Raw genomic sequence first — 94,653 nt, 5'->3', positions numbered from 1 at the left:
ACCTCCTACAAGGTCTTAGAAAATGATAGCCAGTTGACCTTCTACTGGACCTTCTTGTCTGGGAAGCACGAGAAAAAGGGAATTACTCTCTATCATCATGACAAACGTCGGAGTGGCTTAGTTGTGGAGGAATTTCTTGGAGATTATACAGGTTATGTACATTGTGACATGTGGTCAGCTTATCGTCAATTAGACAAGGCTCAGCTGGTTGGTTGTTGGGCTCACGTCAGACGAAAGTTCTTTGAGGCGACTCCTAAGAAGACAGACAAGACTTCTTTAGGAGCGAAAGGATTAGCCTATTGCGACCGCCTGTTTACCTTAGAAAATGACTGGGCAGACTTGTCTACTGAGGAACGATTACATAAACGCCAGACAGAGTTGGCCCCTTTGATGGACGAATTCTTTGGCTGGTGTCGCAATCAGGCCGTTTTGCCAGGCTCCAAATTGGGCACTGCAATAGAGTATAGCCTCAAATACGAAACTACCTTCCGAACCGTTCTCTCGGATGGTGACTTAGTCCTGTCCAATAATATAGCTGAGAGGGCAATGAAGACTTTGGTTATGGGCCGTAGTGAAACAGTCCAGTGGACTGTTTCAGCCTGAGCCTTGAAATAAAAAAGCGAAGGTGGTTGTTTTCTCAGAGCTTTGAGGGAGCCAAGTCGACAGCTGTCATTCTGAGTCTTTTAGAAACTGCTAAGCGACATGGACTTGACGCAGAGAAATATATGACCTATCTTCTAGAACACTTACCTAACGAGGAGACACTCGCAAAAAAAGAGGTGCTAGAGGCTTATTTGCCATGGGACAAAAACATTAAGAGAGTATGTAAATAGAAAAAGGTTCCAGAGTCGACAGGGCTTTGGAGCCTTTTTCAATATACCTTGTTATTGGGCGGTTACTTTCCAAACTCAAAAAGACCCCATAATCTCTACAGTGGATTTACCCACTACAGAAATTACGGAGCCAAATTATGTCGCTTTTTTACGCACACTAATTTAAATCATATTGATCCAATCCATATCGCTGAATTAATGACTTTAATTTTTCGGCATATGCTGGATCTGTTGCATAACCTGATGCTAATAAGCTAGTTAATGCTGTTTCATAATTTGTTGCTTGCAAGAATCTTTGGTAGTTCTTTGTTCTCCAAGCCGTTGAAGTAAAGAAATTACCATAATCAGAAATACTTTCTAAAAGAGACTTGTAAGCTCGGAATTGTTTTTCAACAGTTATTGTTTTTCCATTCACGACTTCTTTTGTTTGAACGGTATATGTATTCCCCTTCCAACTAGAATCTGCCTTGATGCCGAATATGTTATAAGCATTTGTGGCCAGTTGAGAAGTGCCCCAACCGCTTTCTAGAATGGATTGGGCTAACATTACACTCGTTACAATACTATTTTTTTGAGAAACTTGCTGAATTGCCGGCAATATTTTGTTGAAAAATGATTGTTGACTAGTTGTCATTTGACTTTGTTCAGTAGACTTTTTCTGTGTAGAAGTTCCTGATGTGGGTTTACTTCCAACAGCACCATACCAGTTATCAATACCCTGTGCTAGAGCATTAGCCAATTTCGTTTGATAAGAATCCTGATTTATCTTCTGCAAATCAGATGGATTGTTCATAAATCCAAGTTCAACAAGGATAGCTGGAATTGCAGTTTCTCGCAATACAGCTAAAGTTTCACGTCGTACACCTCTATTGACGGCGCCAGTTCCGCTTATAAGACTTGCTTGAACTTGATTAGCTAAGATTTCACTTTCAGCTAATCTAGTTGGATCGTTATGCTTCGCGGCGTTAATTTTGGGTTGATATTCTGGATCATATTGATACCAATAAGTTTCAATACCAGTGGCATTCGAAGAAGCTGAACCTGTCGAATTAAAGTGAATACTGATAAACAAGTCTGCATTACTTTGGTTGGTCATTTTTGAGCGCTCTGTTTTGAAATCAACATTATAATCAGCTGTTCTAGTCATCAGAACCTGATAACCTAACTGAATTAAATTTGCTTTCAATTTATTTGCAACAGATAATGCTAAATTCTTCTCTTGAACTCCACCATAAGAGGCTCCGGAATCTACTCCTCCATGACCTGGATCGATGTAGACTGTGTAAGATCGTTGCACTGGAACCTCGGATAACACTGTTGTTGTGCCACCAACTCCCGTTAAACCACCACTTGAGTCCTTATAATATAGATGAACTGTATAGGTACCTGTGCGGTACTGATGGTCCTTCTTATTGACAGTTAACTTATAACTTCCATCTGACTGTCGAGTTGCTTCATACCAACGTAAATCATCTGACTGTGACCAGGTCGGCAAGATAACACTCGCTACATCCTTAGGAGAAGAGATATTGGTGACACGAACATCAAAAGTGCCTTGGGCATCATTGACATTTTCAATTGTTATTGTACCGGTAGGTTTTACTTCTGTTAAACGCGTCGTTGTGCCACCAACTCCCGTTAAACCACCACTTGAGTCCTTATAATATAGATGAACTGTATAGGTACCTGTGCGGTACTGATGGTCCTTCTTATTGACAGTTAACTTATAACTTCCATCTGACTGTCGAGTTGCTTCATACCAACGTAAATCATCTGACTGTGACCAGGTCGGCAAGATAACACTCGCTACATCCTTAGGAGAAGAGATATTGGTGACACGAACATCAAAAGTGCCTTGGGCATCATTGACATTTTCAATTGTTATTGTACCGGTAGGTTTTACTTCTGTTAAACGCGTTGTTGTGCCACCAACTCCCGTTAAACCACCACTTGAGTCCTTATAATATAGATGAACTGTATAGGTACCTGTGCGGTACTGATGGTCCTTCTTATTGACAGTTAACTTATAACTTCCATCTGACTGTCGAGTTGCTTCATACCAACGTAAATCATCTGACTGTGACCAGGTCGGCAAGATAACACTCGCTACATCCTTAGGAGAAGAGATATTGGTGACACGAACATCAAAAGTGCCTTGGGCATCATTGACATTTTCAATTGTAATTGTACCGGTAGGTTTTACTTCTGTTAATCGCGTTGTTGTTCCACCAACTCCCGTTAAACCACCACTTGAGTCCTTATAATATAGATGAACTGTATAGGTACCTGTGCGGTACTGATGGTCCTTCTTATTGACAGTTAACTTATAACTTCCATCTGACTGACGAGTTGCTTCATACCATCGTAAATCATCTGACTGTGACCAGGTCGGCAAGATTACACTCGCTATATCCTTAGGAGAAGAGATATTGGTGACACGAACATCAAAAGTGCCTTGGGCATCATTGACATTTTCAATTGTTATTGTACCGGTAGGTTTTACTTCTGTTAAACGCGTCGTTGTGCCACCAACTCCCGTTAAACCACCACTTGAGTCCTTATAATATAGATGAACTGTATAGGTACCTGTGCGGTACTGATGGTCCTTCTTATTAACAGTTAACTTATAACTTCCATCTGACTGACGAGTTGCTTCATACCAACGTAAATCATCTGACTGTGACCAGGTCGGCAAGATTACACTCGCTATATCCTTAGGAGAAGAGATATTGGTGACACGAACATCAAAAGTGCCTTTGGCATCATTGACATTTTCAATTGTTATTGTACCGGTAGGTTTTACTTCTGTTAAACGCGTTGTTGTGCCACCAACTCCCGTTAAACCACCACTTGAGTCCTTATAATATAGATGAACTGTATAGGTACCAGTGCGATACTGATGATCCTTCTTATTAACAGTTAACTTATAACTTCCATCTGACTGACGAGTTGCTTCATACCAACGTAAATCATCTGACTGTGACCAGGTCGGCAAGATTACACTCGCTATATCCTTAGGAGAAGAGATATTGGTGACACGAACATCAAAAGTGCCTTTGGCATCATTGACATTTTCAATTGTAACCGTGCCGCTCACCTTCACATCTACCACAATTTCATTCAGATAAACCATTTTGCCATTTCGGTTTACGTATGTATGAATGTTATATTTGCCGTAGTCTCTATGTTTTCTTAAATCTGCATAAGCAGCACCAGTTTGGTCAGCATTATACCAAACAATATCATCTTGACCATTCTCATCTGACCACACTGCAAATTTAATGACTTCACCACTATTGATAGAACCAGTATATTTTAGTTCTAGCGTCTGGTCAATTTGACTTGCTTTTGTAACAGCACTAGTTTGGGTACCAGAATTTGTTGCAATTCGCATCAACGAAGCCGAACGCAATTGGCTACCAACTGAGCTTGTAGTTTGTGTTGAAGTCATTGTAGAAGCGCTCGTTACTTTCGATGAATCAGTTACAGTTGCCGCCAATGAAGAACTTGCAGTACTAGAACTTTGTATCTCGCTTGCTGAAGATGAAGAATCTTTCTCAACACTATCGACTACTGTCCCAGATGAAACAGGTTTTGACGTTTCTGTTGCGCTAGTGTTTTCAATCAAATCGCTGTCATCATCAGCATTTTCAGCTACTTTAACCCAGTTGAACGAATAATCATCTAGATTATGAGCACTACCATCAATAAGGTTGGCTGTTAAAGCCAAAGTAAAGGTACGATCTTCGTCGGAAAAACTTGATCTATCTAAATAGGCCACATATTGACCACTAGCATCAATCGTAAAAGCTATCGTTTTTCCAGTATTCATTTCTGACTTAAACTGACCAGTTACTCCAACGATTTCTCCAGTAATATTTGAAAGAATCGCCTTCATTTGGCCAGTTTCCTCAACAACAGTTAATTGGCCGCCAGTTCCAGGCAAATTAGGTACAGTGACAAGCTGACTTGGAGCTTCCAAACTGTCTGCATGAACAACATATCCACTTAAAGCGACCGCGCATACGGATAAGAAAAATAATGTCCTTTTTTTCACTTTCTCCTCCTCAAATCCCATATTCAAATCTATATTCAAAACACAACCAAACGATAACTGGATCATTAGGAAAACCGTAAAAATACTAAATCTACAAAATAAATTATAGCATAATTTGGAGCATTAAAACAATATTACAATTTTTCATTTTTGTGACAATTTATCCCAATTATAAAAAAAGACGACTTTTTGAAAAATCGTCTCGTTTCCTTCTAAATGAAGGATATTCTATTTCTTCCCTTGCTTATAAAACTCTTTCAAGGCTTCTTGCCATGTCGGGATGACAAATCCTGTTGCCTTTGCCTTATCCAAGCTCATGGTTGAGTTGAAAGGACGCTTAGCCTTGGCTGGGAACTGGCTAGAGTCCACTGGCAATACCTTGGTGTTGGTATCCTTGAGGATTTCTGTCGCAAAGTCAAACCAAGTTGTGTCCTCAGTCGCATCATTTGACAAATGATAGTAGCCAAATGCTTGCTTAGTATCCACTAAGTATACCATAAATTCGGCAAGAGTACGTGTCCAAGTTGGACGGCCATGTTGGTCATTGACTACTGTTAATGTGTCTCGAGTTTGAGCAAGATTTTGCATGGTGAAGACAAAGTTTTTGCCATAGTTACCAAAGACCCAAGCTGTACGCACTGTGTAGAACTTGTCTGCAAATTTCTCAACCGCTTCCTCACCCAAACGCTTAGTACGACCGTATTCAGATTGCGGATCTGGTTGGTCATCTACTTGCCATTCTTGACCGACTGGCAACTCACCGTTGAAGACATAGTCTGTTGAGATATAGACAAGGGTTGCACCGTATTTAGCTGCTGCCTTGGCAACATTTTCAGAGCCTGTTACATTAATTTTGTAGTTAAGCTCCTTGCCTTCATCTTCAGCCATATCCACAGCTGTGTAGGCTGCACAGTGGTAAACAACACTTGGTTTTACTTCCGCAAAAAAGGCATCAACCTTTTCCGCATCCGTGATGTCCATTTCTGCTACGTCAGCAGCCACATACTCAACACCACGTTCATCTAATAAGTAACGCAATTCTGTACCCAACTGACCATTCGCACCTGTAATTAATATCATGTATACTCCTTATTTTAAGAAAGGCTTGGACAAAAGCCCAGCCTTCCATTTCTTATTTAAGCACTTCTTGTGTCTTCGCATAGTTAGCTTCAACAGCTTCTTTTTCAGCCTTCCACCAGTCTTGGTTATTTGTATACCACTGGATCGTTTCTTCCAAACCTTGAGAGAAGTCTGTAAATTGTGGTGTCCAACCAAGCTCGTCACGAAGTTTGCTTGCGTCAATAGCATAGCGCAAATCGTGTCCTGCACGGTCAGTCACGTGGTCGTAAGCATCTTTTGGTTGACCCATTTTTTCAAGAATCAATTCAAGCACTTCTTTGTTATTCTTCTCACCGTCAGCACCGATCAGGTAAGTTTCACCCATACGGCCTTTCGTCAAGATAGCCCAAACACCAGTCGAGTGATCGTTGGTATGAATCCAGTCACGGACGTTTTTACCTTCACCGTAAAGCTTTGGCTTGATGCCTGCCAAGATGTTGGTGATTTGGCGTGGGATAAATTTCTCGATGTGCTGATATGGACCGTAGTTGTTTGAACAGTTGGAAATCGTTGCTTTAACACCAAATGATCGCACCCATGCTTTGACAATCAAGTCTGATGCAGCCTTGGTTGATGAATAAGGAGATGATGGGTTGTATTTTGTTTCTGATGTGAATTTCTCTCCTGGACCTTCCCCATGACCTGGTAAGTCTTCGCGCAATGGAAGATCACCATAAACCTCATCTGTTGATACATGGTGGAAACGGATGTCGTATTTACGAGCCGCTTCAAGAAGAGTATAGGTACCGATAAAGTTTGTATGGATGAATGGACTTGGATCGTTGAGAGAGTTGTCGTTGTGGCTTTCTGCCGCATAGTGAACAATGGCATCTGCCTTAGCAGCCAATTTGTCAACCAACTCAGCATCAGCAATATCACCAACAACAAGCTCTACTCGGTCACCAAGGATAGCTTCAATATTAGCCCTGTTTCCTGCATATGTTAATTTATCCAACACAGTCACATGGACTTCTGGATGGTTATTGTAAACATAGTGTACGAAGTTGGAACCGATAAAACCAGCTCCACCAGTTACGATAATATTTTTAAATTGAGACATTTTTTTCTCCGAAAAGTTTTTTCTTTTTTGTGTGTCATCTTATGTAGTGGGGTCGTAAGCAACCACCAAGGTGTTTCATTACTAAGAGGCTGGGCATAAAGCCCAGGGTCGCTTCTCAGAGTTCGCGTCAACATCTCAGCGCAGTGGTTGATTGGCAGATTTGTTCGTGTTTTACACTCCAAATCTAACCTAATCAACTGTGCGGGGGTGGGAAGACGAACTCTTTTTATCTTAGTCGAGTTCTTTCCCACTCCCTTCCCCCCTCCTTAGCAAAGCAAAGGAGCTTCTCACTACGGCGATGACACACGGAGTGGCTCGCTTTGCTCGCCCTCTTGCATTACCAGACTACTTCAAGATTTCTTTTTAGTAAGCAATCTTGGTAGAGTCTCTTTATGTAATTTGTCTAAGTGACCAAAGACATTGAAAAGAGGCTTAAAACATTAGAGGTCCTCTTTTCTCAAAGGCTTAACGTCCTTGAGGAGTGGGTGGTTTTTATCTGCTTCTGAGACTTCTGCTTCTTCTAGGTTTTCCCATTTAATGTCGAGACTAGGGTCTGCGTAGTTGACAAAGGCATACTTAGGTTTGAGTTCCAAAGCCCAATAGTCATTAACCAAGTAACTGTATGATACAAAGTCTGATAAGACTTGGAAACCATTGGCTACGCCACGTGGAACAAAGATACCTTTAGAAGCGTCTATAATAGTTTGATAGGCATTCCCAAAAGTCTCACCCTCTCGAAGATCGACCCAAGTTCCCAAGACCTTACCACCGTCCGCCACAGAGATGTATTTATCCCAAGGCTCTGCGTGAAGACCACGAAGAACGTTTTTGCGGGAGAAGGAAACGTTATTTTGTAATTTTCCTTCTGCAAAAAAGCTTTCTGGGAAGCCGAGTGGCAACATTTTTTCCTTTTGGAAGTTCTCCTTGAACCAGCCACGGTTGTCGCCATGAACTGGTATGTCAAATTCTAACATCCCTGGAATGCCTTCAACTGGACGGGCTGCGAGTGTTTTTCCGAAAAAGTTTTCTGTCATTAAGCTTCTCCAATCAAACGGAGCAAGTATTGTCCGTATTCATTTTTCTTGAGTGGCTGTGCCAATTCGTACACTTGTTCTTTTGTGATGTAGCCCATGCGGTAGGCAATTTCTTCCAAGTTTGCCACTTGAACGTTTTGCAAACGTTGAACTGTTTCGATGTACTGTGCAGCTTCCAAGAGACTTTCATGTGTACCAGTGTCCAACCATGCAAAACCACGTCCCATGAGCTCTACTGATAAATCACCACGATCTAAGTAAGCCTTGTTGACATCAGTGATTTCCAACTCACCACGAGGAGATGGTTTAATATTTTTCGCAATCTCAACGACATCATTGTCATAGAAATACAAACCTGTAACCGCAAAATTTGATTTTGGATTCTCTGGTTTTTCTTCGATAGAGATAGCATTCATATCTGCGTCAAACTCAACAACACCAAAGCGTTCTGGGTCTTTTACTTGGTAACCGAAGACAGTTGCTCCTTTATCTTTGCTTGCTGCACGTTGCAACATCTTGGTCAATCCATTTCCATGGTAAATGTTATCCCCCAAGATAAGGGCTACATGGTCATCACCGATGAATTCTTCACCGATAATGAAGGCTTGGGCCAATCCATCTGGGCTTGGTTGTTCTGCATAAGAAAGAGAAATTCCAAATTCAGAACCATCACCCAACATATCCTTAAATCGAGGTAGATCCTGAGGAGTAGAAATAATTAAGATTTCTTTAATCCCAGCCAACATGAGTGTTGACAGTGGGTAATAAATCATTGGTTTGTCATAAATTGGCATCAGCTGCTTAGAAGCTACGCGTGTCAATGGGTAGAGACGAGTCCCAGACCCACCTGCCAGAATAATACCTTTCATATAAGAGTACCTTCCATTAATTAATATCAGTTCATTATACCATATTTTTCACTATGATGTCATAAGAAAAAAGTCTGGCAAGCAGACTCATTCATCATTTGTTGTATTTTACCCCAAAGCAACATCTAGAATCATCATGATAATAAAACCAGCCATGAGTCCCAATGTTGCAATATCCGTATTGCCATTTGTCTGTGATTCTGGAATAAGCTCCTCTACGACAACGAAGATCATTGCACCAGCTGCAAAGGAAAGGGCGTAAGGTAAAATAGGGGTCATAAAGGTAACTGCAAAGGCGCCAAGTACAGCTGCGATTGGTTCGACAATAGCAGACATTGAACCCCAATAAAAGGCCTTCCAACGCGATGCACCGTCTGTACGAATCGGAATAGCCAAAGCTGCTCCCTCCGGAATATTTTGTATACCAATACCAAGAGCCAATCCCAAAGCTCCAATAAATGCTGCTGAGCTATTATTAGAAGCAAGGGCACCAAAGGTGACACCAACAGCTAAGCCTTCTGGGATATTATGAATGGTAATGGCCAAAAATAAGAGGGCAGTCTTTGATAATTTTTTTCGCTCACGCTCAACTCCACCCTCAGCTTCCTCTTTGTCATTACCTAAATGCAAATGTGGAACACCTGCGTCAACCAAACGTAAAAAGATTCCACCTGCTGCAAATCCAACTGCCGCAGGAATCCATGCAAGATTGCCATAAAACTGCTCAGCATAACTAATTGAGGGAGCAAGCAAAGACCAAAATGACGCAGCAATCATAACACCTGCTGCAAAGCCTAGCATGATATCCAACAAACGCCGACTGACCGTTCTAAAGAAAAAGACAACTGCAGAGCCGACAATCGTGCAAAACCAAGTAAATAAACCTGCCAAGAGAGCCTGTAATACTCAGTTAAAATCAAAAATAGCGGAAGTCCAGTCTCTATGTACAATTGATTTGAGTTGATAAGCAGTTAAGGTTTGAATAACCTCTTCAAGTTTATCGATTACCTCATTTAAAGTTTTAAATACTTTATTCTTGAAACCAAGTTTACGAATCTCAGCCCAGACTTGCTCAATAGGATTCATTTCAGGTGTATAGGGTGGAATGAATGTAAATTCAATATTCTTAGGAATATTTAAGGTCTGAGATTTATGCCAGATGGCATTATCCATGACTAAAATAATGTAATCTTCTGGATAAGCTGCCGATAGCTGTCGTAGAAATTCATTCATCCAATCACTATTGCATCCACCTGCTATGATGAAAAATGAGTCACCTGTATGGGCATCCACAGCTCCATAACAATAGCGGTACTCACGAATATGATGACTTGCTACGTGAGGCCGATAACCTTTTGGAGACCAACACGAACCAAGTTTACTGATACGCCCGAAACCCGCCTCATCTTGATACATAAGGCGGATTTTTTGATATTCTTTTCCATTGATAAAGCGCTTACTCATTCTCTCCTCGAATAAAGATTTTATTTTTAGACGCTAAAATGGTTTCGGCGTCTGCTTTTTTCGGATGTTGGGGACGTGGGCTAACTTTACGCCAACCATGACGTTTCAGGAGAGCATAGAAACCTTCTCGGGTTGTCTTGTGCCCAACTCTCTCTTGATAAGCTTTAAAGAGGGTGTTAACGGTAACGAATTCTCCATTCAAAGAGGAAGAGAGATGCTCTTTAAGGAAAACTTCTTCCTCCTCGTGCGTCATATACGAACGGCGGCGACCACCACGATTTTCCTTTAATAGGGCATCTAAGCCACCATTTAGATAGCGATTCAATAAGTTTCGGACTGTCTGATGGACAAAACCTACCGATTTAGCTACGGATGTTAAATTATGGCATTCAGAATAAAGAATGAGTGCTTGTATTTTTCTATGATGCGGAGCATTATTTTTATCTTTAAGTGCTTGCTTTAATTCTTCAAATTGTGTCTGAGTAAGTTCTTTTATCATAATACTATTATATCGCTATTTTTGATTTTTGTTAAGTATAAAACCACAGGCTGGTGTGTAAACCAATTCATAACGACTTCCATTCTCTAAATTAACCCAACATATTACAATAATTAGGATACCCTAATTATCAAAAAAAACAAGCTTTTTTTCAAAAAAAGCCACGCAAAAACGTAGCTTGACTGTTTATTTTTGATGTAAGCTAAAGTCAGGACACTGATTATAAATGTCTGAATGGATTGGTCGAAACTGTCGATGCAAAGATCTCCACTTCCCAACCTTCTTCCTTTTTCCAAGTTTCCAATAAATCAGCAACTCGCTTGATAAATAAGGCTTCGATGTGATGCCCTGGATCAATAGCCAGCAACCCTTTTGTTAACATGTCTTGACCTGTGTGGTAATAGATATCACCGGTGATGTAGACCTCAGCACCCTTATCAAGAGCTGTCTGATAATAAGAGCCTCCGCTCCCACCACAGATTGCAACTCGACTGACATATTGTTGTGCCTGATGGCCATAAGTCACTAGACGTACAGCATCAAGACCAAAGACAGATTTAACTTTCAAGGCCAATTCTTCTAGTGTCTGCTCTGCTATAGTTCCAACACGACCAAGTCCTTGACCCACTGATGTCTCCAGTAAATAAGTTGTATCATAGATACCTAACAACTCGCAAAACCAATCGTTAAGCCCACCATTCACTACATCAATATCAGTGTGACTAACATAGACCGCAATATCATGTTTAATCAAGTCCAGATACATCTTCGTCTGTGGATTGTCAGCCACTAAATCCTTTATTGGACGAAAAATTGGAGCATGCTTGACGATAATCAGGTCTATCTGTTTATCAATAGCCTCTGTCACAGTCGTCTCACGGATATCCAAGGTGACCATTACTCGCTGGATTTCCTTGTTCAATGTTCCAATCTGCAAACCAGTTACGTCACCCTCCATGGCCAAAAATGGCGGACAAAAGGATTGGTAACGCTCAATGACGTTCTTTGCCAACATGAAGAACCTCCTTTATTTGATCCATTTTTTGGGAAATAGCGGAGCGATCACCCTGGCGTTCAAGAGGGACTTGTTCCAAAGCCATACTCAGCTTATCCAACTCCTTAAGCCACTTTTTCTGAAAAACAGGGGAATGTTTGATTGATAAGAAAGGACCAAAGCGCAATTGAGTAGCTGTCAAGTCCATTGAACCTTTTTGTGCTACCAGAATCTCATAAATCTTATCGTTCTCTTCTACAATCTCCTCAGCAATAAGCTTAAATTGATTCTGAACCAACCAATTCCGAACATCATCTTCTCGATTGTTCGGTTGTAAAATGAGCCGTTCAACCGAACCCAACTTTTCTTTTCCAACTTCTAAAATATCGGCAATTAAACGCCCTCCCATACCAGCAATTGTCACCGCTGAAATCTGGTCTTGTTCTTCTACGGCAGCAAGCCCATTGGCCAGTCGAACCTGAATCATATCAGACCTACCTGCCAGCTCAACATTCTGGAGTGCTGACTGGTAGGGACCTTGAACGACCTCACCAGCAATGGCAAAATCAATGCGCTTCTGCTCTACCAAAAAAAGAGGGAGATAGGCATGGTCACTCCCTACATCAACTAATCGTGCCCCTTGTGGCACAAAATCTGCGACTGTTTCTAGTCTTTTTGATAATTTTGTTTCCATATTACTCTTTCCAGAGGTTCATTGCATCAAGAAAATCACTGGAGACAGTTACATTCTTAGGATTCTGGATGTCTCTATCTATATTTTTAGCTTCTACCTGTGCCACTGTTGTTATTCCTTCACGTCGCCAGTTTCGCAAAATAGCTTGGATATATTTCCAATTGGTTTTGTTGTTAAAAACAGCTTCTTTCAAAGCAGCTCGAACCAAGTCAACAGAAGTTTTATCATCTTCAACCGTTTTTTGTAAATCTTCAATTTCAAATGGGGATAGGAAACGACCCAACTCCCTTTCAAAATCTCCAACCAAGGTTTTCAAATCATTTTCAGTCCGAACCATTTCGACAGGTTGTTTTGGTTCTAATAGCACATCTAATTTCTCAAGTGCAGGTAGTGCATCAAAAATCATTTCGATTTCTCCTGCGATACTGATCGTTTTAAATTCTAATAGCCCAGATTCTTGCAGGTTTTCAATTGCTTGATTGACTTGTGCCACTGTTTTTCCTGTGGCCTGAGCAACTTCACTAGGGGCTAAAGATTCCAAATGTGAGGTATTTTGATAAAAGAAAAACTGCCAGATGAGAAAATCATCTGATGATGAAAATAATTCTTTGTAGTGAAACAAAAGAGCTGCAGGAATGACTACATTCCCTTGTCGAAATTGCTGTGAGTAATTCATATATCCTCTTTATAGACTCGCTGAAAGGGCAGAATCTTCAAATAGTTTCCAGTCATACGGTGTTTCTTGATAGACCGCGTAGTTTATCCAATTAGTAAAAAATTGAGCAGCAGGCAAATTCCATGAAAGGGCAGGTCTGGTTGATGGGTCATCATTTTTGAAATAATTCTCAGGGATATGTGGATTTTTTCCAGCTAAACAGTCTCGCTGGTATTCTTTGGCAAGGGTATCGCGATCATATTCCAGATGACCAAAACTATAGACTTCACGCAAGTTCTTACTTGCCAAAATTGATAAGCCGACTTCCTCACCACATGAAAGAATTTCAAGGTCACTCAAATGAGAAATGTCAGCAGCCTTCACCTCTGTGTATCGCGAATGCGGCGATTTAAAATCATCGTCAAATCCACGCATCAATGGATTTGTATTTTTGACAACATCTTGTCTATAAATACCTGAAAGCTTGCGATTCATATTATGTTTTTGTACTCCGTATCGAGCATAGAGTCCAGCCTGCGCTCCCCAACAGATATGCAAGGTTGAAAAAACATGATTATTCGACCATTCTAATACAGATACAAGTTCAGACCAATAATCAACTGCTTCGAATGGCAGATTTTCAACTGGTGCTCCAGTTACAATCAAGCCATCAAAATAGGAATCTTTGACCTGCTCAAACGTTTTGTAAAATTGTTCTAAATGGTCTGAATGTGTATTTTTCGACTCATGACTCGCCATGTAGAGGAATTCAACTTCCAATTGCAATGGCGTATTAGCCAAAAGACGGAGCAACTGAGTCTCCGTCACAATTTTCTGAGGCATGAGATTTAGAATCAATATCTTTATGGGACGGATATCCTGATGGCTAGCACGGTCGCTATCCATTACAAAAATATTCTCTTTCCTTAAAATATCTACTGCTGGTAATGATTTTTCGATTTTAATTGGCATACTCGAACCTCCTGAACGATCTTATCTCTATTATAGAACAGGAAGAACAGCATTTCAATTAGAATAAAACTAGGCTTAGTTATAAGTTTTAACTATAAGGTCTTAAAAATATTCAATCAAACTATGTTAATGACTTAATAGTGCATCAAGACCTTGTAGTCGTAATTTCCGATGGCTTCACGACCTTTAAGATCATCAAGTTCAATCAAGAAGGCACAACCAGCAACAATCCCACCAAGTCTTTCAATCATTTCAATCGTTGCTTTAACAGTACCACCAGTGGCCAACAAATCATCTACGATCAACACGCGTTGACCTGGTTTGATGGCGTCAGCATGCATGGTCAATGTATCTACACCATACTCTTTTTTATAATCAGCTGAGATAACTTCGCGTGGTAACTTACCTGGTTTACGAACCGGTGCAAAACCAATTCCCAATTCATAGGCAACTGGACAACCAACGATAAAGCCACGCGCCTCTGGACCAACAATCATATCAATTTGTTTATCAGTTGCGTATTGAACGATTTCACGTACAGCATAGCTGTAAGCATTTCCATCCGCCATCAATGGGCTAATATCACGAAATTCAATCCCCTTTTTTGGATAATCAGGAATGGTTGCGATGTAATCTTTTAAGTTCATTTCTTTCTCTCTTTAAAAAAATATTTTTTACTCTTCATTATACCATGAAATTGTCATTTGGTATATTTTCAACCCTGACAAAGACCCTTGCTTTACTCATTGCGAATCTTTCTTTGAGCTAGACTCGTTTTTCTAAGAAACTGTATTCAGTGTCAGTGGCTTTTAATCCAGTTAAAAGTGCAGACTAGGAATCCAACTTATGAATATCAGCCCTTAGTTGTCTACTCAACTGAGACACCAATCTCGCTCTGCTATTTCCAGCAAATGAAAAATCGCCATCTGGATTAAAATAAGATGTTTCCCAGCCGACAGGTGTCTTTTCTCGTTGATAATGTCGAATACGGGTGGGAGATAAATAGCTGGCTGTCTTTGCGCGCAGGACTTTCTTCCGAAACTGTGGATCGTGAGGACCAACTGGTGCAATATCGAGCTGAGTATGACGCTTATTATTAGCACTGGCATAGTTAAATGAAGCCCCATTTATTACGCCATTTCGATGAGGAGTCTTATCCAAAATCAAGGCGAACTGCCCCTGCTGACTGAGGATAAACTCACTGTGAAAACCAATGAGTACCTTTATATTGACTGGTAATGGTTCCACCTTATGATTGCCAAAGCCCCGTTTATTATGCAAACGAGCAGACTCATTGAGACGATACGACCAGCGAGGTAAATGATTTAAATACGCCACCATAGCCTGCCAATCCGTACTTCCCTGTCCAAAACGCTTTCGAACCCAACTAGCCTGCTGATAGGAAATCAGATAGCGCAATTGATGAACTTGCTTGTTTAATAACTCAGTTCGCGAAAGCTGTTTACCTGGAAATGCTCGGTCAACCAGTCTAGCAAAGTATTGCCAAAAGGGATGGTGGGGAGGACAATCACAATCCATTTTTTCCAGCAGAACTAACAAATGGCTCTGGTGTAATTCCTCAGGAAAGTCTAACATCCTCACGCTTTGGGCTATAATCTTTACTGCCTTCTCTCGATCCAACGAGTGACTTTCAGCCCTCAACAACCTATAAAAGCTTTTGGAAGCAAAGAGAGCCGATTCTGTTACGAACTGATGAACATATTCAGGAATTTCTGCTTGGGGTAACTGAAGGATGGGCATTAAAAAGGCTGTTGCTAAAGCCTTTTCCGACCACCCTCTACCGCTCAATTCCATCAAGCCAGCATGGACTTGCTCCGATTGCTTTATATGATTTAACAAGCGATTTCGCCTATTATTCCACGCAACAAAAGTCAGTATCCCTATCAGACTGATGATCAACAGTATCCAAATAGTGATTAATTCTGTCCACATAGCCACTCATAAATTTCCTGAACGGTACCAAGTGCCATCAACTCTTGCTGCATCACGGTCTGTTTTAAGTCTTGATAAATCTGACTTTCTGAAATTTCCCGTTTCTGCGCCTCTTTGTTGACCCGCATGACTCCATCCGTAATGGTGACAAATTCTAATTCTTGGAAAATCTGAATCATTTTGACCAAGAGACTGTCCTTAATTTTTAAGTAATCAGCCAAATCTTTCAGTTTGTAGCGGACATCAAACTCATCGAATTGGTAAATGGTCTTGTACAATTTAGCGAATTGGTCTCGACTACCATACCCATCTAGATAGTATGGTTTCGTAATTTCGTTTTTAAAATAAATGGCCTCAAATTCTTTTTCTTGGAAATAGCTGCGCAGACTGCTGATATCTTCTGGCAAAGTCGCAAGGACAATAGCAGATTCACTAGTCACAGGATGATTAATGTCCAAAATAGGAACATCTGCAGGAATAGGATGTTGCTTTCCACGAATATTATAAAGTTGAACACCATTGACCCGAGCATCAACCAACATGAGCTGAAGACTAGTATTGCCATTCCATTGATTGACAGACAAGGTAACAGCTAATTCTAACCCCTTGGCCTGTGAGAATTCCAAGGCTAAATTGCCCTTACCAAACGCAACCACATCAAATCCAGCAGCCCCTTTTGTAATCCGTACTTTCAGGTGAGCATTGTTTTGTCCCATGGTTCTTGCTGACTCCACCTGAAAATTCTTAAGATAGAAGACAGGCTTTTTATTGTCCATACCATAGGGTGCCAGTTTTTCAAAGGATTTTAGAGTATCTAAGGTTAATTCCTCTAAATCCAATTCTTCATCCAAAACCAGCGAAGACTTGCTAGATACATCCAATTTATTTTCGATAATATAGTCAGCCAAGGTTTGAGCAAGCTCTTCAAGTTTGTCAACTGCCAAGGTCATACCTGCTGCACCAGCATGACCACCAAAGGCGATAAAGAGGTCCTGATGATCTTTAAGGGCCTTGAAAATATCAACCGCTTCAACCGAACGAGCCGAACCTTTTGCCTTACCATCTTCAATCGACAAGACGATAACAGGTTGCTGTAATTCTTCTAGTAGGCGTCCTGCCACAATCCCTAAAACACCTGGATTCCAACCTTCTTTAGCCAGAACTTGAAGAGGTCTATCTCTTCGCAACATGGTTTTTGCTTCGTCGTAAATTGCTTGGACGACTTCTTTGCGTTCTACATTTTTACTGTCAATCATGAGAGCAATTTGATGGGCCTCTTCGTCATCAAAACCAGTCAGTAATTCGATGGCTGGATTTGGATCATCGAGTCGACCAAGGGCATTCAACCTCGGAGCAAGTTGGAAACCAACTGTTTCTTCATCAAGGCTATCCATATCAATGCCAGCTATTTTCATCAATTCTTGAAGGCCTACACGTTCGGTCTGTTTGAGAAGCGAGAGACCATATTTGACCATGATACGATTCTCATCGGTCATGCTAACCATATCAGCGATGGTACCAATTGCGACCAAATCCAGCAAGTCTGCATGAACAGTTTCAAGAAGAGCACAGGCCAATTTGAAGGCTACACCGCAGCCCGCCAAATGTTTGAAAGGATAATTTCCCTCTGGATGCTCTGGATGTACAATCGCATAGGCATTGGGAAGGGTTTCCTGCATGGAATGGTGGTCTGTCACAACAACATCCACACCCATCTCCTGGGCATAGGCAATCGCTTCATGACCCGCTACGCCATTGTCCACCGTCACAATAAGAGAAATCCCCTGCTGCTCGATAAAATACTTGTAAACTGACTGATTCGGCCCATAGCCATCTGTGAAACGATTGGGAAGATAAACTTGGACTTCTGCCCCCATTTCCTCCAGAGTTTCTTTCAAAATAGATGCCGAGGTCATGCCATCGGCATCATAATCTCCATAAATCAAAATCTGTTCGTAGTCTTCGATTGCTCGGCGAATCCGCTCTACCGCCTTGTCCATATCGTGAAGCAGGTATGGGTCATGGAGATCTTCTAAACTTGGTTGGATAAAGGAATGCAGTTCTTCTTGCGAATGAATGCCCCGCTCATACAACAATTTGGCCGCTACTGGGTCCAGCCCTTCTTTTTTTGCTAATTTGATAAAGTGTTCATCAGAAAAACCGGTCAATAATTGCCAGTCATAATTGGGTTTGATCACGTTATTAACTCCTTTAATACTCATACTCAATGAAAACCAAAAGTAACCTAGCTTTAACAATCTTGGGGGTAAGTTGAAAACTAGAAAAGTAAAAAACTGAGTTCTCGTCATAAAGCCGAAGATAGAACTCTGTCACATTCACATTTCAAGGTAACAGGCTAAAAAGCTCTTGACAAGGGACAATTTTGATTTTCGAAGAATATCAAATAATTGCAATAATGTCCACACTGATAACATTGTTTTTTTCGAGTATAAACTATCTTACTATTATACCATTTCCCAAGAAAAAAGGAGCAGAGGAATTCAACGATTGATTTGAGTCGCCCTGCTTCTTTCTTTGAAACAATTATTATAGTAAAGGTGACAAGATATTTAACAACGCTCCTGCCAAACGCTTATACCACGGGTAATTATTTTCAAAACCAAGTAAAGTAATCCGTTCAGATTGTTCAAAAGAATGCATGAAATCTTTGTGAATATCTTCTAAAACTTGTCGATGGTTATATACATAAAGCCCACATTCAAAATTGAGATAAAAAGATCGAAAATCCATGTTTACTGTGCCAACTGTTGCCTTTTTATCGTCGACTAAAACCACTTTCGAATGAACAAACCCAGGAGTAAATTCATAGATTTCAATACCGGATTCTAAATAGGTTCTAAAATCTGTTCGTGCTGCCAGATAAGCCATCTGCTTATCGTAAATATGAGGAAGAAGGATACGAACTGTAACCCCACGTTTCGCTGCATAGGTGAGATTATCAATCATTTCATCATCCAGAACCAAATAGGGAGTCATAATATAGATGTAGTCAGTTGCTGACTGGATCATATCCAAGTAAACCCGTTTCGCAACCTCATCTCCATCAAATGGACTTTCACCGTAAGCTAAGAAATAGCCTTCTGTATCTATAGTCTCTGTCTCAGCATCATGCGCTTCCTTTAAGTATTTCAAATCATCATTTGACTTTTTCTCATCATGATTCCACATTTGCAAAAACATCAAAGTAAAGTTTGATACGGCCTCACCTCGTATCATAATCGCTGCATCTTTCCAGTAGCCAAATCGTTCCTTTTTATTGATATATTCATCAGCAATATTGACACCACCTGTAAAAGCAACTTTTCCATCGATTACTGCAATCTTTCTGTGATCACGATTATTATGAATAGTTGACAGAGCAGGGATTATTTGACAGAAGACCTTTGTCTTGATACCAAATTGCCGTAGGGTTTTATAATAATTATAAGGTAGAGTGCTTAGCGAGTTCATTCCATCATACATAAACCGAACCTCTACACCCTGAGCAGCTTTTTCTTTTAAGATATCTAAAATAGAATCCCACATATAGCCAAAATCGACAATGAAGTATTCCATAAAAATATATTTCTCAGCTTTTTTTAATTCTTCTAATAACGCCTCAAATTTCACTTCTCCAGATGGAAAATAGACTGCGTCTGTGTTGGTGTGTAAAGGATAGCCCACATATTCACTCATATAATGAGCTAACTTAAGTTGCTCACGGTCTTCCTTAGCCAAACCTCTCATTACTTTTTCAGAAGTCTTCCCATACAATCTTAATATTTCAGCTTGACGCTGAAAAGTCCTGCGAAACCGTCTGGTTTCAATGTTTGACTGTAAAATAAAGTAAAACAGAGCTCCAAATACTGGGATTCCAAGTACAAATACAATCCAGGTTAACTTAAAACTAGCATTCATCCGCCGATTAATAATCGAAACTGCTACAACTAGAGAAAAAAGTTGCATAACCGTCACAAACGCTGGGAAATAAGTTGCCGCTGAACTAACTGCCCACAAAATAACAAAAATTGTTAAGGCAATCAAACTAAGAACAATAAATGTTCGACTATAAATAATCCTCCAAATCTTTTCCATGTCATCCCCCCTTGCAAATTTCAACTATTATATCAAATTTTAGTCAAATATCCCACTAAAACGATGTATTCTTCCTACACAATCTATGTTTTTTCATTTACATCTACCTATTGTATCTAAATTTTGAAAATAAAAAACAGATACTTTATACAGATTTTGCTCATAACGAAGAAATCTTTTTATCTTGTGCTCATTACCAGGTATACTATGTAAAGAATATGACTTCACTATTTGAGAGATGGTTAAACGTAAAACAAGAATTCAGCGTTTTTTCTATGTTTATTTTAAATTAAATACTGTACTGGCCAAGTAATCTGATATTCTTGGGAAAAGGGTATAGAGTTTATGAGCTGCAGCTAGTGACCACGGTAAATTGATATCACGCTTCTTCGTCCCCATGGCAGCCACAATTCTCTTAGCTACATAGTCGGGATGCAAGAGAAAGGCTTTGACACTTTCTTGATAGCTTCCATCAGGATCTGCTTGGTCGAAAAAGCCAGTCGCAATAGGTCCTGGGTTAACAGTTGTTACTGTCACACCATACTGGGCCAACTCCAAGCGAATGGTATTTGAAAAACCCATAGCCGCAAACTTAGTTGCAGAATAGACTGACGACTTGCTTGAAGCGATTAGACCTGACATCGAAACAATATTAATGATTTGCCCGCTCCGTCTAGCCTTCATCCGTTTACCCACTAAACGGCACATGGTCATCAGAGCAAAAGTATTGATGTCAAACATAGCTTGAACCTGCTGACTTGAAAAATTTTCAAAGTCATCATAAATTGCATAGCCTGCATTATTGACTAAAATATCGATTTGACCAAACTGGTTATCTAATCCTTCAAAAAATGCAATTAATGCGGCTTCGTCTCGAATATCCACATTAAAAATTGCCTTTTTTTCATGATAGGCATAGAGCTGCTCTATCTTCTCTACATCTCGCCCCAACAAAATCAAGAAGTCATCTTTCAGCAAAGGAATCATTTCCTGTACTAGACCACCAGATGCCCCAGTTATTAAAATGGTTCTCATAGTTCTATTTCCTCTAAATCTTTAACGATATGGACCTGTTCAAATATAGTTCTCGCATCATTGCGCAATCGGCTGATATCCTTGGACAAAAAGCGCGGACTGATATGATTGAGCAAGAGTCGCTTGACACCAGCATCCTTAGCTACTTGAGCCGCTTCCATATTGGTTGAATGCCCATGCTTACGAGCAATCTGCTCATCACCCTTACCATAGGTGGACTCATGCACCAGCACATCAGCATTTATAGCTAGACGCACACTGGCATGACACTTACGCGTATCCCCTAAAATCGTCACTACCTTACCAGGCCTTGGAGGGGAAATATAGTCACTAGCGATAATTTCAGTCCCATCCTCAAGTGTCACATTCTGACCATTTTTTATTTTCCCAAAGAGGGGGCCAAATGGTACACCCGCCGCGCTCAGAGCATCCGCATCCAAGGTCCCTTCCAAATCCTTTTGGATGACACGGTAGCCGACACAAGGAATGGTATGGTCCAGCTTTTCGGCGAATACCATGAATTTGTCTGTTTCTAGAACCTGACCGACTGTATCAACATCAAACTCATGAAAATGAATGCGATAAGGTAAGTGTGAACCAGATGCTTTCAGACTAGCCAAAACAAAAGATCGAATACCCATAGGACCGTAAATATCAATATCTGTTTGTTCCTCACTCGATTGAAACGAACGGCTGGATAAAAAACCTGGCAAACCAAAAATGTGATCACCATGTAAATGTGTTATGAAAATTTTAGCAACTTTTCGAGGACGAATAGTGGTTTCCAAAATCTGATTTTGAGTTCCTTCGCCACAATCAAAAAGCCAAATTTGATTGATTTCGTCCAAAAGTTTTAAGGCCAAACTGGACACATTACGGGCCTTGGAGGGCTGACCAGCCCCTGTACCTAAAAATTGAATTTGCATTATTTACTTTCTAATCGATATATTATAGCTGAGCGACCCGACCAGGCAAAATAGCGCTGACCCGAATAAGAATCCGCCACTTCTACTACTTCCTCCTGATTGAGACCCGAAATTTTGATAAAGTCAGCCGAGCTAGCCACCTCTGTTAGCAGAAAATCTGTTTCCTCATCTTTCAACTGACGTTCATCAAAGGCATTGGCCTCCATGAAAATCTTCCCGTCTTCTACAAAAACGACATAGTGGGGAAAGACTTGAGCTATCTCAAAGAGCAGATCTTCAGTGATCTCCTCTTCTCCTTCCGGAAAAACTTGAGCCAGACCGTCTGCCGACACATAGGCAAATCCGAAAGACTTACCTGATAAATTCAGGCGGACAAAGGGCTTGTCTTCTTCAAAGCTGGGATCTTTTGGAAAAAGGCAGAGCTGCTGAGAAAGTTTCAGATAGTAGTCCGTCGCCTCTTCTGCTCCTTGTTTCTGGTAGATTTCCGCAAAATAAGCGTTGATAACAGAAGGCGGTGGTGTGATAAAGTCTAGTTTTTGTTGGTCAGTCAAATCAGCTAATTTCTTCGCCAGATAGACCTTGTCCAGACTGGTAAAGCCACCGTATTTGATTGCCAAATCAAGATAATCCGTCATAAAATTCTTCCAACTTCCATTTATTAGCGGAAGCAATATAGCCTGATACCACTTCCACATCCTCTTCGTAGGTCCGATTTTCTATCAGGGCAAGAGTTGCTAAATCATGCAATTTATAAGATTCAGCAAGTGGCACTCTGACCTCAAATCGTTCAAACATAGTCTTAATCTTAGCCAAGACCATCATCTGAATATGGCCTTTGGCATTTTCATCCTTAGCGGACAGCATGACATGCGGAAACTGACTAGGGGTAAAGCTGTCATCGGTCTTGTCCAGCTTGTTATACAGAGCTAGGCGAGGAATGTCCAGCATATCCAGGTCTTTCAAAATATCCAAGACCACCTGCTCCTGCTCACTGTGATTGGGGTCAGAGGCGTCGATGACATGGAGCAAGAGATCCACGTTCATGGACTCCTCCAAGGTTGATTTGAAGGCAGAAATCAACTCAGTCGGCAGGTCCTGAATGAAACCAACCGTGTCAGTCAAGGTCACGTTGAACTTATCTGCCAAGTTAATCTGCTTGGTCGTGGCATCAAGTGTGGCAAAAAGTTCATCTGCCTCATACTGTCTCTTGTCCGTCATGGCATTCATGATAGTAGACTTACCAGCATTGGTATAGCCAATCAAGCCAATCTTGAAAACGCCTGATTGCAGACGGCGTTCACGTACAGTCGCTCGGTTCTTCTCTACCGTTTTGAGTTGTCGTTCGATATCGTGAATCTGGTTGCGAATGCTTCGACGGTTGAGCTCCAACTGGCTTTCACCTGGTCCACGAGAGCCGATACCACCTGCCTGACGGCTGAGCATGATACCTTGTCCAACCAAGCGTGGCAACATATACTTGAGCTGGGCTAGGTGGACCTGTAACTTCCCTTCGTGACTCTGTGCCCGCATGGCAAAAATATCCAAAATCAACTGCATCCGATCGATGACCTTGACACCTAAAATCTCTTCCAAATTAACATTCTGACGGGGCGTCAGCCGGTTATTGACAATGACGGTATCAATCTCGTCAGCTTCGACCATCTGGGCAATTTCATCCAATTTTCCTGAGCCAACAAAGGTCTTGCTGTCGTATTTTTCACGTTTTTGAGTGTAGACTCCCTTGACCAGAGCACCAGCCGTCTTAGCAAGACTTGCCAACTCCTCCATGGACATGTCAAAATTGTCTGTCTGCTGTAATTCCACTCCAACCAGGAGGGCACGTTCTTGTTCTTTCTGCGTTTCAATCATTTAAAAATTCCTCCACGGCGGTGAAAATCTGCAACTTGTAATCTGGCTCGCCTACTGAATAAAAGGGAACCTGCATCCGATTTCTGAACCAGGTCAATTGTCGTTTGGCAAAGCGGCGACTATTTTGCTTGACCTTATCAACTGCTTCTTCTAGGCTGATTTGACCTGCTAAGTATGGAAAAAACTCCTTGTAGCCAATTCCCATAGCAGCTTGGGCTTCTGGGTGTTCTTGGTAGAGCCAGCTAACTTCATCTAGTAAGCCCGCCACCATCATCTTATCCACTCGCTGATTGATGCGGTCGTAAAGAACCTGCCTGTCATCCGTCAGGCAGATGTAAAGAGGCTCATATTCTGACTCTGTATTTTCTAAGTTTTTGCCAAATTTTTTTAATTCTAACCCACGAATCAATCGCCGACGGCTGTTTCCCTCGAACATCAAACCTGCCTGCTCTGCCATTGTTTCCAAAACCTCGTCAGACAAGCAATCGAGTTCCGCCCGATAAGCAAGAACTTGTTCCTGGTCAACCTGCCCGCCCAGATGGTAGCCTTCAAGCAGACTTTGGATGTAAAGACCTGTCCCACCCACGATAATAGGCAACTTGCCACGACTAGTAATGTCTGCAATTAGGGATCTGGCTTCTGCTACAAATTCATAAGCCGAATAGCCCTCGTTCACATCTCGGACATCAATCAAGTGATGAACCGCCACAGCCTGCTCTTCAGGGCTAGCTTTTGCCGTCCCGATATCTAGTTTACGATAGACTTGCTGGCTATCACCGCTGATAATTTCTCCATTGTAGCGCTGGGCCAAGTCTATGCCAAGGGCAGTTTTTCCTACCGCTGTCGGTCCAATGACCACAATAACTTTAGTTTTCATCTTTTTCCTTGAAAATATTTTGTTTTTTCGCTAAAATCTATTATATCATAAGTAAAGGAGAATTCACTATGGCTAAAGGTTTTGGCAAAGGTTTCTTGACAGGTATTCTTTCTACAGTCGCTCTTGCAGCGGGCGCAGTCTTCACCGTTCATAAAACAATCATTGAACCAGAAGAAAAGAAAGAAGCTTTCATTGAGGAAAATCGTAAAAAAGCTGCACGTAAACGTGTAGCACACTAAAAAGCTGGTGAATATCCAGCTTTTTTTGTTTTTATTATATCCCAAAATGAACAAGTGAATTGTGGGAAAATGTGACTAAATGATGATATCTTCTTTCTCAATCAGTACAATCGTCCACATCATCACCAAGGTTACAGTAGCCAATGATAGAATCAAGGGTAACCAACTACCAAAAATTGGAAAACTATATCCTAAGAGAACTGGACCAAATGCTGCGATTAAGTAGCCACCTGTTTGTACCATACCTGATAAGCGAGCTGTTGCCTGACTGTTACTGGTTTTCATAGTAAAGCTGAGCATCATATATGGGAAGAGTGATGCATTGGAAACACTGAGTACGATATGAATAATTGTCCAAGCAAAAAAGTTTTTTGGAGTGATTACCATAAGGGCCAAGCCAATTAATGTAACCAATGAGATGAGGAGCATGATGTTCCTGCGAGATTCTTTCGTCTGACGCGAAAGTAGAGTTGTAATGATTGAAGACATTGGTATGGCAGCCAAGTTATAAATTCCAGACATCAACCCTGCTTCTGCTTTTGAAAATCCAATAGATTGCGAAATGGTTGGTAACCAAGTGACTTCTGTGTAGAACAAGACGGATTGCAACCCACCAAAAACAAGAAAGGCAATGGCAGCCTTATTTTTCCATAGAGAACTTGTTTTCTCTGATTGGTTGCCAGTCACAAACATATGATTGTTCTTCACATTTGGTAACCAGATAAGTAAAGCTAAGAGAATGACTCCAGTGATTAAATAAATAAAAAATTTCCAAGAAGTAGCTGAAACAATTGGCACTGCAACCATTGACGCGACTGTTCCGGCAATCCCCATCAGAGTAATGTAGATGGTTGTATAAAGCCCAATCTTATGCGGGAAATTAGCAGCAACTAAGCTAGGCAACAAGACATTAATAAATGCGATACTAGCTCCGATCATCATCGTACCGATGAAAAGTGTTTGGAGGTTGAACACCCTCAATCCAGAACCAATAACCATAATCACAAGTACAATGGCCATTAAACGTTCCAAGCCAAATTTTGCTGCCATACGTGGCGCTATTGATGAGCATAGTGCAAACATGATCAAGGGAATCGAAGTTAAAATGCCGAGTGAACTCACTTCAACACCCAACCCAGAGGCAATATCTGTGAGGACTGCTGGCAAAGCTGTAAAGGGTGCCCTCATCACCACACCCAACATCATAATCCCTAATAAAATAAAACTAAAGTGTTTTTTCATTCTTCTCCCCTAAACTTTTTCCAAACGTTCGGATTTCTGCAAAGAAAATTATACCATAGTTCTAACCCCAGAAAAAGTATTTTAGAAATCTAAAAATGTGATATAGCGAACAACTATACCTTTTTACTCAAAATAACTATTTTTCAAATAAAGCAAACTGGGATAGAATTAGTTCAGTAATAAGTGAAAGAGAGATTTACAAATGACAACATCAAGATTTCAACTAGTGGGTTCCCTTCTACGTCCAGCAGAATTGCGTGACTACAAAACACAAATCGAACATAGAGATGATATCCATTATCCTTTTTATAATGACTTCTCTGGATATCAAGAAACTGAAACAGCAGCCATCGAATCAATCGTAAAGGAACAAAAAGAAAAAGGAATAGATATCCTAACTGACGGAGAATATTCTAAATCTATGTGGCACCTTGACTTTGTATGGGGCTTAAAAGGTATTGAACGGTATATTGCTGATCATGGATATACTTTTAAAGACCATGATGGCAGTCACTTTGAAACAAGAAAAGACATAGGTATCCGCATCACTGAAGAATTATCTGGTAAGAACCACCACTTTATTGAAATCTTTAAAAAAGTGAATGAGCTAGCTGTAGATACGCAAACAAAATTGACTGTATGGGGCCCAGCTCATGCTTACACTGAACTTGCTGTTTTTAATGAATTGTATGGCGAAGGTCAAGTATATGCAACTGCCGATGATTTAAAAAACGGTCTCATTCAATCTTATAAAGAATTCCTTGATGACTATAAAACTGCTGGTGGCACCATTATTCAGTTCGACGACTGCCTTTGGGAACTTTTTGATGAAAGTAATCCTGCAAGTTTCTTTGCTGAAGGCAATGCCGGACTAGCTGATTTAGCAGATGCCTTTGTCAAAATAAATAATGAAGTCGTTGACTATGCACATTCACTTGGTCTTACTGTTTGGACACACAACTGCCGTGGTAACTACGAAAGTCGTCATGCCTCTGGTGGGACTTATGAGGCAATCGCTGAAAAATTCTTGCGTGATCAGCACTACGACCGCTTCTTCCTTGAATGGGATGATGAGCGTGCTGGTGATTTGAAAGCCTTAGAAAGCTTACGCGATAAAAACGCAGAAGTTGTTCTTGGACTTCTGTCAAGTAAGACAACCGATTTAGATGATGAAGAGCGTGTCTATAAACTCTTAGAAGAAGCAAGTAAAATCATCCCTAAAGAACGTCTTTACCTTTCTCACCAATGCGGTTTTGCTTCATGTGACTCTGGTAATGAATTGGCCATTCCACAACAATGGGCTAAAATCAAACAAGGTCAAGATATTGCAAGCAAATTCTGGAATGAATAGTAAAAAATCCCATGGAACAAAGAGGAATTCCATGGGATTTTCATTATTCGAAGAATGCTATTTTCTACCCAATAAATAGTGACAAGAAGCTGGTACCAACCATATCTGCCAGAGCATGAGCTAGCATGAGCTAGAAAGTAAGGTAGGAGATTATCATTTTTATTTCTATACATATAATAGTAAAACAAACCAAACGGCACACCTATTACTAAGGCTGAAACCAATCCTTGATAGGTAAGGAATGAGGTTCGGACGATGGTTGAAAAAAGCAATACGAGCGAGCGTTTCTTTGTATCTGTACTTAACAATAAACCTAGGAAAAAGAATTCTTCGTATAAGCCGTTAAACAAAGCATAAACAACTGTACTATAATCAACCGCTAAGAAGCGATGGATCACCGTCATGATATCCTGATTATAATAAGGGAGATATCCTAGATAGTTATACCCTCCAGTAATCCCTGAAAGGTAAGAAAAGTCTGTAAATGCCAAGTCACTAATCTAACCAGCACCGATAAAAATCCGTGGTCCCCAGAGTAAAACTGTCCATTCTAATTTTACCTTTAGTTGTTTGAAATCATAATTCCGAATCAGCAAATAAACCAAGGCAAACAAAAACAGTTTTCCTTGATTGACCAATGCCCACCAATTGTCTGCTGCGGTAAAGGATTGCACTCCATTTTCCACTACTTTGGTCGCAGACGAAGATGCAATCCATTGCATGGTCGAGGTATAAATAGCATTGCCAAATAAAATTGCGGTCAGGACAAACACATCTAGCCAGTTTAATTCTATCAGTGATTTTTGGGGTCGAATAGCTTTCAATATTCTCTTCACACTTTCTCCTCTGATACATTTTTCTCAACCATTTAGATGGGTATAGTCGATTTTATAACATTTCTAGTAATCCTTGATAACTGTGAATTGTATAGGTCGGAATAGCCTTGCTGTTGTTTATCAGGTTAGAAGGATTATACCAAACAGTATCCATACCAGCATTATTCCCGCCTTGGATATCTGCAGTAAGGCTATCTCCAATCATCAATGCTTGTTCAAATTGAAAACCTGCAATCTGCTCTGCTATTTTTTCATAAAAATCCGCCGAAGGCTTTTGCGTCCCCATCTGTTCTGAAATAAATACTTCTTTAAAATAAGGTTGAATCGGTGAGTGCAGCAAGCGATTTTCCTGAATATAGGTCACACCGTTGGTCGCCGCATAAATCTGATACCCACGCTTGGTCAGCTCTTGCAATAGCTTGTCCGCTCCTGCAAAAATTTGTCCCTGCTGTCCTATAAACTCTTGGTATCGCAAAGCCATCTCCTTCCCATCAACCTGACGACCAAAGTGAGCAAAGGTCCGTGAAAAACGAGTATTAATCAACTCTTTCTTTGTGATCAGACCTTTTTCTAAATCCTTCCACATGCCCTGGTTGAGCGGACGATAGACTTCTTTAAAAGCTTGAATATCCTCAACCTCCATCGAAGCCAAAAACTGTGTCAGAGCCACCTCCTCACCCCGACTAAAATCAAGAAGAGTATGGTCAAGATCGAATAATAGATGTTTGTAGTGCAATTGTGAACTCCTTTTAGTTATTGAGCATATTATATCACAGAATAGTACCAATTTTAGGAAATAAGGAAACACTGAAAACTTTGAAAATGAACAAAAATATTAATTACAGTGTTTTTATGATAATATTTTCGTATAGAATATGATGTTCTTATCTTATAACAAATAGTCCAGATGTAAAGTGAAATTAGTGATTAACTTTTTAATTTATTTTAAGCAATATTATACCTTAAAATTGTCACAGTATCTATCTGTCAATTGCGATACAAAGCATAGATTCAAAATTAATGATATCACTTCAACTCAAAAATTCTATACAGATACAAGTTACTTTTTTCACTGAAATTGAGATAGCTAATAAAAAATCTATGATTTTTCCATCACGTTCCTTTTACAATTACCTCCTTTTTAGTTTATCAGTTTAAAAATATAAATAGCTCTATAAATGTGACAAATCCACGTTTTGGAGCTTTTTTTAACTAATAAATTGTGTTGTGTATGAAATCTTTCCCTAACTTTTGAATATTTTCATATCTGCTGTTCAACTGGTCCAACTATACCTAATAAATATAGCAACTATACTCAGTAAATCACTCGTCCATGTTCGCAACTAACACAAAATGAGGATTCGAACCCTCTTTTTAATCTCCTGGCTATAATATATATCTTATTCTACAATAATTTAGACAGACATTGCTTGCATCCCATCCACCAATATCTTGGTTGCTTTGTAGGGGTCTTCAGCATGGGAAATGGCTGAGATAAGAGCTATGCCATCTGCACCTGCTTGGAGAATATCCTTGCAATCTTTAGCAGATAACCCTCCTATCGCAACCATAGGAATATCGGAATTGAGTCTCCTTAGTTGCTTTAATCCATCCATTCCAATTGCTGGACTAGCATCATCTTTAGATAAAGTGGGAAAAACAGGTCCGCTTCCGATATAATCTACTAGTTCAATAGGCGAATTGAGGTATTCTTCTTCTGTTCCAACTGATAGTCCAATTATTTTCCCTGGGAAGAGCTGTCTCGCTTCTACTACTGACAAATCTTCCTGACCAAGGTGTATTCCATCAGCATCAATTGCACATGCTAACTCAACATCATCATTAATGATTAATGGAACCTGATAGCGATGACATAGGTGTTGAACTTGTTTTGCCAACAGTAGTTTATCAGACCCTTTTAAACCTTGCTCACCTTTTTCACGAAATTGAAAACAAGTGATTCCTGCCTGCAATGCCTTTTCCAGTACATCCAAAAATTTGCCTTTTGGACAATCTGTCGTGCCACAAATAAAGTAAACTTGAAGGATTTTTCTATTCATAATGAATGACCTTTTTATTTTCTTCAACCTCTTCTGATTGGATTGCATAGAGGCTATTTATAAACTCAATCTGGAAGGTTCCTGGTAGTGAGGTTTTCTGCTCTGCCATTTCTCCAGCGATCGAATAAGCCGATAGGACCTCTTCCAAACAATCCAATAAAGAATCCTCATCAGCTAGGTGAATAGAGGCAGCCAGAACTGCTCCCAGTAGGCATCCTGTCCCTGTCACTAGGGTCATTAACTCACTACCGTTTTCCAAAATCCGAACCTGATGATTCACAGCGATAGCATCTTTTTTTCCTGTAATCACAACAGGAATTCCTAATTGTTGGTTGGCTCTGAGAGCTAGTTCACCAACATTGTCAATCTGAGCAGAATCTACCCCTTTCGTTTCAATACTTTCACCAATCAAGGCTGCAATTTCTCCTGCATTCCCACGAACGAGTGAAATAGTATGATGATGTAACAGATCCAAGGCAACTTTCTTGCGATAGGCACCAGCACCTGCCGCGACAGGATCTAAGACAGTAGGTACACCATATTTCTCAGCAATATCCAAGGCAGATTTGTATAGTTCCCAAGTTTCATTGGTCAAGGTTCCTGTATTAATCAATAAGCCTTTTGCATAGGGAAGTAGATCCTCCAAATCTTCTGGATACTCGCTCATCGCAGGGGAGGCACCGAGAGCAAGCAAGCCATTGGCTGTAAAATTTTTGACTACATCATTCGTAATACAAATGGTCAAGGGATTTTGACTACGTAATTTTTCCAAATACATCTAGTTACTCTCCTCTGTAGGTGGTATGATTAACAGGACCATTTCCATGACCCAATTCTGGAGCAGTCTGAATTGCTTCAGTAATAAATCGTTTGGCGGTTTCGACTGCTTGTACTACTGTCCGACCTTTCGCCAACTCTGCAGTAATGACTGCCGCATAGGTACAACCTGTACCATGGGTATGGTTCGTAGCAATGCGTGCTGCACTGATGACACTAATCTCACCATCTTCTAAAAATAAGTAGTCAGATGCCACCTTTGCCAAATGACCACCCTTAATGACCACATTTTTTACCCCAAGCTCTTTCCGGATCCAACGGCCCGCATTCATAATGTCATTTTCACTTTTCAGTGTTCTACCGACTAAAACTTCTGCTTCTGGTAGATTCGGTGTAATGATGGTAGCAAGGGGCAGTAATTTTGTTTTCAGCGCTTGGATTGCATCCTCTTCAATCAAACGGTCTCCACTCGTTGCGACCATAACAGGATCCAAAACATATGGACACTTCTGTTCAGAAAGATAGCTTGCGACGAGCTCTATGGTCTCGACTTGTGCTAACATTCCCGTTTTTATTGCATCTGGAACAATGTCCTGAAAAACACTTTTCAATTGTTCTTCTAAAATTTCCTGATCAAGATGACGAATTAGTTGCACCCCTTTGGTATTTTGAGCAACGACACTCGTCACGACTGCCATACCATAAACTGATCTAGCCTGAAAGCTCTTCAAATCAGCCATAATACCTGCTCCGCCTGTCGGATCTGTTCCTGCTATTGATAATGCTACATGTAAAGATGTCATTTTTTATCCTCCAAAATTGGTATCAATTCACTTAATTGCTTGATGCTAACTATACCGGTATTCTCAACAGAAAAAGGGGAATTTGGATGTTCTATATAAACTCCCGCTATTCCTAACTCATATCCAATACAAAGATTGTTCTTATTATCCTCGACCATTACGATATTGGCTGGATCTATCCGTTCCTGATGTAGGATGAATTGGTAAAATCCCCTATTTTTATCGCTCCCAAACAGATCCAAACTGCTATATAGTTTCACAAAATAGTTAGACAGATGATGGGATGACAATCCTAGTTCAGCCAGCTCCAGATAGTTTGAAGTGACTGCGTAAATGACTGCACCTTTTGCCTTCAATGTAGATAGGAGTTCATGCACACCTTCCACCAAGGAAATATCTCTATATAGTGATTGCAGTTGATTCATTTTTTGCCTTTCAAGTTCATTCTCATCTAAGGAATTCTCCACAAGTTGCAATAAATACGCGTTAACATCTTCCATTGGAATACGCCAAAGTTCTTCCCTTATCTGCTGGGTATACGCAACTCCGTGATGTTTCAAAATCCCTTGAACCACCTGGTCCCAGACCTCATAGGAATCAAAAATAACTCCATCAAGGTCAAGCCAAATGACCATTTTGTTCATCAATGTCTCCTTTCACTTTTTCTCGTTAGGAAATATAAAATGAATCAGCTGAGACTATTTGTGAAAATATTCTTAATTGTATTAGATTTATCATCACTTTCGCCTTGCCGAACTCTACGAAAGTAACTTATTGCGCATATCTTATTTCCAACCTAGAACAGTCTCTGGGCTGTTCTATCTACCTGCACTCAGTTCCTTTTTTCTGAAAACTCTTCATTCGACTATAAAAAAAACTCCATCTGATGGTTTATCAAATGGAGTTACACCTACGATGATTGATGTCCAGTAAATACAGTATCCTATATTAGAATACGAATATAATACTTGTCAACAAAATTTGTTGATACACATTTCCCTTCGGCAATCCTAACTGCATCAGGTTCGATGGGTATAATCTCAGCCTCTTGGCACCCCAAATGTTCTATTCAATTTTACAAAAATATTTTATCATATTTTCGAGCTTACTGCAATTGTTTTTTAACTAAATTTAATCTTCTTTACTTATCGGCGCTAAGCTAGCCAAGACTTTTTTGAGTCCCATGTCAGGGAAATTGATTTTGAGTTCTTGATTGCTGCCTGAACCTGATACTTCAAGGACTATTCCGCGGCCCCATTTCTTATGGACTGCGATGTCACCAACTGACCAGTTGGTGCCTGAGCTTGACGATTGGTTGCTTGATGCGAAGGGCATACTGCCTCCGAGCTTGGCGGATGGTTGTACGGCTGCTTTTCGACTTTGTAGGGCTTGTTGCAAGCTCATGCCTTGTCCAAACTGTGTCGCTCTGCCATTGACATAAGAAGCCTTAAAGCTAGTATTAGCTGGACGAGCAAGCCCTTGGTAGTCAAGGAGGTCACTGGAAATTTCACGTATAAAGCGGCTAGGTTGGTTGTAATTACTGCGACCAAAAAGGAGGCGTGAATTAGCATTTGTCAGGTAGAGAGTCTGCTCAGCACGGGTGATGCCTACGTAAGCCAAACGACGTTCTTCTTCCAATTCATCCTCTTCTTCTGCTGCACGGCTGAGCGGGAAGACATTTTCCTCCATACCAATCAGGAAGACAACAGGAAATTCCAGACCCTTAGCCGCATGAAGAGTCATGAGGGTCACTTCTGAAGATTCGCTATCGCCATCATCTGTGTCAGCAATCAATGCCAAATCAAGCAGGAAGCGCGTCAACCGATCCAGACCTGTCTCTTCTTCCTCAGCATCCTTTTCGTCAAATTTTTTGGTAACAGAAAGGAATTCCTGGATGTTTTCAATGCGAGCATTGGCTTCCAACGTATTTTGTGCTGCAAGAGCATCAATGTAGCCTGTCTCCTGTAAGACAGTTTCTACCACTTGAGTAACTGTTAAGCTATCCAGTTGATTACGGAGCTTATAAAGAAGATTGGCTAGGTCAAAGACCGCCTGTGCAGCCTTGCCTTTGATTGGTGACAGAATAATATCTTGTGATGCTTCCAGCAAGGACATGCCATGACTGGTCGCAAAATCACGTATCTTTTCAACCGTACCGGGGCCAACACCACGCTTTGGCTCATTGACAATGCGTTCATAAGAGATATTATCTGATGGGTTGGCAATGAGGTTCAAGTAGGAAATGACATCCCGAATTTCCTTACGGCTGTAGAACTTAGTACCGCCAACCATTGTGTAAGGGATATTGGACTTGAGCAGAGCTTCTTCAATGGTACGGGATTGAGCATTGGTCCGGTAGAGAACTGCAAAATCCTTATAGGCCTTGCCTTCTCGGTGCAACTGGTCGATCTGACTCGCTACAAATATTGCCTCGTCATTTTCATCCCGAGCACGATAATAGGTAATCAAATCCCCTTGGGCATTCTGTGTCCAGAGTTTTTTCGGACGGCGATTGCGATTGTTTTCTATCACTTCATTTGCTGCCTGCAAGACGTTCTTGGTCGAACGATAGTTTTCCTCCAAAAGCACGACCTTGCTCTCTGGATAATCCTTTTCAAAGTCCAGGATATTTTGCATATCCGCACCACGCCAACCATAGATAGACTGGTCCGCATCTCCAACCACGCAGATATTCTTGAAACGAGATGCCAGGAGCTTAACCAATTGGTACTGGGCATGATTGGTATCCTGATACTCGTCGACATGGATGTACTGGAATTTCTGCTGGTAATAGGTCAGGACCTCTGGATTTTGGTCAAAAAGGCGGAGCGTCAACATGATCAAATCATCAAAGTCAACGGCCTCTGACTGTCTTAGCTCCTTTTGATAAGCCGTGTAGCATTTAGCAACAATCTGCGTATATAGATCGCCTGCCTGGGCTTCAAATGCCTTGTCATCAATCAAATCGTTTTTGGCATTAGAAATGGTTCCCAGGATAGAACGTTCACTCCACTTTTTCGGATCTAAATTAAGATTTTTCAAAATCCGTTTCATAAGGGTGCGTTGCTCACCTGGATCGACAATCGTAAAATTGCGATTATAACCAATATGGTCAGCATCACGACGCAAAATCCGTACGCACATGGAGTGGAAGGTAGCTATCAAACAATCTTGAGTAGCAGGATTGAGAGCATAGGCCCGCTCCTTCATCTCACGCGCCGCTTTATTCGTAAAGGTAATAGCTAAGATATTCCAAGGATTGACCATTTTTTCTTCAATCAAATAAGCGATACGGTGAGTCAGAACTCGCGTCTTACCCGAACCAGCCCCTGCCATAATCAATAGCGGTCCTTCTGTCGTCTGCACCGCTTCTGCCTGTCTGTCATTCATTCCGTTTAATAATGGGTTCATTTTCTCATACTTTCTTAGAACTTGTATTTACAAGTAATTTACTTTCAAATAGAAGATCGTTTATAGCTAATCAAGGTATTTTTTTGAGGAAATACCGACTGTATTTTTGGAAAAACAAACGATGAATAGCTGAAAAACTAGCCTTAGATGGAAGTACTACACTGTGAATACAGGTTCGTTATAATCATACCCTCCATTATACCAAAAAAACTCTAGATAGGCAGTCGACAACGTGAGAACCACCGCCCAAAAAAGCCCAGAGAACATCTCTGAGCCATATTTATCAACTTAAATTGATTATTCAGCACCCAAGGCAGCTACTGTGATGTAGTTGTAAGGTTTGTTGAAGTGTGGCAAGAAGAACAAGTCTGTCAAGGCCAATTTTTCGATTGTTACACCTTCTTGGATTGCCAATGAGAAGAGGTGGATACCCAATGAAATATCTTCACGAGCAGCCATTTGTGCACCAAGAACACGACGTGAATCTTTATCGTAAACAATCTTGAGAGTTACAGGGAAATTACCATGTTCAATGAATTCTGGTTTTTGGTTATCAGTAACTTCAGTAACTGCTGCGTTAAAGCCAAGACGAGTAGCTTTTTCAAGTGTCAAACCTGTTGATACAAGGTTTAATCCATAGATAGAGATACCGTTAGAACCTTGTACACCGATACCTTCAAGGTCAGTGCCACAGATGTTGTGAGCTGCTACGATACCAGTACGTACCGCGTTTGAAGCCAATGCGATGTAGCCTGTGTCGCCAGTAGCATTGTCGTAAATTGTTGCACAGTCACCAATAGCGTAAACGCCTGGGATTGAAGTTTCTTGGCGTTTGTTTACAAGGAAGGCACCATTGCGGAAGCGCTCAATTCCTTCACCTGCAAATGCAGTGTTTGGACGGAAACCAACTGCCAAGATAACCATGTCAACATCGTATTCGTTCTTGTCTGTGATAATTTTTTCAACTTTGCCATCACCAGCAACTTCTTTAACAGTTTCACCGAAAGCAAGTTTGATACCATTGTCTTCCAAGTTTTTAGCCATAAGGTCTGACAAGTCGCGGTCATAGTAACCAGCTAAACATGTATCAACAACATCGATAAGGACTACTTCTTTACCTTTACGTTGGAACGCTTCCGCAAGCTCAACACCAATATAACCAGCACCTACAACTGCTACACGATTGATATCTTTGTTTTTCAATTTTTCGATAACATCAGCTGAGTTTTGGTACAATTTAACAAATTGCAAGTTTTCAAGAGTTGCTTCAAATTCAAGAGAACCTTCTTTAATTTCAGCGCCTTTGATTGGTGGCAAGATAGGTTGTGAACCAGTTGCGAGAAGAAGTTTGTCAAATGATTCAACATGTTCTTGACCATTTACAAGCGCAGTAACTGTTTTAGCATCATAGTCAATATTTGTAACAGGTGACTCCAAATAAACTGTAGCTCCCAAACTCTCCAACTCTTCTTTGTTTGAGTAGAAAAGTCCTTCAGGACCAGCAATTTGCTCACCAATCCATAAAGCCATTCCACAACCCAAGAATGAAATGTTTGAGTTTTGGTCAAATACAACGATTTCATTTTCTTGACCATATTTTGTTAACATAGTTTTGATTGCGGCAGTACCAGCGTGGTTAGCACCAACAACAACGATTTTAGACATAGTAAAATCTCACTTTCGAAAATATATTTTTTTTACAAATTATATTATACAATATGAATGTTACCGATTTCAAAGAATATGCTCAGAATATCACATTTTTTAAATTTAATTGATTATTGCCAAAATATGTATTGATTGATATGCAAAAAACCTAGATTCCTCTAGGTCTTAGCTTAACGTACTTGTTCAAAACGCAAATGCACAATAATCTTATCAGCATAACCATTACGTTCCAAATCACGTTGTAAACGATAAGAAATATAATGTTCTGCAATTGAGATATAACCCGCATCAAGCAAACGATGTTCAACCTGAGATTGAACCATACTAATGGTAGGTCGCTCTGTATGAGCTTCTTCCAAGTCAAGAACAACTTTTTTGGTTACCTGAGCAAGATTCTTGCGCCAAGTTTCATCAATAACATAAACTGTTTGGGCTGCCTTGAGAATAGCTTGATAAATTTTTTCTGGATCAAATTCAACAATTTCTCCGCTACGTTTAATGACTTGCATAAAAGCTCCTTTCTGGTTTTCAGTAAACCCTTTCATACTTCTATTATCTAGGTTTTTCACGGTTTTGTCAAGTTTCTTTTTTCATTCTGTGATATAATGTCAATATTACAACATAAAGGAGAATACAATGTCTACTGCAATGCCAAAGCGTCATGAAATTGACGTTCAACTTACTTGGAATACCAATCTGATTTTTCCAGATAATCAGGCCTATAAAGATGCCTTGGCAACCTATAAAAAACAAGTTGAGAATTTTGAAGCAAGTTACAAAGGGAAATTAACAACACTTGAGACCATTGTGGCAGCTCTAAAAGAATACGAAGGCTTAGCTATTTTAGAGAGTAAATTATCACACTACGCTTTCCTACCGCTTGAAGTTGATAAAATGAACACCGAGTTAGCCAGTTTGTCAAATGACTTTGACTTGACAATTGCCTACACAATTCCAAAATTGTCTTTCTTACATACAGAACTGACTTTACTAGACCAAGATGTATTGGAAAGTGTGATTACTGACCAACCTCAGTGGAAATCATACATCCAAAATATTATTCGTCAAAAACCATACCAGCTTCATCCTTTACAAGAAGAGCTTCTTGCAAACTTTGCACCAACATTTAGTCAGCCTTATAACAATTACGGTGTGACCAAGTTTGAGGATATGACTTTTGATAGTTTTGAAGCCAATGGTGAAACACTTGGAAACAGCTATGTTCTCTTTGAAAATGATTATGAACTCAGCCATGATACCGAAATCCGTCGCAATTCAGCTGCTGGATTCTATTCAACCTTGAAGAAATACAAGAATACAACTGCAGCGACTTATTTGTCTCATATCAAAAACGAACAAATCGAAGCTCGCTTGCGTGGATTTGACAATACGATCGACTTCCTCTTGCATAGCCAAAATGTCTCTCGCGACCTCTTCGACCGTCAGATTGATGTCATCATGAAAGAATTGGCTCCTCACATGCGTCGCTATGTGAAATTGGTTGCTAAGGCTCATGGTTTGGATAAAATCACACACGCTGACTTGAAAATCAGTCTGCCATCTGAATACAACCAACGCATTACTCCTGAAGAATCCAAACAATTCTTGATTGACTGCTTGGGCATTCTTGGTGAAGATTATGTGAAAATGATTGAACAATCATTTGATGAGCGTTGGATTGACTTTGCTCAAAACGAAGGCAAGGCAACAGGTGGATTCTGTGCTACCTTGTATGATGGACCATCTTACATCTTACTTTCATGGACAGGTTTGATGAATGAGGTCTTGGTATTGGCTCACGAATTAGGACATGCTGGTCATTTCCAATTGGCTAAGAAACAAAGTGTGCTAAGCTATGAACCATCACTATACTTCATCGAAGCTCCATCTACTGCAAATGAGGTCTTGACATGTAATACCCTCTTGAAAAACAATCAAGATCCTGGTTTCCAAGCCTATTTAATTAGTGAATTGATTAGTCGCACCTACTTCCACAACATGGTGACTCACTTGCTTGAAGCTGCCTTCCAACGTGAAGTCTACACTCGCCTTGATAATGATGAATATCTAAATGGGGACATTCTCTGTCAAATCAAGCTAGACATCATCAAAGAATTCTGGGGTGATGACTTTGAAATCGGTGACGATGCAGGTCTTATCTGGATGCGTCAACCACACTACTACATTGGTTTGTATCCATATACCTACTCAGCTGGTTTGACCATCGGTACTGCTATGGCTAAGCAATTGGAAGAAAATCCTGAAGAAGTTGTTGAAAAATGGTTGGAAACCTTGTCACTCGGTGCAAGTCTTTCTGCCCAAGACCTTGCTAAACACGCTGGTGTTGACGTTTCAACAGATCAACCTCTTAAAGAAACCATCGCCTATGTAGGTTCATTGATTGACAAATTAGAATCTTTAATCTAATAACTCTTAAAGGCTTGAACAACTTGTTCAGGTCTTTTCGTTTATTTTTTCCTGATACCAATTTCTAACATAGGTCAATTCGTCTTGACTTAGAAAGTGGCCTTTGTCAAAACGAGCTAGGTTGGCTTTGGGAAAGGCTGACGCTTGCCAATCATCTACAAGATTTTCAAGAGAAACTTGGTCGACGAGTTGGTCATTCTGCCCTAGTGTAAACAAAATCTCTGCTCTGCTATTTTCCATAGGAAAAGCATAATCTAAGGCTGAAGGGTGGAGCAAGATATAATTGTCCGCCAGATTTGACTGTTTGGTTAACAAGACCATGATGAAGTTGGCACCATTTGAAAAGCCAACGAAGGTAACCTGCTGGTAGGGCTGAATGTCTGAGTCCTGCCAAAAATCCAGAAAAGCCGACAAGCGCATTTCAACATCGACAAGATCCAGCTGACCATCAATCAGCGGGGCAAAGAAACGCCTTTTCCTGCCTTGTCCCCAACTTCCATCCAAGGAAAGGATAAAAGCTTCTGGATCCAGCTGTTGGCGGAGAAAGAGCATTGATTCCTTGTCGCCACCTGTACCGTGGAAAAAGACCAAGAGACGGGGTCTGGTCCCTCTGATAAAGCGATAATCCATACAAATTTTCTCCTAATAACGTTGATCGAGTATTTTTTCAATTTCTAATCGTTCTTGCTCTAAGAAACTTGGTAGAAATAATTCAACTTCATCTAATTTGGATGATTGATTTGGCATTGGAGCTTCTTTATCACCATTCATCGTTGCAACCTCAAACATGAGATAATTTGGTGCTCGGAAGTACAAGGAATGCATGAAATCTCGATTGATAATACCAGAGTGTGGACGATTTTGAAAATTCAAATGATCAACCATTTCTTTTAAATCAGATTCCTCTAGAACGCCGAAAGCCACATGATGGATACCACCAACACCGATTACACTGATTTTTGATTCCTTATCGACCATAACCTGCACTCGGTGTTGAAACTCGTTATCAAATACTAGTGAAATCACTTCTTGTCCCTGGTATTCAAATCGATTTTCTTCCACAAAACCAAAACGGTCCTCAAGTAATTCAATTAGAGCTTTCTCTTCACGAACCCGCATTTTTATGCCAGCTATGCCTACAATTGCTGCAGCCGCAGGAATGTCCTTGATCTCAACAGGTAGCATCTCTCCTATGGATTCATGGTATGTTAAACCAAGCAACTGACCATCCTCATCTTGGAAATTCAAGATATGCCCGCTTCCAAAAGCCTGAATCCCTTCGTTTACCACTTCAAACTCTGTCAATCTTTTCTGCCAAAATTCCAAGGCAGTTAAATCTTTGACTAGAAAAACGGTTCTCTCCAATCGATTTGCTCCCTCCCGTTGTCGAGCTAGTGTCGGCATATCAAAAATAGTGAATTCCGTTCCAAATCGACCTTCTGCATCTCCAAAAAACAAATGATACATAGAAGAATCGTCCTGATTCACCGTTTTTAAGGTTAATTTCAAGCCTAGAATATGGTGATAAAAATGATAGGCTTGATGAATATTTCCTACCAAGCTTGAAATGTGATGAATACCTGTATTGTTCATAAGAATACCTCTTAGATTATGATACAATTATTTTATCACTAGTTATTGATATTTTAAACTATCTTGTTTACAATTGTTATCCAAATACCAAAAAAATTCCCTAACCATTGCTGATTAGAGAAGGATATTTCTTAAAAAATGAGACCATATAGGGCAGCCGCTAGCAAGCCTCCGATGATCGGACCAACTACTGGTACCCAAGCATAACCCCAATCCGAATCACCCTTGTGCTTCAACGGAAGAATGGCATGCATGATACGAGGACCAAGGTCACGCGCAGGGTTTAGGGCATATCCTGTGGGACCTCCTAATGATACTCCTAGAGATAGGATTAAGCCACCAACAATTATGGTACCAAGTCCTGTAGGAAAATCATACTGACCGAAAGCCAATAATCCCAAGACCAAAACAAAGGTTCCAATTGCTTCGCTAATTGTATTGGAAACAAGGTTGCGGATGGCAGGACCAGTAGAGAAAGTTGCCAATACAGCGCCTGTGTCCTCAGTAGCGTCGTAGTGATCTTTGTACATGAGGAAAACTAGGATACTACCGATAAAAGCTCCGATAAATTGAGCAAGGATATAAGGGACTACAGACCCCCATGGGAGATTTCCTGCAAAGGCCATTGCAATTGATACAGCTGGATTGAGGTGGGCAGGTCCCAATAAGCCACTCACAAAAGCTGCCATGGCTACTGCTAGACCCCAACCAATTGTGATTACAATCCAACCAGCATCCTTAGCCTTACTCTTATCTAGTACTACTCCTGCTACCACACCATTACCTAGTAAGACAAGTAAGGCGGTACCCAACACTTCACCGATTAATTCATTTGCCATCATGCACCTCTTTCTATTTTTCTTTTAAATAGGTCAAATCATTCTTAACAAGTGTATCTGCCAACAATTGTTCCTGTTGTGCTAGTTCTTCTTCTGACCAAGCATAGTAAGCAGCCATCTCTTTCAAAATGTCTGGTGCCACCGCATCCAACTGATCACGCATAAAGAGCATGTAATTGGTACGACGGAGAAGATAGTCAACTGCAGTCAAGGTCATCTCTTCCTTCATAGCATAGTGAAGGGAAAGCAAATCACGCTTGTTCAAGCCAGAAACGGCCTTTACTTTATGGTTTAATGCAAAGACTTTTGGCGCATTCGAGCCGTACAAGTTTGCCAAGTAAAGCGCATCATCATAGACAAGACCTTTCTTCACACCTAGTTGAGCAAGATGTTCGATTTCTTCTGCAACGTTTGCCGGGTTCAATTCACCACCAGAGACTGGATAGGTCTTAGAATTGATGAGTTTAAAGTTGCGACCATGTTCTTCTTTGAGGATGTCTGCAACCTTTTCTATTGCTCCTTCGGCCATCTTACGGAAGTCTGTGATTTTACCACCTGCAAGAGTCAGCAAACCATTGTCATCGCGATCAAGTGCAGAACCGCGTGATACAGCAGATGGATTCAGGTGTTTTTCAGAAACACTGCCTTCCAAATGTGTCAAATCTTGCTCCACATCGTCACGACTCTTTTCATTGTTCAAATAACCTTTAACTGTTTCAATCAAGCTATTGAAGCTCTCATCGCTGAGTTTTCCGTTGTTTCCACCGTTGTAGTCAGAAGCTCCATTTCCAGACAAGAGGGGACGAAGACCTGCCCAACCGCTCTCAATGTCATCCAAGGTCAAGTTTGCTTCTGGGAAGCGATTGTTGACAATATCAAGCAGATAGTCAACGTCTTCTTGGGTTACCATCGGATTCGCCAAATCGCCAGTGTAGTCTGTATCTGTTGTACCAAAATAGGTTTTATTTTCACGTGGAAGGACAAAGACCATTCGACCATCTGCGCGACCTGTATCAAAGTAAGTTGGCTGAGGAACAGACAAGCGAGTGCTATCGACAACTAGGTGTACACCTTTGGTTGGACGCATCTGGAGAACGCCTGAGCCCTCGCCACCCAGATTACGCACTTCATCACTCCATGGTCCTGTTGTATTGATGACCAAACGAGCATGAATTTCAAAGGTGCTATCTGTCAGCAAATCACGAGCAACAATTCCGATAACTTTACCTGACTCATCCTTGATAAATTTCTCAGCTTTGACACGGCTGGCAATCAAGGCGCCGTCTTTGGCTGCACGTTTGATGTTCTCAATGACCAAGCGGGCATCATTGTTGCGGAAGTCGAGGTAGACACCGCCACCAATCAATCCTTCTTGCTTCAAGTTTGGTTCACGTTCAATGACTTCTTCTTTAGTCAAGACCTTATTGGCCATTGCAGTATTGTTGACACCAGCTAAGAGGTCATATAAGTCCATGGCTACTTTCAAACGGAAGAGGCTGAAGGTTGAACCTGGCTCATCATACACTGGTAAAAGCATTGGGTCTGGCTTTGGAATATGTGGGGCAATATTTTGTACTACAGCACGTTCAGATACGGTATCGGATACCACTTCCACGTCAAATTGTTTCAAATAACGTAATCCACCATGCACCAATTTTGTTGAGCGACTGGAAGTTCCTTCTGCAAAGTCTTGCATTTCAATCAAGGCTGTTTCCATGCCACTTGCTGCTGCTTGTAAAGCCACACCAGCACCCGTAATACCACCACCGATAATGAGGAGGTCTAGTTGACGATCCTGCATTCGTTCAATGGCTATGCGTCTTGTTTCTTTTGAAAATTCCATACGATTCACTTCCTAACTTTCGAATAGGACTGTCTAGCAAGAGGAAAGCCTTCTTTCCCCTCGCTAACAAGTCCTTTATTGCTCTTCATCCACTTCTGCAAATAGTTGAGTTGCTGCGACAGCTTTTTTCCATCCCTTGTAAAGTTTTTCTTTACGAGCTTCGTTCATGGTTGGTTGGAAAGATTGGCCGACAGCGTTGAGTTCTTTCAATTCATCCAAATCATTCCAGAAACCAACTGCTAAACCTGCCAAGAATGCTGCTCCAAGAGCTGTAGTTTCAAGGTTTTGAGCGCGTGAGATTTCAATACCCAAAATATCTGCTTGGAATTGCATGAGGAGGCTGTTCATAGCTGCACCACCGTCAACCTTCAAGACAGAAATATCAATACCCGTATCTAATTGCATGGTATCAATAACATCACGAACTTGATAGGCAATGGATTGAAGAGTTGCTTTGACGAAGTCTTCTTTTGTTGTACCACGTGTCAATCCAAAAACAGCGCCACGCGCATCTGAATTCCAATACGGAGCTCCAAGTCCTGTAAAGGCTGGAACAACATAGACTTCATCATTGCTGGTAGATTTGCGTGCCAACTCTTCTGACTCAGACGAGGTTGTCACCATTCGCATGCTGTCACGGAGCCATTGAACCGCCGAACCAGCGATAAAGATAGAGCCTTCCAAAGCATAGTATACTTTACCATTGATACCATAGCCAATCGTCGTTAATAGATTATTACGAGACAACTGCATCTCCTCACCTGTATTCATCACGATGAAAGAACCAGTTCCGTAAGTATTTTTCACCATACCTGGCTCAAATGCCAGTTGTCCAAATAGGGCAGCCTGTTGGTCACCTGCCATGCCAGAGATTGGCACTTCTGCGCCATAGAAATGGAATGGAGCTGTCTTTCCATAAACTTCAGAGTTTGAACGAACTTCTGGCAACATGGCTTTTGGAATGTTGAGAAGAGATAAAATTTCATCATCCCATTTCAACTCTTCAATATTGAAGAGCATGGTACGAGCTGCGTTTGAATAATCTGTCACATGCTGTTTGCCATCTGTTAACTTCCACACTAACCAAGTATCAATGGTTCCGAACAAAATCTCACCTTTTTCAGCACGTTCCTGCGCCCCAGGGACTTGATCCAAAATCCAACGAACTTTGGTTGCTGAGAAGTAAGCATCCACTACAAGGCCTGTTTTTTTATGAATCATATCTGCGTGACCATCCGCTTTCAGCTGGTCAGCAAGATGAGCTGTTTGGCGAGATTGCCAGACAATGGCATTGTAAATTGGAAGACCTGTTTCCTTATCCCAGACCACCGTTGTTTCACGCTGGTTGGTAATACCAATTCCTTCAATCTGATCAGGACGAACACCACTTTCGATAAAGGATCCTGCAATGACTGACTGGACCGAATTCCAAATTTCATTGGCGTTATGTTCAACCCAACCTGGCTTAGGGAAAATTTGCGTAAACTCTTTTTGGTAACTGCCAACTTTCTCACCTTTTTTATTAAAGATGATGGCACGTGAACTTGTAGTTCCTTGGTCAATAGCCATGATGTATTTTTCAGTAGACATAGGTCTCCCTCCTGTTTGTTTATATTTTTTGAAAACGCTTCCGTTTTCTTAGTAACTCTATTCTAACCCATTCTCGGGAAAGTATCCTATCAATTTTTTTAAAAAAATAAAAAAATTTGATATAAGTGAGCTAGAAAGTCCAGCAAATCAACGAATATCAAATTTTTTCAAGCAACTATTTTGTTCCTGCTAAAGATATTTTTTCAATCAGTTACCGATGTTCTATTGGAAAAGGTGTTTGAGTTGCAATTTTTTCTGATTGTCTTGCCTTTTGATTGTACAGCTCTTGTATAATAGATTTCAATTGTACAACATCATACATTTTTAATTGATTTCCTAAATAATAAATAGGACATGACGATTCGTTAAGGTAGTCAGTGATAATGAAATCATAAGATTCTCCATTCTGATAGGGGTCTATAAGCACCTGACGATTGCCTTCAAGCTTTTCTCTCAACTGCATTAATAAAGGATAGGATAAAACCTCATGTAAAGAAGATGCGAAACCAATTTTGACCTGTATCGGCTTTATCTGACTAAAATATACATATAAGGCTTTGATTTTTGGAGAATAGCTAGCCATTACCTGATCAGCATCTAAACTTCTATGAAAAGCTGTTTTAAAGACATCTTTTAATAATTGGGTTGATTCGTCTTCAAATGAAAGTTCTTGTACCACTTCAAGTTCAAGCGAAGATTGAAAGAAATACAATTGACTCATGGTCTGATTCAAATGATAAAGGGCCTCTTCTGAAATCGACAAGGACTCTCCTAGGTGTGAACGAAAAACGTGCAAAGCAAGTGACGTTGCTTGCATAATTGGACCCCCAAAGCCCAGAACCTGTTCCAACTGATGTGGTTCTAAAATAAAGTGACTAAACAAAAATGCAAATAAAGCCATGATATCCCCTTCCTGAAAGGAAGCAGATTGTTGTTGTCCCACTGTCAGATACATCTTCCGCAATTGTCGATAAAATTTATGGTCCTGATAAGGTCTCATGAGGCTATACAGTGCCCTATAATCTAACTGTTGTAACTTAGACCGTTGTTGTGAAATCATCAACCATAATAAAAGACGATAGGCCTGTTTAGGATTGAGTTTTGACTGATAAAAGCGTTCAAATAAGGGTAATAAGGCGTCCAAATGGCGTCTGGCAAATTCCTCTTGGTATTTGGAGCTAACAGATGTCAAGAGGAGGACTTGATGTAAAAAATACCGGATTTGAAGCTCGCTTCCTTTCAACCGGCCGCTTTTAATGGCGATGCCGAATTCAGCCAGTAATTGGTTTAGTGATGCGAGATGGCGATTGAGCGTTGCCTCACTAATTAGTAATTCTTGAGACAATGTCTGTAAAGAAACATCTTCTTTATCTAATAAAAATACAATGATCTGATACTTGATACTTGGCTGAAAAAGATAAGATAATATTCGTTGCTGACTTAGTCGAGCATCTTTTTGTAAAGAAACCTTTTCTTCCTCAAGGTGAAATAAAAGACCCAATTCTGCAGCATGCGACTCTTCATTAAAAGAATCTATATAGCGCAATAAAGTTGATTTTGTTAGATCTAAATGGCGACACACATCTTTCAGCAAGGGAGCGTCTTTTCTGTTTTCCACAAACAGGAGCAACTGATAAATAGCTCGTTCGCGCTTTTCCAATAGGGAATCAATCTGCATAGTCAACCTCCCTATGTGCTAGGTTTTCTTGCCGAATATATTCCTGAGCTGCTTCTACCATCATTGGCACCAAGGGAGTCTTACCTGGAAGACATAACCAAGATTGTTGGACTAGATCAAATACTGTTAAACCATTTGAAATAGCAAGTGACAAGGCATCCATTTGTTCAATATGATCGACAACCGAAACGAGTTGACCTCCTACAATCCGTCCATTTTTATCTACAATCAATTTAAAATCAGCCATTTCTGATTCCCATTGACTGTATGGGCTCCTCATCCGAATCGACTTACAATTCAGCCATAAATTTGCTTCACTTTCTGTTAACCCAATACTAGTCACATAATAGCCAAACAAGCGACTCGATACAATCCGTTGGGTTTTCTTCAATGGAATACTCTGCATCACTAAGTTCTGAGCAGCTAGTCTACCAGTTCGGATAGCATGATGAATCATTGGAAGATATGCTTGGCCAAAATATTCTACTGGTAAACTAACCAAATCTCCCACAGCAAAAATATTTTTCTGGCTGGTTTCAAGATACTCATTTACCCACACAGTACCTTCAACGTTTATTCTCAGGAGATTTTTTACCAATTGAATATTGGGTATTAAATTCGTTGATGGAAGAATAAAATCAGCTCGATACATTCCATTCACAGTCCGGCAAATAACTTGCTTTTCCTGCTCATCTATCTCAATCTGATTCACAGTTTCGGATAAATGTATTAGAATTCCTCTTTGTTCCATTTCCAGACATATGGGCTCAACCATCTCCTCATCAAGATACTTCGCCAACAGGGAATCTTGCGCCTCGAACACATGTAACTTCAAATTCATTCGACTCAGAGCATCCAAGCTTTCTAATCCAATCTGCCCTGCTCCAATCACTGCAATAGTTTTTGCTTGCTTTATTTTTTCTAGACTTCTTTGCGCTTGAGTAAGGGTCTTAGACCGGATCAAGTAGTCTTGAAGTTCTTCCTGGCCCCATTCCCACGTTTGACTGGCACCCATAGCTAAGATCAGACGATCATAGCTTATTTCACTGATGACATTTTGCTGTCTTAATTTAATCCGATTCGTTTCAGGATTAATGGCTAAACACTCAGTTTCAAAGAGACAGGTAATGGTAGTCTGCAATAGTTCCTTGTACAGAGAAATCCTTGCTTCCTCCCATTCAGTCATGCGATCTGACAATTTCCAGTTTAAGGCATTTGGAAAAAAGGCAACATCCTTTTCTCGATCAATCAATGTAATCTGAGCATCTTTATACAATTTTCTACACTCCAAAGTTGCACTCAACCCAGCAAATGAAGCTCCGATAATAACAATTTTCATACTTGCTCCTTCATCCTTTTTTGTCATTATAACAAGAAATTAACAAGAATGGAAAGGCTTGCAACTGGAAAATGGAGAATGGAAAATGATTTTTAGAAATGTTGTGCTTTCTAATATTTGTTTATCTAAGAAAAAAATAAGAACACGGATTTTCAAATTACTGATTTAAAAATCTGTGTTCTTTCTTATAATTTCAGAAAACAAACAGTCATTGTTTATTTATAGTTTCTCAGCTCGGGTTAAAAACGTCCACTGGACGTGCTCGCTTTCTTGTTTTTAGGCTCGCGTTAAAACAGTCACTCCCCTGACTGTTTTAATAATCCGGTCTGACTACTCCGGTGACGGTGGCTTTTGTTGCTTCATAATCGCCGTCTACAACGACCTTGATGATCCGTTTTGCATCTTCAATAGGACATGGTACGAGTGGTAGGCGAAGCGGTCCAACTTCAAATCCTAGATAATTTAATACTGCTTTCACCGGTGCAGGGCTTGGATATGAGAATAAGGCATTGACTTTCGGAATAAATTTCCGTTGAATGGCTGCCGCCGTTTTGATATCTTGCTGAGCGATAGCGGAAATCATTTCGTACATCTCATCACCATTAGTATGGGACGCAACAGAGATGACCCCATCAGCTCCCAGATTCATTGCATGGAAAGCATCACCATCTTCACCAGTGTAGACTAAGAAATCTTCTGGTTTGTGCTCAATCAAATAAGCCATATTGGCAAGGCTAGTACACTCCTTGACACCGATAATATTAGGATGTTCAGCCAAACGCAACATGGTTTCAGGAGTCATTTCCACCACTACGCGTCCAGGAATATTGTAAATAATGATTGGTAAATCAGAAGCGTCAGCAATAGCCTTAAAGTGCTGATACATTCCCTCTTGAGATGGCTTATTGTAATAAGGGACAATAGCCAAACCAGCTGCAAAACCGCCAAAAGCTGCAACTTCTTTGGCAAACTCAATTGAGTCACGGGTATCGTTGGTACCAATACCAGCAATTAGAGGAACACGGCCATTGACAATTTTTTGAACTGCACCAAACAACTCCAATTCTTCTTCGTGTGTCAATGTCGGACTTTCGGCTGTTGTACCTGCTAATAAAATACCTTCCGTATGATGTGCCAACAAATGCTCAATTAATTCTGGTAAAACGTCAAAATTGATAGAACCATCTTCTTTGAAAGGGGTAATCATCGCTGTGATAATTTTTACATCACGTAAATCTTGAATAGACATCGTACTTCCTCTCTTATTATTGCTAAAAAAGGCTGAGCGCAGCCTTTTGTGTACTTCTGTTAATAAGTTCTTATTTCAATTCAAATTTCAGCTCTGCTGTTGGACGAACAAGACCACGTTCATGAAGTGTTTCTGCGATTTGAACTGAGTTCCACGCAGCACCCTTCAGCAAGTTATCTGAAACAACCCACATATGGATGCCATTTTCCTTGTCCAAATCCTTACGAATGCGACCAACAAAGGTATCACGACTTCCAACAGCATTGACTGCTTGAGGATAAATTTGGTTGGCAACATCATCTTCGAGAACAGCACCTGGGAAATCAGCGATTGCAGCTTTCACTTCATCAATCGGAGCAATCTCTTTTGTCTCAATGTAAACAGATTCTGAGTGAGCTGACAAAACTGGAATACGAACACAGGTTGCAGAAACGGCAATACTATCATCTTCCATGATTTTTTTCGTTTCCTTTGTCATTTTCATCTCTTCGTATGTATAGTCATTTTCAGTGAAGAGGTCAATCTGAGGAAGTGCATTGAATCCGATTGGGTAATGTTTCTTATCACCACCAGATGGAAGGATGTTTGCTTCAACAGCTTTTGGCTCAACCCCATCATTCAATACAGCTCGAAGTTGAGCCTGGGTTTCTAGGATTGCACCCATACCTGCACCTGATACAGCTTGATAAGTTGAAACGATAATCCGTTCCAAGCCCCACTTCTGACGAATTGGTTCCAAAGCAACCATCATTTGAATAGTTGAACAGTTTGGACAAGAGATAATTCCATTATGTGCATCCAAAGCATGTGCATTAACCTCAGGAACAACCAAAGGAACATCAGGATTTTGACGAAAATAAGAAGTATTATCTACAACAACGGCACCAGCCTTAACCGCGTATGGAGCGAACTTAGCAGATGTAGAACCACCAGCTGAGAAAAGCGCAATATCAACACCTTCAAAAGCAGTTTCAGTTGTTTCTTCGATAACAATCTCTTCTCCTTTAAATTGAAGGGTTTTTCCCGCAGAACGAGCGGAAGCTAATAAACGTACTTTTTCGATTGGAAGAGTTGATTCTTCCAACATTTTAATCATTTGCTCACCAACTGCACCTGTCGCACCAACGACAGCCACTACATATGCCATAAGTATCTCCTTTAGATCAATTCTTCAAAATTTTCTAAAAATTTATTATTTCTTAATTATACCACATTTTATATAAATGAAAAGTATAAAAATGAAAAAAAGCCCACCATAAATGGTGGGTAAGGGCATCATTGCTGATGAGAATAGCAGGTTCACAACAACTATTCAAGGTCCGCTCCTGCGTTTCAATTAAATGAAGACCTCCCTAGCGTCCAATGTGACTAAGTCACTACTCGGCTCATCGCATAAACCTATTCTATCATAATTTGACAATTTTGCAAGTCTAATTACTCAATACGCTCTCGAATGGTTACGAACACCGTATCTCGAGGTTGCTTACCTACCGATTGCAGCGCTAATAGTCTTTTGGATACCGAGGATATAACAAATATTGCCTACTTCATCCTTCATTCCCATATTGACAATAGAGCCATCATAGGGATGCCCATCAAAAGTCGCATGTACTTTTACTCTCCCCTTCCCGAATTCCTGACGGATATCATATGGCAAAATAATATATGCTCCACCCTTATCTGGGACAGGATGGATAACTGCTTGAAATTCATATACTTTTGTCATCATTCAACCTATAATTACTTACTTGCTTCACGAATCGATAAACTTGCCATTTGATGTTGGTATTTTCCCAGAAAGTCTCGAACCCAATGAGGATTAGTCTTCGAATAATCACGCAAACTCCAGCCAATCGCTTTAGTGATAAAAAATTCAGTCTGATTGAGATTATTGACGAGGATCTTCTCTAATAGTACTATATCTGTCTTTTCCTTTTGCAAAAGCTGATGGTCAATAGCAATTCGCCTCAACCAGAAATCCTCATCCAAACTCCAGTCAATCATCACCTGCTTGGCCTCTGGATTGTCCAAAACAATTTTGCCAACGAGTTTGTCCAATCCGTCAATACTATCCCACCAGGACTTCGTCTGGGCAAGTTTTTTCAAGCGGGGTAAATCAGCTAATACTAGGTTTTTCTTATGAGCCACGAGGTAATCAATAGCGACATATTGAAATTCACGGTAGGGTTGGTCCCAACAAGCCTCTACAAAATCCCAGTCAAGTTCTGGCATTTTGAAGTCTTTGAAATATTGTTTGGCAGCTTTTCTACGATCTGGACTACGAACACCTAAAAACTCAAAGTTGTTTTTCATATAGGCTTTCATTGGCTGTGCCTGCTCTTTTTCTGCCAGGGCCAACAATCGTTTTTCCAATTCTACAATATCCATTTTAGTCACCTACAAGAGACTTTTGGAGCCAGACGATATCATGCCAAGTGCCAAATTTGTATCCAACTTTTTTAAAATGAGCCACCTGCTCATAACCTCTCTTTTCATGCAAGGCAATGGAAGCAGGATTTGGTAAGGCAATGCAGGCTAAAAAGTTTTTGAACCCACGCGCAATCAATTCTTCCTCCAAAGCAGTGTATAGCAAGGTTCCAACCCCTTTTCCACGCGCTTCTTTTTGAACATAGACCGACAATTCCACCGTCCAATCATAGGCTGCACGAGCATAATAGGTCGATGCGTAGGCATATCCCACTATCTGTCCTTCTTCCATTGCGACCAGATAAGGGAATTTTTTCATAGTTTTTTTAATTCTATTTTCAAAATCTTCTACTGTAGGTACTTGTGTTTCAAAAGTAATGGCAGTTTTTTCAACATATGGGGCATAAATGGCCACCAAATTCGCCGCATCTTCAAACTGCGCATTCCGAATCTCTATCATTTAATTCTCCAATAGCTCCCTGTCATAAATGGTATAGTCACAACGATAGATAATCAACCGTTTGCCATCAACTAAAAGCTCAGAAGTCTTTGGTGCATCTGAAGCATATAGCGAAACTTTATCTCCAACATACGTTGCCAAAGGGGTACCATTTTGTGACCGAATAAGTACCACCTTTGCCTTTCCGGTAAAATCATTTTTCAAACTTGAAACCATGCGATTCACCAAGGGAATCGAACGGTCATAATTCGCAATATCTACCGTAGTTTGGTATTTAGCATATAGGTCTTCCAATCCCTCTTCTGCAGCAATTAAAGAAGAGCCTACATGGTCGATTTCATAATTACCGAGCGTCACTTTTAATACCGAAGAATCAGAATTCGAGTAGCCTTCAGCATCCACAGAGTCAAACTCTTGGTTGCGAGAAATAGACAAGGACTTCCCAGACATTTCATCAATTAATTGAGAATTTTCATCAAAAGTTCGAACGGTCATTTCTAGACCAATCCATTCTTCCTTGGTGTTCTTCCACCAGTTCGTAATCGATTGACAGGCTGATAAGGAAACCAAGCTAACGAGCAACACAACAGACAATAAAATCTTTTTATTCCATTTCATATAACACCTCCAAAGTGTGATACCTTATTGTAACATGAAAAAGTTTAGCTGATATAAAAAATCTAACTGTCTTTTATAAATAATCAGGCAACCATAAACAGTATTGCCCTTTTTCAAATTGAAAAAAGCTACCGAAATCTGATTTACATCAAAAAACTTTTTAAAAATTGTAAAAATAAGTCTGTGGTAACTTTTAAAAGTTTAAAACGTATCATTTTGTTTGGAATACTACTTTTAAACTTTTATAACTATTTTTCAAATTTTGTACATTTTTGGTTTCCTTTAACGAATAAATAGATAACCGGATAAAAAAATAAAGCGAGGTATATTAAATGAAAATCCGCATTCCACTATACGCCCAACATTTGAATCAGGCTGAGTTTGTTCAACTCATGAGTAGCACAGTTGATACTCTAAAACAGTATCGTTCTTCATGCAATGATCCTATGGTTGCTGACCTGACGCAACGTTTAGAAGACTCCTTACCTTTGATGAAAGAGAGTCTCAAACAAAAACGAGGATCTGATTTGACCAAGGAACTGAAGCAAGCTCTTAAAATCCGAAATATTGATTTTTCGGCTTTTGTAGGTGGTCTCAAACTCTTTCAAAATGCTCGAACAGTTGAAAAGTTAAAGGCTTATCGCCTGTTACAAGAGCTGGTCGAATTGTATAAGACTGCTCCAACTGCAAATATGCAAGAATCATCTGCCTTGATGGATTCCCTGCTTGCTCGACTCGCACAGCCACCCTACTCCGAAGCTGTCACTATGCTGATGTTAGAGGAGGCTGTCGCCAATCTGCGTGACAGTCAAGAAAAATCCTATAGCCTTTATCTCCAACGTTGTCAAGATACCAGTACACGTGTCAAGATTGATAGTGCTAAAATCCGTAAAAATATGTTCAAAGATTATTCTCTTCTGTATAACCACTTGGTCAATAAGGTAAGTTATGATGCCAACGCTAGTGAGAAGGTCATCTTACAAATCCTAAACGATATTCGCCAAGATTTTTCAGAGCGAAATAGACAGAAAAATAAGGTAGAATCTAACCCTTCCACCAATGAAATCAAAACTGTTTTGCCACAAGGAAAAGAATTGGAGACAACATAGAAAATATCCCCCTAGTCGAAATGATTAGGGGGATTTAACAATAATACAATATCGACACTTTAAAGAGTCTAACAACTACCAGAATTTAATAATGCCTATTATTGACATTACAATCCAGAGAAATGAAACAGGAATTGAAATCTTAAGAATATCTGACTCATCATCTTCGTGGGAGATTGGTAAATTTTTTACATCCCCTGTACTAATTATAAATAACCATTTTCTTACAATTTCTATGTTTTATCCTCCACCTTCACTTGTCCATTCATCAGCATGGGCAAGAGCCAATCACGAAGTTGGGTCAGTTCTTGGTTTTGTTGTTTCAAATCCAATTGTTGCTTCAATATAGGGGATATGCGATTATGAATCTCATCTATTAAATCATTTGGAGGAACAATTATCATAGCTTGTTTCAGATGATCTTGAGTAATATGACCCATAGTTGTTTTTCTAAGTTCAGCAATGGTTTTGAACACTTTCAAGTAACTTCTTAACTCATTATAAATAAAAGATTTTGGATATTTTTCTGAGGTGACTTTAAAAATATGTTGATTTAGAGCCCCTTTCTCCCCTCCCCAAAGTATAACTTCTAAAGTTGCTGACCATGAGAATAAAATATCACCAGCTTCAATAATAGCTTCTTTAGGTATAGCTGTGCTTGCTTTTTCTGTATCTTTTGAAAAACCAGAAAACATTTCTCTGATTTTTATTACTGGAAGACTTTCATCAGTTTCAGAAGCTGGTCGAAATTTTTGCATAGCTAAACCATTATAAAAAGTAGCAATATTCCATAACGAATCCACTCCCCACCCTTCTGGGATTTCTCGTTTGAGTTCTGGGTGATAGACCATCTTTCCGCCCGATGATTTGTAGGGTTTGCCATTCTGGTCTGGAAAATCAAACTGCACAAACCAGTAGTCATAGAGGGTCTTAGCCATAGCCTCCAACTCTTCGTTAATTTGGTTGTTCAGAGCAATTTTTTGGTCGATTTTACTTAAGAGCTTTGAAATATTTTTTTGCTCAGCTTTTTCATGGACATATACAGGAATGTTTAGTAAGTTTTCTTTATTTAGTTTCGGTTGGGCACTGCCTGTAATGTATGGTAAAAAACTAATAGAGTTCAATTTATAAAATAAATAATCAGTATCATTCTCATTATTGGCTCGCACAATATGTGCATGATTATTTACCCAATATTTTCCTGTTGCCAAAGTACAGATTGATTTATTGTTAGACTTAAGATTCTCACCATCTTCAGCAATAAGAATATTCTTTCCGTCAAAAATATAGTTATCAACATAATCGACTATGCCTTGTGCTCCATAATATGGGTAAATTTTTGATAGATTCGCTCTCTCTTTAGAAGATAGCGGAATTCTTTTATTATTATGAATTTCAACTAACTCACCTAATTTTTTCAGTTTTAGACCAACCTCACTCATACCTCACCCTCCTCAGCTGCTCCGCTATTTCCTTTTCCAATTCATGCGATTGGGCAAAGAGTTTGGCTAGGCGGTCTTGGTAACCTTGCATTTTTTCTTCAAACTCTTCTGCTGAGATATCTACATAGTCGATCTTGATGTCAAAGTATTGGCCTGCGCTGAGAGAGTAGTTTTTCTCCTTGATATCCTCATAAGAGACGGTGACAGAAAAGTCCTCGACGGCTTCTTTCTTGATAAAGGTCTCGACAATCTTCTGCTCTTCCTCAGGAGACAGCACAGTCTTTTGGTTCTTGCCTTCCTTGACCTTGGTTCCAAGGTTTGAGGCATCGATGAGGACGACATCACCCTTATTTTTCTTATCGATAAAGAGGATGGAGACGTTGGTACCGGTCGTCGCAAAGATATTGGACGGCATGGACACAACCCCTGCTAGCATCTTCTCATCGACCAGGTGCTGACGGATTTTCTTGTCAATACCTGACTGGGCGGTGATAAAGCCCGTCGGCAAGACAATAGCAGCCTGTCCGTCTTCCTTAAGACTATAGATGATATGCTGGATAAAGAGTTGGTAGATGGCCATACTCTCTTTTTTCTTGTTGGGAATCTTTGGCACACCGGCAAAAAATCGCTCACTGCTATTTGGCAGGCTTTCTACCTGATCCCGCCATTCTGAGAAGTCTAACTTGAAGGGAGGATTGGACACGATATAGTCCATCTTCTCCACATGACGATTGTTGAGAATGGTATTTCCCTGTACGATATTGTGAATGGAATGCTGCAAGCCATTGAGAATCAAGTTGAGACGCAAGAGATTGGAGGATTTTTGAGAAATGTCCTGACTGTAAACGCTGGTACGGTCGGTACCAATCTGAATGGCCAGGTTCATCAAGAGAGTCCCCGAACCAGCAGAAGGATCATAGATTTTTACGTTACTTGGCTGGTCATTTCCCACCAAAATGGCCGCGATGATTTTAGCAACGGAGTGGGGAGTGTAGTATTCCGCATACTTTCCACCACCGTCTTTGTTATAGTCCTTAATCATGTACTCAAACAAGGTGGAGAAAAAGTCAAAACCCTGTGAAAAAATCTGCTGGTCAAATTTAACACGCGCCAAGAGATTGATAATAGAAGCTGCCACTTCATTTCGCTTGCTGGTATCTGAAATCGTATCCGTAATCAAACGTTGATCGAAGAGGCGAATATCTGTTCCACCATCCGTATGGACAGAGAAAATAGCATTGTTGTCAATGGCAATCTGATTGAGAGTCTGTTCAAAAATCTCAGCAAAATCTGCTTGGTTCTGTTGACGGTGTAGGCTTTCAATCAATTGTTCAGGTTTTAGATGAGCAGTTTTGGTTCCAATATCATCTAAAAACCAGTCATAATCTTCTTCAGACAAGTTCAAAAGACCTTGGTAATCATAGGATTCGTCAATGTTCAGGGCTTCGTACAAAAACTTATCATTCAAAAATTTGTAAAGGAAGGACTGGGTCAGAAGCTTATACTCCGCTGCCTCTCCTGCAAGTCCTGCATGGGTAAAGACTGCTTTTAGGTCATCCACCAAGCCTTGGACTTGACTCTGCACCTGTACGATATAATGTTCTTCCATTTACTTAATATTCTCCTTCATAGACTTCCATTAGGGAACGAATCAACTTATCATAATCGACTCGTTTGAGTTGCTTCCCTACTTCTGTTTTCATCATTTCTTTACGGGCCAGTTGCCTGATCTGCGCTACCAAATAGGCTTCGTTTTCCAGAATGCCTTGATTAAGCCCGATTTGATAATCAATCATAGGTTTGGCACCTTTTAGAACCTGGTAAATAGCTGGGAAGTCACTGACAACTGTTGATTGGGTAATGTGCTTAAAGGCACGGGCAGACATGGTATCTCCACCAAAGTTCATGGCCAAGCGATTCATTCTTGTTTTATAGTCTTCTACTGAATCGAATAAACTTTGATAGGCTTGTTTGGTTTCGTTAATGGTTGAGAGACTATATCCTTCTACTTCCTGTGTCATGTGCTTGTTTAGGATGCGTTGAAACTCTTCATAAAGACTTACCCATTCTGGATCTTTTTCATCCCTCCGCAAATTGATACCATTGGCCACACGGCGGCGGATATCGTCCAAATCATTGGCTGCCAGTCGTAGTTCCTCTTCCTTTATCTTGGTAAAACTAAAGCTAGTCTCAGACATGGCTAGATTCAATAGTTGCTGACTAGAAAAACTATCTGGTTTTTCTAACAAGCTCAAAGTCAAGAGGCGGCGGGACAGCATATTTAAAAGGATAGCAATTTCTCCCATATTGACCTGTTTGACAATATCGTGGTAGCCATGCAAACGTGCCATGTTGTAGTATTGACGAATGGTTTCAAGAGATTTTCGGAGGGCGATTAACTCTTTCCTATCCTTGACTTCATCGATGGCTCTTCCGAAAAATTCTAAGTTATCTGTCGGATAGTTCATTAGGACTCGGTTAGAGCTCGCTAGCTGTTCCTGGACTTCTTCTGGGGACACAAAAATAGTTCCAAAAGGATTATCTCCGTCTTCTTCTGTCAAAGCTGCCTGGTATTCCCGATTGAGTTCTTCCAGATAGGCTTTATTGGTCTTGTCAAATTCCTTGGAAATGTCCGCAAAATCAATGATATAGCCAAATGCATAATCCTTGTACGGACGGTTGACACGGGTCAAAGTCTGCAAGAGATTATGGGCCTTGATTTTCCGTCCAAGATAGAGCCGTTTCAGCCTTGGTGCATCAAAACCAGTCAAGAGCATGGAGTAGACGATGACAAAATCTGTCAGACCGTCCTTGAATTTATCCACTTCTTCTTTCTTGTATTCCTTATCCCCTGCATCATGTAAAATCAAGGTTGAAGTAAACGATGTAAGCCCTGCTTTTCTGCGTTCTTCTAACTGTTTGTGCAATTCTCGTGCTTGTTCTGAAGAATCACAGACCACCATTCCACCGATGGACTGGTCGCCAAATATGATCTCTCGTGCTCTTGTAAAATCATCAAGAATAAAGTCTAGCATTGGTGAGACATAACGTGGGTGAGCAAATATGGATTTCTTATCCAGCGTCCCCTTTTGAATCTCCTCATGCACCACTTGTAAGGTTTCTTTATAGGAGGTTTCGATATCTTCTCGTATCAGTCGCAGGGTAAAACCGTCAGCAATGGATTGATTGTAGTAGTATTTATGGATATAATCCCCAAAAATATCACGAGTCGTTACAGCTGTTTCCTTGGTTTTTCCGTCAGCCTTTGTCGCAATCAAAGGCGTTCCTGTCAGTGCAATCTTAACAGCTTCTTTATCAGCATTATATAGATTTGGTAGATAGGAACCTTTTTCATTGTAAGAACGGTGAGCCTCATCAATGAAGTAGATATTCTGCCGATTCAAGTCATAGCCTGAATGGTCTGTTAGATCAGAGGATTCTTTGAATTTTTGGATGTTGACAACCGAGATATCGAATTGGTCTTGAATCTGATTCAACTCACTCGGCTTGTTAATGCGTTTTACCTTCAGGCCACGTTTGGTAAATTCCTTATAGGCTTGATCAGCCAAATCCAATCGGTCTACCACAAAGTAAAATTGCGGGACAACACCTCTTTTAGCATAAAAGTCTCGTAAGTATCGGATATTGAAAAATGCTAGAGCGGTTTTACCAGAACCTTGCGTATGCCAGATAACTCCTTTCTTCATCCCGTCTTCTAATCCTCGCTCAATCGCCTTTGTCGCAAAGTATTGCGGATAGCGCATAGCATGCTTTTGGAGTTGAACTTGCCCCTTTTTATCCCGTTCTTCTACATAGACTAAACCATAACGAAGCATGAAAAAGAGTCGTTCTTTCTGATACAGCGAGGTCAGGAATGAGTTACATGGGCTAGCTGAGTCTAAGTTGGTTCGAAACTCTGCCTGTGACTTTAATGCAAAGCGATTGACATCCGTGAGAACCAAATCAATCATCTCTTCTGTTAAGCTAGACAGGCTAGACTGTACTTGTCTCTCCTGCTCTTCCTTGAAAGAGTTGAACTTGGTACCAGAATAGGCATTAGTACAGTAAAATGACCCTTGGAACTGCTGACCTTGACTATCATCGTAGGGCAGATTGTCTGAAATAGCGATGAGTTGAGTGATATTATTAAAGCGTCTGAATTTTTTATTTTCAAAGCGAAGCTTTGTACGTTCTTTTTCAGAGTTAATTCCTGTTTTTCCATCACGAATAGCATCTGGTTGCTTGACTTCGATATAACTGAGAGGGAGGCCGTTGATAAAAACGGTGATATCAGGCCGGAACTCTTCCTCACCATTTTGACAGGTGACTTCTAAGGCTATATGAAAGGTATTCTCCTCTATATTATCCCAATTGATATAGGTGTAGCCAGAGTCTGCATGAATCCGATTGAAAAAACTTCGTCCAATATCATCTTGTTCCAATTCCAAGCGGATATTCTCAAATTCCCGTTCAAAGTCAGTTTCACTTACATAATTATTAAACTTTAGAAACTGTTGCTTAAAAATAGCAACTAGAATATTTGTAGTAATATCCCGCTCTTTTAACTCCCTGCTGGAAGATGAAAGATAGGTATAACCTAGCCGCGTAAGATGTAAAGCAGCCGGTAACTGTACCCTCGTAAACTCATTGTGTTCCCTCTTTCTCATACAGGATCTCCTTGCATATTCTTACCTTTCATTATACCATATTTGCAAGTGCTTTCCGACAAAAAACCGCCCTATTGGACGGTTATTACACTATTAAAAATTAAAGACATCATTCAAATTCTCAGCCATAGTCGGATGGGTGAAAATCTGTGTTTTGAAGTAGGTATAAGGAATCTTATTGTCAATTGCCATAGCAATCAAGTTAATCAGCTCCTCTGAATTGTGACCAAAGAGAGTTGCACCAAGAACAAGCTTACTTTCCTTGTCCACGATGACCTTGAAAATACCTTTGAGGTCGTTGTTGACATGGGCGCGTGGCATATTGGCAACAGGCAATTCATTGGCAATGTAGTCGTAACCCGCTTCTTTGGCTTCCTTCTCGGTCAGACCGACACGAGAAAGTACAGGCGTAATAAAGACGCTGGTTGGGATTGACTTACGTTGGCTCAAGCTATAAGTTCCAGTCCCAGTCAACTTGCCGAAGACGATACGGAAGTCGTCTAGAGATGTGTAAGTGAATTGTGGACCGCCATTTACATCACCCACTGCGTAGACACCTGGAACAGTGGTTTCACAGTTGTCATCCACCTTAACAGCACCATTATCCAAAACCTCAATCGCCGTATTTTCCAAGCCCAAGTCAGCAGTGTTTGGCACACGACCTGTCGCATATAGGACAGCATCGAAGTTAGCTGTTTCACCATTGACAGTCACGGCAACCTGCTCTCCTGCTGCAGCCACTTGCTCGATGTTTGCTCCGAGAACGAAGGTCACGCCTGCTTCTTCCATATACTCCTTAGCTAGTTTAGCAACCACTTCTTCTTCTCTTGGTAAAATAGCAGAGCTGGCTTCATATACTGTCACCTGACTGCCGAGTTTGCTGTAAAGTCCAGCAAATTCCAGTCCAATGTTACCACCACCGATAATTGCCAACTTGTCAGGACGAACCTCCAAATTCTGAATGCCAGTACTGTCATAAACGTGAGCTGAATCCAACAAACCTGGAATTGGTAGGACGCGCGACTTAGCACCTGTATTGATAACAATAGTTTCCGCAGTCAGTTGGATGGATTCCTCACCTGCTGATACTTCCACAACCTTATCCGCCACAAAACGCGCGTGTCCTTGATACAAACTAGCACCGCTGCCTTTCAAGACTGCCTCGTTTTTGTTCCGCAAGCGAGTAGTAACGGTTTCTTTTTGCTCCATGACCTGCTCGAAAGTCCAGTTTTTATCTGCTGCAACTAAAAGAGTCTTGGTTGGAATACAGCCAATATTGATACAAGTCCCGCCAAACATAGCAGGATTTTCCTCTACTAAGGCAACCTTCTTCCCAGCTGCTGACAGCTTCCCTGCCAAGGTCTTACCAGCCTTTCCAAAACCAATGACTACTAAATCATATTGTTCCATAGGTTGCTCCTTTTTTTCTGTTTGCTCTTAGTATATCAAAAATGATTCAATTTAGCATAAAACTGCTACGCTGTGAAAAAATGAAAGAACATAGTAAAAAAACGTTCGGAAAAACCGATAATTACTAGACAAAACTTTTTTCTTTGTTGCAATGTATTCATGCATTAGTTGATTAATACAGTTTGGTACACAACAAGAAACAACTACTTCATTCTTGTAAAACCTACTTCCCTATCTTGCTGGCAGCGATTGGATTTGTCAGTGGATGTAAAATTGTCTTCGGAGAATTTGGAAAACCCAATGGTATGGAGGATAAATACCCTCTCTTCTTCCTAACGATATCATTAGTTGCAATTTATCTACTTCCCCTTCTCTATCTCACTCGCTACTTGGCTAAACGTTATCATATTTCCAAAAAAGTTACAAATCTATCTTGGCTACTTGGTTTAACTGCTGGTATGGCATTCTCAGAGCTTGGTCACATGGCAGTAGGCTACTTTTGGATTGAGATTGTTAAAGCAAGTGATAACTTTAAAGCAGATTGGGGAGCTGCAGTCTCCGCCCCATTTGCCGAGGAGTTTGGTAAAGGTTTAGTGGTTCTACTTGTCTTACTGATTTGTAGAAAACTCACCCTAAAACATGCTTTAGTCAGCGGAATTATTGCTGGACTTGGTTTCCAACTCATAGAGGACTGCATGTTTACCTTCCGTGATATGTTCATGGGTAAATTAGATGGATTCGAAACCATCATCGAGCGCGTTGGTCAAGCTGGTTGGACCCATTGGGTATTTACAATGCTCTTTGCAATTGGTCTAGTTGCGCTATTGACTAAAGATTCAGGTATGTCAAAAACACAAGGAGCAGGTTGGCTATTTGCCAGTATGGGACTCCACTTCCTGTTTAATTCTCCCTTCAATACAGGTATCCTCAGTACAGTGTTCCCAGTAATGAGTATCTTACTTGGTTTGCTTGCCTATCACATGGTAGATAAACTCCCTGAAGATAGTTATTTGAATAAGCTTTGACATATTGTCACTTTCGGCTTGACCTACTTTAGTACTTCTGCAACTCAGTTTTTTATCTGAAAGCTGATTCATTCGACTACATCATCACAGTTCTTAACTAAAGGGTCTTCATTCGAGTATAGAAGTAAAAGTATATATAGAAAAAAATCCGCGTAAAAAGCGGATTTTTCGTTTCATCTTAGAACAATCCAATTGCAGTGCCGTCTTCTGCTACATCCATATTAAGTGCGGCAGGTGCCTTTGGTAAGCCTGGCATGGTCATGACGTCACCAGTTAAGGCAACAATGAAGCCAGCTCCCAATTTTGGAACAAATTCACGAACGGTGATTGCAAATCCAGTTGGAGCACCCAGTGCAAATTGATTATCTGAAAAACTGTATTGGGTCTTGGCCATGCAGACTGGTAATTGATCCCATCCATTCTTGGCAAATTCAGCCAATTGATTTCGTGCTTTCTTCTCAAAGACAACACCTGTACCACCGTAGATTTCTGTGACAATCTTAGTCACTTTCTCTTCTAGGCTATCTTCTGATTTGTAAAGGCGTTGGTAGTTTGCAACCTGATTTTCAATTGTTGCAACAACTGTCTCAGCCAACTCAACACCACCATCAGCACCATTTGCCCAAACACTTGCCAATTCAACTGGTACACCGATTTCAGCACACAGTTCTTTCAAGGTTGCAATCTCATCAGCAGTATCTGATACAAATTCATTAATTGCTACAATTGCTGGAATACCAAATTTCTTAATATTTTCAACGTGGCGTTTCAAATTTGCAAAACCAGCTTTCACAGCCTCTAAGTTTTCAGCAGAAAGATCTGACTTAGCTACACCACCATGCATTTTAAGGGCACGAAGTGTCGCTACAATTACCACAGCATCAGGTGCTTTTGGAAGATTCGGAACTTTGATATCTAGGAATTTTTCTGCGCCAAGGTCTGCACCGAAGCCTGCCTCAGTCACAGTATAGTCTGCCAAGCGCAGAGCTGTTGTAGTTGCAAGAACTGAGTTACAGCCATGAGCAATATTCGCAAAGGGTCCACCATGAACAAAAGCTGGCGTGCCATAGATCGTTTGGACTAAGTTTGGCTTGATAGCGTCTTTCAAAATGAGGGTCAAAGCACCTTCCACCGCCAAATCACGCACGTAGACAGGACTGCGATCGAAACGATATCCGATAACAATATTTGCCAACCGTTCTTTCAAGTCATTGATGTCTGTCGCCAAACACAAAATTGCCATGATTTCAGAAGCTACGGTAATATCAAATCCATCTTCACGAGGAATACCATTGAGCGGACCACCCAATCCAACAGTTACCTTACGAAGAGCGCGGTCATTTAAATCAACAACGCGTTTCCAGATGATACGGCGTTGGTCAATACCTAATGCATTTCCCTGATGGAGATGGTTATCAATCAAGGCTGAAAGAGCATTGTTAGCCGTCGTAATGGCATGCATATCGCCAGTAAAATGCAAGTTGATGTCTTCCATCGGTAAGACCTGCGCAAATCCTCCACCTGCAGCGCCACCCTTGATCCCCATCACTGGACCCAATGAAGGCTCGCGTAATGCAATCATGGTTTTCTTTCCAATTTTAGAAAGGGCATCAGCCAAACCGATGGTAATGGTCGACTTACCTTCACCAGCTGGCGTTGGGTTGATAGCTGTTACTAAAATCAACTTACCAGGCGCATTTTCCTTGACTGCATAGATTTTATCGAAAGACAATTTTGCCTTGTATTTTCCGTAAAGTTCAATATCATCAAAGCTGATACCAACTTTTTCAACGATTTCTGTGATTGGTTTCAAAGTTACACTTTGTGCAATTTCGATATCTGACTTCATAACTTCTCCTATATCCCTTTTTTATAGATATAGTATAGCATAGATTTCGTAAATCATGTATTATTTCAATATCATTGTATCAAAACGTACGTATTTTACTAGTCTTATTTCCAATATAAATGATTTATTTGGCAATTTCCTAATTGAAAACGGTCTCTAAAACTTTACTAAAAATAGAAATTTTAGTAAAATATGAACATGAAATTATTGATTACTTCTGGTGGGACTAGTGAAGCCATCGATCAAGTCCGCGCCATAACAAACCACGCCTCTGGTCATTTAGGAAAATTGATTGCTGAAAAAGCCTTGGATGCAGGGCACGAGGTTACTCTGGTTACGACGAAGCAGGCTGTAAAGCCAGCGCCTCATGAGCGGTTAACCATTGTCCAGATTACAAATGTAGAAAGTTTGAAAGATACATTAGAACCTTTGGTCAATACACACCAGGCTCTCATCCATAGTATGGCTGTTTCTGACTATACACCTGTTTACATGACTGGATTAGATGAACTTAAAAATACGGATGACATTGCTAGCTTGCTGGATAAACAAAATACAGAAAGCAAGATTTCCTCCAACGATGAGTATCAAGTTCTTTTTCTGAAAAAAACACCCAAGGTTATATCCTATGTTAAGGAATGGAATCCGACTATCACGCTGATAGGATTTAAGCTTTTAGTTGGTGTTCCAAAAGAAGAATTATTTGCGGTGGCACGTCAGAGTATTGCTCGTAACGATGCTGATTTTATCCTTGCAAATGATTTGAACGACATCAGCGAAAATCAGCATATTGGATTTTTAGTGAGTCCGACTACAGAATTGCAGGCAAACACAAAGGAAGAAATTGCCCAGCTGATTTTAGATACACTAGAAAAAGGTGAACAGAATGGCTAATATAACACTTGCCGTGACAGGCTCTATTTCAGCCTATAAGGCGGCTGATTTGACCAGTCAATTAACAAAACTTGGCCATAAGGTGACCGTGCTCATGAGTCGCTCTGCTATGGACTTCATTACTCCACTTACACTTCAATCCCTTTCCAAAAATCTTGTCCATACTGAAGTCATGGTGGAAGAAGATCCCAGTCTCATTAAACACATTGATATTGCAAAAGAAACGGATTTATTCCTAGTTGCGCCTGCTTCAGCCAATACCATTGCAAAATTGGCCCACGGTATGGCTGACAATATTGTTACAGCCACAGCACTGGCTTTGCCAATTGGAATCCCAAAATTGATTGCCCCCGCTATGAATACTAATATGTACCTCAATCCTGCAACTCAGAAGAATTTGAATACCTTAGAAGAGTATGGATTTGACGAGGTCAAGCCACGGGAAGCACTACTCGCCTGTGGAGATTTTGGAACTGGGGCCTTGGCTGAGGTAACTGATATTTTAGAGAAAGTGAGTAACACCCTTAATGAAAAAAAATAAATCAAATCAAATTGCTACAATTGCAATCTTCTTTGCTGTCATGATTGTCATCAATATATTGAGTTCAATTATTTTTAATATATTGCCTGTTCCAATAAAACCCACCATCGTACATATTCCAGTCATTATTGCTTCTATTATATACGGCCCACGGGTTGGGGCTTGCTTAGGGGCTCTCATGGGCTTGATGAGTATGACCCATAATACTATCAACTTACTACCAACCAGCTATCTTTTCTCGCCATTTGTTGAGAATGGTAATGTTTATTCAATCATCATTGCAGTTGTCCCTCGTATATTAATCGGAATTACACCTTATTTCGTATACAAATGGATAAAAAATCGCAAAGGTTTGTTCATTGCTGGTGCAGTTGGTTCAATGACCAATACTATTTTTGTACTTGGAGGTATTTTCTTCCTCTTCTCCTCTGTCTTTGATGGAAATATTCAAGCAATGTTAGCAACCGTTTTAGGTACCAATTCAATTGCAGAAATGATCATTTCTTCTGTATTAACTGCAGCGCTTGTTCCAACTTTACAGAAAATCCAAAAATAAATATCAGAAAATCGCGTGAAAGCGTGATTTTTTCTCTCAAAAATGGTATACTGAAAGCGTTTAAGAGAAAAATTTTAAGGAGACACTACAATGACTTATCAAGAATCCTATCAAACTTGGCTCGACTTTGCTGATCTACCTGACTATTTGCGTGAAGAATTAGTTGCAATGGATGAAAAGACAAAGGAAGATGCATTTTACAAAAACCTTGAATTTGGTACTGCTGGTATGCGTGGTTATATCGGTGCTGGTACTAACCGCATTAACGTATTTGTTGTTCGTCAAGCTACTGAAGGTTTGGCCAAGTTGGTAGAATCCAAAGGTGAAGAAGCCAAAAAACGTGGTGTTGCAATTGCTTATGACTCACGTCACTTCTCGCCAGAATTTGCCTTTGAATCTGCTCAAGTTTTGGCAGCACATGGTATCAAATCATACGTCTTTGAAAGCCTTCGTCCAACTCCCGAACTCTCATTTGCAGTTCGTCATTATAATGCTATCGCAGGTATCATGGTGACTGCCAGCCACAACCCGAAAGAATTCAACGGTTACAAAGTATATGGTGAAGACGGCGGACAAATGCCACCAGCAGACGCTGCTGCTTTGACCGACTATATCCGTGCCATTGAGAATCCATTTACTGTTGAATTGGCTGATCTTAAAGCAAGTAAAGAAAATGGTTTAATCACCGTTCTTGGTGAAGAAACAGACGTAAAATACCTTGAAGAATTAAAAGATTTGAGTATCAATCCTGATTTGATTGCTGAATATGGTAAAGATATGAAGATTGTCTACACACCTCTTCATGGTACTGGGGAAATGTTGGCTCGTCGTGCTCTTGCACAAGCTGGTTTTGAATCTGTGCAAGTCGTAGAAGCTCAAGCGACTCCAGATCCTGATTTCTCAACTGTTGCTTCTCCAAACCCAGAAAGCCAAGCTGCTTTTGCATTGGCAGAAGAATTAGGTCGTGAAGTAGATGCTGACGTTCTTCTTGCAACAGACCCTGATGCGGACCGTGTTGGTGTTGAAGTACGCCAAGCAGATGGTTCTTACTGGAACCTTTCTGGTAACCAAATCGGTGCTATTATCGCCAAATATATTTTAGAAGCTAACAAGCAAGCGGGTACACTTCCTGCAAACGCTGCCCTTGCTAAATCAATCGTATCAACAGAGTTGGTTACTAAGATTGCTGAAAGCTACGGCGCAACCATGTTCAACGTCTTGACAGGTTTTAAATTTATTGCCGAAAAAATTCAAGAATTTGAAGAAAAACACAACTACACTTTCATGTTTGGTTTTGAAGAAAGCTTTGGTTACCTTATCAAGCCATTTGTACGTGATAAAGACGCCATCCAAGCCGTTTTAATCGTTGCTGAGATTGCTGCCTACTATCGTTCTCGTGGCATGACCTTAGCTGATGGTATTGATGAAATCTTCAAAGAATATGGCTACTTTGCTGAGAAAACTATTTCAGTTACTCTTTCTGGTAAAGATGGTGCAGAACAAATCAAGGCTATCATGGCTAAATTCCGTGATAACTCACCAGAACAATTTAACGGCACAGATATCGCAGTCTTTGAAGACTTTGCCCTTCAAACCAAGACTTACAAAGATGGAAATGTTGAAAAACTCACTACTCCTCCATCTGATGTTTTGAAATATACCTTGGCTGATGATTCATGGTTTGCAGTACGTCCTTCTGGAACAGAACCAAAAATCAAATTCTATATTGCGACTGTCGGTGAAACACTGGCTGAAGCAGAAGAAAAAATCGCCAATATTGAAAAAGAAATCAACGAATTTGTTGGTTAAGTTATTACGATCAAAATTACTTAAAATGAAAATAGCGACCGGTACAGGACTAACTACTCCGAAAGTTCTGTATCGTTCGCTTTTTTGTTTTTTGCTTTTCATATTTGAATTATCGTTGAATTCCACTTTTGATGTGCATACTTATCTAGTTCAGCTAATTTCTTCTTGACATCATCAAGTTTAATAGTGTTGTAATAATGATGAGCAGTACCAAAGACATTATTACAATCCGAATCCATGCCAGTGGCTCGTTTTCCCATGGTGTCTGAACGTTCATTCCAAAGAATCCTGTTATTACAGATAATACAGCGAGTAAAATGGAGATGATTGTTAGAATGGTAAGGTTGTCATTCAAGTTATTGTTCAAGATATTATTGTAGGCACCAGAAAGTTGTTGTAGAATCTGAGAATCCAATTGTGTCATGGCTGACAATTGCTCCGCTTCAATCAAGGCATCATCTAATTGTTCAAGTTCGATACTACCAAGCTTCTGAATACGCGGATGGTTTCTCAATTGTTTTAAAAGCAGAGCATTTTGGTTTGCCGCTGTCAGTAAATAGACTGAACCTGTTTCTAAGTCCGATAATTCAAATAGCAGTTGCTTAGTTGTTCTCTTCCTTAGTTTGGAATTAAGAATCTCTTTATCACTTTCCAATTGATCTAGTATGGGAAAATATTCTTTAGAAGTTAAGGTAAGGGCTGCAAAAAGAAATTGAAAACAGGACATAACGGAATGGTCCATCAAGTACTTTTCTAATTTTTCCTGGAAATAGGCATTTCTTGCATTAAAAATTATAATAAATTGATTCTGTTGCACGATAAAGGCCATCGGTGTTGTTTCATAATAATTATCCTCTTTTGTTATATCTAATAGATTAAAAATCAATAACAATCGATCGAGTTTTACATTGTATTCTATATGAGGCCTTTCATTTTTGTCTAATACATATGAGACCGATTCTTTATCTAATCCATAGTCTTCGACTAATTGTTTGTCTATTATTTCTCTTTCTGAATGGATAATAATCCAGCTCAGCTCATTATTGTTGCCAAAACGTTTTTCAATCACAAATTTGTTCCTCCACACTGATTTATGTCTATTCTATTATATCTTTTACGGATTGACAAGCATGATTAAGAAAAATAAATATTTCTTAAAAATTATTACATCGACAACCCTTCCTATAATCTTGGAAAAATAGCATTCACAGCAATACTTGTGAGTGAATCACACTCTCACAAATAACCTTCCAAATTTCTTTCTACTAGATGATTAGTGTATTTAAAACGGAACTGTAGGTCAAGGAATAGTAAGGAACGACTCGAATAAATATCTTCTTACTCTTTGAGAATCAATAATAGTCTTCAATAGTCTTCGAAAACCAAAATCAAATGCTTTTGACTTGATTTGATGTACTTCGGTTCTATTTGCATCTACGTCGCCTATTCTGATTTTGATTTTCATTGAATATAAGACCACAAAGAAAAACTCCTATCCTACTCTGATGAACTCAGACAGCACTATGAACTCTATCAATTTCTCTTGTTCCATTTCCAAGAGAAAAACTCAGATCATTTCTTCAGTCTCATCGAACAGGAAATAGCCACTGTTAATCCTATTTTCCAGACGGTATTTAAGACATTTTTAAAGGATAAGGACAAGGTTGTAAACGCCATGGAATTGCCTTATTCAAACGCCAAACTGGAAGCTACCAATAATCTCATCAAAGTCATTAAGAGAAATGCCTTTGGTTTCAGGAACTTTGAAAACTTTAAAAAACGGATTTTGATTGCTTTGAACAGTGAAAAGGGCTGGGGAGAGCCCTTTTCAGCTTATCTCCTAAAAACAAGAAAGAGATAAAGAAAGAGAGGACGAAGTTCGTCCTCTCTAGGTGTTAGCTTTTCATCTACCCACTACAGTTGACAAAGAGCCTAAGTTATTACGATCAAGATTACTTAAAATGAAAATAGCGACCGGTACAAGACTAACTACTCCGAAAGTTCTGTATCGTTCGCTTTTTTGTTTTTTGCTTTTCATATTTGAATTATCGTTGAATTCCACTTTTGATGTGCATACTTATCTAGTTCAGCTAATTTCTTCTTGACATCATCAAGTTTAATAGTGTTGTAATAATGATGAGCAGTACCAAAGAGATTATTACAATCCGAATCCATGCCAGTGGCTCGTTTTGCCATGGTAGCTGAACGTTCATTCCAAAGAATCCTGTTATTACAGATAAAACAGCGAGTAAAATGGAGATGATTGTTAGAATGGTAAGGTTGTCATTCAAGTTATTGTTCAAGATATTATTGTAGGCACCAGAAAGTTGTCGTAGAATCTGAGAATCCAAATGTGTCATGGCTGACAATTGCTCCGCTTCAATCAATGCATCATCTAATTCTTCAAGTTCGATACTGCCAAGCTTCTGAATATGCGGATGGTTTCTCAATTGTTCTAAAAGCAGAACATTTTGGTTTGCCGCTGTCAGTAAATAGACTGAACCTGTTTCTAAGTCCGATAATTCAAATAGCAGTTGCTTAGTTGTTCTCTTCCTTAGTTTGGAATTAAGAATCTCTCTATCACTTTCCAATTGATCTAGTATGGGAAAATATTCTTTAGAAGTTAAGGTAAGGGCTGCAAAAAGAAATTGAAAACAGGACATAACGGAATGGTCCATCAAGTACTTTTCTAATTTTTCCTGGAAATAGGCATTTCTTGCATTAAAAATTGTAATAAATTGATTCTGTTGCACGATAAAGGCCATCGGTGTTGTTTCATAATAATTATCCTCTTTTGTTATATCTAATAGATTAAAAATCAATAACAATCGATCGAGTTTTACATTGTATTTTAAATGAGCCCTTTCATTTTTGTCTAATGCATATGAAACCAATTCTTTATCTAATCCATAGTCTTCGACTAATTGTTTGTCTATCATTTCTCTTTCTGAATGGATAATAATCCAGCTCAGCTCATTATTGTTGCCAAAACGTTTTTCAATCACAAATTTGTTCCTCCACACTGATTTATCTCTATTCTATTGTATCTTTTACGGATTGGCAAGCATGATTAAGAAAAATAAATATTTCTTAAAAATTATTACATCGACAACCCTTCCTATAATCTTGGAAAAATAGCATTCACAGCGATACTTGCGAGTGAATCAAACTCTCACAAATAACCTTCCAAATTTCTTTCTACTAGATGATCAGTGTATTTAAAACGGAGCTGTAGGTCAAGGAATAGTAAGGAACGACTCGAAAAAATATCTTCTTACTCTTTGAGAACCAAAATCAGACGTTTTTGACTTGATTTGATGTACTTCGGTTCTATTTGCATCTACGTCGCCTATACTGATTTTGATTTTCATTGAATATAAGACTACAAAATACTCAACATCATAAAACGCATAAAATCATGTTTCAATCATATCAATTTTATGCGTTTTTTATATATCTTTAGTTCTTTTTACAAATTCTATCCAGTACAAGAGTTTCACTATTCTTTCGTCGTATGACGTTTTCCTAGACTGAGTGCTTCCTCTTCTGACATCTCAATAACTTTTGACAAATTTGTATTGGATGGCATATTTTCTTTTGAATACCAATAGACATCTGCACTTCCGTTCCTTGCAATATAAACAACAGCTGCCAGCTGAGTGGATGGTTGAGATGCTTCTACACTCTCACTTGGTTGCGATTCAACCGCTGAGCTAGCAGAGGATGACTGACTACTCTCCTCAGTTGGAACCAGGGACGGTGTTGCAGTTCCTTTCAAGTAATCAATTGTGGCATTTTTAGAGTAATTCTCTAAAACGACCGTAGTAATTTCATTGCTATCTACAGATTCTTTTGAACCGCCGATTTGAATATTGATCAGATTCCCTGACTCATCAAGACCAACATACTGAAGAACTACTTGACGCGGCATCAATTCGTTACCAGTATAAATCGGTTTTACTTGATAGTCTAACCAAAAATTGGGATGAGTCGCCAGCCAACTGTCCAGACGTTTCTCATAGTAGAGCATTCCTTCACTATTATTGGAATCCGTCCCCTTATAATGACCACTATTGGTCCAAGCAGTCAACGGAACCAGATTTTTCCCCTCATCTGTCAGGCCACTAAACTGATATCCTATCAGGTGGCCCCTATTAAATAACCATGACTTCTTGCCTTGATTCCCATAAGCTAGTTTATAGTTATGCCAACCGACGGGATTGTATTTTATTTTGGGTTCTCTCCGTTTTTTAGGCTCATCTTTATCTTGTAACTGAATGTGAGCTGATGTAGCTCTACCTAGACTATCAAACTCTCCAAGAACCAGCTGTTTTTCCTTTTTAAAGGTAAGCAAGTTAAGGCTTGGGTAATCAATATTCGTTTGATTAGCATGGACTGGAATACCAGAAAAAACAAAGACTAAAATAATGAGGTAAATAATTCGCATCTTTTTCATAATCATAGGAATCCTTTGAAAACAATGACATATAAGGATATATTACAAATTGAATAGCAAATGAGGAGTGAACAAAACCTTCCATCACTTACTTTCTCCAACACTCATAGTATATCATTTAGCATATAAATATACCAATAATTTATATCCGTTTTTTGTTTTTAGTATCAGATTTTTAATTGCCAAAAGTTAATAGAGGAGAGCATTTGAACACCGACCAATAACGGATGAAAGAGGTCATTAAAATGCTAGACATTTGCTTGACCACCCGTCAAACGGACTATTGATACCTTTACACCCTCAAAATAGATTATGATTATCTTTGTTGGCAACTTCTAAACTTCTTAATTCATAGGTTTTACAACCAGAATGGATAAACGGGTCACTTTCAGCAATCAAAATAGCCTGGTCATAACTGTCTGCGTTAAAAACAACCATACCACCAGGATAATCATGAAGAGATCCACATAAAACAAGCTTATTTTCCGCATCCAGTTGCTTCAAATGTTCAACATGGTCCTTAATCAACTGTTCAGTCAATTCATTCTTATTTATCATTAAATACAAATAGAGCATAGCAAACCTCCTTGTGGTATATCCTTAATATTTGTTTTTGAAAGTAAATGCCTACACTCAACTGACTCAGGTTAAATTTATTCAGTTATTTCATTGAAATAAGAAAATTTTAAAACATTTTTCGTTCAGGATAGATAGGCCGAATTGATTTCCATGTAGACTGGAAGTGGGAAAGAACTCGACCAGTCTAAAAAGAGTCGCCAACAAGTCTTTATTTCTAGTTGTTGAGCTGAAACAGTCTATTCCCAGACTTCAATTTATGTGAGCTGACTGCCGTCAGCTTATATTTCCCACTTTAAAAGGTCTCCCAGACCTTTTAAACTCCCACCCCCGCACAGCTCAAACTGTCTGGGAGACAGTTTGAGGTTGGAAATGGAGCGAACTTTGTTCGCAACAGTGGTAATGGTCAGATTTGGAGTGTGAAACACGAACTGCTGAGATTTGCTGTGCAAATCTTATCTCCTACCTTTAACAGTCTCCCAGACTGTTAAAGCCAATCAACCACTGCGCTGAGATGTTGACACGAACTCTGAGAAGCGAGGATGGACTTTCTGCCCAGCCTCTTTCAATCGCATGTTTCAAGTATACGATACCTCCCAACTGATTAATGACCTAATAGAGAAAAATCTCTCTGTATTGTTTTTTCACTAACTCCAAACTCATCTGCTAACTGTAACTTAGATAGATGAGCACCTGATTGCAAACGTTAAAATTCGTTAGTAAGCGTTCTTGATCGTTCATATTTACCTCAATTCTTAAAATGATTATAAAACCTTTAACAGTTAATATTTAATTGTTACCACGACTTTCAGGGGCAATCATTAAAACGATTTAAAGGTGGGTACGTTTCTATTCCCACAAACTCCTTGTCAATGGAAACAAACACGTACCTACAAGGTTAATGGAAATAAAAACTGATAATCTCTAGCTATCACTTCTACTCATTCCTAAAATTTTCTCACTTTGATATTTCCACACCCAAAAGAAAAAAAGCCTTACAATCAAGGCTTTTCATTATCCCTTTCGTTTAAAGGTTTCTAGGCTTTCACCAGCAAACCACCTACCTCAACATGGCTTGAGCGGAAGTTATAGCTGTCAAAAACTAGTAACCAAAATATTTTTATCAGAAATTCTCTTTGTGAGAATATATCCACTGTGGGCTTTCGTGTGTGGGAAGATATCAACGACATTATAACTTAGTAACCGTGTCCTTTACCATAGATGACACTAACCAGCATCTGATATCATTAAAACTAAACTTATTCCCTCTTATTTTATAAAGCTTTTACTTGAGATTTTATAACTTCATATCCTAATTTATCGATGGCGTTTTCAATATCTTTTATAGATACTTTTTCATCATCATATTCCACTTTTACTTTACTTGAATTAAATAGCACCTTTATGTTATTTTTGTTTACTCCATCTAATGATTTAACTCCATTTTCTATTTTTTGCATACATGATGGACATGTTAATGTTTCTAACTGAATTGTTGCTTTTTGCATTTTTTATCACTCCTTTAGTTTATGTTAATTGTATTATATACTATTAATATCTATAATAAATTGATTTACATCAAGAATTTTATTTATTTTTATTTTCTTAATTTATAGTGAAGAAGTCTCATACCATTTAAAATAACTACTAATATGCTTGCTTCATGTACTAACATACCGATTGACATGTTCATCCATTCACTAAAGAATACGCTGGCAAGAAGGACTAATACAACCCCTACTGCAATAATAATATTTTGAAGCATGTTATTAGCGGTTGCTTTTGCTAAACCTAGTGCATGTGGCAAGCGGCTGAAATCTGAATTCATTAAAACAACATCTGAAGTTTCGATTGCTACATCTGTTCCATTTCCCATAGCAATTCCAATTTGTGCTAGAGCTAGTGAAGGACTATCATTTACTCCATCTCCAACAAATGCCACAATTTGACCTTTTTCTTGTAACTCTTTAATATATGTTGCTTTATCTTCTGGCAACATATGTCCATGAGCTTCTGTAAGTCCTAGTTCACGTGCTACTAAATCAACTGTTCCTTGGTTATCACCAGAAAGAACTACTAGATTTTTAACACCAAGTTTTTTCAACTGTTTAAGATCATCTTTTACACCCGGGCGAATTTGATCTCGAATACCCATCAATGCCTTTAATTCACCATCAACTGATGTTAAAACAAGTGAATTTCCATTTTTCTCAAATCTGGCAATATCTGCACGAGCTTTTTCACTTAAAAGAATATTTTCTTGCTCCATTAGTGCCACATTACCGACTGCAACTTTATGACCTTCTACATGAGCTACAATTCCTCCACCTTTTACAACATCTGTTTTTTCAACTGTATATAATTTTATATCTCCAATATATTCTACAATTGCTTTTGCTAATGGATGATCTGATTCCTTTTCAACACTTGCTAGATACCCTAATACTTCATCTATATTATCTGTATAAAATTCTTTATCAGCTACTTTGGGATTTCCTATTGTTAATGTGCCTGTTTTGTCAAATACCATGGTATCTAGTCTGCTAAAGTCACTAATAACCTCGCTACCTTTTAGAAGGACTCCATGACGTGCTCCATTGCCAATCCCCGCGACGTTTGAAACCGGTACACCGATTACCAATGCTCCTGGACATCCTAAAACTAATATTGTAATTGCAAGTTCAATATCCCTTGAAAATATCCATACAATAAAAGAGAGAACTAAAACAGCTGGTGTGTAGTATTTAGAAAATCTATCAATGAAACGTTCTGCTTCTGATTTTGAATCCTGTGCTTCTTCAACCAACTCAATGATTTTACCAAAAGTAGTATCCTCACCTATACGATCAGCAGTGATTTGAATAGTTCCATTTTCTAAAATTGTTCCGGCATATACCCTCGAATCTTTCTTTTTACTTACAGGAACCGCTTCTCCTGTAATACTTGCTTCATTAATATGCCCTTCTCCTGTTAACACTGTACCGTCAACTGGGATTTTTGCACCCGTTTTAACAAGCAAAATATCTCCTACATCAACTTCATCTATTGCTACTTCTTCAAACTCACCATTTTCCATTTGTTTTAAGGCACTTTCTGGTGCCATTTGAGTTAATTCTTTAATTGCAGAACGTGTTTTATTAAGTGTCCTTTGTTCTAGAAAAGCTCCAAATAGAAATAAAAATGTAACAATTGCTGATTCTTCGTAGTTTCTAACTATAATGGCTCCGATAACTGCAATGGTAACTAAAACATCAATACTAACTACTTTGACTTTTAATGCTTGATACGCTTGAATCGCAATAGGTGAAACTCCCAAAATTGAAGCAATTACTAATGCCCATATGGCTATTTGTTCGTTTTCGAAGCCTAATTTACTGACAAATGCAATTATTATTAAAATTGCACTTACTATTGTAATATGGTTTTTTCTTCCTAATATAAAATTTTGCATATTCATACTCCTCCCTATTAGATTATTTATATCTTTTCATTGCTTTGTTTGTTTACTTGTATGCTTCATATGCTTTATCTAATTCTGCTAACATGTTATATACTGCTTCATAACTTTCGCATACATCACCTGGAACTGTATAATTATCTGTGATTTCACGTAATTTTACAAACTCCTCTTTTAAGTCCGGCTTTTCTACTCCCGCATCTTTTGCTTTCTTTGCAAGTTCATCATATACCTTACGAACCTGGTAGAATTCTGGATGATTTCCTCCATGAACTTTTGCTACAACTGGAACATATTGTGCTAATGTTTTCAAATGAGTTTCCTTTACTTGATTAAAATTTAATTCTCTTGACATATTTTTTTCCTTCTTTCTTGTTTTATTTTTTCTTTATCTTGATAATATAATACTATAGATTGAACGAAATTAAATTGATCTAAATCAAGTTTAGTCTATTTTAAATGTTTTAATAATTTTTACTACTATTTTACTTTATATTATCACATCTATACCAACAACAATCCATCTAAATCCAAAATCTCAATCTTTCTACCTGATTTTTGTTTTATACATCCTTCATTTTCTAGGTCAGCTAACTTTCTACTAATAGTTTCTGGAGTAGTTCCTAGATAAGAGGCTAAATCCTTCTTACTCATTGGCAATTCAATTTCCATTGGAACATCTCCGCTTTCCATGCATTCTGCAAGAAACAGTGCTAATCTAGTATCTACCTTCTCTGTGGCAAATCTAGTTATTTGTTTTTCTGATGTTTCTAATCGGTTAGAGAATTCCGATAAAATCTTCAAAGATATAGTAGGGTACTTTAATAAAAATTCTTGTAAATCATTTCTACTAATCATACATACATCGGTATCACTCATTGCTTCTGCATATGCTTCCTGAATTGATTCGCGAAACAAGGCAAGCTCTCCAGTGAAATCGCCTGGATTTAATATTCTCACTAATTGTTCTTTTCCTGATTCAGACAAACGGTAAATTCGAATTTTCCCTTTACTTACAATATATAACAAGTCGGATATATCTCCCTCTCGGTAAATTACTTCACCCTTTTTAAAAGAGGTCGATTTCGTTACTTTCATAATTTCATCCATCTGTTCTCCTTCTAAATGATTAAAGATCGGAACTACAGTGATACATGAAGCGTGTGAAGCTGACTCATGTCCTTGATGATGAGTGTGAGTAACATCGTGATACCCTTGTTTTTCTATACATTGGTTTTTAATTTCATGCATCAAATCCTTTTTTTTCATTTGAATGCCCCTTTCATATTCTCTCTAAAGGTCTCTTTAGCTTTTTCCAAGTACCCACGAGTTCAGTAAATGTAGGTAAACCTATCCGGATGAATAATTGCGTTGTCATCATAGTCAGGATTTTCCAGTGTACTTTTTAGACGTCGTATTTCTTGCTTAAGTCCTCGGATGGCGGTCATTATTTCTTCCTTTGTCTTTCCTTTGAGATACTCTTCATAGTAACTTTCCGGACTAATCATTATATTAGACCGCCTCCTTTATTCATTAGATATATTTATCTCATTCCCACCTGGTAAAATAAATGCCTGCTCAAACTTGACACAAAGCACATCTGCAATCGCTTTCAACTCATCCAAGGTTACTATTTCTCGTTGTAATTTTTTATTGAAATTCTGTGGAGTCTGGCCAATACGTCTAGCAAGTTCGGAAACACTTATATTCATTTGCTCACACGGTTCTTTAATCATTTCTGCCGTAGTCATACAGCACCTCCAAGTTTACGCTAAGAATATTATAAACCCATTTGGTTGATAAGCACAATAGTTATTAAAATATTATTATTGTCAACAAGCAAAGAAAACCCACAACTCTACTGTAGAGTCATGGGCTATTTACTTCTGGTTTTCATATTTCAATTTCAATACCAGATTTGAAGGCTATGACGAAGTGGCCTTCATAGACTGTAACACTCTCGATCATCTTCCTTACAAGCTTATCATCGTACTCTAAGGTGCGGAATTTGTTCTTGCGGATAAATTCAATCAGCTCATTGATTCGCTCGTTCTCGCTACTGAGGGAGGCATCTTCTACTAAGAGGATCTGTCGCTTGTCTCTCAGCTCATCAATCTCATCTGCTATGCTTAATCATTAGACTCAGAGTATCTACAGTCTAGCATAGATGAAAAGGTAGCGCTGATGAGCTCTTACTTCTTTCGGCGTACGGCGAAAAAACCGAGTGGCTCCTGTAAGATCTCATTGGAATGTTTGAGTTACGCATTTTCTTTTTCCAGATCCAAAATACGCTGCTCTTTGTTATCCGCAGATATTCTTTTATGGCCACTGCCAACATAAGTATCTGCTCCATATTTTTTTCGCTGATTTCTCCAAGTGGAATAGTATAGTAAGGAATTCCAGTTGATTTGCAACTGCTTTTACGCCGATTTTATCAAAAAGTTTAACGGCCTGTTCTTTAAATGATTTTTCATATTGCATGTTGTTCTCACCTTTCTATGTGCTTTGATAATAACATATATTTGGTGAGTTTCATGACTCTACTTTAATGTTAGCACTCCACTAGTGAGCTCTACCGAAAAGAAATACGTAAATATGGCATTCTCCAAAGTATGAATAGTGTAGGTGGCAGATGCCATGATAATCCACAATGCGAAAGCATGTGGGCAAGGCTGAAAGAGGAACTTCTCTATAATCGCTATGATACCACTAAAATGAAAGTTGAATCTGTTAAAACTCTCATCAGGAGATATTTCATCAGCTATTGGATTAACAGGAGAATCTGCTCTACCAACTGAGGGTTACCTCCTATGGTTAAGAGACATCTGTACTATATCTCATCACAGGGTGTTGCGTAGTTCAAACATCCTTGAGTCAAAAGTATAAAGAGATATTAACAATAGCATTCTGAACTGATTTCATTTATTTTTCTGTATAAATTTTGTATTTCTAACCTGAGACATCTTAAAGCTTACCACTATCATTTAGTGAAAGTAATTCTTCTGGAAACGGTTCGAATATAGTTTGTCCTAACAAGTATTCAATATTATATTTTATAGAGTAAACTTTTAAAATACTCGCTATGGCAGATTTGTCGATCTTTCCATCTCTGTATTTTTCCATTAATTGTAAGATAAACACTTTTTCTTCTTTGCTCGCGAATTTCGAAAAATACCCAAATATATGTTGATAAGCATTAATGTAATTCTTTTTAGAAGGTAGGTTCGAAAATAATTTTACCATTTCTTTAAAGTAATTATCTAACACTATATTTGCTTCTAATTTTTCATGATTTGCAACAATTAACCCTAATTTGTTTTTTAATGTTTGATTATAAGCAAAATATAAATATTTATTTTTTGCATGATAATCCGCTAATTTTTTTATAGATTTATTTTGTGCCATTTTTTTAAAATTAAAAATCGCATATAGTTTTGTAAAAAAATGCTCTCTTATTATCAGGTTTGTTAATCTCCCTTCTTCTTCAATTGGCAAATAAGGGAAATGCTTTTCCATTTCAGCCGCAAATAAACCCATACTTTTTCCGATTACAGGAGATTTTTCCATACCCGAGTATACTTTAACATCTTTTATCCCACAAGATGGTGATCGTCCTTTTAATATAATTCCATCTATATCGGAAATATTTTTAAGAATCTCTTGGGAATATTTTTTCATATCATACGTTAAATATTTTTTAGATTTAGGTTGAACTAATTCTATACCGTCTTGCACTTTAATTAAACGCAGACTTTCTCTTGGTAATCCTAAACCAATTTCTATCTCAGGGCACAGTGGAATAAATTCAATTTGATCTTTCATTTTATCTAATAGATTGAATTGTACAATAGAACCATCATATCTGCAATTATCAAAACCTAAACACTTACTTATTAAGATTTTTGGTTTCACTTCATTTCCTCCAAATATTTATATATTAAACATTTCTAACGCTTTTTGTCTTTGCGTTTTATGATCTACGATAGGGCTTACATACAATTTTTTTATATCAATACCGTAGTTTTCTTCTAGTTGTTTCTTAAATTTAAAGGGTTCATGTATATATTGTGTTGGAATATCTTCCAATTCCTTTACATACCTTTTTATAAACTTACCTTCAGGATCGTACTTCTTACTTTGAGTGATTGGGTTAAAAATCCTAAAGTAAGGGACTGCATCAGTTCCTACAGATGCAGCCCATTGCCACCCGCCAATGTTAGAGGCAATATCATAGTCTATGAGCATTTCAGAAAAATATTTTTCGCCTAGCCTCCAGTCAATCAGTAAGTCTTTAATTAAAAAAGAAGCGGTAATCATTCTAAGACGATTGTGCATCCAACCTTCTTCTCTAAGTTGGCGCATTGCTGCGTCTATTAAAGGGAATCCAGTTAGTCCGGATTTCCATTTTATAAAATTTTCCTCATCATATTCCCAATTAATATATCTATATTTTTCAATTATCTCTTCATTGTGCTGATTTGGATGAAAATAATATATCATATTATAGAAATCTCTCCAGGCTAGCTCTTTAATAAATATTTCTTGTCCCAGAGAAAAAGGCATCATTGTTGCAGCATTGAATACTTCTCTGACAGACAACTGACCTGTTGTTAAATAATGCGATAAATGACTTGTTCCATCAAGAAACGGATATTCTCTATTTTCGTTGTAACTACAAAGTTTAGCGTTCATAAAATCAGCAAGGCATTCTCTAGCCTTCTCTTCTCCTGTAAACATAGAAAAGTCATTATTCAAAAGATTTCTTAATTCAATAAACTTTTCTTTACCAATAGGATCTTTTTTACTGAAATCGCTTAATATAATCTCAGATAGTTTAGCATAATCAATATTCTGTTCTTCAGGTTTTTTGCTACTCATCCATTTATTATAATAATGTGTAAAAACTTTATAATGAGAATTGTCCTCTTTCAATACTTTGTTTGCTGAGTGTAAATGATGGTCATAAAATGAGAAAACTTCAACGTTTTTTCTTTTTAGGAATCTATTCAACTTTTGTTCTTGAGATTTCCCATATCCGCATTCAATAATATTATAATATATTTTGTCTATGTTACTAAATTCATTGAGAAGTGTATCAAAACAAGTTAAAATTTCTCCATATAAAAAATAAATATCCAGACCTTTTTTTAAACAACTTTCATAATAGCTATTCAACGAAGAAAAAAAATAAGCATAACTTGTCGTTTCAATCTTTATTAGCTCAGGATCTAAATGATATATAAATATAAGATTTTCATTATCTTTTATGTCATTGATAGCACTAACTAGCGCGGTATTATCATGAAATCTAAAATCATTTCTTATCCATAAAACAGAATTTCCCACGTTGCTCTCCTATGCCTATTCGTTTAGGCTTGTATTTTATTATCTTATTAAATATGTTAATAGAAAAACTAAGTTTAAGTGGTAGGAATAATTTTGTAATTGTTTTTATAAAATCTAAAAATTGATATCATTATAAGTAAAATCATCCCTACTATAGATGCTTTTTCTAATATAGGATACGACCCCGAAAAGCCTTGGCTTGATTTAAGAAAATTATTGATTCCAAAATAAGCCCAGGCTATCGGTAAAGGGAATACAGCGTTTTTATTTTTTACGTTGATTAGAAATACAATCACTACAGCTACTATTAAGATTGTAAAAGCCCACAAAGTGTCAGATATTCCAAATCCATTCCAGTTGAGTTTAACCAAAGTTGCAGATATGTTTACAACTGTTGCTATAAAAAGCCAACCGGCATACAGTCCAAATGATAAAGGTATTATAAAATGCCCTTTAGATTTTATTGATAATAATTTTTCTAATATTAATGATAGCGAAAATAAAAAGGCAACAATAAAAATAACTGACAATTCTAATTGTAGATAAGAAAATGATATGATCCATAGTATGTTGAATAAACTGGAAAAGCGGAAGAGCGAAGTAATTCTATTTATAACGTTTTTATAGTAATCATTATCACTTCTAATTACCATTAAAATACATGATAAAATTACAAGAATATAAATTATGCTCCAAATACTGAATGTAGTTGGGCTTGGAGTTATCAGGGTCAAATATCTGTCAGATACCTCTTTTTGTGAATAGCCATTGATTAGGCCGAGGGCTCCGAGGGCATTTATTACAAGTGTTAAAAATAATAGTAATATATTTATAATTGCTTTTTTTCTTTCTTTCATTTTTATACTCCTATTCATATATGTTTTTTTTTTTGATAAATTGAAAATAATTATTAATTCCTTTTATCTATATTGTTTTATATTTAGACAATTTTTTATACAAGTGCTTCCAGTTCTTTTTATTAATTCATAAATTGATTGCCTCCTTTACTCGTTACCTGTCTTTATTTCATTCCCGTCTGGTAAAATAAAAGACTGCTCAAATTTGACACCAAGCACATCTGCAATCGCTTTCGACTCATCCAAGGTTATTATTTCTCGTTGTAATTTTTTATTGAAATTCTGTGGAGTCTGGCCAATACGTCTAGCAAGTTCGGAAACACTTATATTCATTTGCTCACACAGTTCTTTAATCATTTCTGCCGTAGTCATACAGCATCTCCAAATTTACGATAATAATATTATAAACCTATTTGGTTGATAAATGCAACAGATTCAGCAATATTATCATGGTTGTAAAGCCAAAACAAACCCCCTAACTCTGCTCTATATTCATTTACTATCAGTATCAATTTTTTCATGCTTTAATTTTAATCTATTTAGAATAATAAGTTTCAAATTTTTCAAATATAAAATTATATATCTTAAATTACATTACGCAAAAATAATAAAATTCAAAAAAAAATTAAAAAATATATTGACATAATTGTTTTTTTATGATATATAATAATTAGAACTTAACACAATAGAGTGCTAATAAAACGTTATAAAAAGGAGTTGATCATTATGGCTGGATTAGTACCTTTTAACAGAAAAAACAAAGAACTATCTACAAACACTGGTAGTGGTGACTTCTACAACTTACTTGATGACTTTTTTTCAAATGATTGGCCATTCAGACGAACACTCTCTTACGACACTTTTAAAGTGGATGTCGAAGATAATGGCAAGGAGTACCTCATTGAAGCTGAAATGCCTGGTGTTGATAAAAAAGACATCAATCTTCAACTTAATGATGGAAAATTAACAATTTCTATCATTAGAGACGAAACCAATGAAATACAGGAAAAGAATTATATTCACAAAGAGAGACGTTATAATTCTATGAGCCGTTCAATTTATTTAGAAGATTCCAAACCTGATGCTATTAAAGCAAAACTTGAAAATGGAGTACTAAAAATTATTGTTCCGAAAGAAGAAAAACCAAACAATAGCATTACAATTGAGGTTGAGTAAACTAAAGAAAAAGCACATTGGTCATTAGCATTACTATTGATGTTGAGTAAACTAAAGAAAAGCACATCGGTCATTTAATCTCGATGTGCTTTTCTTTGTAAAAAATTACTTCAGTTTTTCATACTTTAATTTCAATGCCTGATTTCAAGTATATTACAAAGTGGTCACCCTAGACCGTAACATTTTGGATGATCTTCCTTACAAGAGTATCATCATATAGTAAAGTCCGATATTTATTGGTGCGGATAAATTCAATCAGCTCATTGATTCGCTCGTTCTTGCCACTAAGGGAGGCATCTTCTACAAGAAGGGTCTGACGTTTTTCACGCAGGTTATCAATCTCATCTGCTATGCTTAATCATTAGACTCAGAGTATCTACAGTCTAGCTTGGAAGGGTTCTCTTCTATATAAAATGATAGCTCTATTCCATTTCTTCTACCGTTTAAAAGACCTTCCCTTTTTATTACTTCTACCTTCTTCATAATCTCACCTCACTTTTGTATTCTTCTATACAATACTTTTCAACCGCGACTAGTTAAATTTAGCAGGTCAAATCTGAAGAAATATTATGTCTTTCCATAAGAAGCTTTTTAAGCTTAAAGTATTCTTGCTTGTTTATTAGCTTTTCACTTAATAATTGCCTGGGCATGGCAAGCTGAATGCTATATTCTAATATGTCCTCCATCTATTCTTCCTCCTTTAAAATTGTTACCAAGACTTTCTTTATTCTAATAGGACTACTTAAACCCCCTATATATAACAGTTAAAATATGACCCGCTTGGTTCGCTATTTTAAAAAAGTTTTTAGAAGATTAAATAACTCTATCAATCTAACTATACTCTATATAGTTAGGTTGTCTTTTTAACAAGTCTAGACTTTTCATTTTTGCCATTCTAGAATTATCAAAATCACCATTCTTGACTTGTCCTTTTGACAAGTCTTAAAGTATAAATGCAAAAATCAGCAAGTATTTTAATCCTTGCTGATTCTTAACTGTCCTTACTTTCTTGTGTCTCCACTAACTAAGTCAACCACTACTGAAACATTAAAATACTTTTTTAGCACTTTTCGCTTGTTATTTTGGTCATCTTCTTCAAATGCAAAATAGTCATGAAAGAGCTTAAATCTCAGGATCTCTACGGATTTTCCCTTTTCACAAAAACCTTTATAGACAGCGAATTACTCAACAATCCAGTGTTACCAACGGTTTGAAGCCATTATCGGTAGGGCGTGTTTTCATCCCTTACCATTTTTTTGGTGAATCGTTGGTGTTTCTACTCCAAGAGGATAGGGAATCAACGAAACACCTTAAGCGGCTTGTAAAACTGCGAGTTCTTCCTGAAGGTGTTCTGCAGGTGTTGCATAATCCATTATTTTTCTCGGTCTGTCGTTGATCGTATTGGTTACTGCCAGTAAATGAGGATAGGACAATGGACGCAAAGTGACTCCCTTTGGGATAAATTCTCGCAGCATACGGTTATGCCGTTCATTCGTTCCTTTTCATATTCTGTCCGTACCTTATATCGTCGTTTTAAAAATGGTGAGTTTGATCAAAGTAAGTTACCTATGCAAGGGAAACGAAAACCAAACTGTCATCAAGAACGTCGTGGAAAACAAGCATTCAAACGAAATATCGCTGAGCGAGAAACGGATTATGCTTCTTTTGAAACAGAGTTCGGGCATCTAGAAGGCGATACGATTGTCGGTGTCAATCATAAAAGTGCCGTCATCACCCTCGTTGAACGCCTTTCAAAAGTCATTATTGCTTTGAAACCTGAAGGTCGTAAAGCAATCGATATTGAAAAAGCAACGAATACTTGGTTTCAATCGGTTCCTAAAAGTCTCTTTAAATCGATTACTTTCGATTGTGGTAAAGAGTTCTCAAATTGGAAAAATATCAGTAATACGAATGATATAGCTATTTATTTCGCAGACCCAGGAACACCATCACAAGGAGGTTTAAACGAACACTCAAATGGTCTCCTTCGAAAAGATGGCCTACCGAAAGAAATGGATTTCAATCAAGTCAATCAGGATTTCATCTCCTCTGTGGCTTCAAAAAGAAATCATATACCCAGAAAATCACTGAACTACCAGACACCATTGGAAGTCTTTTTGAGTTATGTAAATGAAGAGCAGTTGTCTCGCTTAATTTGACAAATAATAATATTAATACTGCATTTAATAGCTTCAGAGCCCTTGAAGCCAAGCGTTTGATTTCAAGAGGCGGTCAATAGGCTACTCGAGGGAGAAAAATAAAAAGTAATTGGAAACGATTGATAAAAAATCGCCAAAACATTGATATTTCGGAATATAAAACATGGCGAAGCTTCCGAGCACCAAAGTACCCTTATCTAACAGAAGCCATGGTCATTGATCGGCTTCTGAGCTATTCTGAACCATTAAAAGAAGCCTATCAAGTATTTCATGACATCACAAACGCTTTTAGAGAGAAGGATGCTGGTTTATTTTTCGATATCATTAGATCAATGTCAGACAAGATAAATCCCGAATTCCGGCATGCCATTCAAAACCTAGACAATCATGAAGTAGGCATTCGGAATGGCCTTATTTACCCTTATTCCAATGGAAAAATTGAAGCGAAAAACACCCACATCAAAACGTTAAAACGAGTCTCTTATGGCTTCAGATCTTATGACAATATGCGAACCAGAATTTTCTTAACGAACGGGTTAATCAAAATAAAATAACAAAAAAGTCCGTATCACAAGAAAAAGCTATTTCTTGTGATACGGACCATAATTGAGCCATCAGTCCTATTTGACAAAGAGCCGAAGAAGCCAACTAGACAAACGCGTCAATCAGCTTGATGATGGCGCCGGTGAAGAAGTAGACCGCGATCAAGTAGGTGACGGAAATGATGGCGGCTAACAAGTTCCCCGCCAAGGCAAACCCGATCACGACCCCCAGGATGCCCAAGGTGAGTCGCACCCAGAACCAGCTCCTCTGGCTATCCTTCAAGCGGAAGGCCAGGAAAATGTTCATGATGGAGTCGATGAGTAACCAACTCACAAACAACATCGGCAGGAACGTCACACTGACAGCCGGATTGAACACCAGATAAAGGCCAACCAGCAAGTCCAATACGCCAATCAAGATCAAGTACCAAGGATTACCGGGCAGCACCTTTTTCAGCTCAAAGTAGTACATCAGGGCTGAACCCCCCTGTACGATAGCAATCACCCCAAACATAAGCCCCATAGCAATCAAAGTGGTCAGCGGATTGTTGAGGGCGGTCCAGCCGGCAATAAAGAACAGCACTGCCAACAGCAGACTCCCCCAACCAAATCCATTCTCATTTTTCGTAATCAAAACAAGACTCCTTTCTAAATTCTATAATTATCTTCACTATTTACATTAACATATTAATGGTCCTATGTCAAGATTTAGTACAAATTAAAATGAGAAAAAAGTCCTCAAATTAGCCGGCTAATTGTAATCTGCTATCTTTTGTTTTTTCATATAAAGATTCAGAATCATTGGGTGACATATATCCGCAGTAACCGTGAATTCTCTTTGTATTGTAAAAAGCCTCGACATATTCAAAAACAAGGCGATTTGCCTGTTGATAGTCTCTAATTTTGAACCTGTTGATCCATTCTCTCTTTAACTGAGATTGGAAATTGATTCTGAAAAAAGAAGAACTGTTGAATGGCACAGAATACCGTTATCATAGACTTTTCAAGGGAACGGTGACGGAACGGGGGATCATCGATTATATTCTTTCTTTGGACGAGAGTCTCCGCCTGAATTATAATGCCTACCAAACAATCGTCTTTACGGTTACGCACCGGAAACCGAATTTGTTTCGGTCCTTCATTCATGAGAAACAACGGGGGCTTTCTGCCAAGATGGACCAAGCTTTGAAGACATTCCGCCAATCCGAAAGAGCTATTGTAAACGCACTGAGCTACGACTATTCAAACGGATTAGTGGAAGGGATTAATAATAAAATCAAGGTCATCAAGCGGACAGCCTAGGGCTATCGCAACTTTTCTAATTTCCGAAACCGCATCTTCATTGAATATAAATTACTAGAAACAAAAACAGCAGCTTAGGAACCTTTTGGTTCCCAGCTACTGCTTGATAGATTGTGAAATTTAGCCTGCATGCAACTGGAAAAATACACTATCAACACTTCTTGACAAAGAGCCAATTTTTATGCTAGAAAGTTAATTTTAGAATTCACATCATAACGTTCTGATTCAAGTGGTTCTTCGCCTGGTTTACCAATTGAAATTGCCATAACAGGCACGAAACGCTCATTATCAAGGTTTAAAGTTGCAACTAAGTCTTTTGAATTATAGCCTGCCCATGCATTCGCTTCATATCCGTGTGCTCTAGCAACCAATAATAATTGCATTGCTAACATTGAACTGTCTATGGTAGCATCTTTAATTAAAAAGTCGCGATCAGCTTTCTCATACATTGGTAAAAATGAATTGAAGATGGCGTCTAATTTTTCTTTGGTAATTTTGCCCTCTTCATACACTTTGGTCCAAACTTCGCGATAAACTTTATGTGATTGAGTATCGCCTAATATAAAGATTGTAACTGGTGCTGTTTCTAATTGGGGATAGTTAAACGGCATCGTGACTGCTTTGACTTTGTTACGAGCTTCTTCATTATCAACGACGACAAAGTGCCATGATTGTAAGTTACATGCGGATGGTGTAATTGTCGCTTCATCTAACATTTCGACGATTTCATCACGACTGATATTTTGACTAGGGTCAAATCGACGGCATGAACGACGATTGAATACGATATCTTTATAGTCATTATTAACATAATCTTTTGCTAAAAATTTTTCTCTCATGAAAACACTCCCCTTTTCTTATAAGTTAATTTTATCACAAAGCTGGTGGACTCGCAATGAATTTGTGAAAAGTTTAACCAATTTATTAAAATAAATATGAGACCAGATAGACACGATTGTTTCTTTCCAGTCCCATCTTATTAATTATGCTATTGTTGTCGTTTGTAAAAACTTGTTATTTCATGTTTTTGTATTTTATTTACGATTAATATTTTAGATTTAATTTTGTCCATAATACGCATTAGCACCGTGATTGCGATAATAATGTTTATCGAGCACATATTGAGGTAATTTTTCTGCGTTTGAACGAACGGATTTAGTCATCTGTGCCATTTGACAACATTCGTCTAAAACCAAGCTGTTTTCGATGGCTTTTTGCGTAGTGGTTCCCCATGTAAAAGGACCATGACCATTGACTAACACTGTGGGAATAGCTGAGGGATCAAGGTTTTGATTTTCAAAGGCTTCCACAATGACTTTGCCAGTATTCCATTCGTAAGATTCTGTGACTTCTTCATTTGTTAGATGACGCGTAATCGGCACTTCGCTATAAAAAGTATTAGCGTGTGTTGTTCCATATACAGGTAAAAAACGTCCGGCTTGTGCCCAGGCGACCGTATTAGTACTATGAGTATGGACCACAGCCTTAATATTAGCGAAATGCTTGTATAAATAAACATAGTATTTTGCATCATTATCATATTTCAACCTAATTTCGGGATTCTTTAAATTAAGAAATACGATTTCATCTTTTATTTCATTTATTCGATTCCGGGTATTTAAAGAAATCATATCAAGTTGAGGAATAAAAGTAGTATTAATATCAGCAACCTCCATCTTCCTCATTCCTTCTTGGTCTTTAGATGTTACTTCACAAATCAACTGATAAAAAATGGTTGTCATCCAAGTAGACAGCAACAATGCTTCCTCGTAAGTTGACATTGTATATACAACAAATTTAGTTGAAACAAATACCTGTTTTGTAGATAAATACGCTTTCCCTGACGTTCTAATGGCACGATGAACAAGAACAGAATTTTGACCGAACCCATTGCGACTTTCTCTTTGTAGAATTCGTTTCCACTCTTGATGTGTTTTCTCTTGTCTTTGTTGTCTGCCTCCACGAGCAGGTAATTGAATATAAGAATCTATAATTTCGTCTATTATTTGTTCATCGTTTGTTGTCACTTAAAATTAACATTTATCTTGTCAACTCACAATTATTTAGACAACTATCTTATCAACTCATCACATCAATTAATCTACTAATGAACAAATTTCGCATTTCACCAATCTTAGATAACTTCCCTCAAAGCAAAAAACCGTGATTATCCTTCCGGCTTAGAACCAGACCTCAAACCACGGAAAGCCCTTATTTGCTTATCTTATTACACTCTTACTTATTCACCCTTGACATCAATACTACGCACTCCACATGAAGCGTATTTGGGAGTTCAAAGGTCCAGTGGACCTTTGAAGCAGCTTGCCAGAAAACAGGTAAGCAAGCTGGACAACCTAAATGCGTTTTTCTAACAAACCGACTACTTCTATATGGCACGAGAGGACAGAATAAATGTCATTTGAGATATGTCCGTTCTCGGAAACATATCTATCGCAAATTTTGCACTTACGGTAGACGGGAACGCGTCGACTTAGCAAAATCAAATTAAGAAAATCTCATTTACGCTCTTTCACTTATAATTTTCCAAATAACAAAAATCAATATGACAGTTATTGCTGCTAACCATAAAGAAATATTCACTGCAATGGTTCTAAAGTATACATTACTCAATATCATAGCTGCCAAAACAGCTGCAGCAATAAACCACGCTTTTAAAAAAGAAACTACTTTTTTTTCTTTCTTTGCACCAAATGCTGTTTTAGTAATATACAATACAATCACATTTGCTATAAGGATAATTGCAAGTCCATTTATAATATCCCCAACGGTTAAGATAAACTCAAACCCAGCTTTATTTGAAATTAAGCTAATTATAAAGTTTTTAGCTAAAGAAATAACACCTAAAACCCATAGTGCATGAAGAGACATATCTAAAAAATCCATCACCTTATCTTTTTTTGTCTTCTTAGGCATAGCTTCGATAATCTGATCACAGATTTCCTTATATCTGCCTCCCATGACTTTTTCAATATTATCGCCTCGTTGCTGACCATCAATAATTAGTTCAATAATATCTCCTCTTACAACTTCTTGATTGTACTCTGATAAATCAGAACCCCGTAAGTAGACAATCATATTTGTATAAATTTCTTTGTTTTCATCAAATATCGCTTTTTCCCTATTATTATTTTTCTTTAATAATTCCTTTGCTAATTTATTCATGTTCTTTTCCTCCCATAAATAATTGATTAACCGCATGATCTAGTTCTTGCCAGTTAACTTTAAATTCACTTAGACTAATAACCCCCTTCTCAGTTAAATGATAATATTTGCGCTTCGGTCCGCTATTAGAGTCTTGTAAAGTAGCTTTCACAAGTTCACTTTTCTGTAGGCGCAAAATAATAGGATATATTGTTCCTTCAGATATCTCTCCAAATCCATATCGCTCTAACTGTTTCGAGATTTCATATGCATAAGTCTCTTGTTTTCGGATTATCTCTAAAATGCATCCTTCTAACACACCTTTTAACATTTGTGAAGGAATCATAATAAAACCTCCCATTTAGTATCTTGCAATGCAATATACAGGTATATTATATTGCAAGATACTAACTTTGTCAAGTTTCTTTTTGCTCACTCTAAATGATAACATCATTCTCAATAAATTGATTTTTTATGAGCTATTAATAAAACGAAACCGCCAATCAAGAGAATTCATCTCCTGATCAGCGGTCAGCTCAATATATTAAATTCAATATCACCAATTTTTACATCTATCCTATCTCCACAACTCTATGACGTTATCTATTCTATCAACTCGACCCTACTTCATTTTTCGGTTCTTTTTCTATCCATCGATATGTTCCCGCGGACGCATTTAAAACTATACGTCGAGTAGACAAGATAAGTATAATCCTGCAAACCCAGTAAGTTCAAGGCTTACACCCTTGACATCAATGTTACGCATTCCACATGGCTCGAGTTGATGGCATTGATGTCATATTACTTTGCCCGTCTGTGGAAACATATCAGCAGCATTTTTGGAACTATCGGTAGACGGGAACATATCCAGCGGTTTTTGACCATTTTAAGAAATTTCGGTATGAGAGAACCTATCAATGGAATTCTCAACACCAGCCTTTTAGAGATTAAGGGAAGACTCTATAGACTTCTTCATATTATTAACGAGTTCAGTCACCTCAGAATCCATTCCTTTCCACTTATCAATATACCCTCCTAGATAAGCCTTTCTTGCTTTGTCAAGTAAAATGGCATGCTCATAAGGTAATTGAGGTATTGCCCATTCAGCTGCCAGATCTTTTGATCTGATTTCACCAGTAGATGCTGTCACCCACATTCTGGCTAAAGTTAAAATCACATTGCGTTCGTCACCTTTAATGCTAGTTATCAACCCGGGCAACGATTCTTTAATTGCTTTTCGAATATCTGTCATTGGCACAGGCTCAATTACTTCTGTTGCCTTTGGTCCCAAAAGGTTAATACTATTTTTTCTTAGTTGTGCTAAAAGTATTGCTAAATCCGGATCATAAGTCGACTCAGGAATTTCTCCCTTTTCAAACTGCTCTCTTAGCCACTCGCCATACATAAATTCATATTTGGGGGGGAAATGCCAAGGGACAATATCCTTTTGATTTATGACCGTAACTTCAAGAGGCCTCATATCTTTTATGTTTCCTATTTTCCCAGATATAAGCATTAACCTATTTGTAAGATTCCTTCGAGTTTTTTCAGATAAACTTTGATTTGTTATTACCAAAATATCTACATCGCTATTCATACGTAAACCACCCATTACTGCCGAACCATACAAATACACCCCAATTAACATATTATCAAGTAGTTCCGCTATAGTTTTTAATGCTTGAATTGCTTCTTTCGGAATTTTTTTGTTACTTAAATCTATACTCAACTTCGATCTCCTTTCGTCTGAAAACTGTTTTTTAACGCCTCTTAAAATTTATAAAAAAAGAGTAAACATCTTTCGTTGTATTGTAAATTAACGCCATCCAAAATTTTGATTCAAGATTTTCTTTCGGTTTATTATATGTTTGAGCCAATATAAGCTACAAAACTGCTGTCTATCCATTTTTGAGTAACCTCATTTATATCAATCCCAATAGTAGCCAACCCAATAATGCTGCAATCCAATTTCTCTAACAAAGCTATTAAAGCCTTCATTTGAGAACCTGTCTCTATCCAATCATCTACAATCAAAACTCTTTTGTTCCTCACAATAGAACTCTTAGATATTTCAAAGCTTTTATCTTGACCTGAATAGTCGGTAAAATGTGTCGAAATAATCTCTTCTTTTGCGTATGGCAGCTTATCACCTTTTCTTACTCCAATAAACCCCACTCCAAGTTCTTTGGCTATGGCAGTGCCTAGTATCCATCCAATTGCTTCTGGGGCAGCCACATAATCTACTTTATTTTGAAAATCCAATGATAGTACTTTTACAATTTTATCAAAAACGGTTTTATGTGTAAAAATAGTTAGTAAATCATATTTTCCAATTGAGTTACGAGGTAATATACCTCTAATTTCATTTATAACATCAGTACTTTCCATACATTTACACCCCTTGCTTATGGTTAATAATCTTTGCTAATCTTTAAAAATAGTCATTTTCAACATATTTTTTATACATGTCCTCGGTATATCTTGTTATGTTCTTACCATACTCTGGATAATCAAACCCCAGTAGTTCTGCTACCTCTTTGGACACTTCCCTGAACAATTGGTGGCATATAAATAATGACTTCCAAATATTTTCATAGGAATCCATGCGATATGTAGATAATAATCTATTCCATAGATCTTCATCAATGTATTTGTTAATATACTTATAATTTTTCCCAACACTTAATGAAAATTCTGTCTTTATCCCAACCTTCCACGACATCATCCTAAGTAGTTCAAACCGTAGAATCTGGTTCAGATGATCGATTGCAAACAGTATCTCTTTGCGGCACAATCCTTTAATAACATAAGGTGTTACATTCCAAAATTCATTGCAGCAATCATCATACTCCCTTGCGCTTGG

Annotated in this window: 85 protein-coding genes, 8 pseudogenes and 1 riboswitch; of the genes and pseudogenes, 15 read left to right on the top strand and 78 right to left on the bottom strand. The window is 38.7% G+C overall.

From position 1 onward, the window contains the following. Positions 1 to 833: pseudogene (locus tag ACPC58_RS03330) on the top strand (IS66 family transposase); the annotation flags it as partial. Between the two features lie 157 nt (positions 834 to 990). On the opposite strand, the gene ACPC58_RS03325 reads toward ACPC58_RS03330, so the two are convergent. The 20 genes from ACPC58_RS03325 to miaA form a co-directional block, all read right to left on the bottom strand. Then, a complete protein-coding gene (locus ACPC58_RS03325) occupies positions 991 to 4,665 on the bottom strand; it encodes a GBS Bsp-like repeat-containing protein (RefSeq protein WP_434065238.1) in 3,675 nt (1,224 codons plus the stop codon). Between the two features lie 453 nt (positions 4,666 to 5,118). After that, positions 5,119 to 5,970 carry a dTDP-4-dehydrorhamnose reductase gene (gene rfbD, locus ACPC58_RS03320; RefSeq protein ID WP_130555031.1) on the bottom strand — a complete coding sequence of 284 codons (852 nt, stop codon included), beginning with the start codon at positions 5,968 to 5,970 and terminating at the stop codon, positions 5,119 to 5,121. A 52-nt stretch (positions 5,971 to 6,022) separates the two neighbouring features. After that, the gene (gene rfbB / locus ACPC58_RS03315) at positions 6,023 to 7,069 is read right to left on the bottom strand and encodes a dTDP-glucose 4,6-dehydratase (RefSeq protein WP_217375037.1); all 1,047 of its coding nucleotides are present in this window, start codon (positions 7,067 to 7,069) and stop codon (positions 6,023 to 6,025) included. A 440-nt stretch (positions 7,070 to 7,509) separates the two neighbouring features. Then, positions 7,510 to 8,103, bottom strand: coding sequence for a dTDP-4-dehydrorhamnose 3,5-epimerase family protein (locus tag ACPC58_RS03310; RefSeq protein WP_174846174.1), 594 nt, complete (start codon positions 8,101 to 8,103; stop codon positions 7,510 to 7,512). Then, positions 8,103 to 8,972, bottom strand: coding sequence for a glucose-1-phosphate thymidylyltransferase RfbA (rfbA, locus tag ACPC58_RS03305; protein WP_217375034.1), 870 nt, complete (start codon positions 8,970 to 8,972; stop codon positions 8,103 to 8,105). The genes ACPC58_RS03310 and rfbA overlap by 1 nt, the downstream gene beginning before the upstream one ends. A 108-nt stretch (positions 8,973 to 9,080) precedes the next feature. Further along, the gene (locus ACPC58_RS03300) at positions 9,081 to 9,863 is read right to left on the bottom strand and encodes a ZIP family metal transporter (RefSeq protein ID WP_434065231.1); all 783 of its coding nucleotides are present in this window, start codon (positions 9,861 to 9,863) and stop codon (positions 9,081 to 9,083) included. A 15-nt stretch (positions 9,864 to 9,878) separates the two neighbouring features. After that, positions 9,879 to 10,935, bottom strand: a protein-coding gene (locus ACPC58_RS03295) for an IS630 family transposase (RefSeq protein ID WP_434065230.1) whose coding sequence is annotated in 2 segments (ribosomal slippage) — positions 9,879 to 10,469 and positions 10,471 to 10,935 — 1,056 coding nt in all. Because the reading frame shifts where the segments join, the coding sequence is not laid out codon by codon here. Between the two features lie 220 nt (positions 10,936 to 11,155). Beyond that, positions 11,156 to 11,950 (bottom strand): Nif3-like dinuclear metal center hexameric protein, encoded by a 795-nt coding sequence (locus ACPC58_RS03290; protein WP_434065229.1) that lies wholly within the window; start codon positions 11,948 to 11,950, stop codon positions 11,156 to 11,158. Next, positions 11,928 to 12,623: a tRNA (adenine(22)-N(1))-methyltransferase gene (locus tag ACPC58_RS03285; RefSeq protein WP_434065228.1), complete on the bottom strand. Its 696-nt coding sequence runs from the start codon at positions 12,621 to 12,623 to the stop codon at positions 11,928 to 11,930. The genes ACPC58_RS03290 and ACPC58_RS03285 overlap by 23 nt, the downstream gene beginning before the upstream one ends. Before the next feature lies 1 nt (position 12,624). Continuing rightward, complete coding sequence (locus ACPC58_RS03280) at positions 12,625 to 13,299, bottom strand: DnaD domain-containing protein (protein WP_217375030.1); 675 nt, start codon at positions 13,297 to 13,299, stop codon at positions 12,625 to 12,627. Positions 13,300 to 13,308: 9 nt separating this feature from the next. After that, the gene (gene metA / locus ACPC58_RS03275) at positions 13,309 to 14,250 is read right to left on the bottom strand and encodes a homoserine O-acetyltransferase MetA (RefSeq protein WP_434065227.1); all 942 of its coding nucleotides are present in this window, start codon (positions 14,248 to 14,250) and stop codon (positions 13,309 to 13,311) included. 134 nt (positions 14,251 to 14,384) lie between these two features. Beyond that, entirely contained in the window at positions 14,385 to 14,897 is a 513-nt protein-coding gene (locus ACPC58_RS03270; RefSeq protein ID WP_418127386.1) for an adenine phosphoribosyltransferase, read from the bottom strand. Between the two features lie 184 nt (positions 14,898 to 15,081). Then, positions 15,082 to 16,203, bottom strand: coding sequence for a DUF3114 domain-containing protein (locus ACPC58_RS03265; protein ID WP_434065237.1), 1,122 nt, complete (start codon positions 16,201 to 16,203; stop codon positions 15,082 to 15,084). Continuing rightward, positions 16,188 to 18,401, bottom strand: a complete 2,214-nt coding sequence (gene recJ, locus ACPC58_RS03260) for a single-stranded-DNA-specific exonuclease RecJ (protein WP_434065236.1) — start codon at positions 18,399 to 18,401, stop codon at positions 16,188 to 16,190. Before recJ ends, ACPC58_RS03265 begins: the two co-directional genes overlap by 16 nt. A 349-nt stretch (positions 18,402 to 18,750) precedes the next feature. Next, complete coding sequence (gene cls, locus ACPC58_RS03255) at positions 18,751 to 20,298, bottom strand: cardiolipin synthase (RefSeq protein WP_434065226.1); 1,548 nt, start codon at positions 20,296 to 20,298, stop codon at positions 18,751 to 18,753. A 279-nt stretch (positions 20,299 to 20,577) separates the two neighbouring features. Further along, complete coding sequence (locus ACPC58_RS03250; RefSeq protein WP_434065225.1) at positions 20,578 to 21,333, bottom strand: SDR family NAD(P)-dependent oxidoreductase; 756 nt, start codon at positions 21,331 to 21,333, stop codon at positions 20,578 to 20,580. Further along, the gene (gene rnz / locus ACPC58_RS03245) at positions 21,330 to 22,259 is read right to left on the bottom strand and encodes a ribonuclease Z (protein WP_217375022.1); all 930 of its coding nucleotides are present in this window, start codon (positions 22,257 to 22,259) and stop codon (positions 21,330 to 21,332) included. Before rnz ends, ACPC58_RS03250 begins: the two co-directional genes overlap by 4 nt. Then, on the bottom strand, positions 22,259 to 22,894 hold the full coding sequence (locus ACPC58_RS03240) for a cystathionine beta-lyase (RefSeq protein ID WP_434065224.1): 636 nt from the start codon (positions 22,892 to 22,894) through the stop codon (positions 22,259 to 22,261). Before ACPC58_RS03240 ends, rnz begins: the two co-directional genes overlap by 1 nt. Then, positions 22,878 to 24,128 carry a GTPase HflX gene (gene hflX / locus ACPC58_RS03235; protein WP_312949315.1) on the bottom strand — a complete coding sequence of 417 codons (1,251 nt, stop codon included), beginning with the start codon at positions 24,126 to 24,128 and terminating at the stop codon, positions 22,878 to 22,880. The genes ACPC58_RS03240 and hflX overlap by 17 nt, the downstream gene beginning before the upstream one ends. Beyond that, entirely contained in the window at positions 24,121 to 25,005 is an 885-nt protein-coding gene (gene miaA, locus ACPC58_RS03230; protein ID WP_130555049.1) for a tRNA (adenosine(37)-N6)-dimethylallyltransferase MiaA, read from the bottom strand. Before miaA ends, hflX begins: the two co-directional genes overlap by 8 nt. A gap of 68 nt (positions 25,006 to 25,073) precedes the next feature. Here miaA and ACPC58_RS03225 point away from each other — a divergent pair, with 68 nt between their 5' ends. Next, positions 25,074 to 25,244 carry a DUF3042 family protein gene (locus ACPC58_RS03225; RefSeq protein WP_042761772.1) on the top strand — a complete coding sequence of 57 codons (171 nt, stop codon included), beginning with the start codon at positions 25,074 to 25,076 and terminating at the stop codon, positions 25,242 to 25,244. 75 nt (positions 25,245 to 25,319) lie between these two features. On the opposite strand, the gene ACPC58_RS03220 is transcribed toward ACPC58_RS03225, so the two are convergent. Beyond that, on the bottom strand, positions 25,320 to 26,486 hold the full coding sequence (locus ACPC58_RS03220; RefSeq protein WP_434065223.1) for an MFS transporter: 1,167 nt from the start codon (positions 26,484 to 26,486) through the stop codon (positions 25,320 to 25,322). Between the two features lie 202 nt (positions 26,487 to 26,688). On the opposite strand from ACPC58_RS03220, the gene ACPC58_RS03215 reads away from it, so the two are divergent. Beyond that, positions 26,689 to 27,837 carry a cobalamin-independent methionine synthase II family protein gene (locus tag ACPC58_RS03215; RefSeq protein WP_434065222.1) on the top strand — a complete coding sequence of 383 codons (1,149 nt, stop codon included), beginning with the start codon at positions 26,689 to 26,691 and terminating at the stop codon, positions 27,835 to 27,837. Here the strand turns inward: ACPC58_RS03215 and ACPC58_RS03210 are convergent. The 10 genes from ACPC58_RS03210 to ACPC58_RS03165 form a co-directional block, all read right to left on the bottom strand. Beyond that, a complete protein-coding gene (locus tag ACPC58_RS03210; RefSeq protein WP_434065221.1) occupies positions 27,804 to 28,328 on the bottom strand; it encodes a CPBP family glutamic-type intramembrane protease in 525 nt (174 codons plus the stop codon). The two genes, ACPC58_RS03215 and ACPC58_RS03210, sit on opposite strands and share 34 nt — an antisense overlap. 9 nt (positions 28,329 to 28,337) lie before the next feature. Further along, a complete protein-coding gene (locus ACPC58_RS03205) occupies positions 28,338 to 28,673 on the bottom strand; it encodes a hypothetical protein (protein WP_434065220.1) in 336 nt (111 codons plus the stop codon). A 52-nt stretch (positions 28,674 to 28,725) separates the two neighbouring features. After that, the gene (locus ACPC58_RS03200; protein WP_434065219.1) at positions 28,726 to 29,409 is read right to left on the bottom strand and encodes a YjjG family noncanonical pyrimidine nucleotidase; all 684 of its coding nucleotides are present in this window, start codon (positions 29,407 to 29,409) and stop codon (positions 28,726 to 28,728) included. 679 nt (positions 29,410 to 30,088) lie between these two features. Next, positions 30,089 to 30,733: a thiamine phosphate synthase gene (gene thiE, locus ACPC58_RS03195; RefSeq protein WP_434065218.1), complete on the bottom strand. Its 645-nt coding sequence runs from the start codon at positions 30,731 to 30,733 to the stop codon at positions 30,089 to 30,091. After that, positions 30,726 to 31,511 carry a hydroxyethylthiazole kinase gene (gene thiM, locus ACPC58_RS03190; protein WP_217375012.1) on the bottom strand — a complete coding sequence of 262 codons (786 nt, stop codon included), beginning with the start codon at positions 31,509 to 31,511 and terminating at the stop codon, positions 30,726 to 30,728. The genes thiE and thiM overlap by 8 nt, the downstream gene beginning before the upstream one ends. Before the next feature lie 4 nt (positions 31,512 to 31,515). After that, positions 31,516 to 32,313 carry a bifunctional hydroxymethylpyrimidine kinase/phosphomethylpyrimidine kinase gene (gene thiD / locus ACPC58_RS03185; protein WP_434065217.1) on the bottom strand — a complete coding sequence of 266 codons (798 nt, stop codon included), beginning with the start codon at positions 32,311 to 32,313 and terminating at the stop codon, positions 31,516 to 31,518. Next, a complete protein-coding gene (locus ACPC58_RS03180) occupies positions 32,310 to 32,957 on the bottom strand; it encodes an HAD family hydrolase (protein ID WP_434065216.1) in 648 nt (215 codons plus the stop codon). The genes thiD and ACPC58_RS03180 overlap by 4 nt, the downstream gene beginning before the upstream one ends. Positions 32,958 to 33,292: 335 nt before the next feature. Then, positions 33,293 to 33,382: riboswitch (TPP riboswitch) on the bottom strand. 62 nt (positions 33,383 to 33,444) lie between these two features. After that, positions 33,445 to 35,724 carry a DNA helicase PcrA gene (pcrA, locus tag ACPC58_RS03175; protein WP_434065215.1) on the bottom strand — a complete coding sequence of 760 codons (2,280 nt, stop codon included), beginning with the start codon at positions 35,722 to 35,724 and terminating at the stop codon, positions 33,445 to 33,447. Positions 35,725 to 36,021: 297 nt separating this feature from the next. Then, positions 36,022 to 37,389: a H2O-forming NADH oxidase gene (nox, locus tag ACPC58_RS03170; RefSeq protein ID WP_434065214.1), complete on the bottom strand. Its 1,368-nt coding sequence runs from the start codon at positions 37,387 to 37,389 to the stop codon at positions 36,022 to 36,024. Positions 37,390 to 37,562: 173 nt separating this feature from the next. Then, positions 37,563 to 37,901 (bottom strand): ATP cone domain-containing protein, encoded by a 339-nt coding sequence (locus tag ACPC58_RS03165; protein ID WP_024397113.1) that lies wholly within the window; start codon positions 37,899 to 37,901, stop codon positions 37,563 to 37,565. A 127-nt stretch (positions 37,902 to 38,028) separates the two neighbouring features. Between ACPC58_RS03165 and pepF the strand changes: the two genes are divergently transcribed. Then, positions 38,029 to 39,819: an oligoendopeptidase F gene (gene pepF, locus ACPC58_RS03160; RefSeq protein WP_434065213.1), complete on the top strand. Its 1,791-nt coding sequence runs from the start codon at positions 38,029 to 38,031 to the stop codon at positions 39,817 to 39,819. A gap of 27 nt (positions 39,820 to 39,846) precedes the next feature. Here the strand turns inward: pepF and ACPC58_RS03155 are convergent, their stop codons facing one another. The 13 genes from ACPC58_RS03155 to ACPC58_RS03095 all read right to left on the bottom strand — a co-directional run bounded on the left by ACPC58_RS03155 (position 39,847) and on the right by ACPC58_RS03095 (position 53,455). Then, positions 39,847 to 40,449, bottom strand: a complete 603-nt coding sequence (locus ACPC58_RS03155) for an alpha/beta hydrolase (protein ID WP_434065212.1) — start codon at positions 40,447 to 40,449, stop codon at positions 39,847 to 39,849. Between the two features lie 12 nt (positions 40,450 to 40,461). After that, positions 40,462 to 41,412, bottom strand: a complete 951-nt coding sequence (locus tag ACPC58_RS03150) for a VOC family protein (RefSeq protein WP_434065211.1) — start codon at positions 41,410 to 41,412, stop codon at positions 40,462 to 40,464. Positions 41,413 to 41,543: 131 nt separating this feature from the next. Then, positions 41,544 to 42,251, bottom strand: coding sequence for an MIP/aquaporin family protein (locus ACPC58_RS03145; RefSeq protein ID WP_434065235.1), 708 nt, complete (start codon positions 42,249 to 42,251; stop codon positions 41,544 to 41,546). Between the two features lie 13 nt (positions 42,252 to 42,264). Further along, positions 42,265 to 44,094, bottom strand: coding sequence for a type 1 glycerol-3-phosphate oxidase (gene glpO, locus ACPC58_RS03140; RefSeq protein ID WP_434065210.1), 1,830 nt, complete (start codon positions 44,092 to 44,094; stop codon positions 42,265 to 42,267). A 75-nt stretch (positions 44,095 to 44,169) separates the two neighbouring features. Continuing rightward, positions 44,170 to 45,684 carry a glycerol kinase GlpK gene (gene glpK, locus ACPC58_RS03135; protein WP_434065209.1) on the bottom strand — a complete coding sequence of 505 codons (1,515 nt, stop codon included), beginning with the start codon at positions 45,682 to 45,684 and terminating at the stop codon, positions 44,170 to 44,172. Positions 45,685 to 45,895: 211 nt separating this feature from the next. After that, the gene (locus ACPC58_RS03130) at positions 45,896 to 47,362 is read right to left on the bottom strand and encodes a helix-turn-helix domain-containing protein (protein ID WP_434065208.1); all 1,467 of its coding nucleotides are present in this window, start codon (positions 47,360 to 47,362) and stop codon (positions 45,896 to 45,898) included. Continuing rightward, positions 47,352 to 48,701: an FAD-dependent oxidoreductase gene (locus ACPC58_RS03125; RefSeq protein WP_434065207.1), complete on the bottom strand. Its 1,350-nt coding sequence runs from the start codon at positions 48,699 to 48,701 to the stop codon at positions 47,352 to 47,354. Before ACPC58_RS03125 ends, ACPC58_RS03130 begins: the two co-directional genes overlap by 11 nt. A gap of 313 nt (positions 48,702 to 49,014) precedes the next feature. Then, positions 49,015 to 49,950: a 4-hydroxy-tetrahydrodipicolinate synthase gene (gene dapA / locus ACPC58_RS03120; RefSeq protein WP_130554620.1), complete on the bottom strand. Its 936-nt coding sequence runs from the start codon at positions 49,948 to 49,950 to the stop codon at positions 49,015 to 49,017. Between the two features lie 70 nt (positions 49,951 to 50,020). Next, positions 50,021 to 51,097 carry an aspartate-semialdehyde dehydrogenase gene (locus ACPC58_RS03115; protein WP_274504813.1) on the bottom strand — a complete coding sequence of 359 codons (1,077 nt, stop codon included), beginning with the start codon at positions 51,095 to 51,097 and terminating at the stop codon, positions 50,021 to 50,023. A 336-nt stretch (positions 51,098 to 51,433) separates the two neighbouring features. Further along, on the bottom strand, positions 51,434 to 51,676 hold the full coding sequence (locus ACPC58_RS03110) for a DUF1905 domain-containing protein (RefSeq protein WP_434065234.1): 243 nt from the start codon (positions 51,674 to 51,676) through the stop codon (positions 51,434 to 51,436). 14 nt (positions 51,677 to 51,690) lie between these two features. Next, on the bottom strand, positions 51,691 to 52,338 hold the full coding sequence (locus tag ACPC58_RS03105; RefSeq protein WP_434065206.1) for a DNA alkylation repair protein: 648 nt from the start codon (positions 52,336 to 52,338) through the stop codon (positions 51,691 to 51,693). A gap of 1 nt (position 52,339) precedes the next feature. Further along, positions 52,340 to 52,837 (bottom strand): N-acetyltransferase family protein, encoded by a 498-nt coding sequence (locus tag ACPC58_RS03100; RefSeq protein ID WP_434065205.1) that lies wholly within the window; start codon positions 52,835 to 52,837, stop codon positions 52,340 to 52,342. Further along, entirely contained in the window at positions 52,838 to 53,455 is a 618-nt protein-coding gene (locus tag ACPC58_RS03095; protein WP_174846206.1) for a DUF5052 family protein, read from the bottom strand. Between the two features lie 332 nt (positions 53,456 to 53,787). Here ACPC58_RS03095 and ACPC58_RS03090 point away from each other — a divergent pair, with 332 nt between their 5' ends. Continuing rightward, the gene (locus ACPC58_RS03090) at positions 53,788 to 54,564 is read left to right on the top strand and encodes a DUF6261 family protein (RefSeq protein ID WP_434065204.1); all 777 of its coding nucleotides are present in this window, start codon (positions 53,788 to 53,790) and stop codon (positions 54,562 to 54,564) included. Positions 54,565 to 54,797: 233 nt separating this feature from the next. On the opposite strand, the gene ACPC58_RS03085 is transcribed toward ACPC58_RS03090, so the two are convergent. The 4 genes from ACPC58_RS03085 to ACPC58_RS03070 form a co-directional block, all read right to left on the bottom strand. Further along, entirely contained in the window at positions 54,798 to 56,006 is a 1,209-nt protein-coding gene (locus tag ACPC58_RS03085; RefSeq protein WP_434065203.1) for a restriction endonuclease subunit S, read from the bottom strand. Then, a complete protein-coding gene (locus ACPC58_RS03080; RefSeq protein WP_434065202.1) occupies positions 55,999 to 57,615 on the bottom strand; it encodes an N-6 DNA methylase in 1,617 nt (538 codons plus the stop codon). The genes ACPC58_RS03085 and ACPC58_RS03080 overlap by 8 nt, the downstream gene beginning before the upstream one ends. A 4-nt stretch (positions 57,616 to 57,619) precedes the next feature. After that, entirely contained in the window at positions 57,620 to 60,673 is a 3,054-nt protein-coding gene (locus tag ACPC58_RS03075; RefSeq protein WP_434065201.1) for a DEAD/DEAH box helicase family protein, read from the bottom strand. A 93-nt stretch (positions 60,674 to 60,766) separates the two neighbouring features. Then, on the bottom strand, positions 60,767 to 62,083 hold the full coding sequence (locus ACPC58_RS03070) for an FAD-containing oxidoreductase (RefSeq protein WP_434065200.1): 1,317 nt from the start codon (positions 62,081 to 62,083) through the stop codon (positions 60,767 to 60,769). 182 nt (positions 62,084 to 62,265) lie between these two features. Here ACPC58_RS03070 and ACPC58_RS03065 point away from each other — a divergent pair, with 182 nt between their 5' ends. Next, the gene (locus tag ACPC58_RS03065) at positions 62,266 to 63,108 is read left to right on the top strand and encodes a PrsW family glutamic-type intramembrane protease (RefSeq protein ID WP_434065199.1); all 843 of its coding nucleotides are present in this window, start codon (positions 62,266 to 62,268) and stop codon (positions 63,106 to 63,108) included. Positions 63,109 to 63,286: 178 nt separating this feature from the next. On the opposite strand, the gene ACPC58_RS03060 is transcribed toward ACPC58_RS03065, so the two are convergent. Further along, positions 63,287 to 64,957, bottom strand: coding sequence for a formate--tetrahydrofolate ligase (locus ACPC58_RS03060; protein WP_217375000.1), 1,671 nt, complete (start codon positions 64,955 to 64,957; stop codon positions 63,287 to 63,289). Between the two features lie 198 nt (positions 64,958 to 65,155). Between ACPC58_RS03060 and ACPC58_RS03055 the strand changes: the two genes are divergently transcribed. From ACPC58_RS03055 to ACPC58_RS03040, 4 genes are all read left to right on the top strand, one after another. Further along, complete coding sequence (locus tag ACPC58_RS03055; protein WP_434065233.1) at positions 65,156 to 65,851, top strand: phosphopantothenate--cysteine ligase; 696 nt, start codon at positions 65,156 to 65,158, stop codon at positions 65,849 to 65,851. Next, a complete protein-coding gene (gene coaC, locus ACPC58_RS03050) occupies positions 65,844 to 66,392 on the top strand; it encodes a phosphopantothenoylcysteine decarboxylase (protein ID WP_130554610.1) in 549 nt (182 codons plus the stop codon). The genes ACPC58_RS03055 and coaC overlap by 8 nt, the downstream gene beginning before the upstream one ends. Continuing rightward, entirely contained in the window at positions 66,379 to 66,948 is a 570-nt protein-coding gene (locus tag ACPC58_RS03045) for an ECF transporter S component (RefSeq protein ID WP_434065198.1), read from the top strand. The genes coaC and ACPC58_RS03045 overlap by 14 nt, the downstream gene beginning before the upstream one ends. Positions 66,949 to 67,038: 90 nt before the next feature. Next, positions 67,039 to 68,757, top strand: coding sequence for a phospho-sugar mutase (locus ACPC58_RS03040; protein WP_434065197.1), 1,719 nt, complete (start codon positions 67,039 to 67,041; stop codon positions 68,755 to 68,757). 154 nt (positions 68,758 to 68,911) lie between these two features. Here the strand turns inward: ACPC58_RS03040 and ACPC58_RS03035 are convergent, their stop codons facing one another. Further along, positions 68,912 to 69,826, bottom strand: coding sequence for a magnesium transporter CorA family protein (locus ACPC58_RS03035; protein WP_434065196.1), 915 nt, complete (start codon positions 69,824 to 69,826; stop codon positions 68,912 to 68,914). A gap of 414 nt (positions 69,827 to 70,240) precedes the next feature. On the opposite strand from ACPC58_RS03035, the pseudogene ACPC58_RS03030 reads away from it, so the two are divergent. Further along, positions 70,241 to 70,656, top strand: a pseudogene (locus ACPC58_RS03030) (transposase); the annotation flags it as partial. A 191-nt stretch (positions 70,657 to 70,847) separates the two neighbouring features. Here ACPC58_RS03030 and ACPC58_RS03025 read toward each other — a convergent pair. The 16 genes and pseudogenes from ACPC58_RS03025 to ACPC58_RS02950 all read right to left on the bottom strand — a co-directional run bounded on the left by ACPC58_RS03025 (position 70,848) and on the right by ACPC58_RS02950 (position 83,821). Next, a complete protein-coding gene (locus ACPC58_RS03025; RefSeq protein WP_434065195.1) occupies positions 70,848 to 71,762 on the bottom strand; it encodes a magnesium transporter CorA family protein in 915 nt (304 codons plus the stop codon). Positions 71,763 to 72,256: 494 nt separating this feature from the next. After that, positions 72,257 to 73,219, bottom strand: a complete 963-nt coding sequence (locus tag ACPC58_RS03020) for a DNA/RNA non-specific endonuclease (protein ID WP_434065194.1) — start codon at positions 73,217 to 73,219, stop codon at positions 72,257 to 72,259. A 294-nt stretch (positions 73,220 to 73,513) separates the two neighbouring features. Beyond that, positions 73,514 to 73,789, bottom strand: a complete 276-nt coding sequence (locus tag ACPC58_RS03015; RefSeq protein ID WP_434065193.1) for a YciI family protein — start codon at positions 73,787 to 73,789, stop codon at positions 73,514 to 73,516. A 610-nt stretch (positions 73,790 to 74,399) separates the two neighbouring features. Then, positions 74,400 to 74,530 (bottom strand): annotated as a pseudogene (locus tag ACPC58_RS03010) (helix-turn-helix transcriptional regulator); the annotation flags it as partial. Positions 74,531 to 75,063: 533 nt separating this feature from the next. Then, entirely contained in the window at positions 75,064 to 75,297 is a 234-nt protein-coding gene (locus ACPC58_RS03005) for a heavy-metal-associated domain-containing protein (protein WP_276934232.1), read from the bottom strand. A gap of 89 nt (positions 75,298 to 75,386) precedes the next feature. Continuing rightward, positions 75,387 to 77,240 (bottom strand): heavy metal translocating P-type ATPase, encoded by a 1,854-nt coding sequence (locus ACPC58_RS03000; protein ID WP_434065192.1) that lies wholly within the window; start codon positions 77,238 to 77,240, stop codon positions 75,387 to 75,389. A 52-nt stretch (positions 77,241 to 77,292) separates the two neighbouring features. Further along, entirely contained in the window at positions 77,293 to 77,601 is a 309-nt protein-coding gene (locus ACPC58_RS02995) for an iron-sulfur cluster repair di-iron protein, ric (protein WP_277843509.1), read from the bottom strand. A 149-nt stretch (positions 77,602 to 77,750) separates the two neighbouring features. After that, positions 77,751 to 78,497 (bottom strand): Crp/Fnr family transcriptional regulator, encoded by a 747-nt coding sequence (locus ACPC58_RS02990; RefSeq protein ID WP_434065232.1) that lies wholly within the window; start codon positions 78,495 to 78,497, stop codon positions 77,751 to 77,753. Positions 78,498 to 78,577: 80 nt separating this feature from the next. Continuing rightward, the gene (locus tag ACPC58_RS02985) at positions 78,578 to 78,754 is read right to left on the bottom strand and encodes a hypothetical protein (protein ID WP_434065191.1); all 177 of its coding nucleotides are present in this window, start codon (positions 78,752 to 78,754) and stop codon (positions 78,578 to 78,580) included. Between the two features lie 18 nt (positions 78,755 to 78,772). Continuing rightward, positions 78,773 to 78,997: a helix-turn-helix domain-containing protein gene (locus ACPC58_RS02980; RefSeq protein WP_434065190.1), complete on the bottom strand. Its 225-nt coding sequence runs from the start codon at positions 78,995 to 78,997 to the stop codon at positions 78,773 to 78,775. Between the two features lie 142 nt (positions 78,998 to 79,139). Beyond that, positions 79,140 to 79,373: pseudogene (locus tag ACPC58_RS02975) on the bottom strand (recombinase family protein); the annotation flags it as partial. 192 nt (positions 79,374 to 79,565) lie between these two features. Then, positions 79,566 to 79,727: a hypothetical protein gene (locus ACPC58_RS02970; RefSeq protein ID WP_265644271.1), complete on the bottom strand. Its 162-nt coding sequence runs from the start codon at positions 79,725 to 79,727 to the stop codon at positions 79,566 to 79,568. Positions 79,728 to 80,210: 483 nt separating this feature from the next. After that, entirely contained in the window at positions 80,211 to 81,158 is a 948-nt protein-coding gene (locus tag ACPC58_RS02965; protein WP_434065189.1) for a YbgA family protein, read from the bottom strand. An 18-nt stretch (positions 81,159 to 81,176) separates the two neighbouring features. Then, entirely contained in the window at positions 81,177 to 82,592 is a 1,416-nt protein-coding gene (locus ACPC58_RS02960) for a cryptochrome/photolyase family protein (RefSeq protein ID WP_434065188.1), read from the bottom strand. Positions 82,593 to 82,666: 74 nt separating this feature from the next. Then, positions 82,667 to 83,449: a tryptophan-rich sensory protein gene (locus tag ACPC58_RS02955; RefSeq protein WP_434065187.1), complete on the bottom strand. Its 783-nt coding sequence runs from the start codon at positions 83,447 to 83,449 to the stop codon at positions 82,667 to 82,669. Positions 83,450 to 83,596: 147 nt separating this feature from the next. Beyond that, positions 83,597 to 83,821 (bottom strand): helix-turn-helix domain-containing protein, encoded by a 225-nt coding sequence (locus ACPC58_RS02950; RefSeq protein WP_434065186.1) that lies wholly within the window; start codon positions 83,819 to 83,821, stop codon positions 83,597 to 83,599. A gap of 354 nt (positions 83,822 to 84,175) precedes the next feature. Here ACPC58_RS02950 and ACPC58_RS02945 point away from each other — a divergent pair, with 354 nt between their 5' ends. Beyond that, positions 84,176 to 84,625 (top strand): Hsp20/alpha crystallin family protein, encoded by a 450-nt coding sequence (locus tag ACPC58_RS02945; protein WP_217374987.1) that lies wholly within the window; start codon positions 84,176 to 84,178, stop codon positions 84,623 to 84,625. Between the two features lie 169 nt (positions 84,626 to 84,794). Here ACPC58_RS02945 and ACPC58_RS02940 read toward each other — a convergent pair. The 3 genes and pseudogenes from ACPC58_RS02940 to ACPC58_RS02930 all read right to left on the bottom strand — a co-directional run. Next, positions 84,795 to 84,977, bottom strand: a pseudogene (locus tag ACPC58_RS02940) (hypothetical protein); the annotation flags it as partial. 190 nt (positions 84,978 to 85,167) lie between these two features. After that, the gene (locus ACPC58_RS02935) at positions 85,168 to 85,311 is read right to left on the bottom strand and encodes a hypothetical protein (protein ID WP_434065185.1); all 144 of its coding nucleotides are present in this window, start codon (positions 85,309 to 85,311) and stop codon (positions 85,168 to 85,170) included. A 624-nt stretch (positions 85,312 to 85,935) separates the two neighbouring features. Next, positions 85,936 to 86,127, bottom strand: a pseudogene (locus ACPC58_RS02930) (IS30 family transposase); the annotation flags it as partial. Here ACPC58_RS02930 and ACPC58_RS02925 point away from each other — a divergent pair. Beyond that, positions 86,119 to 86,784: pseudogene (locus tag ACPC58_RS02925) on the top strand (IS30 family transposase); the annotation flags it as partial. The pseudogenes ACPC58_RS02930 and ACPC58_RS02925 overlap by 9 nt on opposite strands. A gap of 83 nt (positions 86,785 to 86,867) precedes the next feature. Continuing rightward, positions 86,868 to 87,338: pseudogene (locus ACPC58_RS02920) on the top strand (transposase); the annotation flags it as partial. 94 nt (positions 87,339 to 87,432) lie between these two features. Here the strand turns inward: ACPC58_RS02920 and ACPC58_RS02915 are convergent. Together ACPC58_RS02915 and ACPC58_RS02910 are read right to left on the bottom strand one after the other, a co-directional pair. Next, positions 87,433 to 87,960 carry an HdeD family acid-resistance protein gene (locus ACPC58_RS02915; protein WP_434065184.1) on the bottom strand — a complete coding sequence of 176 codons (528 nt, stop codon included), beginning with the start codon at positions 87,958 to 87,960 and terminating at the stop codon, positions 87,433 to 87,435. A gap of 109 nt (positions 87,961 to 88,069) precedes the next feature. Continuing rightward, a complete protein-coding gene (locus ACPC58_RS02910; protein WP_434065183.1) occupies positions 88,070 to 88,306 on the bottom strand; it encodes an IS3 family transposase in 237 nt (78 codons plus the stop codon). Here ACPC58_RS02910 and ACPC58_RS02905 point away from each other — a divergent pair. Beyond that, positions 88,272 to 88,628 (top strand): transposase, encoded by a 357-nt coding sequence (locus ACPC58_RS02905; RefSeq protein WP_434065182.1) that lies wholly within the window; start codon positions 88,272 to 88,274, stop codon positions 88,626 to 88,628. The two genes, ACPC58_RS02910 and ACPC58_RS02905, sit on opposite strands and share 35 nt — an antisense overlap. A 179-nt stretch (positions 88,629 to 88,807) precedes the next feature. On the opposite strand, the gene ACPC58_RS02900 is transcribed toward ACPC58_RS02905, so the two are convergent. The 7 genes from ACPC58_RS02900 to ACPC58_RS02870 form a co-directional block, all read right to left on the bottom strand. Next, positions 88,808 to 89,467 carry a nitroreductase family protein gene (locus tag ACPC58_RS02900; protein WP_434065181.1) on the bottom strand — a complete coding sequence of 220 codons (660 nt, stop codon included), beginning with the start codon at positions 89,465 to 89,467 and terminating at the stop codon, positions 88,808 to 88,810. 219 nt (positions 89,468 to 89,686) lie between these two features. Beyond that, complete coding sequence (locus ACPC58_RS02895; protein WP_434065180.1) at positions 89,687 to 90,655, bottom strand: class II aldolase/adducin family protein; 969 nt, start codon at positions 90,653 to 90,655, stop codon at positions 89,687 to 89,689. A gap of 493 nt (positions 90,656 to 91,148) precedes the next feature. Continuing rightward, positions 91,149 to 91,811 carry a hypothetical protein gene (locus ACPC58_RS02890; RefSeq protein WP_099252563.1) on the bottom strand — a complete coding sequence of 221 codons (663 nt, stop codon included), beginning with the start codon at positions 91,809 to 91,811 and terminating at the stop codon, positions 91,149 to 91,151. After that, a complete protein-coding gene (locus ACPC58_RS02885) occupies positions 91,804 to 92,136 on the bottom strand; it encodes a PadR family transcriptional regulator (RefSeq protein ID WP_013297369.1) in 333 nt (110 codons plus the stop codon). The genes ACPC58_RS02890 and ACPC58_RS02885 overlap by 8 nt, the downstream gene beginning before the upstream one ends. Before the next feature lie 594 nt (positions 92,137 to 92,730). Next, entirely contained in the window at positions 92,731 to 93,519 is a 789-nt protein-coding gene (gene ant(9), locus ACPC58_RS02880; protein ID WP_027622104.1) for an aminoglycoside nucleotidyltransferase ANT(9), read from the bottom strand. Positions 93,520 to 93,650: 131 nt separating this feature from the next. After that, positions 93,651 to 94,178 carry a phosphoribosyltransferase family protein gene (locus ACPC58_RS02875; RefSeq protein ID WP_002294507.1) on the bottom strand — a complete coding sequence of 176 codons (528 nt, stop codon included), beginning with the start codon at positions 94,176 to 94,178 and terminating at the stop codon, positions 93,651 to 93,653. 43 nt (positions 94,179 to 94,221) lie between these two features. Further along, a partial coding sequence (locus tag ACPC58_RS02870) for an aminoglycoside 6-adenylyltransferase (protein WP_148406363.1) occupies positions 94,222 to 94,653 on the bottom strand: 432 nt, incomplete at its 5' end.

The sequence above is a fragment of the Streptococcus sp. VTCC 12905 genome (genome assembly GCF_049893385.1).
GTDB classification, from domain to species: Bacteria; Bacillota; Bacilli; order Lactobacillales; family Streptococcaceae; genus Streptococcus; species Streptococcus suis_AA.
This window is presented reverse-complemented; position numbering and strand designations above follow the sequence as displayed.

Excerpts from the sequence above, each read along its gene's own strand:
- ACPC58_RS03325 (WP_434065238.1), bottom strand. The coding sequence starts at position 4,665 with ATGAATACTGGAAAAACGATAGCTTTTACGATTGATGCTAGTGGTCAA.
- rfbD (WP_130555031.1), bottom strand. The coding sequence starts at position 5,970 with ATGATATTAATTACAGGTGCGAATGGTCAGTTGGGTACAGAATTGCGT.
- rfbB (WP_217375037.1), bottom strand. The coding sequence starts at position 7,069 with ATGTCTCAATTTAAAAATATTATCGTAACTGGTGGAGCTGGTTTTATC.
- ACPC58_RS03310 (WP_174846174.1), bottom strand. The coding sequence starts at position 8,103 with ATGACAGAAAACTTTTTCGGAAAAACACTCGCAGCCCGTCCAGTTGAA.
- rfbA (WP_217375034.1), bottom strand. The coding sequence starts at position 8,972 with ATGAAAGGTATTATTCTGGCAGGTGGGTCTGGGACTCGTCTCTACCCA.
- ACPC58_RS03290 (WP_434065229.1), bottom strand. The coding sequence starts at position 11,950 with ATGTTGGCAAAGAACGTCATTGAGCGTTACCAATCCTTTTGTCCGCCA.
- ACPC58_RS03285 (WP_434065228.1), bottom strand. The coding sequence starts at position 12,623 with ATGGAAACAAAATTATCAAAAAGACTAGAAACAGTCGCAGATTTTGTG.
- ACPC58_RS03280 (WP_217375030.1), bottom strand. The coding sequence starts at position 13,299 with ATGAATTACTCACAGCAATTTCGACAAGGGAATGTAGTCATTCCTGCA.
- metA (WP_434065227.1), bottom strand. The coding sequence starts at position 14,250 with ATGCCAATTAAAATCGAAAAATCATTACCAGCAGTAGATATTTTAAGG.
- ACPC58_RS03270 (WP_418127386.1), bottom strand. The coding sequence starts at position 14,897 with ATGAACTTAAAAGATTACATCGCAACCATTCCTGATTATCCAAAAAAG.
- ACPC58_RS03265 (WP_434065237.1), bottom strand. The coding sequence starts at position 16,203 with ATGTGGACAGAATTAATCACTATTTGGATACTGTTGATCATCAGTCTG.
- cls (WP_434065226.1), bottom strand. The coding sequence starts at position 20,298 with ATGGAAAAGATTTGGAGGATTATTTATAGTCGAACATTTATTGTTCTT.
- ACPC58_RS03250 (WP_434065225.1), bottom strand. The coding sequence starts at position 21,333 with ATGAGAACCATTTTAATAACTGGGGCATCTGGTGGTCTAGTACAGGAA.
- rnz (WP_217375022.1), bottom strand. The coding sequence starts at position 22,259 with ATGCAAATTCAATTTTTAGGTACAGGGGCTGGTCAGCCCTCCAAGGCC.
- ACPC58_RS03240 (WP_434065224.1), bottom strand. The coding sequence starts at position 22,894 with ATGACGGATTATCTTGATTTGGCAATCAAATACGGTGGCTTTACCAGT.
- hflX (WP_312949315.1), bottom strand. The coding sequence starts at position 24,128 with ATGATTGAAACGCAGAAAGAACAAGAACGTGCCCTCCTGGTTGGAGTG.
- miaA (WP_130555049.1), bottom strand. The coding sequence starts at position 25,005 with ATGAAAACTAAAGTTATTGTGGTCATTGGACCGACAGCGGTAGGAAAA.
- ACPC58_RS03225 (WP_042761772.1), top strand. The coding sequence starts at position 25,074 with ATGGCTAAAGGTTTTGGCAAAGGTTTCTTGACAGGTATTCTTTCTACA.
- ACPC58_RS03220 (WP_434065223.1), bottom strand. The coding sequence starts at position 26,486 with ATGAAAAAACACTTTAGTTTTATTTTATTAGGGATTATGATGTTGGGT.
- ACPC58_RS03215 (WP_434065222.1), top strand. The coding sequence starts at position 26,689 with ATGACAACATCAAGATTTCAACTAGTGGGTTCCCTTCTACGTCCAGCA.
- thiE (WP_434065218.1), bottom strand. The coding sequence starts at position 30,733 with ATGAATAGAAAAATCCTTCAAGTTTACTTTATTTGTGGCACGACAGAT.
- thiM (WP_217375012.1), bottom strand. The coding sequence starts at position 31,511 with ATGTATTTGGAAAAATTACGTAGTCAAAATCCCTTGACCATTTGTATT.
- thiD (WP_434065217.1), bottom strand. The coding sequence starts at position 32,313 with ATGACATCTTTACATGTAGCATTATCAATAGCAGGAACAGATCCGACA.
- ACPC58_RS03180 (WP_434065216.1), bottom strand. The coding sequence starts at position 32,957 with ATGAACAAAATGGTCATTTGGCTTGACCTTGATGGAGTTATTTTTGAT.
- pcrA (WP_434065215.1), bottom strand. The coding sequence starts at position 35,724 with ATGAACCCATTATTAAACGGAATGAATGACAGACAGGCAGAAGCGGTG.
- nox (WP_434065214.1), bottom strand. The coding sequence starts at position 37,389 with ATGTCTAAAATCGTTGTTGTTGGTGCTAACCACGCTGGTACTGCCGCA.
- ACPC58_RS03165 (WP_024397113.1), bottom strand. The coding sequence starts at position 37,901 with ATGCAAGTCATTAAACGTAGCGGAGAAATTGTTGAATTTGATCCAGAA.
- pepF (WP_434065213.1), top strand. The coding sequence starts at position 38,029 with ATGTCTACTGCAATGCCAAAGCGTCATGAAATTGACGTTCAACTTACT.
- ACPC58_RS03155 (WP_434065212.1), bottom strand. The coding sequence starts at position 40,449 with ATGGATTATCGCTTTATCAGAGGGACCAGACCCCGTCTCTTGGTCTTT.
- ACPC58_RS03150 (WP_434065211.1), bottom strand. The coding sequence starts at position 41,412 with ATGAACAATACAGGTATTCATCACATTTCAAGCTTGGTAGGAAATATT.
- ACPC58_RS03145 (WP_434065235.1), bottom strand. The coding sequence starts at position 42,251 with ATGGCAAATGAATTAATCGGTGAAGTGTTGGGTACCGCCTTACTTGTC.
- glpO (WP_434065210.1), bottom strand. The coding sequence starts at position 44,094 with ATGGAATTTTCAAAAGAAACAAGACGCATAGCCATTGAACGAATGCAG.
- glpK (WP_434065209.1), bottom strand. The coding sequence starts at position 45,684 with ATGTCTACTGAAAAATACATCATGGCTATTGACCAAGGAACTACAAGT.
- ACPC58_RS03130 (WP_434065208.1), bottom strand. The coding sequence starts at position 47,362 with ATGCAGATTGATTCCCTATTGGAAAAGCGCGAACGAGCTATTTATCAG.
- ACPC58_RS03125 (WP_434065207.1), bottom strand. The coding sequence starts at position 48,701 with ATGAAAATTGTTATTATCGGAGCTTCATTTGCTGGGTTGAGTGCAACT.
- dapA (WP_130554620.1), bottom strand. The coding sequence starts at position 49,950 with ATGTCTATTCAAGATTTACGTGATGTAAAAATTATCACAGCGATGATT.
- ACPC58_RS03115 (WP_274504813.1), bottom strand. The coding sequence starts at position 51,097 with ATGGCATATGTAGTGGCTGTCGTTGGTGCGACAGGTGCAGTTGGTGAG.
- ACPC58_RS03110 (WP_434065234.1), bottom strand. The coding sequence starts at position 51,676 with ATGACAAAAGTATATGAATTTCAAGCAGTTATCCATCCTGTCCCAGAT.
- ACPC58_RS03105 (WP_434065206.1), bottom strand. The coding sequence starts at position 52,338 with ATGGATATTGTAGAATTGGAAAAACGATTGTTGGCCCTGGCAGAAAAA.
- ACPC58_RS03100 (WP_434065205.1), bottom strand. The coding sequence starts at position 52,837 with ATGATAGAGATTCGGAATGCGCAGTTTGAAGATGCGGCGAATTTGGTG.
- ACPC58_RS03095 (WP_174846206.1), bottom strand. The coding sequence starts at position 53,455 with ATGAAATGGAATAAAAAGATTTTATTGTCTGTTGTGTTGCTCGTTAGC.
- ACPC58_RS03090 (WP_434065204.1), top strand. The coding sequence starts at position 53,788 with ATGAAAATCCGCATTCCACTATACGCCCAACATTTGAATCAGGCTGAG.
- ACPC58_RS03085 (WP_434065203.1), bottom strand. The coding sequence starts at position 56,006 with ATGAGTGAGGTTGGTCTAAAACTGAAAAAATTAGGTGAGTTAGTTGAA.
- ACPC58_RS03080 (WP_434065202.1), bottom strand. The coding sequence starts at position 57,615 with ATGGAAGAACATTATATCGTACAGGTGCAGAGTCAAGTCCAAGGCTTG.
- ACPC58_RS03075 (WP_434065201.1), bottom strand. The coding sequence starts at position 60,673 with ATGAGAAAGAGGGAACACAATGAGTTTACGAGGGTACAGTTACCGGCT.
- ACPC58_RS03070 (WP_434065200.1), bottom strand. The coding sequence starts at position 62,083 with ATGGAACAATATGATTTAGTAGTCATTGGTTTTGGAAAGGCTGGTAAG.
- ACPC58_RS03060 (WP_217375000.1), bottom strand. The coding sequence starts at position 64,957 with ATGAAGTCAGATATCGAAATTGCACAAAGTGTAACTTTGAAACCAATC.
- ACPC58_RS03055 (WP_434065233.1), top strand. The coding sequence starts at position 65,156 with ATGAAATTATTGATTACTTCTGGTGGGACTAGTGAAGCCATCGATCAA.
- coaC (WP_130554610.1), top strand. The coding sequence starts at position 65,844 with ATGGCTAATATAACACTTGCCGTGACAGGCTCTATTTCAGCCTATAAG.
- ACPC58_RS03045 (WP_434065198.1), top strand. The coding sequence starts at position 66,379 with ATGAAAAAAAATAAATCAAATCAAATTGCTACAATTGCAATCTTCTTT.
- ACPC58_RS03040 (WP_434065197.1), top strand. The coding sequence starts at position 67,039 with ATGACTTATCAAGAATCCTATCAAACTTGGCTCGACTTTGCTGATCTA.
- ACPC58_RS03020 (WP_434065194.1), bottom strand. The coding sequence starts at position 73,219 with ATGATTATGAAAAAGATGCGAATTATTTACCTCATTATTTTAGTCTTT.
- ACPC58_RS03015 (WP_434065193.1), bottom strand. The coding sequence starts at position 73,789 with ATGCTCTATTTGTATTTAATGATAAATAAGAATGAATTGACTGAACAG.
- ACPC58_RS03005 (WP_276934232.1), bottom strand. The coding sequence starts at position 75,297 with ATGCAAAAAGCAACAATTCAGTTAGAAACATTAACATGTCCATCATGT.
- ACPC58_RS03000 (WP_434065192.1), bottom strand. The coding sequence starts at position 77,240 with ATGCAAAATTTTATATTAGGAAGAAAAAACCATATTACAATAGTAAGT.
- ACPC58_RS02995 (WP_277843509.1), bottom strand. The coding sequence starts at position 77,601 with ATGTCAAGAGAATTAAATTTTAATCAAGTAAAGGAAACTCATTTGAAA.
- ACPC58_RS02990 (WP_434065232.1), bottom strand. The coding sequence starts at position 78,497 with ATGCATGAAATTAAAAACCAATGTATAGAAAAACAAGGGTATCACGAT.
- ACPC58_RS02985 (WP_434065191.1), bottom strand. The coding sequence starts at position 78,754 with ATGATTAGTCCGGAAAGTTACTATGAAGAGTATCTCAAAGGAAAGACA.
- ACPC58_RS02980 (WP_434065190.1), bottom strand. The coding sequence starts at position 78,997 with ATGACTACGGCAGAAATGATTAAAGAACCGTGTGAGCAAATGAATATA.
- ACPC58_RS02970 (WP_265644271.1), bottom strand. The coding sequence starts at position 79,727 with ATGCAATATGAAAAATCATTTAAAGAACAGGCCGTTAAACTTTTTGAT.
- ACPC58_RS02955 (WP_434065187.1), bottom strand. The coding sequence starts at position 83,449 with ATGAAAGAAAGAAAAAAAGCAATTATAAATATATTACTATTATTTTTA.
- ACPC58_RS02950 (WP_434065186.1), bottom strand. The coding sequence starts at position 83,821 with ATGACTACGGCAGAAATGATTAAAGAACTGTGTGAGCAAATGAATATA.
- ACPC58_RS02945 (WP_217374987.1), top strand. The coding sequence starts at position 84,176 with ATGGCTGGATTAGTACCTTTTAACAGAAAAAACAAAGAACTATCTACA.
- ACPC58_RS02935 (WP_434065185.1), bottom strand. The coding sequence starts at position 85,311 with ATGGAGGACATATTAGAATATAGCATTCAGCTTGCCATGCCCAGGCAA.
- ACPC58_RS02900 (WP_434065181.1), bottom strand. The coding sequence starts at position 89,467 with ATGAGAGAAAAATTTTTAGCAAAAGATTATGTTAATAATGACTATAAA.
- ACPC58_RS02890 (WP_099252563.1), bottom strand. The coding sequence starts at position 91,811 with ATGAATAAATTAGCAAAGGAATTATTAAAGAAAAATAATAATAGGGAA.
- ACPC58_RS02885 (WP_013297369.1), bottom strand. The coding sequence starts at position 92,136 with ATGATTCCTTCACAAATGTTAAAAGGTGTGTTAGAAGGATGCATTTTA.
- ACPC58_RS02875 (WP_002294507.1), bottom strand. The coding sequence starts at position 94,178 with ATGGAAAGTACTGATGTTATAAATGAAATTAGAGGTATATTACCTCGT.